The sequence below is a fragment of the Streptomyces cellostaticus genome, from assembly GCF_023630175.1.
In the GTDB taxonomy this organism is placed as follows: domain Bacteria; phylum Actinomycetota; class Actinomycetes; order Streptomycetales; family Streptomycetaceae; genus Streptomyces; species Streptomyces cellostaticus_A.
This window is the reverse complement of record NZ_JALLIN010000027.1, coordinates 1-105726: the sequence shown is the minus strand read 5'-3', so window position 1 is coordinate 105726 and position 105726 is coordinate 1. Positions and strand designations below refer to the sequence as shown.

At 73.4% G+C, this 105726-nt stretch carries 93 protein-coding genes and 2 pseudogenes; 43 read left to right on the top strand and 52 right to left on the bottom strand.

Annotated elements, in window-relative coordinates; all coding sequences use genetic code 11:
• Positions 1 to 354 precede the first annotated feature (354 nt).
• Together MXD57_RS18835 and MXD57_RS18830 are read right to left on the bottom strand one after the other, a co-directional pair.
• Positions 355 to 642 carry a metal-sensitive transcriptional regulator gene (locus MXD57_RS18835; protein WP_250402689.1) on the bottom strand — a complete coding sequence of 96 codons (288 nt, stop codon included), beginning with the start codon at positions 640 to 642 and terminating at the stop codon, positions 355 to 357.
• 125 nt (positions 643 to 767) lie between these two features.
• Positions 768 to 1226, bottom strand: coding sequence for an OsmC family protein (locus tag MXD57_RS18830; RefSeq protein WP_250402688.1), 459 nt, complete (start codon positions 1224 to 1226; stop codon positions 768 to 770).
• Positions 1227 to 1589: 363 nt separating this feature from the next.
• On the opposite strand from MXD57_RS18830, the gene MXD57_RS18825 reads away from it, so the two are divergent.
• Positions 1590 to 2015 (top strand): hypothetical protein, encoded by a 426-nt coding sequence (locus tag MXD57_RS18825; RefSeq protein WP_250402687.1) that lies wholly within the window; start codon positions 1590 to 1592, stop codon positions 2013 to 2015.
• Positions 2016 to 2063: 48 nt separating this feature from the next.
• On the opposite strand, the gene MXD57_RS18820 is transcribed toward MXD57_RS18825, so the two are convergent.
• Together MXD57_RS18820 and MXD57_RS18815 are read right to left on the bottom strand one after the other, a co-directional pair.
• Positions 2064 to 3422: a DUF2254 domain-containing protein gene (locus MXD57_RS18820; protein ID WP_250402686.1), complete on the bottom strand. Its 1359-nt coding sequence runs from the start codon at positions 3420 to 3422 to the stop codon at positions 2064 to 2066.
• Positions 3423 to 3852: 430 nt separating this feature from the next.
• Positions 3853 to 4500, bottom strand: coding sequence for a superoxide dismutase (locus MXD57_RS18815; protein ID WP_250402685.1), 648 nt, complete (start codon positions 4498 to 4500; stop codon positions 3853 to 3855).
• Positions 4501 to 4907: 407 nt separating this feature from the next.
• On the opposite strand from MXD57_RS18815, the gene MXD57_RS18810 reads away from it, so the two are divergent.
• A complete protein-coding gene (locus MXD57_RS18810; protein WP_250402684.1) occupies positions 4908 to 5540 on the top strand; it encodes a precorrin-8X methylmutase in 633 nt (210 codons plus the stop codon).
• 84 nt (positions 5541 to 5624) lie between these two features.
• Here the strand turns inward: MXD57_RS18810 and MXD57_RS18805 are convergent, their stop codons facing one another.
• Positions 5625 to 6389, bottom strand: a complete 765-nt coding sequence (locus MXD57_RS18805) for a cobalt-precorrin-6A reductase (protein WP_250402683.1) — start codon at positions 6387 to 6389, stop codon at positions 5625 to 5627.
• Between the two features lie 458 nt (positions 6390 to 6847).
• Between MXD57_RS18805 and MXD57_RS18800 the strand changes: the two genes are divergently transcribed.
• Positions 6848 to 7183 (top strand): SH3 domain-containing protein, encoded by a 336-nt coding sequence (locus MXD57_RS18800; protein ID WP_250402682.1) that lies wholly within the window; start codon positions 6848 to 6850, stop codon positions 7181 to 7183.
• 37 nt (positions 7184 to 7220) lie between these two features.
• Positions 7221 to 7628 (top strand): SH3 domain-containing protein, encoded by a 408-nt coding sequence (locus MXD57_RS18795; protein ID WP_250402681.1) that lies wholly within the window; start codon positions 7221 to 7223, stop codon positions 7626 to 7628.
• Positions 7629 to 7810: 182 nt separating this feature from the next.
• Here MXD57_RS18795 and MXD57_RS18790 read toward each other — a convergent pair whose 3' ends face one another.
• Complete coding sequence (locus MXD57_RS18790) at positions 7811 to 8326, bottom strand: MarR family winged helix-turn-helix transcriptional regulator (protein WP_250402680.1); 516 nt, start codon at positions 8324 to 8326, stop codon at positions 7811 to 7813.
• 80 nt (positions 8327 to 8406) lie between these two features.
• Between MXD57_RS18790 and MXD57_RS18785 the strand changes: the two genes are divergently transcribed.
• The gene (locus tag MXD57_RS18785; protein ID WP_250402679.1) at positions 8407 to 10539 is read left to right on the top strand and encodes an MMPL family transporter; all 2133 of its coding nucleotides are present in this window, start codon (positions 8407 to 8409) and stop codon (positions 10537 to 10539) included.
• A 226-nt stretch (positions 10540 to 10765) separates the two neighbouring features.
• On the opposite strand, the gene MXD57_RS18780 is transcribed toward MXD57_RS18785, so the two are convergent.
• The 8 genes from MXD57_RS18780 to MXD57_RS18745 form a co-directional block, all read right to left on the bottom strand.
• Entirely contained in the window at positions 10766 to 12778 is a 2013-nt protein-coding gene (locus tag MXD57_RS18780; protein ID WP_250402678.1) for an SWIM zinc finger family protein, read from the bottom strand.
• Positions 12775 to 15636: a DEAD/DEAH box helicase gene (locus MXD57_RS18775; RefSeq protein ID WP_250402677.1), complete on the bottom strand. Its 2862-nt coding sequence runs from the start codon at positions 15634 to 15636 to the stop codon at positions 12775 to 12777. The genes MXD57_RS18780 and MXD57_RS18775 overlap by 4 nt, the downstream gene beginning before the upstream one ends.
• Before the next feature lie 132 nt (positions 15637 to 15768).
• Complete coding sequence (locus tag MXD57_RS18770) at positions 15769 to 16350, bottom strand: sugar kinase (protein WP_250402676.1); 582 nt, start codon at positions 16348 to 16350, stop codon at positions 15769 to 15771.
• On the bottom strand, positions 16347 to 17492 hold the full coding sequence (locus MXD57_RS18765; protein ID WP_250402675.1) for an ROK family glucokinase: 1146 nt from the start codon (positions 17490 to 17492) through the stop codon (positions 16347 to 16349). Before MXD57_RS18765 ends, MXD57_RS18770 begins: the two co-directional genes overlap by 4 nt.
• 144 nt (positions 17493 to 17636) lie before the next feature.
• On the bottom strand, positions 17637 to 18440 hold the full coding sequence (locus tag MXD57_RS18760) for an ATP-binding cassette domain-containing protein (RefSeq protein WP_250402697.1): 804 nt from the start codon (positions 18438 to 18440) through the stop codon (positions 17637 to 17639).
• Entirely contained in the window at positions 18407 to 19447 is a 1041-nt protein-coding gene (locus MXD57_RS18755; protein ID WP_250402674.1) for an ABC transporter permease, read from the bottom strand. The genes MXD57_RS18760 and MXD57_RS18755 overlap by 34 nt, the downstream gene beginning before the upstream one ends.
• Entirely contained in the window at positions 19444 to 20448 is a 1005-nt protein-coding gene (locus tag MXD57_RS18750) for a sugar ABC transporter substrate-binding protein (RefSeq protein ID WP_250402673.1), read from the bottom strand. Before MXD57_RS18750 ends, MXD57_RS18755 begins: the two co-directional genes overlap by 4 nt.
• 229 nt (positions 20449 to 20677) lie before the next feature.
• Positions 20678 to 21415: a GntR family transcriptional regulator gene (locus MXD57_RS18745; protein WP_250402696.1), complete on the bottom strand. Its 738-nt coding sequence runs from the start codon at positions 21413 to 21415 to the stop codon at positions 20678 to 20680.
• 130 nt (positions 21416 to 21545) lie between these two features.
• Between MXD57_RS18745 and MXD57_RS18740 the strand changes: the two genes are divergently transcribed.
• Positions 21546 to 22568, top strand: coding sequence for a Gfo/Idh/MocA family protein (locus tag MXD57_RS18740; RefSeq protein ID WP_250402672.1), 1023 nt, complete (start codon positions 21546 to 21548; stop codon positions 22566 to 22568).
• Positions 22569 to 22598: 30 nt separating this feature from the next.
• On the opposite strand, the gene MXD57_RS18735 is transcribed toward MXD57_RS18740, so the two are convergent.
• On the bottom strand, positions 22599 to 23789 hold the full coding sequence (locus MXD57_RS18735; RefSeq protein ID WP_250402671.1) for a cytochrome P450 family protein: 1191 nt from the start codon (positions 23787 to 23789) through the stop codon (positions 22599 to 22601).
• 233 nt (positions 23790 to 24022) lie between these two features.
• Here MXD57_RS18735 and MXD57_RS32015 point away from each other — a divergent pair.
• Positions 24023 to 24211, top strand: a pseudogene (locus MXD57_RS32015) (hypothetical protein).
• A 326-nt stretch (positions 24212 to 24537) separates the two neighbouring features.
• Positions 24538 to 24768, top strand: coding sequence for an MbtH family protein (locus tag MXD57_RS18725; protein ID WP_250402670.1), 231 nt, complete (start codon positions 24538 to 24540; stop codon positions 24766 to 24768).
• A 574-nt stretch (positions 24769 to 25342) separates the two neighbouring features.
• On the opposite strand, the gene MXD57_RS18720 is transcribed toward MXD57_RS18725, so the two are convergent.
• Entirely contained in the window at positions 25343 to 26155 is an 813-nt protein-coding gene (locus MXD57_RS18720; protein ID WP_250402669.1) for an AIM24 family protein, read from the bottom strand.
• Positions 26156 to 26267: 112 nt separating this feature from the next.
• On the opposite strand from MXD57_RS18720, the pseudogene MXD57_RS18715 reads away from it, so the two are divergent.
• Positions 26268 to 26378 (top strand): annotated as a pseudogene (locus MXD57_RS18715) (SDR family oxidoreductase); the annotation flags it as partial.
• 139 nt (positions 26379 to 26517) lie between these two features.
• Here the strand turns inward: MXD57_RS18715 and alc are convergent.
• Positions 26518 to 27633, bottom strand: coding sequence for an allantoicase (gene alc / locus MXD57_RS18710; RefSeq protein WP_250402668.1), 1116 nt, complete (start codon positions 27631 to 27633; stop codon positions 26518 to 26520).
• 55 nt (positions 27634 to 27688) lie between these two features.
• A complete protein-coding gene (gene allB, locus MXD57_RS18705) occupies positions 27689 to 29026 on the bottom strand; it encodes an allantoinase AllB (protein WP_250402667.1) in 1338 nt (445 codons plus the stop codon).
• Between the two features lie 273 nt (positions 29027 to 29299).
• Between allB and MXD57_RS18700 the strand changes: the two genes are divergently transcribed.
• A complete protein-coding gene (locus tag MXD57_RS18700) occupies positions 29300 to 30094 on the top strand; it encodes an IclR family transcriptional regulator (protein WP_250402666.1) in 795 nt (264 codons plus the stop codon).
• Between the two features lie 227 nt (positions 30095 to 30321).
• Here MXD57_RS18700 and MXD57_RS18695 read toward each other — a convergent pair whose 3' ends face one another.
• On the bottom strand, positions 30322 to 30636 hold the full coding sequence (locus MXD57_RS18695) for a DUF5955 family protein (RefSeq protein WP_250402665.1): 315 nt from the start codon (positions 30634 to 30636) through the stop codon (positions 30322 to 30324).
• A 130-nt stretch (positions 30637 to 30766) separates the two neighbouring features.
• Between MXD57_RS18695 and MXD57_RS18690 the strand changes: the two genes are divergently transcribed.
• Entirely contained in the window at positions 30767 to 31378 is a 612-nt protein-coding gene (locus MXD57_RS18690; RefSeq protein ID WP_250402664.1) for a nucleotidyltransferase family protein, read from the top strand.
• A gap of 184 nt (positions 31379 to 31562) precedes the next feature.
• Entirely contained in the window at positions 31563 to 33188 is a 1626-nt protein-coding gene (gene aceB / locus MXD57_RS18685) for a malate synthase A (RefSeq protein ID WP_250402663.1), read from the top strand.
• A 68-nt stretch (positions 33189 to 33256) separates the two neighbouring features.
• Here aceB and MXD57_RS18680 read toward each other — a convergent pair whose 3' ends face one another.
• On the bottom strand, positions 33257 to 34168 hold the full coding sequence (locus tag MXD57_RS18680; protein ID WP_250402695.1) for a HipA family kinase: 912 nt from the start codon (positions 34166 to 34168) through the stop codon (positions 33257 to 33259).
• Positions 34169 to 34484: 316 nt separating this feature from the next.
• Here MXD57_RS18680 and MXD57_RS18675 point away from each other — a divergent pair, with 316 nt between their 5' ends.
• Positions 34485 to 35444, top strand: coding sequence for an NADP-dependent oxidoreductase (locus MXD57_RS18675; protein ID WP_250402662.1), 960 nt, complete (start codon positions 34485 to 34487; stop codon positions 35442 to 35444).
• A 259-nt stretch (positions 35445 to 35703) separates the two neighbouring features.
• Here the strand turns inward: MXD57_RS18675 and MXD57_RS18670 are convergent, their stop codons facing one another.
• Complete coding sequence (locus MXD57_RS18670) at positions 35704 to 37206, bottom strand: IucA/IucC family protein (protein WP_374114722.1); 1503 nt, start codon at positions 37204 to 37206, stop codon at positions 35704 to 35706.
• Between the two features lie 121 nt (positions 37207 to 37327).
• Here MXD57_RS18670 and MXD57_RS18665 point away from each other — a divergent pair, with 121 nt between their 5' ends.
• From MXD57_RS18665 to MXD57_RS18655, 3 genes are read left to right on the top strand one after another with little or no spacing between them, the layout of a single operon-like run.
• Positions 37328 to 38845 carry an IucA/IucC family protein gene (locus MXD57_RS18665; RefSeq protein ID WP_250402660.1) on the top strand — a complete coding sequence of 506 codons (1518 nt, stop codon included), beginning with the start codon at positions 37328 to 37330 and terminating at the stop codon, positions 38843 to 38845.
• 9 nt (positions 38846 to 38854) lie between these two features.
• Entirely contained in the window at positions 38855 to 40117 is a 1263-nt protein-coding gene (locus MXD57_RS18660; RefSeq protein WP_250402659.1) for a VWA domain-containing protein, read from the top strand.
• On the top strand, positions 40117 to 40917 hold the full coding sequence (locus tag MXD57_RS18655; RefSeq protein ID WP_250402658.1) for a hypothetical protein: 801 nt from the start codon (positions 40117 to 40119) through the stop codon (positions 40915 to 40917). The genes MXD57_RS18660 and MXD57_RS18655 overlap by 1 nt, the downstream gene beginning before the upstream one ends.
• A gap of 583 nt (positions 40918 to 41500) precedes the next feature.
• On the opposite strand, the gene MXD57_RS18650 is transcribed toward MXD57_RS18655, so the two are convergent.
• Entirely contained in the window at positions 41501 to 42145 is a 645-nt protein-coding gene (locus MXD57_RS18650; RefSeq protein WP_250402657.1) for a winged helix-turn-helix transcriptional regulator, read from the bottom strand.
• 81 nt (positions 42146 to 42226) lie between these two features.
• Here MXD57_RS18650 and MXD57_RS18645 point away from each other — a divergent pair, with 81 nt between their 5' ends.
• The 4 genes from MXD57_RS18645 (at position 42227) to MXD57_RS18630 (ending at position 45419) form a co-directional block, all read left to right on the top strand.
• Entirely contained in the window at positions 42227 to 43438 is a 1212-nt protein-coding gene (locus tag MXD57_RS18645; protein WP_250402656.1) for a pyridoxal phosphate-dependent aminotransferase, read from the top strand.
• 169 nt (positions 43439 to 43607) lie between these two features.
• A complete protein-coding gene (locus tag MXD57_RS18640; RefSeq protein ID WP_250402655.1) occupies positions 43608 to 44207 on the top strand; it encodes a histidine phosphatase family protein in 600 nt (199 codons plus the stop codon).
• A gap of 109 nt (positions 44208 to 44316) precedes the next feature.
• Positions 44317 to 44943, top strand: a complete 627-nt coding sequence (locus MXD57_RS18635) for a hypothetical protein (RefSeq protein ID WP_250402654.1) — start codon at positions 44317 to 44319, stop codon at positions 44941 to 44943.
• 53 nt (positions 44944 to 44996) lie between these two features.
• Positions 44997 to 45419 carry an acyl-CoA thioesterase gene (locus MXD57_RS18630; RefSeq protein ID WP_250402653.1) on the top strand — a complete coding sequence of 141 codons (423 nt, stop codon included), beginning with the start codon at positions 44997 to 44999 and terminating at the stop codon, positions 45417 to 45419.
• 9 nt (positions 45420 to 45428) lie between these two features.
• On the opposite strand, the gene MXD57_RS18625 is transcribed toward MXD57_RS18630, so the two are convergent.
• The 8 genes from MXD57_RS18625 to MXD57_RS18590 all read right to left on the bottom strand — a co-directional run bounded on the left by MXD57_RS18625 (position 45429) and on the right by MXD57_RS18590 (position 51733).
• Positions 45429 to 45830, bottom strand: coding sequence for a winged helix-turn-helix transcriptional regulator (locus MXD57_RS18625; RefSeq protein WP_250402652.1), 402 nt, complete (start codon positions 45828 to 45830; stop codon positions 45429 to 45431).
• 112 nt (positions 45831 to 45942) lie between these two features.
• Complete coding sequence (locus MXD57_RS18620) at positions 45943 to 47343, bottom strand: nucleobase:cation symporter-2 family protein (protein WP_308290831.1); 1401 nt, start codon at positions 47341 to 47343, stop codon at positions 45943 to 45945.
• 257 nt (positions 47344 to 47600) lie between these two features.
• On the bottom strand, positions 47601 to 48980 hold the full coding sequence (locus tag MXD57_RS18615; RefSeq protein ID WP_250402651.1) for an 8-oxoguanine deaminase: 1380 nt from the start codon (positions 48978 to 48980) through the stop codon (positions 47601 to 47603).
• Between the two features lie 181 nt (positions 48981 to 49161).
• Complete coding sequence (gene pucL / locus MXD57_RS18610) at positions 49162 to 50085, bottom strand: factor-independent urate hydroxylase (protein WP_250402650.1); 924 nt, start codon at positions 50083 to 50085, stop codon at positions 49162 to 49164.
• 3 nt (positions 50086 to 50088) lie between these two features.
• A complete protein-coding gene (gene uraH / locus MXD57_RS18605; protein ID WP_250402649.1) occupies positions 50089 to 50484 on the bottom strand; it encodes a hydroxyisourate hydrolase in 396 nt (131 codons plus the stop codon).
• A gap of 4 nt (positions 50485 to 50488) precedes the next feature.
• Positions 50489 to 51001, bottom strand: coding sequence for a 2-oxo-4-hydroxy-4-carboxy-5-ureidoimidazoline decarboxylase (gene uraD / locus MXD57_RS18600; protein ID WP_250402648.1), 513 nt, complete (start codon positions 50999 to 51001; stop codon positions 50489 to 50491).
• 115 nt (positions 51002 to 51116) lie between these two features.
• Positions 51117 to 51485: a helix-turn-helix domain-containing protein gene (locus tag MXD57_RS18595; protein ID WP_250402647.1), complete on the bottom strand. Its 369-nt coding sequence runs from the start codon at positions 51483 to 51485 to the stop codon at positions 51117 to 51119.
• The gene (locus MXD57_RS18590; RefSeq protein WP_250402646.1) at positions 51482 to 51733 is read right to left on the bottom strand and encodes a thiamine-binding protein; all 252 of its coding nucleotides are present in this window, start codon (positions 51731 to 51733) and stop codon (positions 51482 to 51484) included. Before MXD57_RS18590 ends, MXD57_RS18595 begins: the two co-directional genes overlap by 4 nt.
• Positions 51734 to 51889: 156 nt before the next feature.
• On the opposite strand from MXD57_RS18590, the gene MXD57_RS18585 reads away from it, so the two are divergent.
• From MXD57_RS18585 to MXD57_RS18565, 5 genes are all read left to right on the top strand, one after another.
• Positions 51890 to 52711, top strand: coding sequence for a TIM barrel protein (locus MXD57_RS18585; protein WP_250402645.1), 822 nt, complete (start codon positions 51890 to 51892; stop codon positions 52709 to 52711).
• Positions 52712 to 52736: 25 nt separating this feature from the next.
• Positions 52737 to 53627, top strand: coding sequence for a 2-hydroxy-3-oxopropionate reductase (locus MXD57_RS18580; RefSeq protein ID WP_250402644.1), 891 nt, complete (start codon positions 52737 to 52739; stop codon positions 53625 to 53627).
• A gap of 170 nt (positions 53628 to 53797) precedes the next feature.
• Entirely contained in the window at positions 53798 to 55255 is a 1458-nt protein-coding gene (locus MXD57_RS18575) for a catalase (RefSeq protein ID WP_250402643.1), read from the top strand.
• Positions 55256 to 55624: 369 nt separating this feature from the next.
• Positions 55625 to 55858, top strand: a complete 234-nt coding sequence (locus MXD57_RS18570) for a hypothetical protein (RefSeq protein WP_250402642.1) — start codon at positions 55625 to 55627, stop codon at positions 55856 to 55858.
• Positions 55859 to 56022: 164 nt separating this feature from the next.
• Entirely contained in the window at positions 56023 to 56739 is a 717-nt protein-coding gene (locus MXD57_RS18565; RefSeq protein ID WP_250402641.1) for a TIGR04222 domain-containing membrane protein, read from the top strand.
• A gap of 82 nt (positions 56740 to 56821) precedes the next feature.
• Here MXD57_RS18565 and gcl read toward each other — a convergent pair whose 3' ends face one another.
• Positions 56822 to 58609 carry a glyoxylate carboligase gene (gene gcl / locus MXD57_RS18560; protein WP_250402640.1) on the bottom strand — a complete coding sequence of 596 codons (1788 nt, stop codon included), beginning with the start codon at positions 58607 to 58609 and terminating at the stop codon, positions 56822 to 56824.
• 278 nt (positions 58610 to 58887) lie between these two features.
• Between gcl and MXD57_RS18555 the strand changes: the two genes are divergently transcribed.
• Positions 58888 to 59553 (top strand): hypothetical protein, encoded by a 666-nt coding sequence (locus MXD57_RS18555; protein ID WP_250402639.1) that lies wholly within the window; start codon positions 58888 to 58890, stop codon positions 59551 to 59553.
• Positions 59554 to 59568: 15 nt separating this feature from the next.
• Here MXD57_RS18555 and MXD57_RS18550 read toward each other — a convergent pair whose 3' ends face one another.
• Positions 59569 to 61179 (bottom strand): AMP-binding protein, encoded by a 1611-nt coding sequence (locus MXD57_RS18550; RefSeq protein ID WP_250402638.1) that lies wholly within the window; start codon positions 61177 to 61179, stop codon positions 59569 to 59571.
• Positions 61176 to 62849 carry an AMP-binding protein gene (locus MXD57_RS18545; RefSeq protein ID WP_250402637.1) on the bottom strand — a complete coding sequence of 558 codons (1674 nt, stop codon included), beginning with the start codon at positions 62847 to 62849 and terminating at the stop codon, positions 61176 to 61178. The genes MXD57_RS18550 and MXD57_RS18545 overlap by 4 nt, the downstream gene beginning before the upstream one ends.
• 126 nt (positions 62850 to 62975) lie before the next feature.
• Here MXD57_RS18545 and MXD57_RS18540 point away from each other — a divergent pair, with 126 nt between their 5' ends.
• The 3 genes from MXD57_RS18540 to MXD57_RS18530 all read left to right on the top strand — a co-directional run bounded on the left by MXD57_RS18540 (position 62976) and on the right by MXD57_RS18530 (position 67835).
• Positions 62976 to 63812, top strand: coding sequence for a helix-turn-helix transcriptional regulator (locus tag MXD57_RS18540; protein WP_250402636.1), 837 nt, complete (start codon positions 62976 to 62978; stop codon positions 63810 to 63812).
• A 168-nt stretch (positions 63813 to 63980) separates the two neighbouring features.
• Entirely contained in the window at positions 63981 to 66806 is a 2826-nt protein-coding gene (locus tag MXD57_RS18535) for a helix-turn-helix transcriptional regulator (protein WP_250402635.1), read from the top strand.
• A 237-nt stretch (positions 66807 to 67043) separates the two neighbouring features.
• Entirely contained in the window at positions 67044 to 67835 is a 792-nt protein-coding gene (locus MXD57_RS18530) for a S1 family peptidase (protein ID WP_250402634.1), read from the top strand.
• Positions 67836 to 68126: 291 nt separating this feature from the next.
• Here MXD57_RS18530 and MXD57_RS18525 read toward each other — a convergent pair whose 3' ends face one another.
• Complete coding sequence (locus MXD57_RS18525) at positions 68127 to 69470, bottom strand: diacylglycerol/lipid kinase family protein (protein ID WP_250402632.1); 1344 nt, start codon at positions 69468 to 69470, stop codon at positions 68127 to 68129.
• A 171-nt stretch (positions 69471 to 69641) separates the two neighbouring features.
• On the opposite strand from MXD57_RS18525, the gene MXD57_RS18520 reads away from it, so the two are divergent.
• The gene (locus MXD57_RS18520; protein WP_250402631.1) at positions 69642 to 70484 is read left to right on the top strand and encodes a patatin-like phospholipase family protein; all 843 of its coding nucleotides are present in this window, start codon (positions 69642 to 69644) and stop codon (positions 70482 to 70484) included.
• 77 nt (positions 70485 to 70561) lie between these two features.
• Positions 70562 to 70897, top strand: coding sequence for a hypothetical protein (locus MXD57_RS18515; protein ID WP_250402629.1), 336 nt, complete (start codon positions 70562 to 70564; stop codon positions 70895 to 70897).
• Between the two features lie 63 nt (positions 70898 to 70960).
• On the opposite strand, the gene MXD57_RS18510 is transcribed toward MXD57_RS18515, so the two are convergent.
• From MXD57_RS18510 to MXD57_RS18495, 4 genes are all read right to left on the bottom strand, one after another.
• Complete coding sequence (locus MXD57_RS18510; RefSeq protein WP_250402627.1) at positions 70961 to 71659, bottom strand: hypothetical protein; 699 nt, start codon at positions 71657 to 71659, stop codon at positions 70961 to 70963.
• Entirely contained in the window at positions 71659 to 74661 is a 3003-nt protein-coding gene (locus tag MXD57_RS18505) for a hypothetical protein (protein ID WP_250402625.1), read from the bottom strand. The genes MXD57_RS18510 and MXD57_RS18505 overlap by 1 nt, the downstream gene beginning before the upstream one ends.
• A gap of 5 nt (positions 74662 to 74666) precedes the next feature.
• Positions 74667 to 75143: a DUF2690 domain-containing protein gene (locus tag MXD57_RS18500; protein ID WP_250402624.1), complete on the bottom strand. Its 477-nt coding sequence runs from the start codon at positions 75141 to 75143 to the stop codon at positions 74667 to 74669.
• A gap of 301 nt (positions 75144 to 75444) precedes the next feature.
• A complete protein-coding gene (locus MXD57_RS18495; RefSeq protein ID WP_250402623.1) occupies positions 75445 to 75912 on the bottom strand; it encodes a TIGR03668 family PPOX class F420-dependent oxidoreductase in 468 nt (155 codons plus the stop codon).
• A 241-nt stretch (positions 75913 to 76153) separates the two neighbouring features.
• On the opposite strand from MXD57_RS18495, the gene MXD57_RS18490 reads away from it, so the two are divergent.
• A complete protein-coding gene (locus MXD57_RS18490) occupies positions 76154 to 76921 on the top strand; it encodes a polysaccharide deacetylase family protein (protein WP_250402693.1) in 768 nt (255 codons plus the stop codon).
• Between the two features lie 111 nt (positions 76922 to 77032).
• Positions 77033 to 77473, top strand: a complete 441-nt coding sequence (locus tag MXD57_RS18485) for an SRPBCC family protein (protein WP_250402622.1) — start codon at positions 77033 to 77035, stop codon at positions 77471 to 77473.
• A 26-nt stretch (positions 77474 to 77499) separates the two neighbouring features.
• On the opposite strand, the gene MXD57_RS18480 is transcribed toward MXD57_RS18485, so the two are convergent.
• The 5 genes from MXD57_RS18480 to MXD57_RS18460 form a co-directional block, all read right to left on the bottom strand.
• On the bottom strand, positions 77500 to 78651 hold the full coding sequence (locus MXD57_RS18480) for an XdhC family protein (protein ID WP_250402620.1): 1152 nt from the start codon (positions 78649 to 78651) through the stop codon (positions 77500 to 77502).
• Between the two features lie 53 nt (positions 78652 to 78704).
• A complete protein-coding gene (locus MXD57_RS18475) occupies positions 78705 to 80162 on the bottom strand; it encodes an NCS2 family permease (RefSeq protein ID WP_250402618.1) in 1458 nt (485 codons plus the stop codon).
• A 197-nt stretch (positions 80163 to 80359) separates the two neighbouring features.
• Positions 80360 to 82744 carry a xanthine dehydrogenase family protein molybdopterin-binding subunit gene (locus MXD57_RS18470; RefSeq protein WP_250402616.1) on the bottom strand — a complete coding sequence of 795 codons (2385 nt, stop codon included), beginning with the start codon at positions 82742 to 82744 and terminating at the stop codon, positions 80360 to 80362.
• A gap of 1 nt (position 82745) precedes the next feature.
• Positions 82746 to 83321 (bottom strand): (2Fe-2S)-binding protein, encoded by a 576-nt coding sequence (locus tag MXD57_RS18465; protein WP_250402606.1) that lies wholly within the window; start codon positions 83319 to 83321, stop codon positions 82746 to 82748.
• Positions 83321 to 84214 carry an FAD binding domain-containing protein gene (locus MXD57_RS18460; RefSeq protein ID WP_250402603.1) on the bottom strand — a complete coding sequence of 298 codons (894 nt, stop codon included), beginning with the start codon at positions 84212 to 84214 and terminating at the stop codon, positions 83321 to 83323. The genes MXD57_RS18465 and MXD57_RS18460 overlap by 1 nt, the downstream gene beginning before the upstream one ends.
• A 342-nt stretch (positions 84215 to 84556) precedes the next feature.
• Here MXD57_RS18460 and MXD57_RS18455 point away from each other — a divergent pair, with 342 nt between their 5' ends.
• The 3 genes from MXD57_RS18455 to MXD57_RS18445 all read left to right on the top strand — a co-directional run bounded on the left by MXD57_RS18455 (position 84557) and on the right by MXD57_RS18445 (position 87758).
• Positions 84557 to 86230: a PucR family transcriptional regulator gene (locus MXD57_RS18455; protein ID WP_250402601.1), complete on the top strand. Its 1674-nt coding sequence runs from the start codon at positions 84557 to 84559 to the stop codon at positions 86228 to 86230.
• A gap of 167 nt (positions 86231 to 86397) precedes the next feature.
• Positions 86398 to 87165, top strand: coding sequence for a hypothetical protein (locus MXD57_RS18450; protein WP_250402692.1), 768 nt, complete (start codon positions 86398 to 86400; stop codon positions 87163 to 87165).
• Positions 87166 to 87236: 71 nt separating this feature from the next.
• On the top strand, positions 87237 to 87758 hold the full coding sequence (locus MXD57_RS18445) for a DUF2231 domain-containing protein (RefSeq protein ID WP_250402593.1): 522 nt from the start codon (positions 87237 to 87239) through the stop codon (positions 87756 to 87758).
• A gap of 53 nt (positions 87759 to 87811) precedes the next feature.
• Here MXD57_RS18445 and MXD57_RS18440 read toward each other — a convergent pair whose 3' ends face one another.
• A complete protein-coding gene (locus tag MXD57_RS18440; protein ID WP_250402592.1) occupies positions 87812 to 88594 on the bottom strand; it encodes a GntR family transcriptional regulator in 783 nt (260 codons plus the stop codon).
• Between the two features lie 408 nt (positions 88595 to 89002).
• Here MXD57_RS18440 and MXD57_RS18435 point away from each other — a divergent pair, with 408 nt between their 5' ends.
• Both MXD57_RS18435 and MXD57_RS18430 read left to right on the top strand, forming a co-directional pair.
• Complete coding sequence (locus tag MXD57_RS18435) at positions 89003 to 89353, top strand: hypothetical protein (RefSeq protein WP_250402585.1); 351 nt, start codon at positions 89003 to 89005, stop codon at positions 89351 to 89353.
• 302 nt (positions 89354 to 89655) lie between these two features.
• Positions 89656 to 90699 carry a DUF2637 domain-containing protein gene (locus MXD57_RS18430; protein WP_250402583.1) on the top strand — a complete coding sequence of 348 codons (1044 nt, stop codon included), beginning with the start codon at positions 89656 to 89658 and terminating at the stop codon, positions 90697 to 90699.
• Between the two features lie 249 nt (positions 90700 to 90948).
• Here the strand turns inward: MXD57_RS18430 and MXD57_RS18425 are convergent, their stop codons facing one another.
• The 3 genes from MXD57_RS18425 to MXD57_RS18415 all read right to left on the bottom strand — a co-directional run bounded on the left by MXD57_RS18425 (position 90949) and on the right by MXD57_RS18415 (position 94920).
• Positions 90949 to 91404, bottom strand: coding sequence for an ATP-binding protein (locus tag MXD57_RS18425; protein WP_250402581.1), 456 nt, complete (start codon positions 91402 to 91404; stop codon positions 90949 to 90951).
• Between the two features lie 328 nt (positions 91405 to 91732).
• Positions 91733 to 93475 (bottom strand): pyruvate dehydrogenase, encoded by a 1743-nt coding sequence (locus tag MXD57_RS18420; protein ID WP_250402580.1) that lies wholly within the window; start codon positions 93473 to 93475, stop codon positions 91733 to 91735.
• Between the two features lie 53 nt (positions 93476 to 93528).
• The gene (locus MXD57_RS18415; protein ID WP_250402576.1) at positions 93529 to 94920 is read right to left on the bottom strand and encodes a protein phosphatase 2C domain-containing protein; all 1392 of its coding nucleotides are present in this window, start codon (positions 94918 to 94920) and stop codon (positions 93529 to 93531) included.
• 406 nt (positions 94921 to 95326) lie between these two features.
• On the opposite strand from MXD57_RS18415, the gene MXD57_RS18410 reads away from it, so the two are divergent.
• Both MXD57_RS18410 and MXD57_RS18405 read left to right on the top strand, forming a co-directional pair.
• Complete coding sequence (locus MXD57_RS18410; RefSeq protein WP_250402575.1) at positions 95327 to 96316, top strand: helix-turn-helix transcriptional regulator; 990 nt, start codon at positions 95327 to 95329, stop codon at positions 96314 to 96316.
• Between the two features lie 36 nt (positions 96317 to 96352).
• The gene (locus tag MXD57_RS18405) at positions 96353 to 96835 is read left to right on the top strand and encodes a DUF456 domain-containing protein (protein WP_250402574.1); all 483 of its coding nucleotides are present in this window, start codon (positions 96353 to 96355) and stop codon (positions 96833 to 96835) included.
• A gap of 4 nt (positions 96836 to 96839) precedes the next feature.
• Here MXD57_RS18405 and MXD57_RS18400 read toward each other — a convergent pair whose 3' ends face one another.
• The 5 genes from MXD57_RS18400 to rsgA all read right to left on the bottom strand — a co-directional run bounded on the left by MXD57_RS18400 (position 96840) and on the right by rsgA (position 102336).
• Positions 96840 to 98015: a GDSL-type esterase/lipase family protein gene (locus tag MXD57_RS18400; protein WP_250402573.1), complete on the bottom strand. Its 1176-nt coding sequence runs from the start codon at positions 98013 to 98015 to the stop codon at positions 96840 to 96842.
• 164 nt (positions 98016 to 98179) lie between these two features.
• Positions 98180 to 98695 carry a methylated-DNA--[protein]-cysteine S-methyltransferase gene (locus MXD57_RS18395; protein WP_308290823.1) on the bottom strand — a complete coding sequence of 172 codons (516 nt, stop codon included), beginning with the start codon at positions 98693 to 98695 and terminating at the stop codon, positions 98180 to 98182.
• Entirely contained in the window at positions 98692 to 100086 is a 1395-nt protein-coding gene (locus tag MXD57_RS18390) for a bifunctional transcriptional activator/DNA repair enzyme AdaA (protein ID WP_250402690.1), read from the bottom strand. Before MXD57_RS18390 ends, MXD57_RS18395 begins: the two co-directional genes overlap by 4 nt.
• A 242-nt stretch (positions 100087 to 100328) precedes the next feature.
• Positions 100329 to 100706: a hypothetical protein gene (locus MXD57_RS18385; RefSeq protein ID WP_250402572.1), complete on the bottom strand. Its 378-nt coding sequence runs from the start codon at positions 100704 to 100706 to the stop codon at positions 100329 to 100331.
• 499 nt (positions 100707 to 101205) lie between these two features.
• Positions 101206 to 102336 carry a ribosome small subunit-dependent GTPase A gene (gene rsgA / locus MXD57_RS18380; protein WP_250402569.1) on the bottom strand — a complete coding sequence of 377 codons (1131 nt, stop codon included), beginning with the start codon at positions 102334 to 102336 and terminating at the stop codon, positions 101206 to 101208.
• A 540-nt stretch (positions 102337 to 102876) separates the two neighbouring features.
• Between rsgA and MXD57_RS18375 the strand changes: the two genes are divergently transcribed.
• The 3 genes from MXD57_RS18375 to MXD57_RS18365 form a co-directional block, all read left to right on the top strand.
• Positions 102877 to 103758 carry a GNAT family N-acetyltransferase gene (locus tag MXD57_RS18375; protein ID WP_250402566.1) on the top strand — a complete coding sequence of 294 codons (882 nt, stop codon included), beginning with the start codon at positions 102877 to 102879 and terminating at the stop codon, positions 103756 to 103758.
• A gap of 282 nt (positions 103759 to 104040) precedes the next feature.
• Entirely contained in the window at positions 104041 to 104244 is a 204-nt protein-coding gene (locus tag MXD57_RS18370; RefSeq protein WP_250402559.1) for a cold-shock protein, read from the top strand.
• Between the two features lie 87 nt (positions 104245 to 104331).
• Positions 104332 to 105726: DEAD/DEAH box helicase (locus tag MXD57_RS18365; protein ID WP_250402558.1), on the top strand; the 1395-nt coding region annotated here is incomplete at its 3' end.

Below are 105726 nucleotides of genomic sequence, written 5' to 3'. Positions count from 1 at the left end.
GGGGGGGGGGGGGGGCCCCCCGGGGGGGGCGCCCCCCCCCCCCCCCCCCCCCCCCCCCCCCGGGGGGGGGGGCCCCCCCCGCCCCCCCGCCCCCCCCCCCCGCCACCGTCGACACGAGGACGCCCCGTGCGCCCCGGCGGGGCGCACGGGGCGTCCTCGTCCCGCTCGGCCGAGGAGTCGCCGGCCGTCCTGCCGCCTCGGCCCGGGAGTCCGCGACGCAACGGCACGGCCGCGGCGGCACCGGCCGGGAACGGCGGAGACATCAGCGCCCGGCCCGCGACCGAGTCGCCGGGTTCGGCGGCCGGGTCCCGCACCCACCGGATCGGTGCCGGCGTCGACGACCGCCCGGCGAGCTCACGCCAGCGACAGGAACAGCTTCTCCAGTCGGGCGCGCATCGCGTCCGTGTCCTCACCGTTGTTCCGGCCCGCCTCGACATCGGCCACGCACTGCTGCAGACCGGTGGCGATGATCGCGAATCCGGCCCGGTCCAGCGCTCTGGAGGCGGCGGCCAGTTGCGTGACGACGTCCTCGCAGTCACGCCCCTCCTCGATCATCCGGATCACGCCGGAGATCTGCCCCTGCGCTCGCCGCAGCCGGTTCAGCACGGCCTTCAGGGACGCACCCTCGAGATCCAGTTCCACGATCACTCCTCGTAAAATACCCCTAGGGGTACTCTACGTCCCGATTCGGGACCGTGGCGACCCTCGAGGATCACAACCGTCCGGCCGCACGGCACCCCCGGTGACGCCCGCCACGACGGTCCCGCTCATGGCGCCGGCTCCAGTTCCAGCCGCGTCTCCGGCGGATGTTCGAGGGTGTTGTGGACGGTGCAGTGCGAGGCGACGGCCAGAAGGGCCGCACGGCGCTTCTCGGGCAGTTCCGGCGGCGGGACGACCACGAGGCGCACGGAGCCGATCCGGGCCGGACGGTCGGTGGCCATGACGAACTCGGCACGCACGCGGAGCCCGGTACGGGGCAGGCCGTGCCGGTGCAGGTAGCGGCCGGCGTAGAAGGCGACGCAGGTGGCCAGGGACGCGGCGAACAGCTCCGTGGGCGTCGGCGCGGTGTCCGTACCGCCCGAGTCGACCGGCTGGTCGACCCGGACGCGGTGCCCGCGCACCTCGACGGTGTAGGCGTCGCCGCCGTCGTGGGTCACGTCGAGTCGGTTCACGGCGGAACCCGGCCAGGGCTCCGCGCTGATGCGATGGGGTGCGGTGTCGGTCATGACAGGGCTCCTACTCCACGACGCCTCTTGCTCGCTGTCCAGTCGACCGCGGACGGCCGGCCGGCGGGAGGGCCCAACGGGATCCCGTGGAGGCCGGTCAGCCCTTTCGAGCCGCCGCTCCGGCCCCTCGGTCTCCCGCGGAGCCGTCGGCGCGCACGGGCGCGGGGATCGCGGTCGCCCTGCGCGGAGACCCGCGGGCCTGCCGACGCGGCCGGTCCGCCCGGTGCCGCTCCACCCCGGCCCACGCGCGGAAACGCGCTTTCAGCGGTGGGCCGTGGGTACCCAGGGCTGTACCGGCAGCCCGGTCGGACCCCGTACCGGCCGAGACGGTCACCGCACATATGTCAGAAATCGGAGAGTGCCATGTTCGTCATCATCGGCCTCATCATCCTCGTGGCCGCAGTGGTCGTCGGCGTGGCCGGTGTGTTCGGCAACACCGGCGGCGGACACGAGCTCGCTTCCCAGGACTTCACGGTGTTCGGCTACCACGTCACCGGTTCCACGGGCGCCCTCTTCCTGACCGGCATCGTCGTCGGGGCGGCCGGCATGGTCGGGCTGGCCCTGCTGCTGACCGGATACGGCCGCACCGCACGTCGCGGCCGTGCCGCGCGCCGCGGACTCGATGCATCGCGGCGCAGGACGGCGGCCATCAGCCAGGACCGCGACGATCTGATCGTCCAGCACGCGACCGATACGGACCGGAGCGACCAGACCCCCGACGACGCACGTCAGGGCGAGGGGGACCATCGGCGGTGGCGGCTGTTCGGGCACCGCCCGGCCCATCGTTGACAGGGACTCGACGCCCCGAGGACCGCGGCCGGCCGGCGGTGCCGTGCGTCAGGGTGCGGCGGGGAGCCAGTGGCCGGTCAGGGCTTGGTCGACGCTGTCGGCCAGGTCGGCGAGGTCCGCTCTGTCGTCGGGGTGCAGTTCCAGGGCGGCGACGGCCGCACGTACCCGCTCGAGGTGGCCGACGACGGCGGGACGCTGCTCGGGGGTGCTGTGCCACGCCAGTTCGCGCAGCAGCATGCACAGGCGGGCCAGGACCGCCGGCTCCGCCGCGCCGTGGCGCAACGGCTGGGCCACCGCGAGGTGGAGCAGTTCCGCCAGGGTGGGGCGGCGCAGTACGACGCGAACGTGGCCGTGGCCGTCGCGAAGGAGCCGGGGAGAGAGGTCACGCCGCGCCAGTTCGCACAGCAGCGCGGAGGAGTGGGAGAGGGCGTGCACCGCGGTGGTGGGGTCGTTGATACCGGGCGAGAGCGCCTTGACGGCCACATCGGTGAGCTGGCGCAGACCGAAGGCGACGTCCTGCTCGGGGGTGCGCTCGGACCCGGTGGCGAGCGCGGCGGCCGTCCGCTCGATCAGACGGTGCCGTGTGTCCGGGGCGAACGGCTCGCCGGTGAGGGGCCAGACGGCTCCGGCGGGGGTGCCGGCGATCAGCGAGCTTCCGGCACACCGGTCGATCAGGACGACGGCGTCCGCCTCGACGGCGGCGGCGAAGAGCTTCTTCTCGTTCACGGCGGCCAGGAAGCCCGAGGCCCCGGCCGGCAGGGGCAGTGCACCGGACGGGGGCCGCGGCACCGCGGCGCGCTCCGCGGCGCCGGAGCCGGAGCCGGAACCGGAGCCGGAGTCGGAGCCGGATTCCTTCAGGAGCCTGCGGACGGTGGCGTCGGCGCCGGCGTGAACGTCGCGCAGCATGATCTCCACCCGGATCTTGCTCGCCAGGTGGGACAGGAACACCACGAGCGCGAACACGCTCGCCAGGGCGAGGACGAAGGCCAGGGTGACCGACATCTGCGGGACGAACATCCGCTGTCCGGCGGCCTCGGTGCGAACGGTGCGCAGCACGGTCAGCGTGTAGGTGAACGTCGCCAGGAAGAGTGCCAGGGTCGTCTGCACGTAGCGGTCCTGGTTGAACGTCCGCAGCAGACGAGGGGAGAACTGGCTGCTCGCCAACTGCAGGGTCACCACCGTGAGTGAGAAGGTCAGGGCCGTGACACTGATCAGGGAGCCGGCGATCGCCTCCAGCACCGCCCGCGCCGCCGCCGGCCCGCCCTCGAAGAGATACTCGGCGAGCGCGGGCCGGTCCTCGTACGGGATCCGCATGTCCAGTCGGGGCAGACCCACGCCCGCGGCGACGGCGAGCACGACGCCCAGAGCCGGCAGCGGCCAGAGTTGTGTACGCAGGGCATCTCGCATGGGAGTGCATCACCCGTCAGCCGGGGGCGCCCCGTGACGCGCCTCCTGGATTCCAGTCGTGCGGGAACACGGCACGGCTCCCACCCTGGGACCTGACGGTCTCCTCGGACCGCGCGGACACGGAGATCCCGGCGGTGTCGACCGGAATTCCCCCGGACGGCCCCCTGGGATCCACGAAGGCCGCGATCGAGTCCGTCCTGGGGCGGTGCTTTCGTTCTGTCCGGGGCAGGAGGACCCGACCGATCCGTCCGGGGCAGGAGGACCCGACCACGGTCCCGCCCCCGACCGCGGCGGGGCGAACCAGTCCCGCGGCTGACCGGGAACCCGCGGCGGCCGGGACCCCACGGGCGGATCGGCCGCGGGATCCCTCCGGCCCGCCGGCGAGGGACGAGAAGACGATCACGCGCGGGACGTCCGAATGCCCGACCCGTCAGGGACGAAGCAGCAGGCTGTCGCCGCGCTCCTTGGCGGCGGCGTACCGCCTGGCGACGTCCTGCCAGTCGACGACGGCCCACATCGCCTCGACGAAGTCGGCCTTCTGGTTCTTGTACTGCAGGTAGAAGGCGTGCTCCCAGGCGTCGAAGACGAGGACGGGGGTCGATCCCTGGCCGACGTTGCCCTGGTGGTCGTAGACCTGCTCGACGATCAGGCGGCCACTGAGCGGCTCATGGGCGAGGACGCCCCAGCCCGAACCCTGAGTGGTGGCCGCGGCCCTGCTGAGCTGCGCCTTGAAACCGGCGAAGGAGCCGAACGACTCGGTGATCGCGTCGGCCAGGTCGCCCAGGCCGTCGGCCGCGGTCGGCTGGCCGCCGCCGTCCTTCGGGCCGGTCATGTTCCGCCAGTAGATCGAGTGCAGGATGTGCCCCGACAGATGGAAGGCCAGGTTCTTCTCCAGGCCGTTGACCGAGCCCCAGGACTCCTTGTCCCGCGCCTCGGCGAGTTGCTCGACCGTGTCGTTCGCACCCCTCACGTACGCCGCGTGGTGCTTGTCGTGGTGCAGCTCGATGATCTCGGGACTGATCACCGGCGCGAGCGCCGAGTAGTCGTACGGAAGCTCCGGGAGCGTGTAAAGCGCCATGTCCAACGTCCTCCGACACTATTGCCAATAGTATGCAACTGCACGCTAGCAGCAAGAAGGGTGACCCGGGATCAGGTGCCGTCCCGACGGCCGTTCCGTGCCGGATCGGACCGCGGACCCGGGACCGCCCGGCCCCCTCCGCGACCGAAGCCCACGAATCGTCAGCGGCCGACCGAGGAGGTGGACGTCATCGCGGGTATGCTCACCGCCGTGCCGACGGCTTCCCCTCCTCCGACATCGACACGGCCGCGTACCGGACGGGGGTCGTGAGGAGTGCCGGCGACCCCGGACCGGAACGCGCCGCCCGCACCGGGCACGCGCCCTCCGGGCTCCGGGCCGCCCGGCAGCGATCACCTCGTGAGCCGTAAGACGACCGTAAGACGACCGAGAGCAGCGAGAAGAGGACCGTGACCACGCACGTCTACGAGAAGGACGGGGCGGCCATCTACCGCCAGTCCTTCGCCACCATCCGCGCCGAGGCCGACCTCACGGGACTGCCCGACGACGTGAGCCGGGTCGCGGTCCGCATGATCCACGCCTGCGGGATGGTGGACCTCGTCCGCGACCTGTCCTGGACCCCCGCGGTCGTGGCCCGGGCCCGCGAGGCGCTTCTGGCGGGGGCGCCCGTCCTCTGCGACGTGCAGATGGTGGCCAGCGGCGTGACCCGCAAGCGGCTGCCGGCCGGCAACGACGTGCTGTGCACCCTGTCCGACCCGTCGGTCCCCGCGCTGGCCGCGAAGCTCGGCACGACACGCAGCGCCGCCGCGCTGGAGCTGTGGCGGGACCGGCTGGAGGGCGCGGTCGTCGCCGTCGGCAACGCGCCCACCGCCCTCTTCCGGCTCCTGGAGATGATCGAGGAGGGCGCGCCCCGGCCGGCCGCCGTCATCGGCGTCCCGGTCGGCTTCGTCGGGGCCGCCGAGTCCAAGGACGCGCTGGCCGCCCATCCGTCCGGTCTGGAGCACCTGGTGGTGCGCGGCCGCCGCGGCGGCAGCGCCATCGCCGCCGCCGCGCTCAACGCGATCGCGAGCGAGGAGGAGTGAGCGGGAGGCCGTGCGGGGGAGCGGCCCCGCTGCCCGGCCCCCGGCGACCGCGCGGGCGGTGACCCGTGCGGCCCGTGTCCGGCTTCAGTCAGCGGCTCGGGGAGGGCGCCGCGCGAGGCGGCCGCGGATCCACTCCGCCGCCCGTTCCGGATCGGGCACGAGGGGCACGCCCTCGGGGACCGGCGGTCTGCGGATCACGACGACGGGCAGCCCGGCCTCGCGGGCCGCGCCCAGTTTCGGCGCGGTGGCCGCTCCCCCGCTGTCCTTCGTCACGACGACGTCGACGCGGTGGCGGTGCAGCAGCTCGCGCTCGCCGTCCAGGGTGAAGGGGCCCCGGTCGAGCAGCACCTCCATGCGCCGCGGGTGCGGGCGGCCGGGCGCGTCGACGGACCGCACGAGGAACCACAGGTCGTCCAGGTCCGCGAACGCGGCCAGGCCCATGCGGCCGGTGGTGAGGAAGATTCGGCGGCCGAGCGCGGGCAGTATCCGCGCGGCCTCCTCCAGTGACCCCGTCTCGTGCCACCGGTCGCCTCCGGCCGGGGCCCACCGGGGCCGGCGCAGGGCGAGCAGGGGCACCCGTGTGACGGCGGCGGCCCTCGCCGCGTGGAGGCTCATCGTTGCGGCGAAGGGGTGGGTGGCGTCGACGACCGCGTCGACCGAGTGGTCCCGGAGCCACGCCACCAGGCCGTCCGTCCCGCCGAAGCCGCCGACCCGGACCTCTCCCGGGGGCAGCCGGGGGCCGGCGACCCGTCCGGCCAGGGAACTGGTGAGCCTCAGTCCGGGGGTGCCGTGGAGCAGTCCGGCGAGGCGTCGCGCCTCCGCCGTACCGCCGAGGATCAGTACGTGCATGGGATTCCGGGTCTGTCCGTGCGCGGGCCGGTGGCCGCGAATCCGCCGCCGATGCCCCGGCGCGGTCCGCCGGGAACGGGCGACGAGCGCGCCGAGCGGGACGGCGCGGCCGTACCGCCGGAGGGCCTGGCGGGCCGCCCGGCGAGGTTTCGGGGACGCCTTCTGTGCGCCTCGGTCCCGATCTCCGCGGCGGTGACACCCGGAGACGGGCCCGGCCGGGCCCGGATCATCGCTCGCCACCTCGGGGTTCGGGTTCGGGGACACCGGGAGCGCACTCTACCGGCCGGGCCGCAGCGACCGGGCCGCAGCATCGGCACGCCGCGGCCGGCCTTTCGACGTGGATCGAATGCGTTGCCGCCCCCGCTCCGGCCAGAGCATGATCGTCCCGACCAGCCGGACGGGTGCCGGCGACCGGCTCCCGCCGGCGCCGTCGCCGCCATATCCGAGGGGGAACCGTCATGCGCAGCAGGACCGCCGTCGTCGCCGCACTGGCCACCGCACTCGCGGTGGGCGTCCCGGGGGCCGCCGCCGTCGCGGCGCCGGCCGAGACGTCGTACACCGTCGTGCCCTACACCAACGTCAACGTCCGCAAGCTGCCCACCGCGCACAGCGCCTACCTGACCACCCTGACCGCCGGCCGCTCCTACCGGGCCTACTGCTGGACCCACGGCCAGACCGTCACCGACAACGGCTACACGAACGACGTCTGGATCGGCTTCGCCGACGGGTACAGCAGCGCCGTCTACTTCGAGGGCGACGCGTACGCCGGCCTGCCCGCGTCCGCGCGGTGCTGATCACCCGTCACGTCGAGACGAGTTGGAGAGCCCCACTGTGACCACACACCCGAAGGTCAGGGCCCGGAACGCCGCGGCCGGAGCGCTGCTCGCCGCCGGGCTGCTGTCGGCGGCCGCTCCCGGCGCCGCCGCGGCCACGCCCGTGGCGCCCGCCGTCAGCCGCGCTTCCGTCGCGGCGTCCGACGCGTACACGATCGCGCCCTACACCGCGGTGAACCTGCGCTACGGGCCGGGCACCGGCTACGCGTGGATGAGCACCCTGCAGTTCGGCCACACGTACACGGCGTACTGCTGGGTCCACGGCGAAACGGTCGTGGACAACGGCTACCGGAACGACGTCTGGATCTACGCGTACGGGGGCCGGGGCGTCGGGTACGGCTACGTCAGCGCGGTGTATCTGCGCGGAGACGCGCGGGCCGGGCTCCCGGCCTCCGCCCAGTGCTGAACCCGGGCTCCGTCCGTCGGCGGACGCCCCCGTAGCGGACGCCCCCGTAGCGGACACCCCCCGTGGCGGGCGTCCGCGCACGGGCGCCGCCCGGTCCGGGCCGCCCTGTCCTCGCCGCACGGACCGCCGGTGAGCCCCGCAGGCGAGACCTGCGGGGCTCGCCGGCGTGCGGTCCGCGTGGTTCAGCGGCGGTGCGAGCGGGTGTCGGGGCCGCTGCGCAGGAGGGCGAGTTCCCGGTTCATCTCCTCCAGGAACCGGGAGACCACGCCCAGTTCCTCGGGGCTGAAGCACTGCCGAGCGGCCTCGGTGCCGCGGGCCAGGGGCCGGAAGAAGTCCCGTGCGACGCCTCTGGCCGCCTCCGCGTAGTGCAGGTGCACGACGCGCCGGTCGTCGGCCGCGCGGACCCGCCGGATGTGGCCCGCCCGTTCCAGGCGGTCGAGACAGGCGGTCATGGCGCCGGAGGTGAGGTCGAGCCGCCTGCGCAGCCGCCCGGGCGTCATGGGGCCCTCCTGCGGATCGGCGTCGAGGATCGCGACGAGGGCCTGGACGTCGGTGAGGTGGAGACCCTGGGTCTGGGCGAACTCGTGGGCGATGCGGTTGAACTCGGCGTTGAGCCGGCGCAGCAGGACCGCGAAGGACTGCAACCCCGTGGGGTCGTCCGCCGGAAGAGACGGCGAGGCGTGTTCGGTCCCGTGCATCGCCCCAGTATATGGTTACTCAATCATTGAGATACTTCACGACTGACTCACTTGGTCGCACCGATATTTCGAGGAGACGCATGAGAGCGACATCCGGCCGGGCGCGTTGGCTCGTGCCGCTCGTCCTGCTGTTCGTCTGGCTCGGTGTGGGCGGAACGCTCGGGCCCTACGCCGGGAAACTGGGTGAGGTCGCCACCAACGACCAGTCCGCCTTCCTGCCGCAGAGCGCGGAGTCGACCAAGGTGCTCAAGGCCCGCGAGGCCTTCGACGAGGCGGAGACCCTGCCCGCGATCGTCGTCTGGACGGCGGACGGGAAGCCGATCACGGACGACCGGCGCGCCGGCGCCACCCGGGCCCTCGGCGCGCTCGCCGGGCGTACCGGGATCGTCGGCACGCCGTCGCCCGCGCTGCCCTCCGAGGACGGCAAGGCGCTGCAGGCCGTCGTCCAGTTGCGGCCGGATCTGGGCGACCGGTTGCCCGATGTGCTGGACTCCGTGCGCACGGCCGCGCGCAGCGTGCCGGGTACGACGGCGCGGATCGCCGGCCCGGCGGCGAGCCAGGCCGATCTGGGGGACGCGTTCGCGGGCATCGACGGGCTGCTGCTGGCCGTGGCGCTCGGCGCCGTGCTGCTGATCCTGCTCCTGGTCTACCGGAGCGTTCTGCTGCCCTTCGTGATCATCATCGGAGCGGTGTTCGCCCTCGGGCTGGCGTGCGCGGTCGTCTACGCGCTGGCCGACCACGGCGTGGTCCGGGTGGACGGGCAGGTGCAGGGCATCCTCTCCATCCTCGTGATCGGCGCCGCCACCGACTACGCGCTGCTGCTGGCCGCGCGGTTCCGCGAGGAGCTGGCGACGGGGCAGGACCGCGCCCGGGCAGCGGTGGCGGCGGTGCGCAGGTCGTTCGGTGCGATCACCGCCAGCGCCGCCACCGTCGCACTCGCGCTGCTGGCCCTGCTCGCCAGCGACCTCACCAACAACCGCGCGCTCGGACCGGTCGGCGCGATCGGCATCGTCTGCGCCGTGCTCTCCGCGCTCACCTTCCTGCCGGCCGTGCTGGCGCTGCTCGGCCGTGCCGCGTACTGGCCGTCCCGTCCGCGGGAGTCCGACGCCGACACGCAGGGACACGGCGTGTGGCACCGCGTCGCCGGGAAGGTGGGCGCGCGCCCCCGAGCGGTCTGGGTGGTGACCGCGCTCGGCCTCGCCGTGCTCGCGGCCTTCGCCCCGTCGCTCTCCGCGAAGGGGGTGCCGCTCGACGAGATCTTCGTGAACGACGCCCCGTCGGTCGCCGCCCAGAAGACGCTCGGCGAGCACTTCCCGGGCGGGTCCGGCAATCCGGCCGTCATCATCGCCGACGCCGACCGGGCCGACCGGGTGACCGCCGCGGCGAAGGGCACCGACGGCGTGGCGTCGGCCGCCACCGTCTCGGCGTCCGGCCGGCCCGGCGGCGGTGCGCCGAAGGTCGTCGACGGCAGGGTCCGCGTCGACGCCACCCTGGAGGCCGCGGCGGACAGCGACGCCGCCAAGCGGACCGTCGAGCGGCTGCGCGCCCGGGTGCACGCCGTGCCCGGAGCCGACGCGCTGGTCGGCGGCTACACGGCCCAGCAGTACGACACCCAGCAGACCTCGGCCCGGGACCGCACCGTCATCGTGCCCGTCGTGCTGGGGATCATCCTGCTGATCCTCGTCCTGCTGCTGCGCTCCCTGCTCGTGCCGGTGCTGCTGGTGGCGACCGTGGCGCTCAACTTCGCGGCGACGCTGGGCGTTTCCTCGCTCGTCTTCAAGCACGTGTTCGGCTTCGGCGGGGCGGACGCGTCGGTGCCGCTGTACGGGTTCGTGTTCCTGGTGGCGCTGGGCGTCGACTACAACATCTTCCTGATGTCCCGGGTACGGGAGGAGGCACTCGTCCACGGCAACCGGCAGGGTGTGCTGCGCGGTCTGACCACGACCGGCGGGGTGATCACCTCGGCCGGGGTGGTGCTGGCCGCGACGTTCGCCGCCCTGACGGTGATCCCGCTGGCCTTCCTGGTGCAGATCGCGTTCATCGTGGCCTTCGGCGTCCTGCTGGACACCCTGGTGGTCCGCTCGCTGCTGGTGCCGGCGCTGGTGCTCGACATCGGCCCGCGGGCCTGGTGGCCCAGCGTGCTGCCGCGTGACGACGACGCCCCGGTGCCCGGCGCGCGCGAGGCGCACGGGGTGGAGGGCGCCGGGGTCTGAGGACGCGGGCTCCGGTGACCTCGACGGACCCGGCGCGTGCACGGCCCGCCCGGAGAGGGTCGATCCGGAGAGGCGACCGGCCGGCGGCCGGCGGGAGCGATCCGGGAGCCGGTGCCGGACGGCGCCGGCACGAGCCCGGCTCCGTCCACGACGGCCCGGGCGCGGCGGGCTCCCGACCGGTGGGCCGTGTCCCGGACACACGGACACACGGACACCGGGGCGCGGCCTACGACTCGTCCGGGGCGCCCAGGCCGGTCAGGGCCCCGACGGGGTCCGGGTCGGCCGTGCCCCGGGGCCACCAGTCGTCCCGGCCCGGCTCCGACTCGTAGGCGTACCAGAGGCCGTCGCGGCCCAGGCGGAGCTGGACGTGGCCGCGCGGGTGGGTGAGGTGGTTGCGCCAGGGGCGGAACGCCGGGAGGTCGGCGGCCAGCAGCAGCGGGCGGGCCCGGTCGAAGCGGCCGGCCGGCGGGTCCCAGGGGTCCTCCAGGACGGCCAGCCCCTCCGGGCCGCCCTGCCGCCAGGCGGCGACCGCGCGGGCCAGTTCGGCCGGGGTACGACCGACCGCTGCGGCGAGCGTCGCGTACAGCGCGCGGGTGGCGGCGGTCAGACCGGAGCCCGGGCGTGCCGCGGCGAGCCGTACGGCGTCCTGCCAGAGCGTGAGTTCACCGACCGGGTCGGCTCCGGTGGTGAGCAGGGCGTGCGCGCGGGCGGCGGCGTCGGTGGCGAGCTGGTCCAGCGCGAGGGGGTCCGGGCCGCCGGGCGCCGCCGGGTACACCGGCGGCTGCTCCGGGTGCGGCGGGACGGGCAGGGGCTGCGGCAGGGGCGGCAGCCGGCGCGGGGCGAGGGCGTCGGCGGCACGGATCCCGGGGAGCGAACTCGGCGCCCCCTCCCGGGCGGCGCGGGCCGATCGCGCGGCGCTGCGGCGGGACAGGGCGTCCAGCAGCTCGCGCTCACCGCGGCCGCGCAGCAGGAGCAGCACGAAGGGGTCGGCGTCGAGCAGGCGTGCCGTCTGGTAGCAGAGGGCGGCCGCGTGTTTGCAGGGGTGGGCGGAGTCGGGGCAACTGCAGCGGGGGGCGAGATCGCGGGGGCCGGGCAGCAGGGGCACGCCGCAGTCGGCGAGTGACTCGGGCAGTTCCCTGTCGAGCAGCGCCGCGATGTGGCCCGGCCGGTCCGCGGCCGCGTCCAGGAAGCGTTCCCAGCCGTCGTCCTCCAGGGTGCGCAGGCGCACCTGCACCCGGTACGGGCGCGGGCGGCTCCCCCGCACGTACGCCAGCACCAGGCCGGGCGTCACCGTGATCGCGTCCACGTTGCCCCCGTCCGCGTAGCCCCGGCCACGGGCCAGCCTCCTGGCGTCCAGCGCGCCCCGCTCCAGCGCGTCGACCCAGGCGTTGCCCCACCAGGTGCCGGCGAACGCGGAGCTCTCTTCCCGGGCCGTCCGGGGCGGGAACGCCGGGAAGGTGCGGCGCAGTTCGGAGTCCCGGTGCGGCGTGGCCATGGTGCCGGGCACCGGCGGGGGCGCCGCCGCGCCCCGGTCCGGGCGGACGGGGGTGCCGGTGTCGCCCGGCTCGTCCCCGCCCTCCGGGGACTCCGGGGCGCCGGGCGCGTCCGTGATCTCCGGTCCGTCGGTCGAGGAGGGCATGCGGAAGGCGGTGTTCAGGAACTGCCGCATGTCCTGGACGGCTCGGGCGCGTGCGGCTCGTGGCTCCTCGCCGGGCGGTCCGGAGGCGGCGGGCGTCCGGGACGGTCCGGAGGCCCGGCGGGCGGACGCGCGGCCCCCGCGTCCTGCGCCGCCTTCCGCGGCCCGGGCCCGCGACGCCTCCCGCCGGGCCGCGCGCAGTGCCTCCCGCGCGACGTCACCGGGTCGCTCTCCGGCGGAGGCGGCGCCGGATGCCGGCGCATCCCCGCCGGGTGGAGCCGCGTCGGGGGACGGTGCCGTGCCGGAGGAAGGGGCCGCCCCGCCGGCTCGGCCCGCCTCGGACGACGCAGCCGCCTCGGCGGGTGGGCCGGACCGCTGGGCGCCTGCGTGGTCCGGGTCGGCCGTCACGGCGCGCAGTGCCGCCCTGGCGATGTCGCCGGGGCGGGGATCGGCCGGGGCGGCGCGGTCCGCGCCGGAGTCGGTGCCGGCCGGTGCGCCCTCCGGTTCGGGGTCCGTCTCGCGCTGAGCGGCCCCGGTGCGCCCGCGTGCGGTGCGCAGGGCCTCACGGGCGGCGTCGCCGGGACGCCGGTCCCCGCTCGTCATGAGGACCTCCGCAGTGTGACCAGGTCGGACAGTTCACGGTCCGTCAGCTCCGTCAGGGCGGACTCACCGGAGCCGAGGACGGCGTCGGCGAGGGCCCTCTTGGAGGCGAGCATCTCGGCGATGCGGTCCTCCACCGTGCCCTCGGTGACCAGGCGGTGGACCTGAACGGGCTGGGTCTGGCCGATGCGGTACGCGCGGTCGGTGGCCTGCTCCTCGACGGCCGGGTTCCACCAGCGGTCGAAGTGGACGACATGGCCCGCGCGGGTGAGGTTCAGGCCGGTACCGGCCGCCTTCAGGGAGAGCACCAGCACGGGTGTCCCGCCGCTCTGGAAGCGGTCGACCATGCGCTCGCGCTCCGGGACCGGCGTGCCGCCGTGCAGCAGGTCGACGGGGATCGCGCGGGCGGACAGGTGGGCGGTGACGAGCCGGGCCATGCCGACGTACTGGGTGAAGACGAGGGCGGAGCCGTCCTCGGCGAGCACGGTGTCCAGCAGTTCGTCCAGCAGGGCGAGTTTGCCGGACCGGGCGGCCAGCCGGTCGGTGCGGGCGTCCTCCTTGAGGTACAGCGCGGGGTGGTCGCAGATCTGCTTCAGGGCGCCGAGGAGTTTCAGGACCAGGCCACGCCGGCCGATGCCCTCCGCGGTCTCGATGGCCAGCATGGACTCGCGCACCACGGCCTCGTACAGGGCGGCCTGCTCACGGGTGAGCGGCACCGGGTGGTCGGTCTCGGTCTTGGGCGGCAGCTCGGGCACGATGCCGGGGTCGGACTTCCTGCGGCGCAGCAGGAACGGTCGGACCAGCCGGGACAGCCGCTGCACCGCCTCCTGGTCCTCGCCGTTCTCCACGGCGCGCGCGTGCCGGGCGCGGAAGGACTTCAGCGGGCCGAGCAGACCGGGCGTGGTCCAGTCGAGGAGGGCCCACAGTTCGGAGAGGTTGTTCTCCACCGGGGTGCCGGTGAGGGCCACGCGCGCGGGCGCCGGGATGGTCCGCAGCGCCTTGGCGGTCGCGGAGTACGGGTTCTTCACGTGCTGCGCCTCGTCGGCGACGACCATCCCCCAGGGCTGCCCGGCGAGCCGCTCGGCGGTGGAGCGCATCGTGCCGTACGTGGTGAGGACGAAGCCGCCGGCCAGGCCGTCCAGGGTGCGGTCGGGGCCGTGGAAGCGGCGGACGGGGACACCGGGCGCGAACCGGGTGATCTCGCGCTGCCAGTTGCCCAGCAGGGACGCGGGGCAGACCACCAGGGTCGGCTCGGTGCGGGCCCGCTTCAGGTGCAGGGCGATGAGCGTGACCGTCTTGCCCAGGCCCATGTCGTCGGCGAGGCAGCCGCCGAGGCCGAGGGAGGTCATCAGGTCGAGCCAGGCCAGGCCGCGCAACTGGTAGTCGCGGAGGGTGGCGGCGAGTCCGGCGGGCGGTTCGGCCGGGGGCGTTCCGGCGCAGAGGCGGTCGCGCAGGGCAGCGAGCGCGCCGGTCGGGACGGCGTCGACGGTCTCGCCGTCCACCTCGGCGGTGCCGGTGAGCGCGACGGACAGCGCGTCGACCGGGTCGAGCAGGCCCAGTTCGCGTTTGCGGGCCTTGCGGGCCAGGGCCGGATCGACCAGCACCCAGCGGTCGCGCAGTCGTACGACCGGCCGGTGGGCCTCGGCGAGCGCGTCCATCTCGGCCTCGCTGAGCGGTTCCCCGCCGAGTGCGAGCTGCCAGCCGAACCGCAGCAGCTCCTCGCTCTCGAAGAACCCCGTGCCGTCGGTGGCCGAGCCGGGCGCCGGGCGCACCACGGCGGCGGCACCGAGGTCACGGGCGAGGTCGCGGGGCCAGTGCACGGCGACCCCGGCGGCGCCGAGCCGCGCGGTGGCCACGCCGAGCAGGTCGCCGAGCTCCTCCTCCGACAGGGCGAGGACGTCGGGGACGTCCTGCTCGGTGAGCCGGTGCAGCGGCGGCCACACCCGGGCCGCGCGCCGTACCGCGAGGGCGGCGTCGACGTGGGCGCGCGGCCCGAACGCGGCGTCCGCCGCACCGGCCCACAGGGCGGCCGCGTCGGCCATCAGGGTGGGGTCGGCGAGGCTGTGCACCTGGACGATCGCGGCCCCGGCGGCGCGGGCTCCGGCGGCGGTTCCGGCGTCGAAGACGTCGTACGCGGACAGGTCGAGGCGCAGCGAGATCCGTACGCCCGCGTCCATGCCGGCGGCGACCTCCGCGGCCCAGCCGTGCGCGTGCGGCAGGGACTGGGGCTCCCGGGCGGCGAACGGGCGGCCCGCGCTGTGGGCGGCGGCCGGGGTGCGGGGCAGCGTGTCGGCGACCGCGTCCAGGAAGGAGCGGACCAGCGCCTCCGGTTCGGGCAGCCGCAGCGGGCCGGGTTCCGGCAGCGGGACCGCGTGGCCCTCGGGCGGCAGGGCGGCGGCCACCGCGCGCAGATGGGTGAGGTCGCCGGGCTCCAGTGGACCGGCGCGCCAGGCGTCGTGACCGCCGGGAGTCAGGCCGGGCAGCAGGCGGCCGCGGGCGACGAGGCGCAGGGCGTGCAGCGCGGCGGCGCCCCAGCAGGCGGTGGCCGGGTGGGCGGCCGGGTCGCGCCGGGCCCGCACCAGCAGGGGCAGGGCGTCGGCGATCGGCAGGGTCAGCGCGGGCACCCGCCGGCGGCGTGCCCCCGCTCCGTGGCGCCGTACGACGGTCAGCTCCTCCACGGCGGGCGCGCCGGTCCCCCCGCCGTCGGGCAGCGGGCCGCCCTCGGGGTCCCAGAAGGCGATCCGGCTCTCGCGCGGGACGGGCGCGGGCAGGTAGACGCAGGCGAGGCGCACCGGTACCGGGTTCCCTGCGCGGCCGGGCCCTCCCGCCGCTCCCGGGACCGCGGTCGTGCCACCGCTCATGCGTTCTGCCACCTCCCGCCCGGGTCCTGGACCGTCCGGACGTCCTCGACTCTACGGGCGGGGTCCGACAACCGGGTGCGGCGGCCGGGCGGCGCCGTCGCCCCAGGGGCCCGGTGGCCTCGGGCGACCGCGCTACGGCACCGTGCGCGAGACGACGTACACCATCGGGAAGTTCGGGTCGGCCATGTTCACCAGCACGTCCTGGGTGGGCGCCGGGTTCCGCTGCGGATGGGTCAGCCCGAACCACGGGCCGGGTCCGGTGAAGTTCCAGCCGGAGACCTCGCGGTCGCGGGCGCTGATCGGCCTGGCGCCCTTCTCCAGTTCGTCCCGGCGTACGCCCATGGCGCCCAGGAAGCTCTCCAGTCCGGCGCTGTTGGTGCGGAACTGTATGTACAGCCGGCTGGTCTTCCAGTTGTTGGTCTCGTAGTAGGCGATGTAGTCGGCGGGGTGCGGAACGGCCACCTGGTAGATGCGGCGCTGCACCTTGGAGGGGAAGCCCGGGGTGAGGCCGGTCGCCGAGTACTTCTCCTCCTTGTCCCTGCCGCTGCTGCGGCTCTGGTTGGCGGAGATCACGAGATAGCCCGCGGGGACCCCGATGAGCAGCACGATGATCAGCAGGGTGAGGGTCCTGCGCTTCGTCCTGTGACGGGGGTTCTCCACGGTCCGGCGCGGCTCGTCCGGCGGCGCGGCCTGGTGCGGCACCGACGCGGTCATGCGGTGTCCTGGTCGCGGAGGGCCCGCGCGTACCGCTCGTAGCGCTCGTGGCGCTCCACCCGGCGCCGCTTGGCCCGCCGGAACCGGCGGGCGACCAGCCGGGCGAGGTCGGCGGCGCCCACCATGCCGGCATCGGGGCCGAGCTGGGCGCGGGTGATACGGGCCTCGGGGCGGTAGCCGCGGCCGGTGAGGTGGCGCTTGAACGCGTCCCGGGCGGGGCCGATGAGCAGGTCGTCGGCCGCGCTGACCCCGCCGCCGATCACGAAGCAGGAGGGGTCGAGTGCGGCCGCCAGGTTGGCGATGCCGACGCCGAGCCACTGCCCGATGTCCTGCAGCAGCTCGACGCACATGGCGTCGCCCTCGCGGGCCAGCTCGGTGATCATCGGGCCGGAGATGTCGTCGATGGCGCCCTTGACGTGCTCGATGATCCCGTAGGCCACCGGGGAGTCGGCCGCGGCCAGTTCCTTGGCCTCCCGGACGAGCGCGTTGCCCGAGCTGTACTGCTCCCAGCAGCCGCGGTTGCCGCACGGGCACCGGTGGCCGCCGGGCACCACCTGCATGTGGCCGAACTCACCGGCCACACCGTACTTGCCGCGTTTGACCTGGCCGTCCTCCAGGATGGCGCCGCCGATGCCGGTGCCGAGGGTGATCATGACCAGGTGGTCCTCACCGCGTCCCGCGCCGAAGCGCCACTCCGCCCAGGCTGCAGTGTTGGCGTCGTTGTCCACCAGGACCGGTACGGACAGGCGGCCGGCGAGGCGGTCCCGCAGGGGCTCGTTGCGCCAGGACAGGTGGGGCGCGAACAGGACGCGGTTGCGGTCGGCGTCGACCCAGCCGGCCGCGCCGATGCCGACCGCGTGCACGTCGTGCCGGTCGGACAGGTCCAGCACCAGCTCGGCGATGGTGTCCTCGACCACCTTGGGGCTCTTGGACTTGTCCGGGGTCTCCGTGCGGAGCTTCTCCAGGATGTTGCCGTCGGCGTCCACCACGCCCGCCATGACCTTGGTGCCGCCGATGTCGATGCCGACCGTGGGCACGCGGGGCGCGGTCAGGTGCGAGCGGCGTTCCCTGGTCCCGACCGTGCGCAGCACGGGGGCCCGTCGGGAGCCGATGGGTGCGGTGAGGTCGCGGTAGGTGCTCATCGTTGCTCGATTCTGCCTCACCGCGGGGGCGGGTGCCGTATCCGGCCGCGGACCGGCGGGTGCGCGATCGGTGCCCTGCGGGGTCCGTCCGGTCCGGTCGCGGCCACCCGGCGGGGCCCCGGGCCGGCACGGTCCCGCGGCCCCTCAGCCGCGCTCCAGTTCGTGGCGCAGAGCGTCCAGGTCGGACCCTCCCGCCATCTGCTGGGTCAGCTCGTCCAGGGTGATGCCGTCCCGTGTGTGATTGCCCACCATCGTGCCCCGCCGCAGCAGGACGAACCTGTCGCCCACCAGGTACGCGTGGTGCGGGTTGTGGGTGATCAGCACGACGCCCAGGCCCTCGTCACGTGCCGCCGCCACGTACTTCAGCACCACGCCCGACTGCTTCACGCCCAGCGCCGCCGTCGGTTCGTCCAGGATCAGGACCTTCGCGCCGAAGTGGACGGCGCGGGCGATCGCCACGCACTGGCGCTCGCCGCCGGAGAGGGTGCCGATGGGCTGGTCGACGTCGCGCAGGTCGATGCCCATGCGCAGCAGTGCCTCGCGCGTGGTGCGGCGCATGAGGTCGATGTCCAGGCGTTTGAAGGGCCCCGCGCCCCGGCGGGGCTCCGAGCCCAGGAAGAAGTTGCGCCAGACCGGCATCAGGGGAACGACGGCGAGGTCCTGGTAGACCGTGGCGATGCCCCGGTCCAGGGCCTCGCGCGGGGAGGACAGGGTCGTCTCCTCGCCCTCGATGCGCAGGGTGCCGCCGTCGTGCCGGTGCAGGCCCGCGACGATCTTGATCAGGGTCGACTTGCCGGCCCCGTTGTCACCGAGGACACAGGTGATCTCCCCGGAACGGACCTCGAGGGAGACGCCTTCGAGGGCGCGGACGGTGCCGTAGTTCTTGCTGACGTCGGTCAGCTCGACCAGGGAAGTCACTTGTCGGCCTCCGCGCGCTTGCGGACCCAGGCGTTGAGCAGGGTCGCGAGGAGCAGCATCGCTCCGAGGAAGAACTTGAACCAGTCCGGGTTCCACTCGGCGAAGACGATGCCCTTGCTGGTCATGCCGAACAGGAGCGCGCCGACCGCCGAGCCGACGGCGCTGCCGTAGCCGCCGGTGATGAGGCAGCCGCCGATGACGGCCGCGATGATGTAGATCAGCTCGTTGCCGACGCCCTCGCCGGACTGTACGGCGTCGAAGGAGAAGAGCAGGTGCTGGCCGGAGATCCAGGCACCGAGCGCCACACCCATGTAGAGGCCGATCTTCGTCCCGGTGACGGGGACGCCGACCGCGCGGGCCGCGTCCTGGTTGCCGCCGACCGCGAAGATCCAGTTGCCGGCGCGGGTGCGCATCAGGATCCAGGAGGCGAGGGCGACCAGGCCCAGCCACCACAGGATGGTGACCTTGAAGCCCACGCCGCCGACGGTGAGGGTCGAGGCGAACACGGCGTGGGCGCTCGGGAAGCCCTCCATGTCGGCGATGCTCTTGGTGGAGACGGTGTCGTCGATCAGCTTGGTGAGGCCGAGGTTCATACCGGTCAGCATCAGGAAGGTGCCGAGCGTGATGATGAAGCTGGGCAGTCGCGTGCGGGTCAGCATGAAGCCGTTGAAGGCGCCGATCGCCAGCGTGACCAGCAGCGACACACCTACGCCGACCCAGGTGTTCGCGGTCATCTGGTAGCTGGACATCGACGAGACGAGCGCCGAGGACGTCACCAGGACGCCGGCGGACAGGTCGAACTCGCCGCCGATCATCAGCAGCGCCACGGGGACGGCCATGATGCCGATGGTCGAGGAGGCGTACAGGACCGTGCTGAGACTGGCGGCGCGCAGGAAGCCGTCGGCGGCGACGGCGAAGAAGACGAAGACGGCGAGCGCGCCGACCACCGAGCCCAGCTCCGGGCGGGCGAGCAGCTTCCGCAGCGGCGAACCCGGCAGGAGTCTGTCGTCCGCCGCCCGGTCGAGGGTGGCGGTCACCGGGTGCCCCGCTCGGTGTAGTCGGCCAGCGCGGCGGCCTGGTCCCGGGTGACGATCTGCGGGCCGGTCAGCACGGGCCGGCCGCCGCCGAGGACGTCGCCGTTGTACTTGTACAGCCAGAGCAGGTCCACGGCCTGGTAGCCCTGCAGGTAGGGCTGCTGGTCCACGGCGAAGCCGAGGGTGCCGTCCGTCAGCTCGGCGGCGACCTTGGCGTTGAGGTCGAAGGTGTCGATCTCCGCCTTGCTGCCCGCGCCCTTCTTCGCCTGCACGGCGGTGTCGGCGTACGGGGCGCCCAGGGTGACGACCGAGTCGACGGAGGGGTCCGCCTGCAGCTTGGCCTCGACGGCGGACTGCACGTCGGGCATGTTGGTGCCGTTGACGTACAGCTTCCGCACGGTGCCGCGGAAGGTCTTGGCCACGCCGTCGCAGCGCTGTTCGTGACCGACGTTGCCCTGCTCGTGCAGGACGCACAGGGCCTTCTTCCTCCCGCGTTTGTTCAGCTCCTCGCCGACGGCCTCGCCGGCGACGGTCTCGTCCTGGCCGATGTGGGTCAGGGCGCCGAAGGCCTTGGACTCCTCGGAGCCCGAGTTCACGGTGATCACCGGGATGCCGGCCTTCTCGGCACGGGCGACGGCGGCTTTGAGGGCGTCGGGCTTGGCGAGGGTGACGATGATGGCGTCGACCTTCTTGTCGACCGCCGCGTCCACGAGCTGGGCCTGCTGCTGCGCCTCGTCGTCGTGCGAGTACAGGAAGTTGATGTTGTCCTTGCGGGCGGCCTGCTTGGCCCCGCTCTGCACGATGTCCCAGAAGGTGTCGCCGTCTCCCGAGTGGGTGATCATCGCGAAGGTCCAGCGGGGGGTGTTCACCGCCGCCCGCCCCTGGGCGGCGGCGGCCTTGCGGGCGTCCTCCGCCCGTTTGCCTCCGGTGCTGCTGCACCCGGCCAGGGACACCGAGAGTGCCCCTGCCAGCGCGATGCCTGCCCAGGTCCGAAACCGTGCCACGAGGCCGTGCCCTTCCTGCCGTGTCCGTCCGTACGCGAGGGGCCGGCGAACATCTCGACGGCCCCGAACACTCCAGTATCGAACACGGGGACCACTCCTGGCACCGCCGGGGAGCCCCTGCCCGTCGACTTGTCCGGACATTGCGACGTGCCGGTGGCCGGGCGGTCGCGGGCGCGGGCCCGGCGATCACGTGCGGGCGGGGCGGTGGCCCGGGGGTGCGAGCCGGTGCTCAGGGGCGTACCAGGAGCTGGAACTCGAAGGAGTAGCGGCCGGGACGGTAGGTGTGGTCGCCGTACTCCACGGCGCGGCCGGTGTCGTCGAAGGTGGTGCGCCGCATGGTGAGCAGCGGGGCGCCCTCCGCCTCGAAGAGCCGCTCGGCCTCGGCGGCCGTGGCGCCCCGGGCGCCGATGGACTGGCGGGCGCTGTGCAGGGTGATCCCGGCGGAGCGCATCAGCCGGTACAGGCCGGTGGCCTCCAGTCTGCCGGTGTCCAGGTCGAGCAGGCCGGTCGGCAGATGGTTGATCAGGTACGCCATCGGCTCGTCGTGCGCCAGGCGCAGCCGCTCGACGCGGTGGACGTCGCCGCCCTCGGGTACGCCGAGCGCGGCGGCGATCTCGGCGGGGGCGGGGACGACGGTGTTGACCAGGACCCTGGTCTCGGGACGCAGCCCGGCCGCCTCCAGGTCGTCGTAGAGGCTGCTCAGCTCCAGGGGGCGCTTGACCTGGCTGTGCACGACCTGGGTGCCCACACCCCGGCGGCGGACCAGCAGTCCCTTGTCGACGAGGGACTGGATGGCCTGGCGGACCGTGGGCCGGGACAGGCCGAGCCGGGCGGCCAGCTCTATCTCGTTTCCCAGCAGGCTGCCGGGCGTGAGGCCGCCGTGCTCGATCGCGGCCTCGAGCTGCTGGGAGAGCTGGAAGTACAACGGCACCGGGGAACTGCGGTCCACGCGGAGGTCGAGTGACACGGTCGGGTCCACCACTGGTTTGGGCACGGGCTCGAGCGTAGCCGCGTGCCCGGATGACGGGAAGTCGTGTAGTCCGGTTGTCCGGACATTGCGATTGACAGGGTGCCGGGTCCGCCCTCACTTTGTTTCCATGCGCATCGGGGTCATCGGTACGGGCCGCATCGGCACCATTCATGCGAACACGCTCAGCCGCAGTCGCGAGGTCGGGTCGCTGATCCTGACCGACGCGGATCCGGCGCGGGCACAGGCGCTCGCGTACCGGCTGGGCGAGACGGCGGCGCCGGGGGTGGAGGAGATCTTCCGGTGGGGCGTGGACGCGGTGGTGATCACCACGGCGACCGCGGCGCACGCCGAGCTGATCGGCCGGGCGGCCCGGTCCGGCCTGCCGGTCTTCTGCGAGAAGCCCATAGCGCTCGACCTGCCGGGCACGCTGCAGGCGCTCGCCGAGGTCGAGGCGGCGGGGACGGTGCTGCAGATGGGTTTCCAGCGGCGCTTCGACCCGGGGTACGCGGGCGCCCGGGAGGCGGTGCGCTCGGGCCGGCTCGGACGGCTGCACACCGTGCGGGCGACGACCTCCGACCAGTCCCCTCCCCCGCCGGACTGGCTGCCGCTGTCCGGCGGTCTGTTCCGGGACACGCTGATCCACGACTTCGACGCGCTGCGCTGGGTGACGGGTCGTGAGGTGACGGACGTGTACGCGGCCGGCTCGGACGCCGGGCCGCCGATGTTCCGCCAGGCCGGGGACGTCAGCACCGGCGGTGCCCTGCTCACCCTGGACGACGGCACGCTCGCCACGGCCACGGCGACCCGGCTGAACGGCGCCGGATACGACGTCCGGATGGAGCTGGCCGGGGAGCGGGACACGGTCGTGGTGGGCCTGGACGACCGTACGCCGGTCGCGTCCACCGAGCCCACCGGGCCGCCGGCCGCCTCCCGGCCGTGGACCGGTTTCCTGGAACGGTTCGGACCGGCCTACGAGGCCGAGCTGTGCGCCTTCGTCGAGGTGCTGCGCGGTGAGCGGCCCAACCCGTGCGACGGCCAGGAGGCCCTGCAGGCGCTGCGGATCGCCGAGGCCTGCGAGGTGTCCCGGCGCGAGCGCCGCCCGGTGCGGCTGCTGGAGATCCAGGACCGCGTCCAGCCGTCGTACGGCTGACACGGCCTGGACCGGGCCGCTCGCCGCGGTTCACCAGCGCACGGGCAGAGCGCGCATCCCCCGCATCAGCATGCCCGGCAGCCACTCGCCCGGGGAGCCGTCCAGCGCCAGACCGGGGGCGCGCCGAAGGAGGGTGCCGATGGCGATTCCGCCCTCCAGGCGGGCCAGGGGCGCGCCCAGGCAGTAGTGGACGCCGTGGCCGAAGGCGAGGTGGCCGCGGGCGTCGCGGCGGATGTCGAACCGGTCCGGTTCGGCGAAGCGGTCGCCGTCGCGGCCGGCGGCGGTCAGCCCGATCATCACCGACTGGCCCTTCTCGATCACCGTGCCGGCGATCTCCAGGGATTCGGCGGCGTACCGGTACGTGCCGGTCTCCACCGGCCCCTCGAAACGCAGCATCTCCTCGACCGCGCCGTCCAGGAGGCCCATGTCGGCGCGCAGGGCGCCGAGTTGGTCCGGGTGGGTGAGCAGGGCGTGGACGCCGTTGCCGATGAGGTCGACGGTGGTCTCGTGGCCGGCGATGAGCAGCAGGTAGGCCATGCCGCCCAGTTCCCGCGAGGAGAGCCGGTCGCCGTCCTCGGCGGTGGTGCGGATCAGGTCGCTGAGCAGGTCGTCGGTGGGGCCGGCGCGCCGTTTGTCCTCGATCAGGTCCCGGAGGTACCGGGCGAGGGCGAGGACCGCGTCGTACTCGGTGTCGGCGCTGGTCGGTGCGACGACCTCGGTGGAGATCCGGCGGAACTCGGCGCGGTCCATGTCCGGGACACCGAGGAGTTCGCAGATGACGGTGAGGGGCAGCGGGTAGGCGAGCGCCTCGATGAGGTCGGCGCGGCCGCGCGGCAGCATCTCGTCCAGCAGGTCGTCGGTGATCCGCTGGATCCGGGGGCGCAGCCGCTCCACCCGGCGCATGGTGAACGCGCGGGTGACCAGGGAGCGCAGCCGGGTGTGCTGGGGCGGGTCGGTGACCAGCAGGTACTTGCCGATCTTCTCCTCGTCCAGCTGGGGCGCGCCGATCCGGGCGGTGTCCTTGGCGAGCCGGGGATCGGCGAGGGCGGCACGCGCCTCCTCGTACCCGACGACCAGCCAGGTCGTCTGGCCCGCGTCCGCCCCGCCGAGCCGTACCCGGTGCACGGGCCCCTGCTCGCGCAACTTCGCGTAGTACGGATGCGGGTCCGTGCGGAACGCGTCCCCGAACTCCCTGAGGTCGATAACCGGTTGCCTGCCCATCGCTCCCCTTCCGGACTCCCCCCGGGCCCTCCGGGGACGTCCCCGGAGCGGCTTGTGCCGTCTGACGTTGAACGCGCGGCGCGCCCGCTCAGTGCCCGTCGTCGAGGAAAGTCGCGGCGCGATGGACTTAGGGCGGTCCCGTCCGGCGCGAGGGCTGGACCTTCGACGGGCGGCGGCCGTCCCGCGGCCGATGCGCGGCGCGGGACGGCGGGTCCAGGGTGGGTCCATGAAGACTGCTGGAACTGATCGGGTTCATCGCGCTGGTGCAGGGTGTGCTGGGCCCGGTGCACGAGTTCACCCACTGGCACGTGGCGTTCGTGCAGCGGCTCGGGTTCCTCAGGGGCTACGAGGTGTAGGCGAGCGTGGCACTGCTGGTGCTGGCCCTCGCCCTGTTCGCGGCCGCGGAGGGCCAGGAGTCCTGAGCGCGTGGCACGTCGACGCGGGGAGATTTCACGTTCCTCGACGGGAAAGTCCCGCCGTCCGCCCGCAGGGCGGGCCCCGGGATTCGGCCGGACCGCCGGCCGCCGAACCCGGACTGATACCAATTCAGCAGGGCTTGCGGCCCGGTCCGATCTGTTCGGCCGGACGTCGTCGTCACTCCTGCCGTTTGACCGGCTCGGCGCGGCCTGACTCGAATACAGTCGAGCCGTGTTCCACCCGGCTGCGATACGACCGGACCTCGTTCCGGCGGATGATTCAGCCGAAACCCTTCACTCGGACCATTCACACCATCCTGCGGAGAGGCATCATGAGCGTGAATCCCTTCGACGACGAGTCCGGCCGGTTCTTCGTGCTCGTCAATGACGAGGAACAGTACTCGCTGTGGCCGGCGTTCGCCGAGATCCCGAAGGGCTGGCGGGTCGTGTTCGGCGAGGAGGGCCGGGCCGAGTGCCTGGACTTCGTCGAGAAGAACTGGACGGACATGCGCCCGAGGAGCCTGCGGGTGGCCATGGAGGCCGACAGCGGCGCCGCCGCCTGACGATCCCCGGCCACCGGAGGCCCGGTTCGCCCCACTCTGCGGGAACCGGGCCTCCATCTCCTGCGTCCCTGGCTTCCGGCCCGCGGCCGAAGACCTTCGGGCGTCCCGGCCGGAGAGGGCCCTCACCCGCGCCTGGCATCTCCAGGTCCGCACGGCGCCGGGCACCACCTGCTGTGCGCGACGGCCTGCCACGGGGTTCCGCGCAGTTCTCCCAGTTCCCCGGCGCGCGTCAGCACCCGCAGGGCGAAGCCGCGGGTGCGGCCGTCGGTCCCGGCCGCCAGCTCCGGTTGCCGGGCCGCGAGCCGGCGGACGGCGGCCCGGTCGCCGAGCGCCTGGCGGGCCGCCGCCAGGTCGGCCCGCCGGGGGCGCCATGGCCGGCAGATCGGTGCCGCGGGCCGCGAGCGGCTGGCCGCGCTCGGTGAAGTCGCGCACCCCGGGCAGCAGTTGGCCGATGGCCAGGTGGTGGTGGCCGCGTGCCCTGAGGAACCGGATGCCGGGCAGGGGCCGCAGCGCACCGAGATGCCCGGGGCCGCGACGCGACCCCGTGGGCCCGAGGCGGGTGGGGACGGCGCCCTCAGCCGGCGTGGGTCGAGAACAGACCGCCGGTCGGGCCCTGCTTGTCACCGCCCTGGGCCTTCTTCAGGGCGTTGGCGAGGCCCTCGATGGTCAGGGACTGCAGGATCACCCGGCCGTTGCCCTCCAGGGTGGCCAGGGACAGGCCCTCGCCGCCGAACACGGCGTTCATGATGCCCTGCCGGTTCAGTCCGCCGACTCGCTGGACGCCGTACTGGATGCCCTCCTCGAAGGCGACGACGCAGCCGGTGTCGACCTCGATGCGGCCGCCGAAGTCCGCCGGGTTCAGATCGATGAAGTTGCCCGCTCCGGCGATGATCACCGTGCCGTGCCCGGTGAACTTCTCCAGGACGAAGCCCTCGCCGCCGCTCATGCCGGTGCGGCCGCCCTGGAAGGCGATGCCGAACTCGACACCGCCCTCGGCGGCCACGAACGCGTCCTTCTCGGCGAACCACGCGCGCGTGCCGTCCAGCTCCAGGGCGCGCATCTCGCCGGGCAGCACGCCCGCGAAGCCGACGGTGCCCTCGCCGCCCTGGGAGGTGAAGTACTGGAAGGCCAGCGACTCACCGGCCATCATGCGCTGGCCGACCTGCATGGCGGTGCCCATGGCCTGGCGCAGCATGCCGCCCATGCCACCGGAGCCGTTCTGCTGCCGGCCGCCGTTGCCCGACGGACCGGACAGACGTGTCTCCATGGTGACGTTCGACGTCTTGAACAGGAACTTCCCCGCCTCGCAGTACACGGTCTGGCCGGGGCGCAGGTTGACTACCGCCATCTGCATGGCGTTGCCGACGATCTCTTGCTGAAGGGTCACGCGGGGAGAACGCTCGAGGTGGAGCGGAGAGTTCCGGGTGTGACGAGGTCGATGTCCGTACGCCGCCGGTGGACGGTGGCCGCGACGACTGCAATGGACGCATGACGACGAACGGATCGGGACGGCCGACGAGGTGGCGGCGACGGTGGCCCATCTGGCGGGCCCGGACGCGGCCTACGTGACCGGCGCGGAGTTCTCCGTGGACGGCGGGCACGCGGCCTGAGACGACGGCGCGCGGGGTGCACCGGTGCGGTCTCACCGGTGCACCCCGCGGCACCCGGGCGGCCGGTCCCGCCGCCGCCGGCCGCGCGGGCCTCGGGGCGCCCGTACGTGACGGCGGGGGACGCACGCCCGGCCGCGGGTCAGCCGCCCAGTTCCTGGTGGCGGGCGGCGAGCGCGGCGGCACCCTCCTCGGTCGGGGTGCCGAGGAGGCGGAGGCGGGAGATGCCGCCGTCGGGGTAGATGTCCACGCGCGCGTGGGTGCCGACGGCCGGCTCCGGCAGGACGAAGCGGTGGTTGGTGTCGGGCTGGAGGCGGGTGCGGGGCAGGATCTCCCGCCAGTCGCCGTCCTCGCCGTCGCTGACGGACACCGACGCCCAGCCCGCGCTGTTGCCCTTCAGGTACGCCGTGTCGATCTCGACGGCGCGGATCCGCGCCTGGGCGGCCAGCCGGTAGCGGATCCAGTCGTTGCCCCGGTCACGGCGGCGGCGGGTCTCCCAGCCGTCGTCCATCTTGCGGGAGCGGCCGGGCTGGATGGTGTTGGTGGCCGGGGAGTAGAAGAGGTCGGAGGCGTCCTCGACCCGGCCGCCGTTCTCCAGCGCGACCACGTCGAAGGTGCCGAGCGCCGCCAGCCACCGCGGGTCCGGGACGACCTCGCCGTACACGCGCAGGCGTGCGATGCCCCCGTCGGGGTGCTGGTTGACCCGCAGGTGTGTGAAGCGCTGCTCGACGGAGACGGTGAAGCCGTTGGCCGCGTGGCCGCCGATGCGGGTGCGCGGGACGAGCGTCGTCCACTTCACGTCGTCGCCGAGCAGTTGCTCCGGGGACGGGGAGCCGGGCACCGACGTGCCCTCCACCGACACGGCCTGCGGGTAGTTGCCGCGGAAGTGGGCGGTGTCGACCACGATCCCGCGGATCACTCCGGGCGCGCCGAGCCGTACCAGCGCCCAGTCGTGGTCCTCGTCCGTCGGCCAGGGGTGCCCGGCGGAGGCGCCGCGCCGGCGCCGGGTCTCCCAGCCGTCCATGATCTTGCCCTTGTGCCCGAAGCGCTCGGGGTCGAACTCGGCCCGCTCGGGCACCAGCAGGTTCTCCCGCTGGGCGAAGAACTCGTCGTTGGCGGCGATGACACCGGCGCCGAGTCGCCGGTCGGCGAGGTCGGCGTGCTGGGTGAAGGGGAGGTCCGCGGTGCGGTAGTCCGCGTACGGATCGCCTCCTCCGTAGGGGTTCGCGTCGCCGGTGAAGCTCGCAGTCGCCGTCACTGTGATCAGGGTTTCCTTTCGTTGGCCGGCCGCCGCGGTCGCGGCGGCCGCGGAATCAGGGGGTACGGGTCAGCAGTCGGCCCTTCGGTTCGGTGAACTCGCCTTCGAAGGCGATGCGTTGGCCGCGCAGCCAGGTGGACTTCACCACGCCGTGCAGGGTGCGGCCGGCGTAGGCGGTGACCCGGTTGCGGTGCTGCAGGCCGGCCGGGTCGACGGTGAAGGTCTCGTCGGGGGCGAGCACGGCGAAGTCGGCGTCGCGGCCGGCCTCGATGGCGCCCTTGCGGGTCAGACCGGCCAGCGCGGCCGTCCGGGTGGACATCCAGCGGACGACGTCCTCCAGTCCGTGGCCGCGCCGGCGGGCCTCGGTCCACACGGCGGGCAGGCTGAGCTGGAGGCCGGAGATCCCGCCCCAGGCGGTGGCGAAGTCGGCCGTCTTCAGGTCGGCGGTGGAGGGCGAGTGGTCGGTGACGACGCAGTCGATGGTGCCGTCGGCCAGGGCCCGCCACAGCAGGTCCTGGTTGGCGGCCTCCCGGATGGGCGGGCAGCACTTGAACTCACTCGCGCCGTCCGGGACTTCCTCCGCGGTCAGGGTGAGGTAGTGCGGGCAGGTCTCCACCGTGAGGCGCACGCCCTCGGCGCGGGCGGCGGCGATCAGCGGGAGCGCGTCGCTGGAGGAGAGGTGCAGCACGTGCACGCGGGCGTCGAGACGCTTCGCCTGCGCGATGAGTGCGGCGACGGCCGAGTCCTCGGCGGCGCGCGGGCGGGAGGCGAGGAAGTCGGCGTAGCGGGGACCGCCGTGCTGCGGGGCGGCGGCCAGCCGGTGCGGGTCCTCGGCGTGCACGATGAGCAGGCCGTCGAACCCGGCGATCTCGGCCAGGGAGCGGGCGAGGTGCTCCTGGTCGAGATGCGGGAACTCGTCGACGCCGGACGGGGAGAGGAACGCCTTGAAGCCGAAGACACCGGCGTCGTGCAGCGGGCGCAGGTCCTCCACGTTGTCGGGCAGGGCGCCGCCCCAGAAGCCGACGTCGATGTGCGCCTTGTCGGCCGCGACCTCCTGCTTGACCCGCAGGTTCCCCACGGTCGTGGTCGGCGGCAGGGAGTTGAGGGGCATGTCGACGAGCGTGGTGATGCCGCCGGCCGCGGCGGCGCGCGTGGCCGTCCAGAAGCCCTCCCACTCGCTACGGCCGGGGTCGTTGACGTGCACGTGGGTGTCGACCAGGCCGGGCAGCAGCACGTGCTCGCCGAGGTCCTCGAGTCGTGCCGCGGCCGGCACCTCGGCGTCGTACGGCAGTACGGCCGTGATGGTGCCGGCGGACACGGTGACCGTGGCGGCCCGCGTCCCCTCCGGTGTGATGACGCGCGTCGAGCGCAGCACCAGTTCAGCGTCGGACACCCGGACCCCTCTCTCTGCCGCCGTTCACGCCCGGGAAACGGGATTTACATCCACGTAACGGACTTCAACGTTCTGTTGAAGGAGTCTTCACCTCCACTCCCCCGCCGTCAAGGGGCACACTTCTGGACGGCACCGGAGGGACGGAGGCTCTGGACGTTTCCACAAAGCGGAATTATAATTCCGCTGAGCAGAACGTAGCTATGCACAAGCGGGGAGTCAACCGGCCGCCGGGTAGGCTTCTGCCCTCCCCGCCAGTCGCGAAAGGAACGCGCCGTGCCGACGTCCAGCGCCAGCACCACCGACTCCGCCAAATCCTCCGCCGGCGGCGGGGTCCAGTCCCTGGAGCGCGCCTTCGACCTGCTGGAACGGATGGCGGACGCCGGCGGCGAGGTAGGCCTGAGCGAGCTGTCCGCGACCAGCGGGCTGCCGCTGCCCACCATCCACCGCCTGATGCGCACCCTGGTGGCGTGCGGCTACGTACGCCAGCAGCCGAACCGGCGGTACGCGCTGGGCCCGCGGCTGATCCGGCTCGGCGAGTCGGCCTCACGGCTGCTCGGCACCTGGGCGCGGCCCTATCTGGCCCGGCTGGTGGAGGAGACCGGCGAGACGGCGAACATGGCCCTGCTGGACGGCGACGAGATCGTCTATGTCGCCCAGGTGCCGTCGAAGCACTCGATGCGGATGTTCACCGAGGTGGGGCGCCGCGTGCTGCCGCACTCCACCGGGGTGGGCAAGGCCCTGCTGGCCGGTGTCCCCGACGACGAGGTGCGCGCCCTGCTCTCCCGCACCGGCATGCCGGCGGCGACGGAGCGGACCATCACCACGCCCGACGGCTTCCTGGCGGCGCTGGAGGAGGTGCGCCTGCAGGGGTACGCGGTGGACGACAACGAGCAGGAGATCGGCGTCCGGTGCCTCGCGGTGCCCGTGCCCGACTCCCCCACGGCGGCCGCGATCTCCATCTCCGGACCGGCCGGCCGGGTCACCGAGGCCGCGACCGGGAAGATCGTGCCGATGCTCCAGGGGATCGCCGCGGAGCTCTCCGAGGCCCTGGCGAGTTCGGGGGCCTGAGCCTCCCGCCCGCAGACCCGGGGGCCCGAGCCCGCGGCCCGTGCCCTGCACGGACCCTCCGCGGCGGCTCGCCGCCCCGGCGCCGGGCACGTGACGGACGGCCACGGGACTCGCCCGCGCGACGCCCCCCAGCCGCGGAGTTCACCCCCTCGGGTCCGGGGACTCGTCCTCCCGGCGGCTCCCCGGTCCTGAGGGTCACCTCCTGCGCGGCCCGCCGGTCCCGGGGGTCACCTCCCCCGCGGCTCGCCGAACAGGTCCACCGCCCCCCGGACCTCCGTCAGACCGCGCGCCAGCGCGCTGACCGAGCCGATCGCTCCCGCGATCAGTAACAGGGAGCGGCGCAGGCGGGGCGTCTCCGGGATGCCGCCGGCGGCCATCGCCGCGAGCGCGGCCAGCTCGTCCTCGGCTATTCCCCGGTCGGGGAAGTCCGCCGGGTGCGCGGCGAGTTCGCGGCGCAGCCGGGACACCGCGATCCGCAGTTCCGCCACTCTCACGTCCTCGTCGCCGCCGGTCACCGGCCTCTGCTCCAAGCTCCGCGACACAGCCCTCCCCCTCACCCGCCCGTCGTGCGCGGGTCAGTAAACGCCACGCCGCCCCGGAGCGCCACCACGCGGACCGAAATTCAGCCCAAGGAGCCCGGCCGGAGCCGCCCGCGTCGGGTATGCAGGACGCATGAGGGACAACCGGGACGGAAACGGGGAGCGGGTCGCCGGGCTGCTGCTGGCCGCCGGCGGCGGCAGACGGCTCGGCGGGCGACCCAAGGCGCTGCTGGAGCACCGGGGGCGCCCGCTGGTCGAACACGCGGTCGGAGTACTGCGCGCGGCCGGGTGCGCACGGATCCACGTGGTTCTCGGCGCGGCGGCGGACGACGTCCGGAACCGCGCGGACCTGAGCGGCTGCGTCACGGTACGCAACCCCGACTGGGCCGCGGGCATGGGTTCGTCGCTGCGCGCCGGGCTCGGCTCCTTCGCCGGTACGGGGGTGACGGCGGCCCTGGTCAGCCTGGTCGACCAGCCGGGTATCGGGGCGGCCGCGGTGACCCGGGTGCTCGACGCGTACGAGGACGAGAACTCGCTGGTCTCGGCCGCATACGACGGTGTGCGCGGGCACCCGGTGCTGTTCGGCGCGGCGCACTGGGCGGGCATCGCCGCGTCCGCCACCGGCGACCGCGGAGCGCGCGCCTACCTGCGCGAGCACGCGTCGGCGCTCAGGCTGGTGGAGTGCGCGGACGTGGCCGAACCGTACGACATCGACACCGAGGCGGACCTGAGCCACCTTGAGTGAACGGGGTGGCACCGAGCGCCACCTTGCCTCGACCCGGAGATTCTCGACATCAACAAACCATTGAAGTTCCACGATGAGGAAACTAGTATCCACTGATCAGAAGCGCCCGGTCGCACAGCGGGCGCCGATCGTCCGTTTCGTGCCACTTGGCACCCGGTGCCACCGCTGAAGGAAGTGACAGCTCATGTCCGCACCAGCGCCGTCTCCGCTGGCCATCGTCGACGCCGAGCCCCTGCCCCGGCAGGAGGAGGTCCTCACCGACGCGGCGCTCGCCTTCGTGGCGGAGCTGCACCGGCGGTTCACCCCGCGCCGTGACGAACTCCTCGCCCGCCGCGCGGAGCGGCGCGCCGAGATCGCCCGCACCTCGACCCTGGACTTCCTCCCGGAGACGGCCGCCGTCCGCGCGGACGACTCCTGGAAGGTCGCCCCGGCGCCGGCCGCGCTGAACGACCGGCGCGTGGAGATCACCGGCCCGACCGACCGGAAGATGACCATCAACGCGCTCAACTCGGGTGCGCGGGTCTGGCTCGCCGACTTCGAGGACGCCTCCGCGCCCACCTGGGAGAACGTGGTCCTCGGCCAGGTCAACCTGATGGACGCCTACACCCGCGACATCGACTTCACGGACCCCGGGTCCGGCAAGTCCTACGCACTGCGGCCCGCCGAGGAACTGGCCACGGTCGTCATGCGCCCGCGCGGCTGGCACCTGAACGAGCGCCACCTCGTCGACGCCGACGGCCGGCCCGTGCCCGGCGCGCTGGTCGACTTCGGCCTGTACTTCTTCCACAACGCGCGGCGGCTGCTGGACCTCGGCAAGGGCCCGTACTTCTACCTGCCCAAGACCGAGTCGTACCTCGAGGCACGCCTGTGGAACGACGTGTTCGTCTTCGCGCAGGACCACGTGGGTGTCCCGCAGGGCAGTGTCCGCGCCACCGTCCTGATCGAGACGATCACGGCGGCGTACGAGATGGAGGAGATCCTCTACGAACTGCGCGACCACGCCTCCGGGCTCAACGCGGGCCGCTGGGACTACCTGTTCTCCATCGTGAAGAACTTCCGGGACGGCGGCCCGAAGTTCGTCCTGCCGGACCGCAACGCGGTCACGATGACCGCGCCGTTCATGCGGGCGTACACCGAACTCCTGGTCCGCACCTGCCACAAGCGCGGCGCGCACGCGATCGGCGGCATGGCGGCGTTCATCCCGTCCCGGCGCGACGAGGAGGTCAACAAGGTCGCCTTCGAGAAGGTCAAGGCGGACAAGGACCGCGAGGCGAACGACGGCTTCGACGGCTCCTGGGTCGCCCACCCCGACCTGGTCCCGATCGCCATGGAGTCCTTCGACCGGGTGCTCGGCGACAAGCCGAACCAGAAGGACCGGCTGCGCGAGGACGTGCACGTCGAGGCGGCCGACCTGATCGCCGTCGACTCGCTGGACGCGAAGCCCACCTACCCCGGTCTGGTCAACGCCGTCCAGGTCGGCATCCGCTACATCGAGGCCTGGCTGCGCGGGCTCGGCGCGGTCGCCATCTTCAACCTGATGGAGGACGCGGCCACCGCGGAGATCTCCCGCTCCCAGATCTGGCAGTGGATCAACGCGGGCGTCGAGTTCGAGAACGGCGAGAAGGCCACCCCGGAACTGGCCCGCAAGGTCGCCGCGGAGGAACTGGCGGCCATCCGCGCGGAGATCGGCGAGGAGGCCTTCGCGGCCGGCCACTGGCAGCAGGCGCACGATCTGCTGCTCCAGGTGTCCCTCGACGAGGACTACGCCGACTTCCTGACCCTGCCCGCGTACGAGCGGCTGACGGGCTGACAGGGATCCGGCCGGCCGATGGCTGACGGGTGGGTGACGGGATCCCGGCGGATCCCCGGAGCCACCCGTCAGCCGAAGTGCGCCGTCCCGTCCTGCGCCACCCCCGGCCTGCCGTGCAGGTCGGGGACGTGCTTGAGCCAGTCCGGGCGCCCCTGCCGCGTCCTCGCCGCGCGGGCCGTCTCCTCGGCGGCCAGTTCCGCCCGGCTCGGGAAGTCCGTCGGCAGCCACTCGGCCGACAGCCGGGCCCGCCGCAGCAGGTAGTCGGTGTAGGCGGCCCGGACGTCGTCGGGGGTCGCGAAGCCCGCGTCCTCGGCCAGCCAGGCGTCCGGCACCTCCGCGACGATCCCGCGCAGCAGTTCCTCCGTCACCAGGGGCGCCAGTTCGGCGTCGGCGGCCCGGACGTCGGGGCCGTAGTGACCGAGGGCGTGGTGGCGGAAGTCGTACCGCTTGCCGGGGTCGGTGGTGTCCCAGCGGTGGTGGAAGACGAGGGCGGCGCCGTGGTCGATGAGCCACAGGCGGGGCGGAACGGTGCCGAGAGTGGGCCACACCATCAGGTTGGAGCTGTGCACCGTGCGGTCCACGTTGACGGTCAGCGCGTCCAGCCAGACGATCCGGCCCGCCTCCAGCGGGTCCACGGCGAAGGACCCGGCGATCTCCGGGGTGAAGTCGACGGCACCCGGCAGGTGGTCCATGCCGAGGTTCACGCCCGCGCTGGCTCCGTGCAGCTCACGGACCTCCTGGTGGGGCTCGTCGGCGGCGACCGCGGGGTCGAAGTGGACGAGCACCAGTTCGGGGAAGCGCAGGCCCAGCGCCCGCGCGAGTTCCCCGACGATCACCTCGGCGACGAGCGCCTTGTGCCCCTGCGCCGAGCCGGTGAACTTCACGACGTAGGTGCCGTCGTCGTCGGCCTCGACGACCGCGGGCACGGAGCCGCCGGACGTCAGCGGTGCGATGTAGCGGGTTACGGCGACCTCGCGCATGGTCTTCCAGGACTCCCGGGACTCCAGTGATGGTGCGACCCAATATTCCACGACCGTCTGCGCACGCGGCCCGGGCGGTGCGGTGCGGTGCCCCTCGCCGCGGTCACCTGCGTGCGGTACGGCATCCGGGGCGGACCGGCCGGAACGGCCCGCGAGGCGAGCACCTCCAGGTCCCCGTCACCGGTATCAATCATGTGACGGCAACGATCCCCGCTGCCCGCCCACGTTCCGGACGGTGACCACACGCCCGCGGTGAGTCCGAACCCACCCGGGGCGGAGACGACCGGAACGCCGCCCCGTCGTGAGGAGTGACGCGATGACGACCACCATGCGCGCTGTTCGAGCCCACCGCAGGGGCGGACCCGAGCAACTGGTGTACGAGAACGCGCCGCGGCCCGCACCGGGCGCGGGCGAGGTGCTGGTGCGCGTGCACGCCGCCGCCGTCACCAACGGTGAGCTCGCCTGGGACGCCACCTGGAGTGACAGCTTCGACGGAACCGGCAGGGACCGGACGCCGGTGATTCCGTCCCACGAGGTCAGCGGAGTGGTGACCGAACTCGGCCCCGGGGTCACGGGCACGGCAGTGGGCGACGAGGTGTACGGGCTGATTCCCTTCACGCGTGACGGGGCCGCCGCCGAGTACGTCACCGTCCCCGCGGACGTGCTGGCCGCCAAGCCGTCCGCGCTGGACCATCCCAGCGCGGCGGCCGTGCCACTGGCCGCCCTCACGGCCTGGCAGGCCCTGGCCGACCATGCCTCGCTGTCGGCCGGGGAGAGCGTCCTGGTCCACGGAGGCGCGGGAGGAGTCGGTTCCTTCGCCGTGCAGATCGCCGCGGCGCTCGGCGCGCGCGTCACCGCCACGGCGTCCGCGCGGGACCGGGAATTCGTCGCCGGGCTCGGCGCGGACCAGGTCATCGACTACGCGGCCGAACGCTTCGAGGACCACGTGGCCGACGTCGACGTGGTCCTGGACACGGTCGGCGGGGACACCCTGGCCCGCTCGTGGGCGACGCTGCGCCGGGGCGGCACCCTGGTCAGCATCGTGCAGCCGCCGGATCCGGATGACGCCGCGGCCCGTGGAGCGCGCGGTGTGTTCTTCGTCGTCGAGCCGGACCGTACCGGTCTGGCGGCCGTCACCGGGTTGATCGACGACGGCCGCCTCACACCCGTCGTGGACCGTGTCGTGCCCCTGTCCGATACCCGCGCCGCCTACGAGGCCCTACGGTCGGAGCACCCCCGCGGGAAGATCGTCGTTCGGGTGAGCGAGGACGGATGAGCGAGGACGGCGAACTGTCCTGAACCGCGGGTCGCGGGCGACCGAACGGTCGGCCGGCGACCCGCGAAGCGTGCCCGGCAGCACGGTCCGGCCGCACCCTCGTGCTCCGGCGAAGGGGCCGTGGCCGGCCCGCGTCCGCCGGCGATCGGCGAGTAGCGGCGTACCGCCGTCGCGGCACGCGCGTGCGCATCCGCCGCGCGGGCGGGGTACGGGCGGCGGGTGCCCTCCTGTCGCGCGGCGGATGCCGGCAACGTGCGGGTCAGGCGGCGGCCAGCGGGTTCGGCAGGGGCAGATAGCGCGCCGCGGCGCCGTCCGCGCCGGTCCAGCGCAGCAGCAGGTTGGTCTTGCCCGGGAGGGAGGGCGAGGAGAGCAGTGCGGGGATCTCGGGCAGATCGTGGCGGGCGAGTTCGCGGCGGGCGGCCGGCCAGGGGTCGAGCCCGGGGTGGTGCTCCGCGAGGGCCGCTGCGATCTCGGTGAGGTGGTTGACGACCAGGCAGTACACCAGGCGCTCCCAGCCGGCGGCCCGGGAGACGTCCGGGAGCAGTTTGACGCCCTCGGCGTCCCGGAACAGGGCCTGCACGGGCAGGCCCGCCGGGTCGACGGCGACCAGGGTGTTCTGCAGGTGCGCCTCCAGCACGACGCCGTGATCGGCGAAGGCCGTCAGGACGGGCGGCACGACCTGCCGCAGATACGCCTCCCACCAGGTATCCGGGTCGTCGGTCGCTGCCAGGGGGCAGCCCTCGAAGCCCTCCGCCAGGGCGGCGGCGAGCAGCGGGGTGGCGGCGGGCAGGAGGCCGCGGCGCAGCCCGCCCCGCACCAGGACGGCCAGTTCCTCGAAGGCGAAGGCGGCGGTGCGGTAGCCGCGGTCGGGCAGCCAGGCGGCGGGCGGCTCCATCGTCGCGAACGCACGTTCCACAGCGGTTTCGGTGCGGCCCAGTGCCAGCAGGTCGTGGCGCCACAGCCGGCGGACGTCGTTGGTGACGCGCACATCCAGGCTGAACTTCAGGAACAGGTCGCGCCGGGGCTCGTACACCGTGCGGATCGCCGCCGTGGGCCAGGTGTCGAAGGCGGTGGTCCCGAGACCGATCAGCCTGCCGTCCGCGAGAGCGGGGGCCAGGTCGCGGCCGACGAGGTCGAGCTGCCAGGGGTGGACCGGCAGCAGCCGGTACCCGGGCGGGGCGGTGCCGAGCGCGTCCAGGGCCCTGGTGTCGCCCTCCTCGGCCACCTGGTCCGCACGCACCCCGAGCAGCGCGAGCGGGAAGCGGGCGTGTGCCTCGGGGGCGTACGGCAGCCAGGCCGCGGCCGGGCCGCCGCCGCGGGCCTTCGGGGCGGGATGGCAGGGGTGCCCGGTGATCAGGGACTGCTCGGAGCGCAGATACGGGTCGGCGGGCGCGGCGGCCCGGGCCCGGGCGGTGAGCAGGGCGGCCACGGTGTCCCGGCTGTCGATCATCTCGGCGGGCAGGTCGTCGCCCGGCTGCCCGGTGTGCCGGCGCAGCTCCTCGGCGACCAGTTTGACCAGTTCGGTGTGGCCCAGGCGGCGCCAGGTCCCGGCCGTGCGCACCTGCGGATCGGCGGGCCGACGGCCGGCGCGCACGCGCAGCAGCCGGCCGGTGCACGGCAGCCGGTGGACCCGGTACTGCCCGTCGGCCGGCAGCGGCTCGGCGACCTCCCGCAGCAGGCAGTTCAGCAGGGGCGCGGACGCGTACGCGTCCGCGCGCCGTCCTACGGCGTCACTGGGAGGCTTGAGGTCCACGCGATCCACTCGTCCGTCGTCGGGGGCGGTCCCGCCGGCCCACCGGTGCGGGCCCGGGGGCGGTCGCGATCAGTATCCCTGCCGTACCCGACAATCGTGCCCCGAGCTGCCCTTTCCCGAGGAGCCGAACGTGTACGACTCAGCCACCGCCGAGACCGGGCTCGCCGAGGAGCTGGCCGCCGTACGGCCCGGCCTGCTGCCCCGGTACCGGGCCGCGCTGCCCGGAGCCCGCGCGGCGGTGCTGACCCGGCTGTGGCGGGCCCTGGCGTACGAGCCGCTGCCGTGGCTCTCCCGGCGCGGCGGCGGGGCGCCCGGCCCGGTGCTGCGGCTGGCCGACGGCCGGCACCTGCAGGGGCCGCCCGCGGATCCGTACGCGACCGGCGGACACGTCACGTCCGTGCTCCTCGGCCGGGAGCGTCACGACGACCCGGCGCGGCTGATGCTCGACCTCGCGGTGCCGCACGCCGCCGGCTTCGCGGCCGAACTGGCCCACAGCACGGCCTCGCTGGCTCTCTCCCGGGCCGGCGCGGCCCCCTCGGCGGACCGGCCGGAGCGGGACTGGCAGTGGGAACAGCGGGTGACCGACGGCCATCCGTACCACCCCAACTGCCGGTCCCGGCCCGGCTTCTCGGTGGCCGACCAGCTCGCCTACGCGCCGGAGCACCGCCCGTTGGTGGAACTGGGCACGGTTCCGGTGCCGGCCGACCAGTGCCTGGTGTCGGGCGACTGGCCGGCGGAACTGCGCGACGGGGACGAGCTGCTGCTGCCGGTGCACCCCTGGCAGGCGGACCATGTGCTCAAGCGGCCGTACCGGCCGTGGCGGGCCGCGCATCCGCTGCTGTCCCTGCGAACGCTGGCCCTGCCCGGCGGCGGCCCGCATGTCAAGACCGCGCTGAGCACCCGGCTGACCTCGTCGGTGCGGGACATCTCCGGGTACTCGGTCGAGGTGGCGGCGGCCCTGTCGGCGTTCGCGACGGAGCTGGCGGGCCGCACCGGCGGCCTGCTGCACGTCACCAGGACGCTGGGGGCGGTCACCGCGCACTCCCCCGATCTCGCCGCGCTGCTGAGGGAGTCGCCCACCCGGTACGCGGGCCCCGGCGAGCGGGTGCTGCCGGTGGCGGCGCTGCCCGCCACCGGCCTGCCGGACTCCCCGGTCTGGCTGGCGGGTTTCGCCCGGCTGGCGCTCACCGTGGGGCTGCGGCTCCTGGACCTCGGGGTGGCCCTGGAGGCGCACGGCCAGAACCTCCTGGTGATCCTGTCGGCGGACCACACCCCGGTGCGGCTCGTCTACCGGGACCTCGCCGACATCCGGATCAGCCCCGCCCGGCTGGCCCGGCACGGCATCGCCGCGCCCCCGCTGACCGGGCGTCTGGTCACGGACGACGAAACCGCCCTGCGCCGCAAGCTGTTCGGCTCCCTGGTGGCCGGCGCGCTGGCCGCCACGGCGGGTTCGGGCCCGGCACTCGGGGCGGCGCTGGCGGCGGCCGTGCCCGCGCTGCCGGACACGCCCGACCTGGCCGCGCTGTGCGAGGGCCCGCTGCCCGCGAAGGCGCTGACGCTGATGCGGCTCTCCCCGAGGGCGGCCGGGGACCAGTGGACCGCGCTGCCCAACCCGCTCGTTTTGGAGCCGGGCACCTGGGATCAATAAGATCCGCCGATGATCAGAAGACAACGGCTGGCGGCGGGAGTCTGCGCTCTCCTCGCCGCCCTGACGGCCGGGCTCGCGTTCCCCGCCGGGGCCGCCGCCGACGAGACGGAACAGGCCGCCCCGAAGGTCGAACTGGTGCTGGACGTCAGCGGTTCCATGCGGACCCGGGACATCGACGGCGGCACCCGGATGGCCGCGGCGAAGCAGGCCTTCAACGAGGTGCTCGACGCGACGCCGGAGGAGGTCGAGCTCGGCATACGCACGCTCGGCGCCAACTACCACGGCGACGACCGCAGAACGGGCTGCAAGGACACCGCACAGCTCTATCCGGTCGGGCCGCTGGACCGGACCGACGCGAAGACCGCGGTGGCCACGCTGTCCCCGACCGGCTGGACGCCGATCGGCCCCGCGCTGCTGAAGGCCGCCAACGACCTGAACGGCGGTGACGGCGCCCGCCGTATCGTCCTGATCAGCGACGGCGAGGACACCTGCCAGCCGCTGGACCCGTGCGAGGTGGCCCGTGAGATAGCCGCCAAGGGCATCGGTCTGACCATCGACACCCTCGGCCTGGTCCCGGACGCCAAGACCCGCGACCAGCTCAGCTGCATCGCGGACGCGACCGGCGGCACCTACACCTCCGTCCGGCACAAGGAGGAACTGAGCGACCGCGTGGGCGACCTGGTCGACCGGGCGGCCGATCCCGTGGTGACGCCGGTGGCCACCGAGGGCGCCGCCGAGTGCGCGAAGGCACCGGCCCTGAAGTCCGGTCTGTACACGGACCGCGAGGAGTTCGGGCAGCCGCGCTGGTACAAGGTCGACCTGGACCCCGGCCAGGAGCTGCGGGCCTCGGTCAGCGTGGCGGACGACCGGGCCGTGCACCCCGACTACGGCGTCCTGCTGCGGGCGGTGACACTGCACGGCCGGGAGATCGTGCGCGGTGAGGCGGCGGGCGACGGCCGCACCGACGTGATCTCCACGGGCCTGAGGTACCCGAGGCCTCGGAGCGACGACGAGGACGCGACCGCGGAGACCGTGTGCCTGCAGGTCACCAACTCCTTCTCGGCCGCCGCGGGCGTCAAGACGTCGCCGGGCCTGCCGCTGGAACTGACCGTGGACGTGGTGGACGGGCCGTCGCACGCGGCCGACGTGGCCGCCTTCGGCCTCGGCCGCGGCTGGTGGCTGCTCGGCGCCCTGGTGCTGGCCGGGTTCATCGCGGGTCTGCTGTGGGGCTGGCTGTCGCGCTGGCGGGTCGCGGTCTGGAGGACGAACTGATGCGTATCACACGTGTGCTGGGCGCCGCATTGCTGGCGCTCGGGCTGGCCGCCGGTCCGGCGGCCGCCGACTCCACGCCGTCGCCGAGCGCCTCGGACGACGGCGGGGCGCCCACCCGGGCGGGCACCTCCTTCCGGACGGCGACGGAGGTCGAACAGGGGCAGCGGGCCACCGCGTCCGGCTCCACCGGCGACTACCTCTACTGGTCGTTCCCGGCGGACGCCGAGCAGCGGCCGACCGTCAGGGCGACGGTGAAGCTGCCCGAGACGCACGGAACGCAGACCTGGCAGATCGACGTGTACGACGGTCTGCGGCGCCGCCAGTCCTGCCAGTACGGCGCGGCGACCCGCACCGCCGGCCAGGGGACGTCCTCGGTCGAGCTGGCCTGTGTGCTGCGTACGGTGCGCGCCTGGTCGGAGCCGTGGGCCAACGATCCGCTGCCGGGGACGTACTACGTCCGGCTGACCGTGGTGGACCTGACCGCGTCCGACCTCGGACAGCCGGTGAGCACCGAGGTCCGCGTCGACTCCAAGGACATCGGCGGCGCGGCGGCCGTGGACGGCTCGCTGTCCACGCCGCTGGTCCCCGGTATCGCCGTCAAGTCCGAGGCGGAGGAGGACGGTTCGAAGTCCGCGGTGCTGTCGAGCATCGAGCCGGACGACGGCTGGTCCTCCGGCTGGTGGTCCGACCGCTGGGTGTGGACCGCGATCGGCGGCGTCCTGGCCGCCCTCGCGGGCATCGGCGGCTACGCGCTCACACGCGGCTCGGGGCGGCCGTCCCGGATGCCGCCGTCCGCCTGACCCTCGGGTGAAGGCCCGCCGACCCGGCGGGCCTTCACCGCACGCGAGCGTCTCTCGAACGCCCGCGCCGCACCTTCCGGGGATCCGCCCCCCTCACGTCCGGGTGGGCCGCCCACGCCTTCCGGTGCGGCCCTCCCGCGTCTCCCCGGCACCTTCCCCGCCTCGGGCGGGCCCGCGCCGATTCCGGGCGGCCCCACGCCCATGTCGGCCCATCCGGAAGGGACTTGCGGACGACTCGACCAGCGGCACGGCCCCGGCCTGCGAGACGACCCCGCGACCGCCGCCCTCCATGCGGACACGCGGCCAGGGCTCCATACCCTGCTTCACCTGGAGCCATCTCCCTGCCGTCCGTGCGGGCGGCAGGTTCCGCCTCGTCGCCGGCGTGGCCGCATTCGACGCGGCCAGCGCCTCTTCCTCCTCGGCCCGAATCTCCACGGAGGTCCGGAGGTCGGGCTGGGTGGCCGCGCCACAACCGCGGACCGGCGTGCAGCGCTCGACCGCGAAGACCCCGGCCTCAGTGTTCGCGCTGCCGACGGGTGGTCGGCCACCTCGTTCCGGGCGCCCCCGGCCTCCCGCGCGCCTGTCAGGCCTCCCGCAGGGCCTTGGCCAGGGTGCCGTCGCCGGTCACGGTGATGCGCCCGGCCCGTACGGCGTCCGCCGGTGACAGTTCCCCGCGGCAGACGGCCGCGCACGTCGCGGAGTCCAGCACCAGCCGCGCGTCCGCCGTGCCGGGCGCGGGCCCGTCGCCGTAGGCCGGTCCGTCGCCGGCGCCCACGTTGAGGTGGAACTCGCCCTCCTCCAGGCGGACCTCGACGACCCCCGCGCCCTCGACGACTCCCGCGCCCGCCAGGGCCCGCAGCAGAGGCAGCGCGGACCAGTGGGCGCGCACGGCGTCGGTCGGGCGGCGCTCGCCCAGTTCGGCCTCGCCCCACTTCCCCAGCGCCTGCAGCACGGGCAGCAGCTCGCGCCCTCGTCGACCGAGTTCGTAGACGAAGGCGGCGCCCGGCGGGGGCAGCCGCCGCCGGGTGGTGAGTCCGTCGCGCTCCATGTCCTTCAGCCGGGAGGCGAGTACGTCCGTGCTCACACCGGGGAGGTCCGCGTGCAGGTCCGTGTAGCGGCGCGGGCCGGCCAGCAGTTCCCGGACGATCAGCAGGGTCCAGCGGTCGCCCACGACGTCGAGGGCGCGGGCTGCGGAGCAGTACTGGTCGTAGCTTCGGCGAGGTGACATGCGGCGCAGTCTAGACGGGTTGTTGGACTTTCCAAGCTCTCGCTTGGTAAAACCAAGCAACACGAGTTCCCGGAGGGGCGCATGGAGTTCCGGCAGTCGAACAAGCTCAGCGAGGTCTGTTACGAGATCCGCGGCCCGGTGATAGAGCACGCGGACGCGCTGGAGGAGGCCGGCCACAGCGTGCTGCGCCTGAACACGGGCAACCCGGCGCTGTTCGGCTTCGAGGCGCCCGAGGAGATCCTCCAGGACATGATCCGGATGCTGCCCCGCGCGCACGGCTACACGGACTCGCGCGGTGTGCTGTCCGCCCGCCGCGCGGTGGCCCAGCGCTATCAGACCCTGGGCCTCGCGGTGGACGTCGACGACGTGTTCCTCGGCAACGGCGTCTCCGAGCTGGTCTCCATGGCCGTACAGGCACTGGTCGAGGACGGCGACGAGATCCTGATCCCCGCCCCGGACTTCCCCCTCTGGACGGCGGTCACCACGCTGGCCGGGGGCAGGGCCGTGCACTACCTCTGCGACGAGCGGGCCGACTGGAACCCGGACCTGGCCGACCTGGAGTCGAAGATCACCGACCGCACCAAGGCCGTGGTGATCATCAATCCCAACAACCCCACCGGCGCGGTCTACCCGAAGGAGGTGGTGGAGGGCATCCTGGACCTGGCCCGCCGCCACGGCCTGATGGTCCTCGCCGACGAGATCTACGACCAGATCCTCTACGACGACGCCGTCCACCACTCCGCCGCCGCCCTCGCCCCCGACCTGGTGGTCCTCACCTTCTGCGGCCTGTCGAAGACGTACCGGGTGGCGGGCTTCCGCTCCGGCTGGCTGGTCGTCACCGGCCCCAAGCAGCATGCCAAGGACTACCTGGAGGGCCTGACCATGCTGGCCTCGATGCGGCTGTGCGCCAACGCGCCCGCGCAGTACGCCATCCAGGCCGCGCTCGGCGGCCGCCAGTCCATCGGCGAACTCACCTCCCCGGGAGGGCGCTTGCACGAGCAGCGGAACACGGCCTGGGAGAAGCTCAACGAGATCCCCGGGGTGTCCTGCGTGAAGCCCAAGGGGGCGCTGTACGCCTTCCCGCGCCTGGACCCGAAGGTGCACCGGATCCACGACGACGAGAGGTTCGTGCTCGACCTCCTGCTGCGCGAGAAGATCCAGGTGGTCCAGGGCACCGGCTTCAACTGGCCCGCGCCCGACCACTTCCGCATCCTCACCCTCCCGCACGCGGACGACCTGGAGGCGGCGATCGGCCGGATCGGGCGCTTCCTCGGCGGGTACCGCCAGGGGTAGCCCTCCCGGCGCGGTGCCCGCACGGCGGCGAGAGGGCCACGGACGCTGGTCCGGTGTGCGCCCGGAAGGGGCGTGAACGGCCGTCCGGCCCAACCCGCCCTGCGGGCCGCCGCGGCGGTATGACACCGTTCTGGGGCATGCGGTGAAGGTCGGCGGGAAGGGTGTTGACGTGGGTGACCTTTTTCTTGTCCGCCACGGTGAGACCGAGTGGTCCCGGTCCGGACGGCACACCGGCCGGACCGACGTACCCCTGACCGAACACGGCCGGGAGGAGGCGCGCCGGCTGGTTCCGCTGATCCGCTCGCACCGCATCGGCGCCGCGTTCGTCAGCCCCCTGCAGCGGGCCCGCGAGACCGCCGCCCTCATCGGCGTCCACGACGCCCGGGTCGACGCCGACCTGCTCGAGTGGGACTACGGCGGGTACGAGGGCGTGACCACCGTGGAGATCCAGCGGGAGCGGCCCGACTGGTTCCTGTTCACGGACGGGGTCGCCCCCGGACCGCCGGAGCGTCCCGGGGAGACCCCGGAGCAGGTCGGGGAGCGGGCGGACCGGATGCTCGGCAAGGTGGACGCCGCGCTCGCCAACACCGAGGGAGTGGTCCTGCTGGTCGCCCACGGCCATTTCCTGCGGGTCCTCACCGCGCGCCGGCTCGGGCTGGCGCCGCAGCGCGGGGCGCTGTTCCAGCTCGCGACGGGCTCACTGGGCCGGCTCGGCACCGAGCACGGACGGCCCGTGGTCGCGGGGTGGAACGTGCGCGCGCCCGGCTGACCGGTCCGGGGCCCGCGGCCGGGCCCGTTGTCAGACCCCGGTCGTACGCTCGGAACGAGTCGCCGCCCGGCGGCTGCCGGGGCGCCGGCGCATCGGAAGGGGGCCCGCCGTGACACGACCGCCGACCGTCGCGCAGCGACGGCTGATCGAGGCCGCCGATCCGGTGACCGGGCGGCTGCGCGCGACGCGGACGCAACTGGACGCGCTGGTGAGGCGGGGGCTCGCCTTCCGGCACCCGCGGCCGCCGCACGACCACTTCCTCACCCCCGCCGGGCACCGGACACGCGAGGCGGAGCCCCGGTCGCAGGAGACAGCCGGCGGGCCCGCACCCGCCGGGGGGTTCGCGGCGCGCGTCGGTGGCGAGGAGGACGCGCCGCGGTCCGGGCCGGCCCGGCTGCGGGAGGTGCGCGGCGCCTGGCAGGGGCTGCTGGAGCTGCGCCGGATGACCAGCCCGGACGGCGCGACCGACCGCCCGTGCGGCTGGGAGCGGACACACCTGGTGCGGGCCGCCGCGCTCGCCCTGGAGGCCGCCGGGCACCGCCCGGCGGACCCGGACGGCGACGGCTACCGGGTACGGGCGACCCCGCAGCCGGAGGCGGTCGCCGTGTACGCACCGGACGAGCCGGCCCTGGCCGCGTGCACGGCGACGCTGGAGCGGGCGGGCTGGCAGGCCGGCGCGTACACGGAGCCCAGGACCGGGGTCCGCTATCTGCTGGCGTCGCCGCGGCGGGCCTGAGCGGGGTGTGAGGATCGATGGGTCAGGTTCCGAACGACGAAGGGGCGCCGGCCGTGGCCGAACCGTTTTCCGTCCGTGTGACCGTCCGCGGTTACGAGACCGATGTGCAGGGCCATCTCAACCAGGCGGTGTACCTCAACTACGCGGAGCACGCCCGCTGGTCGCTGCTCCAGGCCGCCGGGATGACCCAGGCCGGGCTGCGCGCCCGGGGGGTGGGTCCGGTGGCCCTGGAGACGACGATCCGCTACCGCCGGGAGCTGCTCGCCGGCGACGAGGTCGACGTGAGCTGCGCGTTCGAGTGGGGCGAGGGCAAGACCTTCCGGATCCGGCAGGAGATGCGCAAGCCGGACGGCACGGTGGCGGCCGAGGTCACCGCGGTGGGCGGCATGCTCGACCTGACGGAGCGGAAACTGCTCTCCGACCCGCGGAAGGTGTTCGGGGCGCTGGCGACGGACCCCGGCCTGCTCGGCCTGTGACCGCGGGTCCTACGCGTCGAGCAGCTCCGGCGGGTGCTGGGCGTCGTAGGCCGCCCGGGCCTCGGCGACGTACCCCCGGTTGCGCTCGGCCCAGTGGGCCAGCCGTCGCAGCGCCGGGAGCAAGTCATCCGCGACGGAGGTCACTTCGTACTCCACCCTGGGCGGAACCGTGGCATGCACGGTGCGCGTGACCAGGCCGTCCCGCTCCAGATGGCGCAGGGTCAGGGACAGCATGCGGCGGCTGATGCCCTCGATGGCGCGTTCCAGCTCGGTGAACCGGAGGGGCCCCGCTGCGGCGGCGACGAGGATCTGCACGCTCCACTTGCCGGCCACCCGGTCGAGGACCTCCCGCACCGGGCAGGGGTCCGTCTCCACCGCCCGGACGGTGGCACCGGTGTTCCTGCGCGCCATCGGACTCCCTCCTCGCACCGGCCTCCATGCTCGCCCACGGCGCACCCGGCCGCACCCGCGGGAGGCGGGGCGGGACCGTGTCCCGCCCCGCCTCCCGCGGGTCACGCCGGTCTCAGTGGACGGGAGCCAGTTCCTCGCCCGACTCCATCGGATGGGTGACGTCGGAGGCGTCACGGCTGCGGCCGAGGTGGTTGAAGACCAGGTTGAGGAGGACCGCGGTGACGCAACCGGTGGAGATGCCGGAGTCGAGGACGATCTTCGCGGTGTCCGGGAAGGCGTGGTAGAAATCCGGCGCCGTGATCGGGATGATGCCGACCGCGAGGGACACGGCCACGATCAGCACGTTGCTGTCCCGCTCCAGGCCGGCCCGGACCAGGGTCTGGATGCCGCTGGCGGCGACGGAGCCGAACAGCACGACACCGGCGCCGCCGAGGACCGGACGGGGGACGACCGCGATCAGCGAGGCGGCCATCGGGCACAGGCCCATCAGGACCAGGAAGCCGCCGCCGACGGCGACCACGAAGCGACTGCGGATCCGGGTCATGGCGACCAGTCCGATGTTCTGTGCGAAGGCGCTGCACATGAATCCGTTGAAGACCGGGCTCAGGGCCGATCCCAGGGTGTCGGCGCGCAGGCCCGCCGCTATGGTCCGCTCGTCCGCGGGGCGGTCGACGATCTCACCCAGGGCCAGCATGTCCGCCGTCGATTCCGTCATCGACACCACCATCACCACGCACATCGACAGGATCGCCGCGACGTGGAACTGCGGGGCGCCGAAGTGGAACGGCGTCGGGAAGCCCACCACGGCCGCCTTCGTCACCGGGGCGAAGTCCGTGACACCGAAAGGTATCGCGATCAGGGTGCCCGCGATCAGGCCGAGCAGGACGGCGATCTGCTTGACGAAGCCGCGCGTGAACCGGCGCAGCAGCAGCACGAGCAGCAGGGTGGCGCCGGCCAGGGTGAGGTTGGTGGCCGAACCGTAGTCGTGGGCGGCCGGGTCGGGACCCTGCGCCCAGTTGAAGGCGACCGGCAGCAGGGAGACGCCGATCAGGGTGATGACCGTGCCGGTGACCACCGGTGGGAAGTAGCGGACCGCCTTGCAGAACACGGGGGCCGCGAGGAAGCCGAGGAGTCCGGCGACGATGACCGCGCCGAAGATCATCGGCAGGGCGTCGGAGCGGTCCTCGGCGGAGGCGACGATCGCCGTCATGGGGGCGACGCCGGCGAAGGTGACGCCGTTGACGAAGGGCAGCCGGGCGCCGATCCTCCAGATGCCGAGGGTCTGCAGGAAGGTCGCGAGGCCCGCGGTGAACAGGCAGGCTCCGGTGAGGAAGGTGAGGTCGGTGGCGGACAGGCCTGCGGCCGCGCCGACGATCAGGGGCGGGGCGACGACCCCCGCGTACATGGCGGCCACGTGCTGCAGGCCGCTGGTCGCCATCTTCAGGGCGGGGAGTCTCTCGTCCACGGGGTGGACGGACTGCTCGACGGACTGCTCGTCGGGGTGGGCGGGCACGGCGGCTCCTCCGGTCGGTGGGACACGTCGGCTCTGACGCGGTTTCAGGGAGGTGGTGCACGACGGGCATGGGGGCCTCCCGCTCGAGCGGAGTCGGGAGTGCGGGAGGGGGCGATGGGCCCCGCAGGGGCCGTGGACGGAGACCGTTCCGGGGCGCGCGCCCTTCACGCGCGCCCCGGAGCCGGCCGCTGTGGACCGCTGGGGTCCACCGCTGCCGGCCGGGAGCCGTCCCTCCCGGCCGGAGTTCCGGTGCCGGCTCAGCCCTGGGCGGCGATGCGCGCCAGACGCCGGGCCTCGTCCCGCGTGGAGCGGGCGATGGAGTCCTCGTCGACGGTCAGCAGGCGGCCGTCCTCGACGATCTGCCGGCCGTTCACGAAGGAGGCGGTGACCGGGGCCGCCGCGCCGAAGACCAGGGCGGTCACCGGGTCGGCGATGGAGGCGTGGGCGAGGGTGTCCAGCTTCCACAGCACCAGGTCGGCCAGCTTGCCCGCCTCCAGCGAACCGGTCTCGGCGGCCCGGCCGAGCACCGAGGCGCCGCCGTGGGTGCCGAGCCGCAGCGCCTGCCGGGCGTTCAGCGCGGCCTCCTTGTGCCGGCCGAGGCGGTTGATCAGCAGCGCGTTGCGCAGCTCGGTGTGGAGTTCGCCGGACTCGTTGGAGGCGGTGCCGTCCACGCCGAGACCGACCGGGACACCGGCGGCCAGCATGTCCGGGACCCGGGCGATACCCGCGGCCAGCCGGGCGTTGGAGGAGGGGCAGTGGGCGACACCGGTCCTGGTGCGGGCGAAGGCGGCGATGTCGGAGTCGTTCATGTGGACGCAGTGCGCCATCCACACGTCCTCGCCGAGCCAGCCGGTGGACTCGAAGTAGTCGGTCGGGCCCATGCCGAACAACTCGTGGCAGAACTTCTCCTCCTCCACGGTCTCCGAACCGTGGGTGTGCAGTCGCACCCCGAGACCGCGCGCCAGTTCGGCGCCCTGCCGGAGCAGCTCCGTGGAGACGGAGAAGGGTGAGCAGGGGGCGACGGCGACCTGGGTCATGGCGTCGAAGGAGGAGTCGTGGTGCTCCTTGACGGTCGCCTCGGTGGCCGCGAGGGCTCCTTCGAGGGTCTCGACGGCGAAGTCCGGGGGCAGGCCGCCGTCCTTCTCGCTGCGGTCCATGGAGCCGCGGGCGAGGGTGAAGCGGACGCCCGTCTCCCGCGCGGCGCGGATGATCGAGCCGGACAGGTCGCCGGAGCCGTGCGGGAACACGTAGTGGTGGTCCATGGCCGTGGTGACACCGCCGCGGGCCATCATCGCCAGGGAGCCCCGCGCCGCCGCGTACACCATCGGCTCGTCGATGCGCGCCCAGGTCGGGTACAGCGCGACCAGCCAGTCGAAGAGGTTGTGGTCGGTGGCCAGGCCCCGGGTGATCCACTGGTAGAAGTGGTGGTGGGTGTTGATCAGGCCCGGGGTGACGAGGTGCCCGGTGGCGTCGATACGGCGTACGACGTTCTCCAGGCCTTCGGGCGCCCTGCCCGCGCCGACCGCCTCGATGCGGTTGCCGGCGATGACCAGGTGTCCGGAGGCGTACTCGGTGTCGTCGGCGTCGACGGTCGCGATCGAGCAGTTCTCGATGACGATGCGCTGGGCTGCTGCCATGGTTCGTCCTTCTCGCTCAGCGGACTGAAATGGGTGGGCACGGCAGGACCCTGGAGGATTTGAGTGCCGCGACCGGGGACATGGGTTCCCCGGTCGCGGGTGCCGAGAGGGTGAACGGGCTGGGGTCTTGCGTTCGGATCGGGCCGGACCCGCGAGCCCGGCGTGATCCGAACGAGTGACCCTAGAGGTTGGTGAGGTCCACCGGGATGCGCGCCTCGCAGCCGTCCCGCAGGACGGTCCCCTCGATCAGGCCGTAGGGCCGGTCGGCGGCGAAGTAGACCTCGTTGTCGTTCTTCAGCCCGAAGGGCTCGAGATCCACGAGGAAGTGGTGGCTGTTGGGCAGCGAGAAGCGGACCTCGTCGATCTCGCTGCGGTTGTTGATGATGCGCGAGCCCATCTGGTACAGGGTCTGCTGCAGCGAGAGGGAGTACGTCTCGGCGAAGGCCTGGAGCATGTGCTTGCGCACCTGCTCGTAGGACTTCTCCCAGTTGGGCATCCGCTGCTCGTCGTCGGTCCAGTTGAAGCGCCAGCGGCCGGACACCGAGGTGGCCAGGATGCGGTCGTGCGCCTCCTTCAGGGTGGTGTACCGGTCCTTGACGTAGCCCCAGAACTCGGAGTTGGTCGAGTTCATCACCGTCAGGTCCTTCAGGCCCGAGACCACCTCCCACGACGAGCCGTCATAGGTGATCTGGGCCAGCCGGGTCTCCTGGCCCTTGCGCACGAACGAGTGCTTGACCTCGTCCGCGCCGATGAACTTCGAGTTGGCGTCGGAGGTCTCGATCCGCTCCCAGGCGTACTCCTCCACGCGGATGCGGGCGCGCTGGATGGCCGGCTGCGAGGTGACGAAGTGGCGGGCGAGGTGGATCCCGAACTGCTCGGCCGACTCGATGCCGTGCTCTTTGGCGAACGCGAACACCGTGTTCTTGGTGGTGTCGGTCGGCAGGACGTTGGCGTTGGAGCCCGAGTAGTGGACCTCCTCCATGTCGCCGCTGAGGGCGACGGAGACGTTCAGGTCCTTGATGTGGTGGGTGGCGCCGTCCCGCGTGATCTTTACGACCCGGTTCTCGGCCTTGCCGTACTGGTTCTGTCCCAGGATGGTGGGCATTAGCTAGCTCCCTCGGTAAACGGAGTAGCCGAACGGGTTGAGCAGCAGCGGTACGTGGTAGTGCTCGCCCGGCTCGACGGCGAACGTGATCGCCACCTCCGGGAAGAACACCGCGGGCCCGCTGTCCCGATTCGCGGGGGCGTCCTGCTGCGCATCGGCTTGCTTCTTCTCGAAGTACGGCTCCACGGCGAAGTCGAGCCGTACGTGGGTGGTGCCCTCCGGCAGCGCCGGCAGGTCCTTGCACCGGCCGTCGGCGTCGGTCGCCGAGCCGCCGAGCGCCTGCCAGTCCGCGTCCCGGCCCTGACGGGCGGCGAGCCGGACGGCGACGCCCTCGGCGGGGCGGCCGGCGGAGGTGTCCAGGATGTGCGTGGACACGGAGGCGGTGGTGCTGGTGCTCATGGTGTCAGGCGTCCTCTTCGACGAGTCGGGCCAGTCGGATGCGGTTGATCTTCCCCAGCTCGGTGCGGACGATCTCCCTCTCCCGCTCGGGCGGGTTGCCGAGCCGTTCCCTGGCCGCGTCCCGCATCTGCTCCCCGCTGCGGCCGGTGGCGCAGATGAGGAAGACATGGCCGAACCGCTCCTGGTAGGCCAGGTTGAGTTCGAGCATCTCGGCCTTGAGTTCCGCGGCGGCGTCCGCCATGCCGCGCTGTTCCCGCGCGGAGGTCGGATCGCCCGGCGCGGGGCGGCCGATCGGCGGGTGCCCGGCCATCGCCTCCGCGAGGTCGGCGGCGCCCAGCCCGGCCGTCGCGGCGTCACTGGCCGCGTGCAGGTCCGCCACGGTGGCGTACGGCCGGCCGGCCAGCAGCCGCCGGGCCCACTCGGTGGAGGCGCACGCCTCGTGGAGGACGGCGAGGGCCGCCTGCTCCTCCAGGACGTTGAACCGGGCCAGAGCCGGGGGCGTGGGTGTCGTAGTCACGGGAGCCTCCGTGGCCGGAAACGGCCTTCGAGCTGAACGGGCTGCCCAGTAGCTAACGCCCTCCGAAACACGACGTCAACACTTTGTTGAAAATTCCGCGTTACTTCCGGCGGCGTCAGCCCTCCTTCTCGCGGTTGAGGTAGTTGCAGACGGTGAAGCGGCTCACGCCGAGCGCGCCGGCCACGGTCTCCACCCCGTGCCGGACGGAGAAGGCGCCCCGCGCCTCCAGAACGCGCACGACCTCCTGCTTGGCCCTGCGGTCCAGGTCGGCCAGGGGCATGCCCTGCCGACGCTCCATCGCGGCGAGGATGTGGTCGAGGGAGTCGGCGAGCTGGGGCAGGCGGACGGCGACCACGTCGGCACCCTCCCAGGAGAGCACGACGTCGTCGGGGCCGGCCTCGTCGGGCGGGAGCATGTCGCCCCCCATGGCGTCGACCAGCGGCTTCACGGCCGCGATGAAGGACTCGTCCCCGGAACCGGTCACTTCCCGTCCTCCCCGGCCACGCTGACCTGCAGCGAGATCCGGGTGGCTCCGGCCTGGAGGGACTTGCGCAGCAGCGCGTCCACGGCCGTCAGCACGCTGTCCGCGCCACCCTCGGCGGTGTTGCCGAACGGACCGACGTCCACGGCGTCCAGCTCGGCCGCCTCGATGACCTCGCGGGCCGCCAGGGCGTGCGCGGGCGCCTCCTCCAGATCGAAGGGCTCGGTCGTGAACTCCACTCTCAATCGCACGCGCTCAACCTAACCCGCGACCAAGGCTCCTGGGCAGGTCCGGCCGAGGACCGGCACCGGTCCCCCCTTGACAAGCCGCGAGCCTCACAGGCAGTCTTCCGTTAAGCAGAAACAAACTTCCACATTATGGAATTACAGGAAGGGAGCGCCGCCCCCGTGGGATTCGCAGACCAGCGCTTCAACGTCAACCTGTCGATCCTCTTCACGGAGCTCCCGCTCCTGGAGCGCCCCGCGGCCGCCGCGGCGGCGGGCTTCACGGCGGTCGAGCTGTGGTGGCCCTGGATCGACTCCCCCACCCCGGAGCCGTCCGAGCTCGACGCCCTGAAGCGGGCCATCGAGGACGCGGGGGTCCGGCTGACGGGGCTGAACTTCTACGCCGGACGGCTGCCGGGCCCGGACCGCGGAGCCCTGTCGGTGCCCGGCGCGGAGTCGGAGCGGTTCCGCGCCAACATCGACGTGGCCGCCGATTTCGCCGCCTCCCTCGGCTGCACGGCACTCAACGCCCTGTACGGCAACCGCGTCGAGGGAGTGGACCCGGCCGAGCAGGACGCGCTCGCCCTGGAGAACCTCGTCCTCGCGGCCCGGGCGGCCGACCGGATCGGCGCGGTGCTGCTGATCGAGGCGCTGAACGAGCCCGAGTCGCCGCGGTACCCGCTGGTGTCGGCGCAGGCCGCGGTGGAGGTCGTCGACCGGGTGAACGAGGCGACCGGGCTCGGCAACGCCAGGTTCCTCATGGACCTGTACCACCTGGCCATGAACGGCGAGGACCTGCCGGCCGTGATCGAGCAGTACGCCGCGCGGACCGGCCACGTGCAGATCGCCGACAGCCCGGGGCGCGGTGCGCCCGGCACCGGCTCCCTGCCCCTCGAGGACCTCCTCGACCAACTGAAGAAGGCGGGCTACGACGGCTGGGTCGGCCTCGAGTACAAGCCGGGCGACCGCCCGAGCGCCGAGGCCTTCGACTGGCTGCCCCGCTGACCCCCGTACCGAAAGGCACCCTGTCATGAGCAACCTCCCCAAGATCGCCTGGATCGGCCTCGGCATCATGGGCTCCCCCATGTCCGAGAACCTGATCAAGGCGGGTTACGACGTCACCGGCTTCACCCTGGAGCAGGAGAAGCTGGACCGCCTGGCCGCCGCCGGCGGCTCCGCGGCCGGCTCGATCGCCGAGGCGGTCCGGGACGCCGACGTGGTGATCACGATGGTGCCGGCCTCCCCGCAGGTCGAGGCCATCGCCTACGGCCCCGACGGCATCCTGGAGAACGCCAGGTCCGGCGCGCTGCTGATCGACATGTCCTCGATCACCCCGCAGACCTCCTCCGACCTCGCGAAGGCCGCCGCGGAAAAGGGCATCCGGGTCCTGGACGCCCCGGTCTCCGGCGGCGAGGCCGGCGCCGTCGAGGCGGTGCTGTCGATCATGGTCGGCGGCGAGCAGGCCGACTTCGACGAGGCCAGGCCCCTCTTCGAGGCGCTGGGCAGGACCATCGTGCTGTGCGGCCCGCACGGCTCGGGTCAGACCGTGAAGGCCGCCAACCAGCTCATCGTGGCGGTGAACATCCAGGCCTGCGCCGAGGCGGTGGTGTTCCTGGAGAAGTCCGGGGTGGACCTGAAGGCCGCGCTGGACGTCCTGAACGGCGGCCTCGCGGGCTCCACCGTGCTGACGCGCAAGAAGGACAACTTCCTCGACCGCGACTTCAAGCCGGGCTTCCGGATCGACCTGCACCACAAGGACATGGGCATCGTCACCGACGCCGCCCGCAACGTCGGCGCCGCCCTGCCGGTCGGCGCCGTGGTCGCCCAGCTCGTCGCGTCCCTGCGCGCCCAGGGCGACGGCGGCCTGGACCACTCGGCCCTGCTGCGGGCCGTGGAGCGCCTCTCCGGCGCCCGGGTCTGACCCACCCCCCGACTTCCGGGCCGCGGCGCCGCCGACACCTGTCCTGTCGCGCCCAGGCGGTACCGCGGCCCGGAACCTGCTTCAACAAACTGTTGACGCCCCGTTCCCCCACTTCTAGGCTCCACGAAGCGGAAACAGGTTTCCGCTGACTCCCGCACGGAAGGTCCACGATGTCGAAGCGCGTGCTCACGACCGAGTCCGGCGCCCCGGTCGCCGACAACCAGAACTCCGCCTCCGCCGGCATCGGCGGCCCCCTGCTGCTCCAGGACCAGTACCTCCTGGAGAAGCTCGCGCGCTTCAACCGCGAGCGGATCCCGGAGCGGGTCGTGCACGCCCGCGGCTCCGGCGCGTACGGCCACTTCGAGGTGACGGACGACGTCACCGGCTTCACCCACGCCGACTTCCTCGGCGAGATCGGCCGGCGCACGGAGGTGTTCGCCCGCTTCTCCACGGTCGCCGACTCCCTCGGCGGCGCCGACGCCGTCCGCGACCCGCGCGGCTTCGCGGTGAAGTTCTACACCGCCGAGGGCAACTACGACCTCGTCGGCAACAACACCCCGGTGTTCTTCGTCAAGGACCCGATCAAGTTCCCGGACTTCATCCACTCGCAGAAGCGCGACCCGTTCACCGGGCGCCAGGAGCCCGACAACGTCTGGGACTTCTGGGCCCACTCCCCCGAGGCCACGCACCAGGTGACCTGGCTGATGGGCGACCGCGGCATCCCGGCGTCGTACCGGCACATGAACGGCTACGGCTCGCACACCTACCAGTGGACGAACGCCGACGGCGAGGCCTTCTTCGTCAAGTACCACTTCAAGACGAACCAGGGCGTCCGCTCGCTGAGTGGCGAGCAGGCCGCCGAGATCGCGGGCACGGACCCCAACTCACACCAGACGGACCTGCTGCAGGCCATCGAGCGGGGTGTGCACCCGTCCTGGACCCTCTACGTCCAGATCATGCCGGCGGCCGAGGCGGCGGACTACCGCTTCAACCCGTTCGACCTGACGAAGGTGTGGCCGCACGCCGACTACCCGCTGCGGCGCGTGGGCCGACTGGTGCTGGACCGCAACCCGGACAACGTGTTCGCCGAGGTGGAGCAGGCCGCGTTCTCCCCGAACAACTTCGTGCCGGGCATCGGCCCGTCGCCCGACAAGATGCTCCAGGGCCGGCTCTTCGCCTACGCGGACGCGCACCGGTACCGCCTGGGCGTCAACCACACCCTGCTCGCGGTCAACGCGCCGAGGGCGACGACCGCGCACAACCACGGCCGCGACGGCCTCATGGCGGTCAACGCCCAGGGCCGGCACACGAAGAACTACGAGCCGAACTCCTACGACGGCCCGGTGGAGACCGGCCGCCCGCTGTCGGCCCCGGTGGCCGTGTCCGGTCACACCGGCACCCACGAGGCCCCGCGGCACACCAAGGACGACGACTTCTTCCAGGCGGGCGAGCTGTACCGGCTGATGTCCGAGGAGGAGCGGCAGCGGCTGGTCGCGAACATCGCCGGCGGCCTCTCGCAGGTCTCCCGCGACGACGTGATCGAGAAGAACCTGGCCCACTTCCACGCCGCCGACCCCGAGTACGGCCGGCGCGTGGAGGAGGCGGTCCGCGCCCTGCGCGAGGACTGAGGCCCCGAGGACGGCGTCCGGGACCCGGCGGGGAGGCCGGGAACCGGACGCGCACGACCCGCGACCGAGCGGTCCGGATGAGGGGTCACCTCTCGGTACGGCGGGCACGACGAGGACCGCGGCGGCGCGAGCCAGTGCGGTGGTGAAGGACGCGGGTCCCTTCTCGACCAGAGGGAAGGCCTCCCGGCTCCGTCGCTGCCGCCGCGGTCCTCCGGTCACGGCCTCGCGCGGAGGTCCCGCAGAGGTCCCGCAGTCAGCCGTCCGGCGGCGCGAACGTCCTGTCGCGCCCAGCCTCGCCCGCCGGACGGCCACCACACGGCACGCGGCTCCCGGCGTGCGTGTGGGGCGCGTCCGCAGGACGCTGAACCCATGGGAAATCCGACGCAGTATCCGCACATCGTGGTCCACGCACCGGCCCTGGACGGCTCCCGGCGGGTCACCGAGGGGGACGTGACCCTGGGGCTCGCCTCCCACCTGGACGACGTGGTGGAGATCCTGCGGCTGGCCGACCTGGACCGGATCGAGGTCGAGGAGAGCGACCTCGTGGAATGGCAGGGCGGCGGGCCGGAGGACTGGCCCGGCCTGACGGAGCACGAGCCCTGATGCGGCGGCCGGGTACGGCGGAGGCCGTACCCGGCCTACGCATACCTCAAATCAAGCTCTGAACAAGGCCGTTCGGGCTTCCGCGGCCATGCCGCGGCCGGGCACATTGTGACCATGCGGGACCCGCCGGCACGGGGGCGGCGGGCCCCGTACGGGGGTGCCTCATGGACCGTACGACGACGCCGGACCCCGCGACGTCGCCTCCGGACCCGTACGCGATCGCCCTGCTGCGGGGCGGCGACCGGGCCGCCGTGACCGTCGCCGTGCTCGCCCTGCATCTGCGGGGCGCGGTCGACGCGGGCCGCCCGGGGACGGTGCGCAGGACCGGCCCGCGGGCCGCCGGGGCCGTCCGCCATCCCCTGGAGAAGGCGGTCCGTACCGGCCTCTACCGCCCGGCCGGGCCACGGGAGCTGCCCGGCCGGGCGGTGGTCCGGCGCGCGCTCGCCGGGATGCGGGACGAACTCGTGGCCGCCCGGCTGCTGCGAACGCTGCCGCCGGGCCGCACCCGCGCCGCCCGCCGGATCCTGGCCGACCTGCGCGAGCACCGTCCGATGCCGGCGGAGCGGGCCGGCTCGCACGGCCTGGTTGAGGAGGAGGTGCTGCTCACGGTGGCCCTGCACGGCGGGCGCGCGCTGACGGCGCTGCTGCCCCGCTTCGCCCGGGACTCCGGGCTCACCGGCCCCGGCGCCCTGGCGGACGAGGGCCTGTTCCCCTTCGGCCGGGGCGGTGGAGTCCGCGCCGTCGCCTTCCACGGGGACGACACCTGCCGGGCCGCGGACGGCGGCGGCTCCGGCGGCGGGGCGCACGGCGGCCACCACCACGGTGGCTTCCACGGCGGGCACGACTTCGGCGGTGGCTGCGGGGGCGGCGGGTTCGACTGAGCGCGGACGGCCGCCGCCCGCACCGCACGCCGCAGGGGCGGCCCGTCCTCCCCGGACGGGCCGCCCCTGCCGCACTCGCGGCTCAGCCCCGCGGCGCACCGATCGCCGTCGGCGCGTGGCCGGGCTCGGTGGCGAGGTCCTCGAACTCGGTGATGTCGCTGATGTCCATGGTCCGGCTCATCGAGATGTTGGTGACCCGCTCCAGGATCGCCTCGACGACGACCGGCACCCGGTACTCGACGGCCAGTTTCCTGGCCTGCTCGAAGGCGGGGCCGAGCTGGTCCGGCTCGGTGACCCGGATCGCCTTGCAGCCCAGGCCCTCGGCGACCTTGACGTGGTCGACGCCGTAGACGCCGATCTCGGGGGTGTTGATGTTCTCGAACTCCAGGTTGACCTGGAAGTCGATGTCCAGTCCGAGCTGCGCCTGCCGGATCAGGCCCAGGTAGGCGTTGTTCACCAGGACGTGCACGTAGGGGATGCGGTGCTGGGCGGCGACCGCCAGCTCCTCGATCAGGAACTGGAAGTCGTAGTCGCCGGAGAGGGCGACGACCGGTGAGTCCGGGTCGGCCTTGGCGACGCCGATCGCGGCGGGAATGGTCCAGCCGAGCGGGCCGGCCTGACCGCAGTTGATCCAGTGGCGCGGCTTGTAGACGTGCAGCATCTGCGCGCCGGCGATCTGGGAGAGGCCGATGGTGGTGACGTACCGGGTCTCCGGGCCGAACGCCCGGTTCATCTCCTCGTACACGCGCTGGGGCTTCATCGGCACGTCGTCGAAGTGCGTACGGCGCAGCAGGGTGGCCTTGCGTTCCCGGGTGGAGTCGACCCAGTCGGTGCGGTCGGGCAGCCTGCCCGCCGCCTTCAGCTCCCGGGCGGCCTCGACGAACAGCTCCAGCGCGGCCCGGGCGTCGGAGACGACCCCGTAGTCCGGCGGGAAGATCCGGCCGATCTGGGTGGGCTCGATGTCGACGTGGACGAACTTGCGGCCGCGGCGGTAGGTGTCGAGCTTGTAGCCGGTGTGGCGGTTGGCCCAGCGGTTGCCGATGCCGAGGACGAAGTCCGACTCCAGGAAGGTGGCGTTGCCGTAGCGGTGCGAGGTCTGCACGCCGACCATGCCGGCGTTCAGCTCGTGGTCGTCGGGCAGCGCGCCCCAGCCCATCAGGGTCGGGATGACCGGGGTCCGGGTCAGTTCGGCGAACTCGGTCAGCAGGTCGCAGGCGTCGGCGCCGATGACACCGCCGCCGGCGACGATGACCGGGCGTTCGGCGGCGAGCAGGAAGGACAGCGCCTTCTCGATCTGGGCGCGGGTGGCGACGGGCCGGTGGACCGGCAGCGGCGCGTAGGTCTCCGGGTCGAACTCGATCTCCGTCTGCTGGACGTCGATCGGCAGGTCGATCAGGACCGGGCCGGGACGGCCGGAGCGCATCAGGTGGAACGCCTGCTGGAAGACGCCGGGGACCTGCGCGGCCTCCATGACGGTCACCGCCATCTTCGTCACCGGGCGGGCGATGGCGGCGATGTCGACGGCCTGGAAGTCCTCCTTGTGCATCACGCCGGTGGGCGCCTGGCCCGTGATGCACAGGATCGGGACGGAGTCGCCGATGGCCGAGTACAGGCCGGTGATCATGTCGGTGCCGGCGGGCCCGGAGGTGCCGATGCAGACACCGATGTTGCCGGGGCGGGCTCGGGTGTAGCCCTCGGCCATGTGCGAGGCGCCCTCGACGTGGCGGGCGAGGGTGTGGTGGATGCCGCCACCCTGCTGGAGCGCCTTGTAGAACGGGTTGATCGCCGCGCCGGGCACACCGAAGGCGTCGCTGACGCCCTCGAGCTTGAGGATCTCAACTGCCGCGCGGGCAGCGGTCATTCGGGCCATCGAGTACTCCTGCCTCGGCTGCCGGATGCGTACTCCCGTCGCGCCCCGCGGTGAGCACCGTCTCCAGAGTCATCGGATTACCTCCGCTCACGTTTCCGTATTGCGGAAGTTAACTTCTACTATCTGGAAGTAATGTAAGGGGGGCGCCGGGCGCCGTCAAGAGAGGCCGGCAGCCGCCGGGAGCCGGGCCGGGCAGAGGCTCCAAGAGCCGGACAGGCGGACCGGGATGGAGGACGATGGACGCTGCCCCCGACGCGACGCCTGGAGATGGATGGGCCATGCCCGAGAGCGTTCCGCTGCACTGCCCGGCCTGCCGGCGCGAGCACGTCTACACCGCACCCCCGTACCCGTGCGCCTGCGGCGCCCCCAGCGCCCCGCGGCTGGACAGGGTGGCCGGACCGGCCGTGCTCGCCCACCGGGCCTGGGACGAGGACTGGGTCACGGTGCGCTGCACGGCCTGCGGCCGCCGCAACCAGTGGCCGCACCCGGAACTGGGCTGCCCGTGCGGCACGGTGCTGCGCATACCGGTGGCCGGGGCCCCGTCACCGGGCCCCGGCCACCGTCCCGCGGGGCGGACCGCCGCCGTCGCCGCCGCGCGGGACGCGGTCACCGCCGCGGTGCTGTGCCTGCGCCGGCTCGGCCACCGGGACATCCGGCGCGCCGACCAGCGCCCGCCGTCCGGCATCGGCCTGGCCGCGCCCGGCCTGGTCGTGCGGGTCGATCCGGCGGCGCGCCCGGCATCGCCGCGGGACGTGGAGTGCCTCTGGCTGACGGCCATGACGGAGTCCGCGCACTGCGTCTACTTCTCCGCCGCCGGCTACACCGCGTCGGCCCGGGCCCAGGCCGACGCCCTGGCCGTCCCCCTGTTCACCCTCGACGACGGGGGGACGGCCACACCGGTGAACGGGCCCGGCAGACTCCTCGCCGGACGCGGCGCGGCCTGAACGGGCCTGTCGCCGTCAGCCCCCGTAGGCCTGCCGCAGCTCCACCTTGCGCACCTTGCCCGAGACCGTCATCGGGAAGGTCTCCAGGATCTGCAGCCGGCTGGGGATCTTGTAGTGGGCGAGCCGGTCACGGCAGAAGGCACGCAGGTCCTCCAGCGTGAGCGGATCGGCGGGATCCAGGGGGATGACGCAGGCCAGGACCTCCTCCCCGTACTTCTCGTCCGGTACGCCGACGACCTGGACGTCCCGGATCCCGGGGTGGGCGTGGAGGAACTCCTCGATCTCACGCGGGTAGACGTTCTCGCCGCCACGGATGATCATGTCCTTGATGCGGCCGACGATCTCGACGTACCCGTCCTCCCGCATCACCGCCAGGTCGCCGGTGTGCATCCAGCGGCCGGCGTCGACGGCCTCGGCGGTCTTCCCGGGCTCGTCCCAGTAGCCGAGCATCACGCTGTAGCCGCGGGTGCACAGCTCCCCCGCCGTGCCGCGCGGCCGGGTGACCCCGGAGACCGGGTCGACGACCTTGACCTCCAGGTGCGGCAGGACCCGGCCGACGGTTGCGGTGCGGTGCTCCAGGTCGTCCTCGACGCGGGTCTGCAGGGAGACCGGGGAGGTCTCGGTCATGCCGTAGCAGATGGAGACCTCCGCCATGTGCATCTCGGCGACCACCCGCTTCATCACCTCCACCGGGCAGGGCGAGCCCGCCATGATGCCGGTGCGCAGGGAGGAGAGGTCGTAGCCGGCGAAGCCGGGCAGGTTCAGCTCCGCGATGAACATGGTCGGGACGCCGTACAGCGAGGTGCAGCGCTCCCGCTGGACGGCCTCCAGGGTCGCCTCCGGGTCGAACGACGGCGCCGGGACGACCATGCAGGCACCGTGGGAGGTGGCGGCCAGGTTCCCCATGACCATGCCGAAGCAGTGGTAGAAGGGGACCGGGATGCAGATCCTGTCCTGTTCGGTGTAGGCGACCAGCTCACCCACGAAGTAGCCGTTGTTCAGGATGTTGTGGTGGGAGAGCGTGGCGCCCTTCGGGAAGCCCGTGGTGCCCGAGGTGTACTGGATGTTGATCGGGTCGTCGCAGGACAACTCGGCTTCGCGGGCCCGTAGTTCCGCCCGAGGTACGTCGGACCCCCGCTCGGTGAACGCCTCCCAGCCCGGATCGCCGATGTAGACGGTCTCCCTCAGCCGCGGGCAGCGGCCCCGGACCTCCTCCACCATCGCCCGGTAGTCGCTCGTCCGGTGCCGGACGGTGGCGAACAGCAGGGAGATGCCCGCCTGCTCCAGGACGTACTGGACCTCGTGCGTGCGGTAGGCGGGGTTGATGTTGACCATGACGGCGCCGACGCGGGCGGTGGCGTACTGCACGAGCACCCACTCCGCGCAGTTCACCGCCCAGATGCCGACCCGGTCGCCCTTGGCGATTCCGCTCGCGAGCAGCGCGCACGCCAACCGGTCCACGTCGGCGGCGAACCCGGCGTAGGTCCAGCGCCGCCCGGAGGCCACGTCGACCAGGGCCTCGCGCTCGGGCCAGGCGGCCACGGCGCGGTCGAGGTTGGCCCCGATGGTGTCGCCGAGCAGGGCGGTGTGGCCGGTTCCGTGGGTGTACGACAGTTCCGAGGTCACCGGAAGTCCTCCTCGAGGTACTCGTGTTCGGAGCCGGCGGCCGTGGCCTCGCGCAGCTCGATGCGGCGGATCTTGCCGGAGACGGTCTTGGGCAGCGCGCCGAACTCCAGCCTGCGGACGCGCTTGTAGGGGGCCAATACCTGGCGGGAGTGCTCGAAGAGGACCTTGGCCGTGTCGGGGCCGGGCTGCCAGCCCTCGGCGAGGACGACGTACGCCTTGGGCACGGCGAGCCGCAGTTCGTCGGGGGCGGGCACCACGGCCGCCTCGGCGACGGCCTCGTGCTCCAGCAGCGCGCTCTCCAGCTCGAACGGGCTGATCTTGTAGTCCGAGGCCTTGAAGACGTCGTCGCTGCGGCCGATGTAGGTCAGGTAGCCCTCCGCGTCACGGGACGCGACGTCGCCGGTGCGGTAGTAGCCGCCCGACATCGCCTCCGCCGTGCGGTCGGGGTCGCCGTGGTAGCCGGTCATCAGGCCGACGGGGCGCTCGGACAGGTCGAGGGCGATCTCGCCCTCGTCGGCGCCGGGGGCGCCGGAGACCGGGTCGAGCAGTTCCACCCGGAAGCCCGGGCTGGGCCGGCCCATGGAGCCGGTCTTCAGCGGCTGCCCGGGGCTGTTGGAGACCTGCACGGCCGTCTCGGTCTGCCCGAAGCCGTCGCGGATCGTGACGCCCCAGGCCCGCCGGACCTGCTCGATGACCTCCGGATTGAGCGGCTCGCCCGCGGCGACCACCTCACGCGGCGGGGTGGCGAGCTGGGAGAGGTCGGCCTGGATGAGCATCCGCCACACGGTCGGCGGCGCGCAGAAGGTGGTGACCGCGTGCCGGTCCATCTCGGCCATCAGGCGGGCGGGGTCGAAGCGCGTGTAGTTGTGGATGAAGACCGTCGCCTCGGCGTTCCACGGGGCGAACAGGTTGGACCAGGCGTGCTTCGCCCAGCCGGGCGACGAGATGTTCAGGTGCACGTCGTCGGGCCTGAGGCCGATCCAGTACATGGTGGCCAGGTGCCCGACGGGGTACGAGGTGTGGGTGTGCTCGACCAGCTTGGGGCGGGCGGTCGTCCCGGACGTGAAGTACAGCATCAGCGGGTCGTCGGCCAGGGTGGGGCCGTCGGGGACGAAGTCGGCGGAGGTCGTGTACGCGTCCTCGTACGGCTCCCAGCCCTCCTGCGGCAGCCCGCCGACCGCGATCCGGGTGTAGGTGCCGGGCACCTCGGCGAACTTGGCCGTGTCCTCGGCCCGCACCAGCACGTGCTTCACCCGGCCTCGGTCCACCCGGTCGCGCAGGTCGGCGGGGCCCAGCAGCGGGGTGGCCGGGATGACGACCGCGCGCAGCTTCATCGCGGCCAGCGCGGTCTCCCACAGCTCGGCCTGGTTGCCCAGCATGACGAGGATCCGGTCCTCGGCGCCGACGCCCCGCGCGCGCAGATGGGCGGCGACGCGGTCGGAGCGCTCGGCCATCTCGGCGAAGGTCAGCCTGGTCTCGGTGCCGTCCTCCTCGATGATGTGCAGCGCCGTGCGGTCGTTGCCCTCGGCGATCACGTCGAACCAGTCCAGTGCCCAGTTGAAGTGCTCGGGCCGTGGCCAGACGAAGCCCTCGTAGGCGCGGGTGTAGTCCTCGCGGTGCTCCAGCAGGAAGTCCCGCGCGGTCCTGAAGAGCTCGGTCGCCGTCGTCATCGGTGTCCTCCTAGAATCCGGACCATTGCCGGGCGGCTCTCTGGCATCGTCTAATCCGTGATGCAGGTCTCACTACCCCCGAACGGGGGTGGGGTCCCCGGTGAGGCGCGCCGAAGGAGCGACGAGGTGAAGGCAGAGGCCGTGGCGGCAACGGAGATTCGCGGTGCGCTGGCCCGGCTGCGGCGCGTCACGGGGCTCCCGGTCGCCTTCGGCGGGCTGGTCGAGGCCGGCCGGCCGCAGATCCGGATCAGCGAGCTGAGCGGCACCCACACCGCCGCCCTCCGGTCCCTCGCGGTGACCTCCGGCAACGGGCTGGGCGGCCGGGCGGTGGCGCTGGCCCGTCCGTGCGCGGTGACGGACTACGCCGGTTCGCGGCAGATCAGCCACGAGTACGACGTACCGGTGGCCGTCGAGGGCATCCACGCGGTCCTGGCGGTGCCGGTCGTGGTGCGGCGCCGGGTGCGCGGGGTGCTGTACGGAGCGCTGCGCTCGGCCCACCCGCTCGGCGACCGCACGCTCGGCGCGGCGGTGGCGGCGGCGCGGGACGTGGAGCAGTCGCTGGTGGTGCGGGAGGAGGCACGAGGACTGCTCGCGGCGGCCCGGACCGGGGCCACCGGGGCGCGCCGGGGGGCGGAATCCGGCCAGGAGCAGGTGCGCGAGGCGCACGCGGCGCTGCGCGCGCTCGCGCCGCGGATCACCGACCCGGGACTGCGCGCCGAGCTGCTGGCGGCGTGCGGGCTGCTGGCCCCGCCGCGCCCGTCGGGCGGCGTGGGCCTGGCGCCGAGGGAGCTGGACGTGCTGTCCTGGGTGGCAGGGGGCGCGACCAACGCGGCCGTGGCCGAGCGGCTGGGTCTGCGCCCGGAGACAGTGAAGGGCTATCTGCGCTCGGCGATGCGGAAACTGGGCGCGCACACTCGAGGGGAGGCGGTGACCGCGGCACGCCGGGCGGGGCTCCTGCCGTAGAGACCGGCCGGTCGGTGACGCTCGTGAGGAAACCTGCCCATTGTTGTGGCCATGCCGCGAATTTTTTCCTGCGCTTGACCGTTTGTTATTTCCCTCACCACGGCTTCCGTCCGAATTTCAAGGATCGTTGCCTAGAATTTGGCCCGGACACGACACAGGAGGGGAGCGGTGACCGTGCGACGGGACTTCCAGGAGTCGGTTCGATGCCGCCCCGACCTGGTCATCGGCCGCGAAGAGCTGTTCGCGAGCGCCCGGGGCCAGCTCGACTCGGGTGGCAGCGTGCTGCTCCACGGCCCCGCCGGAATAGGTAAATCCACGGTCCTGCGGGCATTGGCCGAGGAATACGGCGCCACCGCGCGCCGGGTCCTGCGCTGCTCGGCGACCGAGTCCGAATCCCACCTTCCGTTCCTGGCCCTCGCCGACCTCCTCGGCCTGGCGCTCGAGGAGGTCGCCCCCCGGCTGCCCGCCGCCCAGCTCACGGCCCTGGAGTCGGCGCTCACCGGCCGCGGCGAGTCCAGCCTCCAGCGCGACGGCCTGGCCCTGCGCCTCGCGGTGCTCTCCGCGCTCCGGGCGCTCGCGGACCAGGGCCCCGTCCTGATCGTCGCCGACGATCTGCAGTGGCTGGATCCGGCCAGTGCCGAGCTGCTCGGCTTCGCGGCCCGCCGGCTCGGCGACACCCCCGTGCAGATGCTGTGCGCGGTGCGCACCGAGGACGAGGCCTACGACCGTCATCTGCGCGCCTGCCCGCCGGGCACCCTCTCGGTGCGGCTGGGCCCGCTCTCCCGCACCGAACTGACCACCCTGCTGAACCACCGCGGCTACGACGGCCTGCCCCGCTCCACGGTCCGGGAGGTGCACCGCACCAGCGGCGGCAACCCGCTGTTCGCCCTGGAGCTGGGCCGTGTCCTGGCCGAGAACCCGGCCCCGCCCCGGCCCGGCGAGCCGCTGCCGGTGCCCACCTCGCTGCGCGCCCTGGTGCTCAGCCGGCTCGACCTGCTGTCGGTGGAGGCCCGTCGCACCCTGCTGCTGGCCAGCGCCGGAGCCCGCCCCACCCTGGCCCTGCTGCACGCGGCCGGCCGGAAACACGCCGAGGCCGAGTGCGCCCAGGCCGCCGAACTCGGGCTGCTGGCCACCGAGACCGACGACCCGGCGGTACGGTTCGCGCACCCGCTGATCTCCGCCGCGCTGTACGCGGAGGCGCCCGCGCAGGAGCGGCGCGCGGTGCACGCCGCGCTGTCGACCGCGGCCTCGGACCCGATCGAACGGGCCCGGCACCTGGCCCTGGCCACCACCGGCACCGACCCGGAGGTGGCCGACCGGCTCGCCGAGGCCGCCGCGCTGGCACGGGACCGCGGAGCGCCCTCGGTGGCCGCCTCGCTCGGGCTGCTCGCCGCCCGGCACACGCCGGCGGCCGGCGAGCCGGGACCGGTGGAACGGCGGCTGCGCGCCGCGGAGGACGCCATCACCGCCGGCGAGGCCGACCTGGCGCGGGACATCGCGCGCGAGGTGCTGTCCCGGGCCGTGCTGGCCGCCGAACGGGTACGGGCGTGGATGGTGGTCATCGAGTCGGCCGGGCAGGCGCTCGGCGACGTGGACGCCGTCTTCCCGCAGGCGCTGGCCGACGCCGGGGACGACCCCCGGCTGCTCGCCCTGGTCCGCTACCAGCTCGCCTGGCGGGCGCTGGTCGTCCAGGGCGACTTCACCGAGGCCCGCCAGGAGGCCGCGCACGCCGCGGAGCTGGCCGCGCGGGCCGGCGACCGGCGCACCGAGCTGATGGCGCTTGCCTTCCAGGCGTCCACCGAGACCCTGATGGGCCATCCGGACGCCGCCGCCACCACCGCACGGGCCCTGGAGGAGCCGCAGGACCCGTACGTCGCCTGCCACCACAACGGCGTCGGCTACGCCCGCTACCGCTGGCTGCTGATGAGCGACCAGCTCGCCGAGGCGCGGGCCACCATCACCGCGCTGCTGCGCGAGGTGCGGCGGCGCGGCATGGTCGAGAGCGAGGTGCACTACCTGCGCATGTGCGCCGAGACCGAACTGCGCGCCGGCCACTGCGGACGGGCCCTCGAACTGTCCCGGGAGAGCCTGCGGCTGGCCCGGGACGCGGGCATCGGCGAGAGCGCGTCCGCGATGCTGGCCTCGCTCGCCGAGGCCTCCGGCGGCGACACCGAACGGGCGCTCGGGCTGGCCCGTGAGGCGGTCGGGCACGCCGAGGAGGACGGCGACCAGATGTACCTCTCGCGCGCCCTGGCCGCTCTCGGCTACGCCCAGTTCGTCGCCGGCGAGCCGCGGTCCGCGGTGGAGTCGCTGGGCCGGGTGCGGGAGCTGGAGCTGGGGCTCGGCATCACCGACCCGGCGCGCGGCCGCTGGCACGGCGACCTGGCGGAGGCCCTGGTGCTCGTCGGAGAGCACGGCCAGGCGCAACAGGTCATCGACGAGGCCCGGGAGCACGCCGTCAGGCTGGGCCGGGAGAGTGTCGTCGCCGTCCTGGACCGGGCGGAGGCGCTGGTCCGGGCCGCCCGCGGCGACCACGAGACCGCCATCGCCGGACTGACGTCCGCTCAGGACCGGCTCGGCAGGCTCGGCAACGGCCTGGACGAGGCGCGGGCGGCGTTCGCGCTGGCCCGGCTGCGCGCGCGGCGGGCGGAGAACCCGGCCGCGCGAAGGGCGGCGTACGACGAGGCCGTACGGCTGTTCCGGCGCTGCCGGGCGCTGCCCTGGCTGCGCCAGGTGGACGAGGCCCTGCGCGCCCCGCAGCCGGAGCCCGCGCCACCGGCCCGGGACCCCTTGGACGCGCTCGACGGTCTGGCCGCGATGGAGCGTCAGGTCGCCGCGCTCGTCATGGAGGGGGCCACCAACCGGGAGATCGCTTCGCGGCTGTTCGTCAGCGTGAAGACGGTCGAGGCCACACTGACCCGGGTGTACCGCAAGCTGGGCATCCGCTCGCGCGTGGACATCGTCCGATTGGCGGCGGCTCGCCGAGCGCGGTGAGCGAGGCGCTAGTTAACTGAGCCGGACCGAGGGTTTTCCCTCACCCAACCCCCTAGGGGGTTCCCTCATTGGGAGCCGGGGGACCCGGGACCTAGCTTAAAGGCGTGCCGCTCGCCCGGGCACACGGGGTCGGTTCCCTCCCCCAGCCGCTCGGTCCCACCCGAGCAGGGGGTCCCTCCACCCGGCGCCCCGCCCCCACGCCCGTGCGAACCCCCACCGGCAGACCCGAGGAGACGCATGTTCGGTCTCAGACGTGCCAGAAGGACCACCGCCACGCTTGTGGCGACGGCCGCCGCCGCGGCCACCGCCCTCGTCGCCTCCCCGGCCGCGGCCGACGCTCCTCAGCCCATCGTCGGGGGTACGGCCACCACCACGACGGCCTACCCGTTCGTCATGCAGATCACGGACGCGGCCGGCAGCCAGTTCTGCGGCGGCACCCTGGTGGCCGCCGACAAGGTGGTGACGGCGGCCCACTGCATGGTCGGTGAGACGGCCGGAAGCGTCCGCGTGGTCGGCGGCCGGACCTACCTGAACGGCACCAACGGCACGGTCAGCAAGGTCAGCAGGATCTGGATCGACCCGCGCTACACCGACGCCACCAACGGCGACGACGTGGCCGTGCTGACCCTGTCGACGGCGATGCCGTACACCAGGGCGGCGTACGTCTCCTCCTCCCAGGCCAGGGTGTACGCGGCCGGCACCAGGGCCCGCATCCTGGGCTGGGGCACCACCTCGGAGAGCGGAGGCTCCTCCAACCAGCTGCGGACCGCGACCGTTCCGGTCGTGTCGGACGCACGCTGCGCGATCTCCTACGGTTCGGACTACGTCCGGTCCGACATGGTTTGCGCCGGATACACGTCCGGCGGCGTAGACACCTGCCAGGGCGACAGCGGCGGTCCCCTGTTGATCGGGGGCGTCCTGGCAGGGATCACTTCCTGGGGCGAGGGTTGCGCGGAGGCCGGTTACCCGGGTGTGTACACCCGGCTGACCACCTTCTCGGACCTCGTGACCGCGCAGGTCGACTCATAGCCCCGAGGACCACCCGAGCGCCTCTCGGGTAGATGCCGGGGGGCGTTGCGGGCCACCACGAGCGGCCCGCAACGCCCCCCATTCCACGTCCCGGCCCCTTCGGCCCCCTGCGGACGGTGCGCCTTGGGGCCACGCCCCGACCGGCCGCCCGGGCCGCGAGGTTCCGTACCGCACGCGCCGCGGCGGGATCCGGTCGGCGTCCGCGACGGAGCCCGGACCTGGGCCGGGACCACGACACCGGGCGCGGCGCCCGCACCGGATCCGTCCCCGCGCCTCGCCCGACCGGCCGGGTCAGCGGCCGTCCCGGCCGGCGGCGACGCGGCCCATGGTCAGGGCCAGGCGGCGGACCTCGCGCCAGTTCACGGCCGGGGCCGGGCGGGGCGCACCGGGACGGTGGCGCGGCACGCGGACGCGCAGGGCGCCCGGCTCGATGCGGCAGCGCACCGGGGTGGGCAGCATCAGGGCCTCGCCGTCGACACCGGCCGGGACGGCGGAGGCGTCGGCGTCCACCACGACCTCCTGGGCCGCGAAGGCGGTCAGCCCACGGCCGCGTCCGCCGAGCAGCAGCAGCTCGGTCGCCTCCGTCGTGCTGTTCACCTCCACCACCAGCACACCCAGCCGGCCGGAGTCCAGCCGGTCCCGGTGCCCCAGGCCCGCCGCGTCGTCGCTGCGGTAGGGGTTGTTGCTCACCAGGACGGCGTGGGGATCCGTCCGGTTCCGCCCGCCGGCGCGGACGACGAGCCGCGGGCCGCTGCGCCGGGTCAGCAGGTCCGGCAGCATCTCCAGGGTGGTGCGGGCCTTGTCCTCGCGGTAGGCGGGGCTCTGCACCACGGCCGCGTACACCCCGAACGAGGCGTTGTTGACGAAGACGCGCTCCGTGCCGGCGTCCGCCGGCCCCCGTCCGCCGCTGATCCGGCCCAGGTCGACGCGGAGTTCGACGGCGTCGGTCAGCGCCGCCAGGCAGGAGACGGGGTCCTGGCGGTCCAGGCCCAGGTCCATGGCGAAGTGGTTGCGGGTGCCGGCGCTGATCACCACGAACGGAACGCCGTGTTCGGCGGCCACCCCGGCGACCAGGGCCTGGGTGCCGTCTCCCCCGGCGACGCCGAGCAGATCGGCTCCGCGCCGCACGGCCTGCCGTGCCAGCTCCGCCACGTCCTGCGGCACGGCCGGGTCCAGCACCACGACCTCCGCGCCGAGGGCCGTGGCGCGCTCGGCGAGGCGGAACTCGCCGACCTTGCCGCCGCCGGAGCGCGGGTTCATGATCAGAAAGGGGTGCCGGGCGCGGCCGGCCGGCAGCTCCGGCATGGCGGGCGCGTCGTCACCGGCGAGTGCGGCCCGCCCCGCGGAGACGGCCAGCGCCCACAGTCCGAGCGAGACCAGCACGACCCACAGCAGTCCGGCGGCGGCGTACAGGCCGAGGACCGTGAGCGGGACCGCGACCACCAGCGCCGCGGCCAGCCACCTGACCCAGCCGGAGCGGCTCAGCAGCCACCACGTGCCGGCCGCCGTGAGCACGGTGCCGGCCAGCCCCACGACCACCAGCACGACGCTGCCCAGCCCGGCGAAGACCAGCAGCACCGCCACCGCCGCCACGCCCGCCACCAGGGCCAGACGCGCTGTCCAGCGCCTGTTCATGCGGCAACCTCCCGCTTCCGTCGTCCCAGGCTACGAGCGGGCGCCGCGGACGGCATGTCAGCGCCGGGCGCGGAACGGCCGCCTCCGCCGCCCGTGGCCACATCCGGACGGTCCGCTTCCCCCGTGTGGTGTCATTCGGGTGGATCAAGAGCCGACAACCGAGGAGCAGCGATGTCCGACGCTTTGGTGCTGGGCGGTGGCGGTGTGGGCGGGATCGCCTGGATCACCGGCGTGCTGGCCGGGCTCGCCGACGCGGGGCAGGACGTCACCGGGGCGGATCTGCTGCTCGGGACGTCCGCCGGCTCCACCGTCTCGGCGCAGCTCGGCAGCGGGCTGGCACTGGCGGAGCTGTACGCGCGGCAGGTGGACCCGGCGCTGCAGTCCGCCGAGATCATGGCCGTGATCGACCTGGACGGGTTCGCCGCCGAGATCGGTGCCGCGGCGTCCGCCACCGCCTCCGTGCCCGAGCTGCGCCGGGCCGTGGGTCGGGCGGCACTCGCGGCACCGACCGTGGCGGAGCCGCGGCGCCGGGCGGTGATCGAGTCGCGGCTGCCGTCGCACGGCTGGCCCGAGCGCGCGCTGCGGATCGTCGCCGTGGACGCCGAGAGCGGGGAGCCGCGGGTCTTCGACAAGGGCTCGGGGGTGCCGCTGGTCGACGCGGTGGCGGCGAGCTGCGCGGTGCCGGGTGTGTGGCCGCCGGTCGGCATCGGCGGGCGCCGGTACGTCGACGGCGGGGTGCGCTCGATGGCCAACCTCGACCTCGTGGACGCCCCGGACCGGGTTGTGGTGATCGTGCCGATGGGCCTGACGGAGCCGTTCCCCAGCGAGCAGCCGGTGGAGCGGTCGGTGCGGGAGCTGCGTGCCCGGGGCACCGAGGTCGTGGTCGTGGCGCCCGACGAGGCGGCGCGGGCGGCGATCGGCGACAACCCGCTGGACCCGGGGACCCGGGTACCCGCGGCCGAGGCGGGCCGGACCCAGGGACGGGCGCTGCGGCTGCCCTGGCATCTCGGCTGAGGTGTTCGCATTCCGCGATTGGCGCGTACATGCCGTACGATACGGCCCCCCTGTCGCTCTGTGCGGAAGAGAGAATCGTGAAGAAGGCGCGCGTATGTCTCGCGGTGGTGGCGTGCACTCTGCTGGCCGCCTCGTGCGGTGGAAGTGACTCGTCCGTCGACACGTCCCGCCTGACGAGCCGTGAGAAGGAGTGGGTCGAGTTCTCCTACGCGCACGAGAAGAACGACGAGGTGAAGCGGGCGTGGGAGGAGCTGACCGCCGAGGGCGTCAAGTCCTACCTCGACCGGCAGCGCCCGCGCCTGTGCGGCGACACGGGGTCGCTCATGCAGAGCCTGAAGGAGTCGGGCTACACGGCGAACGAGATGCAGGAGTACAAGGCGAAGGCGGAGGACCTGATCTGCTCGCATCCCTGAGGGACAGCCCTTGGCACGAAGGTCCCCGCCGGTGACGGCGGGGACCTTCGTCGTGGCGGCCGGCTACGCGCCGGACCCCACGGCGCCTCCGAGGATCCTCAGCGAGTACTTGCCGTAGGCCCGGTGCAGAACCATCGTCACCGGTCCCGAGGTGAACACCCCGCTCACGACGTACTCCTTCTTGTTCCCCGTCTCGGCGACCTTCCTCTCGTACAGGGAGTCGGTCTCCTTCCTCGCCTGCCGGAGCCACGAGGACGCCTTGCCGTGGTCGACTCCGGCCACGTCGAGTCCCGTGCAGGCGGCGAGGAAGCCGAAGCCCGCGGACCGGTCCGTGCCGGTTCTGCACAGCAGGGACGACATGTTCTCGTGATCGGCGTATCCGGCCGAGAGGGTCACCCCGTCCTTGCCCCGCCCGTTGACGTAGGTCCGCTTCCTGCCGTCGGGCATCTCCTGCTCGGCGGGCTTGTCCAGCTTCAGCCTCCAGTCCGCGGCGAGCCCGGCGAGGAAGTCCTTCCCGGTGAATCCGCCGGCCATCGTGCCCGCCGCGCCGAAGCTGGGCCGGTCGTCACCGCTCACCGCGTGCTTCGGCAGATCGGCGGCGCGCGGCGCGGTCCGCGCCGTGGACCGTTCGGGGTGGGGCGCCGTGGCCTTCGGCCGGTCGGACGCCGCCGCCCGGGGGCTGTCCCGGCTGCAGGAGGCGGCTCCCGCCGTGCCGATGACGACGGTCATCAGCACGGCGGGGACGCGGAGGGCGGCGCGCATCAGAAACCGCCGTCGTTCAGGTTGCACGCACCGGGATCGGCGTAGTTGAACGGGACGAAGGCGATCGCGTCGAACACCACGTTGTCGTCACCGGTGCCGGCGTCGTGGAGGTTGTCCGCCTCGATCCGACCGCCCTTCCAGAAGGAGAAGGTGCCCATCTCGAACCAGGTGTCCTTGCCCGCGCTGCGGGTGGCCTGGTTGACCCGGCAGTAGTCGGCCTTGGCGCCGAACGTGTTGTCGCCCGGGATGAAGTTGTAGCGGACGATCGCCTCCGCGCCGTGGCTGGGCAGGTGGAGGTAGACCTTGTAGCGCTCGCCGGGCTGGTCGCCGGAGGGGAGCTTGGCCTGGTTGACCTCCCACCGGCCGGTGATCTTGTGGAAGTAGTCCGTGTCTCCGTAGCTGTGCGTGAAGAAGACGTGGTGGTCGTACCCGGCGCCGAGCTGGTGCAGGTCGATCGGGGCGAGGTACGGGGTCGCGCGGAAGGTGCCGTCGTCCCTCAGCGTGGTGATGTTGTCACCGGCCTGGAGGGTGAACTTGCCGTCGTCGGCCGCCTCGAAGTCGCCGCAGCCGTAGGTGTCCTCGTGCTCACCGAGGTCGTCGACGATGATGGCGTTGGGGTAGACGCTCGGGTGGTCGATGCACGGCCCGTGCTCGTACTTGCTCCGCAGTTCCGGCTCTCCTGAGCCGAGCGAGTAGCTGAGCTGCTCCGTGGTGGAGTTGCCGGTGCTCTGCGGGCCCATCCAGTCCACGGTGCCGTCCCAGTAGCACTGCGCGTCCCAGGTCGGGCACGGGTCGGCGTCGTCCGGGTCGCAGGAGTTGAGGACCGGGTCGCAGAACAGGGTGCGCGGCGGGACCTTCACGACACCGAACGGCATGTCCGCCTCGGAGTACGACTCCTCCGCGTCCCAGGTCTTCTGCGGGACTTCGGCCCAGCCGAAGATCTTCTCCGGGTAGTTCCAGTCGCCGGGGTGGGAGGCGTCGTCGTAGCTGTAGCGCAGGAACGGCTGCCGGTCGGCCGGGTAGCGCGGGTTGATCGGGTTGTTGAAGAAGCCCAGGCCGACGGAACCGGAGGTGTAGACGCCGGAGTTGTAGCCCCACAGCGCGGTGTACCAGTTCTCGACGTAGGCCGGGCTGCCGCCGTTGACGTTCATGCCCAGCGCCTTGAGCTGGTTCCACTTCTCGGCCAGGATGCCCAGGCCGGCGGCGATGTTCGCCGCGTAGTCGGTGGTGACGGCGCCGGCGTGCAGGGCGTCGAGCTGCTCGGCGTGCTTCTCGGACATGCCGGTGGTCACCTGGGCGATGCCGTAGCCGCAGTCGGCCTTCTCCCGGTTGGGGTAGCCGTGGATGCCGTTCGCGTTGCCGAACCAGTCGGACTTGGTGACGTTGCCCGAGTCGCCGTTCACGGAGTGCCAGGAGGCCTGCTTGAAGTTGGACTCCTGCGCGAGGATGCCCAGCATGACCTGTGCGGGAATGTCGCCTCCGCCGGTGAGCTTCGGCTTGGGGAACAGCCCCTGCGGGGTGTAGGCGCCCAGGCCGGTGTCGTGCCAGTTCGCCGGGCGGGACACGTTCAGTTCACCGTGGACGGCCTGGTCGACCGCCCACTCGACCATGTTCGCGCTGGGCTGGAGAGCCTGGCGCTTGGGGTCGTTGCGCTTGACGATGCAGGGGGTCTCCATCTCCCCGACCTTGCCGTAGACGGCCGCACCGGATCCGGACAGGCACTGCGACTCCGGCCCGCCCTCACCGCAGGTGGCCGGGTCCTTGTCGTCGGGTCCGGTCATGGCGAACGCGGCCGGGTCCATCCCCGCCGAGGTGTCCGGCTTCGGCCGTTCGCGGTCGGCGTCCACGAGCGCGGTGGCCTTCGCACCGGTCTTGAGCGCGGTCGCCTTGACGGTCAGCGTCCCGGCACCCTTCTTCGACGGCGAGCCGATGCCGGCGGTGATGCCCTTCATCTGCTCGGAGAACACCGAGTTGGTCACCAGGTGCCCGCGCCGGGATATCCCCGCCACCCGGCCGTCGACGGCGTGCCTGGAGAGCCCCGGGGCCTTGCTGGTGTCGATGCCCTTCACGTCGCCGACCACCGCGTCGCCGCCCGCCACGGGGAGGAGCTTGACGTCGCCCTTGGGGGCGCGGCCCACTTCGGTGAAGTGCTTGCCGTCGAGGCGGGAGATGACACTGCTCCCGCCGTCGACCGTGCCGATGTCCACGGCGCCGTTCCTGGAGGCGGTCAGCGCGAACATCGGGCCGGGTACGGCTGCGAGCTTGTGGGCGGACAGCTTCTTGCCGTGGCCCGCGAGGTCGACGAGGTCGCCGCCGAGCACGCCGACGGTCCGCTTTTGCGTGGGCATGACATGCGTGAGATAGCCGTCGACCGTGCGGCGGGAGGAGACCGACCCCGTGGCGGCGTCGACCGAGATGACCGTCGTCGCGCCGGCCGACCTGTCGGTGGCCGAACTGGAGGTGAACGCCACCTCGTCGCCCGTTCCGCAGCCCGGCGTGAAGTACGCCAGTTGCACCCGGTCGGGCACCTCGGTGACCTTGCCGTCGGAGAGACGGATCACCGCGGCGAAGGCGCCGTTCTCGTACGCGCCGGGCTTGTTGGACCAGGCCGACGGGGCGTAGACCGCTGCCGCGTAGTCGCCCGATCCGGTGGTGCAGACGTAGCCCGTCCACGGCCCGGCGTCGGACAGCTCCTTGCGCTCGAGGCGGGCGATCTCGTAGAACGAGAACCCCTCGCTCTCCCTCGCCGCCAGGATGTGCAGCCCCTCGGCGTCACCGGTGGCCTGCACGATCGCGTCCGACGACGAGGTGTACCCCGACCCCAGGTCCTTGCCGGGCGCGGAGAACAGACGGGGCGTCGCGCTGTCCGCGGCGGCGGGGGCCGTCCGTACGGCGGTGCCGGAGGACGCCAGCGGGACCAGGGCGGTGGAGGCCGCCACCACGGTCATGGCCAGCAGGGGATTGGTGGAGAAGTATCTCCTGAGGCCTCTTCGGCGCATCATCTTCCTCACATCCAGTCCGTGCACAGGCCGTGGACGACCGGAAGGCTCGCGTTGTGGTTGTTCACGATGTACTCCAGCGGCGCCGGGTCGTACTGGGCGTTGACGTCGTTCCAGCACGCCTTGGCGGTCGTGGTCTTCCAGTTCTGCATCTTGGTGTAGGCGCCCGCCACACCGTCGGCGAGCAGACCCGTCGTGTCGTAGTCCTCGATGCCGCCGTCGGAGGCACGCGTCGTCCACAACGTCCCGTACACGTAGTCGGGGGACGTGTCGAGGTCGCGCGAGATCTTCGCCCACACCCCCTGGCACTTCGGCGACCACATCAGCCGCACCGCGACCGATTCATCCGGCTCCGTCACCTGCTGGAGAATCTCGGCGTCGTCGTCGCACCCCATCTGAATGGGGTCCTTGCCCGAACAGGTGGCTCGCCAGCAGTCGGCCGCCGCCGCCGGGGACGCCTGAATTCCCTGAAAAGCTCCTGCCATCAGGGTCAGGGCAGCAGCCGCCGGCCCCCATTTACGTATGCCATGCACACATATCTCCTCGGAAGTTCCTGTCACCCACCCCATGAAACGCGGCGGGGATAACCCGCAGCTTACGCGAACACACGCTCGGTGCAAGGCAGTTGAACTGCCGCGGACCTGCGTCGATGTCGAATCGCGGGATGTTGTGCCCGGACAGGATCTTTTCCGGTGTTTTACATCGACAGGTCAGGTGATCCGGCGAATCACGGTGCCGAACCGCAGAAAAAGGGGGAATTCATCACCCGGTTACCCTCCCGCTATTTCACGGCGATTCGGGCACCCGCGCCCGCCACCCCGTCCACCGCCGCACGGCGACGTCGACCACCGGGCCGGCCGGGGGGCGTGAACGGTACTGCGGGTACTTGGCGCACAGCAGCGCCACAGCCGCCTCGCGCGCCCCCCGCACGGCCGCGTCGGCACCGCCGGGCGGCAGGACGCGGGCCTCGCCGTCGGCGCGCACCCACCACAGGTGGTCCCAGTCCTCGTCGTAGGCGTCCACGAGCAGACACACCGCCGGGTGCCGGGACAGATTGGCCAGCCGCTTGAGGCGATCGGTGGTCTTGGGCTTGTGATCGACGGCGGTGACGATCCGGTCGACGCCGTCCGGGGCGTGATGGGCGAAGACCACCGGCACCTGGTGCGGGCGGCCCGACGCGTCGACGGTGGCCAGCCGGGCCACCCGGGCGCCGGTGAAGCGCAACCGCGCCTCGCTCTCGGCCAGTCGGGGCATGGCCGCTCCTCGCCGTCCGGCCGGTCGGCCCCGGTGCGGCACGTCGAGCACGGTGGCACCGTCGGGTCGCCGGACGTCCTTCGCTCCCCCGCCCCTCCATGGTGCTACGGCCGGGCCGGGCCGCGCCCGCACGAGTTCCAGAAAATCGAACGCACGAACTATAAACTGAGCGTATAGTCCCTACATGCCTCTCACGACTTCGGCCGGCAGGAGCCCGGCCACGCCGCCCGCACCCAGGAAGATGCGCCGAACGGGGCGCGGGTTGCGTGCGTCCGCGCTCGCCTCGATGGCCGCCTGCCTGGCGCTGACGCTGTCGGGCTGCGCGGAGGTCGACACGACCGCCCCCAGCACGGTGCGCGCCGAGGGGGCCCACGGGGCGCCGGCCCGGCTCGGGACGGTGGACTGCCGCCACGCGAAGTGCATCGCGCTGACCTTCGACGCGGGGCCGAGCGAGAACTCGGCGCGGCTGCTCGACATCCTCAAGGAGAAGAAGGTCCCGGCGACCTTCTTCCTGCTCGGCAAACGGCACATCGACACCTATCCGGAACTGGTCCGGCGGATGGCGGCCGAGGGCCACGAGGTCGCGAGCCACACCTGGGACCACAAGATCCTCACCCGGATCTCCGACGAGCAGATACGCGAGGAACTGCGGCGGCCCAACGAGGAGATAGCGCGGCTCACCGGGCACAGGCCCACGCTGATGCGCCCGCCCCAGGGCCGCACCGACGCCGACGTGCACCGGATCTGCAAGGAGCTGGGTCTGGCCGAGGTGCTGTGGAGCGTGACCGCGAAGGACTACACGACCACCGACTCGGCGCTGATCACCCGGCGCGTCCTGGACCAGGCCTCCCGGGACGGCATCATCCTGCTGCACGACATCTACCGGGGCACCGTCCCGGCCGTGCCCGGCATCATCGACGCGCTGAAGGCCCGCGGCTTCGTCTTCGTGACGGTGCCCCAGCTACTGGCGCCGGGCAGGGCCGAGCCGGGCCAGGTGTACCGGCCCTGAGCCGGCGGGCCGTCGGCTCCGCACCGCGAAGGGCCGTCGAGCCGTTGAGCCGTGCAGGTGATCCGGGACCGAAGCGGCGGGCGAGCGGTGGTGAGTGCCTACGATCGTGTCGTGCCCTACTTCTCCGTCGAACGGACCGTGCCCCTTGCGCCCGAGGAGGCGTGGCGGCGGCTCACCGAGTGGCCGCGCCACGGCGAGGCGGTGCCCTTCACCCGCGTCACCGTCCTCACCCCCGCGCCGACGCACGAGGGCACCCGCTTCGTGGCCCGCTCGGGCGTCGGCCCGGTCGGCTTCGACGATCCCATGGAGGTCACGCTCTGGCGCCCGCCCGTGGACGGCGGGCCGGGGCTGTGCCGCCTGGAGAAGCACGGGCGGGTGATCCTGGGCTGGGCCGAGATCGAGGTCGGGCCCGGGCCGGCCGGCAGGGCCCGCGTGGTGTGGCGGGAGGACCTGCGGGTCCGCTTCCTCCCCCGCCTCTTCGACGGTGTCGTGGCGCGCACGGCGCGGACCTTGTTCGGGAGCGCGGCGAACCGGCTGCTGCGGCGGGCCTGAGCGGCCGGAGGCCGCTCGGGCCCCGCTCAGGCCACCGACCCGATCCGTCCCGCGGGAGTCGCCGCGGTGTCGTGGTGGATCGGGGTGTGGGCGCCGGTGAGGGAGGCGCCGCTGCCGCCGCGGCGGCCCGCGACGATCTCCGCGGCGATCGACAGGGCCGTCTCCTCCGGCGTGCGGGCCCCGAGGTCGAGGCCGATCGGCGAGTGCAGCCGGGCCAGTTCGAGCTCGCCGACGCCGACGGCGCGCAGCCGCTCGTTGCGGTCCAGGTGGGTGCGGCGGGAGCCCATCGCGCCGACGTAGGCCACGGGCAGCCGCAGGGCCAGCCGTAGCAGCGGTACGTCGAACTTGGCGTCGTGGGTGAGGACGCACAGGACGGTGCGACCGTCGACCTCCGTGCGCTCCAGATACTCGTGGGGCCACTCGACGACGATCTCGTCGGCCTCCGGGAAGCGGGCCCCGGTGGCGAACACCGGTCGGGCGTCGCACACCGTGACGTGGTAGCCGAGGAACTTGCCGACCCTCACCAGCGCGGAGGCGAAGTCGATCGCCCCGAAGACGATCATCCGGGGCGCGGGCACCGACGACTCCACCAGGACCGTGAGCGGGGCGCCGCAGCGCGAGCCCCGCGCACCGATCTCCAGGGTGCCGGTGCGGCCCGCGTCCAGGAAGGCGCCGGCCTCGGCGGCCACCGTGCGGTCGAGTTCGGGGTGGCCCCCGAAGCCGCCGTCGTGGGAGCCGTCGGGGCGGACGAGCAGGGCGCGGCCCCGCAGTCCGTCCGGGCCCTCGGCGATCCGGGCGACCGCCGCCGCCTCGCCTCGCGCGGCGGCGGCCAGCCCGGCCGCGAACACCGGCCGGGCGGGACCGTCCGCCCGGACCGGCGTGACCAGGATGTCGATGACGCCTCCGCAGGTCAGGCCGACGGCGAAGGCATCCTCGTCGCTGTACCCGAAGCGCTCGAGGACGGTCTCGCCGTCCTCGAGCGCCTGCCGGCACAGCTCGTACACGGCGCCTTCCACGCACCCGCCGGAGACCGAGCCGACGGCCGTTCCGTCGGCGTCCACCGCGAGGGCGGCGCCCGGCTGCCGCGGGGCACTGCCCCCGACGGCCACCACGGTGGCGACGGCGAAGTCACGGCCCTGCTCGACCCACCGGTTCAGCTCGTCGGCGATGTCCAGCATGTCTCGGTCTCCTAACGGGGTTGTGGTGCGAAGCGTCGACCGGGCGAGAGGCCCTAGTGCACGCCCAGCCAGCCCTCGATCGGGTGGAGGGCGAAGTAGACCAGGAAGATCACCGTCAGCCCCCACATGAAGGCCCCGATCTCGCGGGCCCTGCCCTGGGCGGTCTTGATGGCCGTGTAGGAGATGACGCCCGCGGCGACACCGGTGGTGATGGTGTACGTGAACGGCATCAGGACGACGGTCAGGAAGACCGGGATCGCGGTGGCGCGGTCGGCCCAGTCCACGTGCCGGGCGTTCATCAGCATCATGGCGCCGATGACCACCAGGGCGGCGGAGGCGACCTCCTGCGGCACGATCGCGGTCAGCGGGGTGAAGAAGAGGCAGGCGGCGAAGAACAGTCCGGTGACGACCGAGGCCAGGCCCGTGCGGGCGCCCTCGCCGACCCCGGTGGCCGACTCGATGAACACCGTCTGCCCGGAGCCGCCCGCCACGCCGCCGATCGCGCCGCCGGCGCCGTCGATGAACAGCGCCTTGGACAGGCCCGGCATCCGGCCCTTGTCGTCGGCCAGCTTCGCCTCGGTGCCGACGCCGATGATGGTGGCCATCGCGTCGAAGAAACCGGCCAGGACCAGGGTGAAGACGATCATGCCGACGGTCATCGCGCCGACCTCGCCCCAGCCACCGAACTCCACGTGCCCGAAGAGCGAGAAGTCGGGCATCGAGACCGCGCTGCCGTGCAGGGTGGGCGCGCCACCCGCCCACTGCTTCGGGTCGATGACGCCGAGCCCGTTGAGGACGGCGGCGACGACCGTGCCGGAGACGATCCCGACGAGGATGGCGCCGGGGACGTTGCGGGCCTGGAGCATGAAGATCAGCAACAGGGTGCCGGCGAAGAGCAGGACCGGCCAGCCGGCGAGTTCACCGGCTGGGCCGAGGCTCACCGGGGTGGCCTTGCCCTGGTGCACGAAGCCGGCCTTGTAGAAGCCGATGAGGGCGATGAACAGTCCGATGCCCATGGTGATGCCGTGCTTGAGCGCGAGCGGGATCGCGTTCATGATCAACTCGCGCAGGCCGGTGACGACCAGCAGCATGATGGCGGCGCCGTACAGCACGCACATGCCCATGGCCTGCGGCCAGGTCATGTTGGGGGCGACCTGCGAGGACACCACGCCGGAGACCGACAGGCCGGCGGCCAGCGCGAGGGGCACCTTGCCGACGAAGCCCATCAGCAGCGTGGTGAGCGCCGCGGCGAACGCGGTCGCGGTGATCAGGGCTCTCTGGCCGAGGGTGTCCCCGGCCACGTCCTTGCCGGACAGGATCAGGGGATTGAGCAGGAGGATGTACGCCATCGCCATGAAGGTGGTGATGCCGCCGCGCACCTCGCGCGCGACGGTGGATCCTCTGCCGCTTATGTGGAAGTACCGGTCGAGCCAGGATCTGCCGGCCGGGACGCGGGTTCCTTCGCCCGCGTCTTCGGCTGTGGTCCTGGGCTCCACTGACTGCTGGGTCATGGGCCAACTCCCAAGGTTCACAGGGGCACCCGGCTGCCGTGGGAGGGCAGGCGGGATTTGGGATTGGACGGCCCGGGGGACGGCCCGAGACGAACGTGGTACTTGCTGACCGGCGCCGGGACGGCCGTGGGTCGAGCCTGCCCGGCGCCGGGGTGCCGGCGCGTCGCGACGTCGCCGCGACGCGCCGGCGGCCGTGTCTACGCGGAACCCGTCAGGTGTTCCGGGCGGACCGGTGTGCGGTTCAGCTCCAGTCCGGTCGCGCTCCGGATCGCCGCGAGGACGGCCGGGGTGGACGACAGGGTCGGTGCTTCGCCGATGCCACGGAGCCCGTACGGGGCGTGGTCGTCGGCGAGTTCGAGCACGTCGACGGGGATGGTCGGCGTGTCGAGGATCGTGGGGATCAGGTAGTCCGTGAAGGAGGGGTTCCTGACCTTGGCGGTCTTGGGGTCGACGACGATCTCCTCCATCACCGCGACGCCCAGGCCCTGGGTCGTGCCGCCCTGGATCTGGCCGACGACGGAGAGCGGGTTGAGCGCCTTGCCGACGTCCTGGGCGCAGGCCAGTTCGACGACCTTGACCAGGCCCAGTTCGGTGTCGACCTCGACGACGGCGCGGTGCGCGGCGAAGGAGTACTGGACGTGCCCGTTGCCCTGGCCGGTGCGCAGGTCGAAGGGCTCGGTCGGCCGGTGCCGCCACTCCGCCTCGATCTCCACGGCCTCGCCCTCCAGGACGTCGACCAGGTCGCCGAGGACCTCGCCCGCGTCGGTGACCACCTTGCCGCCCTCCAGAAGGAGTTCGGCCGTGGCCCAGGCCGGGTGGTAGGAGCCGAACTTGCGGCGCCCGACCTCCAGGACCTTCTCGCGGACCAGTTCGCAGGCGTTCTTCACGGCGCCGCCGGTGACGTACGTCTGCCGGGAGGCCGAGGTCGAACCGGCGCTGCCCACCTGGGTGTCGGCCGGGTGGATGGTCACCTGGCTGACGCCCAGCTCGGTGCGGGCGATCTGCGCGTGCACGGTGACACCGCCCTGGCCGACCTCCGCCATCGCGGTGTGCACGGTGGCCACCGGTTCGCCGCCGATCACCTCCATCCGGACGCGTGCGGTGGAGTAGTCGTCGAAGCCCTCGGAGAAGCCGACGTTCTTGATGCCGACCGCGTAGCCGATCCCGCGTACGACGCCCTCGCCGTGCGTGGTGTTGGACAGACCGCCGGGCAACTGGCGTACGTCGGCGCCCTCGCTGGACTCCCACTGGCGCTCGGGCGGCAGCGGCATCGCCTTGACCCGGCGCAGCAGTTCGGCGACCGGGGCCGGGGAGTCGACGCGCTGCCCGGTCGGCAGGAGGGTGCCCTGCTCCATCGCGTTGAGCCGGCGGAACTCCACCGGGTCCATGCCGAGTTCCTCGGCCACCTTGTCCATCTGCGCCTCGTAGGCGAAGCACGCCTGGACCGCGCCGAAGCCGCGCATGGCGCCGCAGGGCGGGTTGTTGGTGTACAGGGCGATGGCCTCGATGTCGACGTCCTCGACGACGTACGGCCCGACGCTGAGCGAGGCGGCGTTGCCGACCACGGCCGGGGAGGCCGAGGCGTAGGCGCCGCCGTCGAGCACGATCCGGCACTTCATGTGGGTCAGCTTGCCGTCCCGCGTGGCCCCGTGCTCGTAGTAGAGCTTCGCCGGGTGGCGGTGGACGTGCCCGAAGAAGGACTCGAACCGGTTGTAGACGATCTTCACCGGCTTGCCGGTGCGCAGCGCCAGCAGGCAGGCGTGGATCTGCATCGACAGGTCCTCGCGGCCGCCGAAGGCGCCGCCCACGCCGGCCAGCGTCATCCGCACCTTGTCCTCGGGCAGGCCGAGGACGGGCGCCATCTGGCGGAGGTCGGAGTGCAGCCACTGGGTGGCGATGTAGAGGTGGACGCCGCCGTCCTCCTCGGGCACCGCGAGACCGGACTCGGGGCCGAGGAAGGCCTGGTCCTGCATGCCGAAGGTGTATTCGCCCTTGACGACGACGTCGGCCCGCCGGCTCGCCGCCGCGGCGTCGCCGCGGACGATCGGCTGGCGGTGCACGACGTTCGGGTGCGGGACGTGTCCGGCGTGGTGGTCGTCGCGGTTGTCGTGCAGGAGGATCGCGTCCGCTGCGGTGGCGGAGGCCTCGTCGGTGACGACCGGCAGTTCCCGGTAATCGACCTTGATCTTGGCCGCGGCGCGGCGGGCGGTCTCCGGGTGGTCGGCGGCGACGATCGCGACCGGCTCGCCGTGGTGGCGCACCCGGCCGTGGGCGAGGACGGGGGTGTCCTGGATCTCCAGGCCGTAGTTCCGCACCTCGGTCGGCAGGTCGTCGTAGGTCATGACCGCGTACACGCCGGGCAGCGCGAGGGCCTCGGAGGTGTCGATGGACACGATCTCCGCGTGGGCGACGGTGGAGCGCAGGATCTGGCCCCACAGCATGTCCTCGTGCCACATGTCGGACGAGTACGCGAACTCGCCGGTGACCTTGAGGGTGCCGTCCGGGCGGAGCGTGGACTCACCGACGCCGCCCCGGGTCTGCGAGCCCTGCGTGATCTTCGTAGGCGCGCCGTTCGTCGGCATCTCAGACCCCCTCGGACTGGCGGGCGGCGGCCAGGCGGACCGCGTCCATGATCTTCTCGTAGCCCGTGCAGCGGCACAGGTTGCCGGACAGGGCCTCGCGGATGTCCGCGTCGGACGGGCTGGGGTTGCGCTCCAGCATCTCGTCGGCGGCGACCAGCAGGCCCGGGGTGCAGAAGCCGCACTGGACGGCGCCGGCGTCGATGAACGCCTGCTGGACGGGGCTGAGTTCGCCGCCCTCGCCGGTCTGCGAGTCGGTGCCCTCGGCCTGCCGGCTTCCGGCCTCGTCCGGCGTGGTGCCGCACGAGCCCGAGTCGCCGCAGGAGCGCTGCTTCGCGTAGTCCGCGAGGCCCTCGACGGTCACCACCTCGCGGCCCTCCGCCTGCCCGGCCGCGACCAGGCAGGAACACACCGGCACGCCGTCGAGGCGCACGGTGCAGGAGCCGCACTCGCCCTGCTCGCAGGCGTTCTTGGAACCGGGCAGGCCGAGGCGCTCGCGCAGCACGTACAGCAGGGACTCGCCCTCCCATACGTCGTCGGCCTCCTGCGGACGTCCGTTGACGGTGAAGTTGACGCGCATCACGCAGCTCCCTCGGTGGCGCGGCGGGTGCCGCGGTACGACTCCCAGGTCCAGGTGAGCGTCCGGCGGGCCATGACGCCGACCGCGTGCCGGCGGTAGCTCGCGGTGCCCCGGACGTCGTCGATCGGGTTGCAGGCCCCGGAGCACAGCTCCGCGAACCGCTTGGCGACCGACGGGGTGACGATCTTTCCGTTGTCCCAGAAGCCGCCCTCCTCGAGGGCCGCGTTCAGGAACTCCTCGGCGGCCTTGGCCCGTACCGGCGTGGGCGCGGCGGAGCCGATGCCGGTGCGCACGGTGCGGGTCGCGGGGTGCAGGGCGAGGCCGAAGGCGCACACGGCGATCACCATGGCGTTGCGGGTGCCGACCTTGGAGTACTGCTGGGGGCCGTCCGCCTTCTTGATGTGCACCGCGCGGATCAGCTCGTCGGGCTCCAGGGCGTTGCGCTTCACGCCGGTGTAGAAGGCGTCGATCGGGACGAGGCGGGTGCCGCGGGCCGCCGACTCCACCTCGACGTCGGCGCCGGCCGCCAGCAGGGCGGGGTGGGCGTCACCGGCGGGCGAGGCCGTGCCGAGGTTGCCGCCGACGCCGCCGCGGTTGCGGATCTGCGGAGAGGCGACCGTGTGCGAGGCGAGCGCGAGGCCCGGCAGCTCGGCACGGAGGTTCTCCATGATCCTGGTGTAGGGGACCGAGGCGCCCAGCCGGACGGTGTCCTCGCCGACCTCCCACTCGTAGAGGTCGCCGACGCGGTTCAGGTCGAGCAGGTACTCGGGCCGGCGGTGGTCGAAGTTGATCTCGACCATCACGTCGGTGCCACCCGCAATCGGCACAGCGGTGGGGTGCTCGGCCTTCGCGGCGAGCGCCTCCTCCCAGCTGGCGGGGCGAAGGAAGTCCATGACCGGCTCTCTTCATCGTCTCGTGAGTCGTACGGATCGAGCCAATCCGGGTGCGGCGGGTCCGGCTCGTTCATGTGCTCTTTACGCGGAGTGGGCTCAGTACACCGCCCCGTACTCCGGCGAGGTCAGTCACCGAAACCATGAAGGAGTTGGCTGGCCACGACGGGCATCTTGTAGATTCGTATGAACGGAGCCCATCGGTAACCTCTCCGTTTTCCCCGGGAAACACGGGTGAGGGCCCGGCGGCCCGCCGTGGAACCGTGGCACCCGGGTTCCGGGCCCGTCACGGGTCACCCGACAGGATTCATCGTAGATTTCGAGACACAGAACGGCGGCGACGACATGCGGCTGCGCGCACTGCTGGACACCGATGCGCTGGGGCTGCGGCTGCTCGGCGGCGAGGACGAGCTGGACCGCTCCGTGCGCGGGGTCATGACCACCGACCTGCGCGATCCGAGCCGCTACCTCTCCGGGGGCGAGCTGGTGCTGACCGGTCTGGCCTGGCGCCGGGACGCCGGGGACTCCGAGCCGTTCGTACGGATCCTGGTGCAGGCCGGGGTGGCGGCGCTGGCGGCCGGCGAGGCCGAGCTGGGCGACGTACCGGACGACCTGGTGGCGGCCTGCGCGAAGCACCGGCTGCCGCTGTTCGCGGTGCACGAGTCGGTGGCGTTCGCGACGGTCACCGAGCACGTGGTGCGGCAGGTCTCCGGGGAGCGGGCCGGTGACCTCGCGGCCGTGGTCGACCGGCACCGGCGGATGATGACCTCGGGCCCGGCGGGCGGCGGCCCCGACGTGGTCCTGGACCTGCTCGGCACCGACCTCGACCTGCGCGCCTGGGTGCTCTCCCCCACCGGACGGCTGATCGCCGGCTCGAAGGTCGCCGGCCCGGTGCTGCCGGCCGAGACCTGCGCGCGGCTGGCCGCCGAGCACCTGGCCGCCACCCGCTCCGGCCGGCGCGGACCGCACCGGGTGCCGCTGGACGGCAGCACGTTCTCGCTCTTCCCCGTCCGCTCCTCCGGGCGCTCCCCGCAGGCCGTCCGCGACATGCGTGAGACGGTCCTGTCGGACTGGCTGCTCGCGGTCGAGGCGGACGCCGGGGACTGGCCGGAGGAGCGCCTCGACCTGCTCCAGGGCGTCACCCAGCTCATCGCCGTCGAGCGCGACCGGCGGGACGCGGCGCGCACGGTGCGGCGCCGGCTCGCGCAGGAGGTGCTGGAGCTGGTGCAGACCGGTGCCGCGCCCGCCGAGATCGCCGCGCGGCTGAGAGTGGCCGCGCCGGTGCTGCTGCCCGGGCTCGGCGCGGCCCCGCACTGGCAGGTGGTCGTGGCCCGGGTCGAGTGGGACGGCGCGGCGGTGGAGGGCGGCCCGGTCGCCCAGTCACTGCTGGAGGAGGTCCTGGTCGACCCGCTGGCCACCGGCCCCGAACCCTCGGACCGGATCGCCGTCGCCCACGCCGGGGACGAGGCGATCGCCCTGGTGCCGCTGCCGGCGGTCTCCGCCGACCAGGACGGCTCCGAGACCGGTCTGCTCGCCGACGCGCTGCTGCGGGCCGTGCGGGAGCCGCTGTCGGCGGGCCTCGCCGACGACGGGCGGCTGACCCTCGGGGTCAGCGCCGCCGTGCACTCGGCGGAGGGCCTGCGCGGCGCGCTGGAGGAGGCCCGGCACGCCCGCCGGGTCGCCGCGGCCCGCCCGGGCCGGGTCTGCGCGGCCGGCCACCAGGAGCTGGCCTCGCACGTGCTGCTGCTGCCGTTCGTCCCGGACGACGTCCGCCGCGCCTTCACGGCGCGTCTGCTGGACCCGCTGACCGAGTACGACCGCCGCCACCGCGCCGAACTGATCCCGACCCTGGAGGCGTTCCTCGACTGCGACGGCTCCTGGACCCGCTGCGCCACCCGGCTCCACCTGCACGTCAACACACTGCGCTACCGGGTCGGGCGGATCGAGCAGTTGACGGGCCGGGACCTGTCGCGCCTGGAGGACAAGCTGGACTTCTTCCTCGCGCTGCGGATGAGCTGAGGACGACAGCGGCGCGACACGACCCGGCCAAGTCACGCCAAGGTCGCCCGACTTTGTGAATTCTTTCACCCATCCCCTTGGCCCAGCCCCATGATTGGTGCTGGAATGCCGCCACCACTCAACAGCTCGACGGCGTGCTCGGGGAGGGCAACGTGGCGTACTCCGCCATGTCTGGTAACGGAACGACCGCCGGTGACGATCCTCTCCAGACCGCGGTGTGGCGGTTGCGCTCGCGGGCCTGCTGGGCCGACGCGGCGGCCATGCTGCCGGCGGACACCCCGGCCACGACCCTGCAACGGGCCGCGCTGCTGGTCGAACGGTGCCTGTACACCGAACGGGGCTGGGCTGAGGCGGAGGACGCGCTGCGCACGGCGGAGGCGCAGGCGCACACCGACGAGGAGCGCGGGGCGGCCGCCTGCGAACGCGGCCAGCTCGCCTACGCGGCCACGCTGCACGGCGTACGGGACCGGGCCGACGAGGCTCGGGCCGCGCTCGGGCGGGCGGCCGCGCTGATCCCGCCCGGTGCCGTGGGACGGGCACTGCTGGACTTCCGGCGAGGGCTGCTGGCGGAGAACCTCGCCGACTCGCCGCAGGCGGCGCGTGCCGCCTACCGCCGTGCCCACGCGGGCGCCACGGCGTACGCCGATCCCCTGCTGCTGTCCTTCACCTGGCGCCACCTGGCCGGACTCGCCCTGCGCGACGGGGAGTTGGCGGAAGCCCGGCACGGCTTCGCCGAGTCGCTGCGAATCCGCGAGGAGTTGGGATACCTGGTGGGCACGGCCCCCGCGCTGGCCTCCCTGGCGGACGCGGAGTCGGAGCCGGAGGCCGCACGGCTGCGGGAGGAGGCCGGGCGGCTGTTCCGGCTGCTGGGCGGCGTCCCGACCTGGCTGGCCCGGCAGTTGGCTCCGCCGGCGCCGGGCGCCGCGACCGCCTGAGGGCGGCCTCAGAGCCGACTGAGAGGTTGCTGTGCCAGTGTGGCGCGCCCCGACCCCCTCAGGAGTACTCGATGAGTCTGGTCAACGGCCTGCCGGCCCACGTCCTGCTGGTCCACGTAGTCGTCGTGCTGATACCCCTCACCGCGCTGGCCCTGGTGGCCGGCGCGGTGTGGCCGCGGGCCGCCCGGCGGCTGGGCGTGCTGCTGCCCTCGCTGGCCCTGGTCGCCCTGGCCGCCGTGCCGCTGACCACCGAGGCCGGTGAGTGGCTGGAGCGGCACGTCGACGACGACCCGCTGGTGCGCCGGCACACCGAGCTGGGCGACGGGCTGCTGCCGTGGGCGCTGGGCCTGTTCGTCCTCGCGGCGGTCGTGTGGTGGTCGGCACGGGGCCCGAGGGGTGAGGGCCGGGACGGCGGCGCGGCGCGGCCCGCCCGGCTCGCCTCGCTGCCGCTGCGCATCGTCGTGGCGGTGCTGTCCCTGGCGGTGGCGGCCGGAGCCGTGGTGGACGTGTACCGCATCGGCGACTCCGGCGCGAAGGCCGCGTGGCACGACGCCTACTCCAAGAGCGCGCACGGCGAGCCGGACGGATCCTGACCGTGGCCCGGGGCGCCCACGGCCGTGGGCGCCCGTCAGGCGTCCGCCCGGGGTCAGGCGGCCCCCGCGAAGTGGTCGCCGACCAGGTCCCGCACCACGTCGAGGTCGTGGGCGATCAGCGCGTCCAGCAGGGCCGTGTGCTCGGCGGCGTCGGCCGCGAGGTCGGTGCGGCCCGGCCGGACCGGGCCGCCGACCAGCGACCGCTGGGAGCGCCGGTGGAGGTCCTCCGCCGTCCGCACGAGCTGGGCGTTGTCCGCGAGGGACAGCACCGCCCGGTGGAAGGCGCGGTCGGACGCCGCGTACGTCGCCGGGCAGCCGGAGGACGCGGCGCGCACCGTGTCCTCGGCCAGCGGCCGCAGCTCGGCCCAGCGGTCGGCGGGCACCGTGCGGGCCAGCCGCAGCATCACCGGCACCTCCAGCAGCGCCCTTACCTCGGCCAGCTCGGCCCGCTCCCGGGCGCCCCACTCCATGACCCGGAAACCGCGGTTGGGCACCACCTCGACGGCGCCTTCGAGGGTGAGCTGCTGCATGGCCTCGCGCACCGGTGTCGCCGACACCCCGAAGCGCTCGCCGAGGGCGGGCGCCGAGTAGACCTCGCCCGGTTCCAGCTCGCCCGCCGCCAGGGCCGTCCGCAGCGCGTCGAGGATCTGCCCGCGCACCGAGGAGCGCCGCACGGCCGCCCTGGGCCGCGGGATCGGCCGCTCGGCGTGGGTGTGCTCGCCCCGCGCCCCGGGCAGGCCGGCGTCCCGCGGCCCGGCCGGCTCGGCGGCGCGCTCCCGCGCCGGGGCCCGGGCCGCGCCGAACGGGTCGGCGGAGCCCTGCAAACCCTGCTTCACGGGGCCTCCTCCGGCTTGTCGGCACTTGGGGTCATTACGGCGGCTTGTCGCTTGTCCGTCAAGCACCATAGGCGCATGGGGCGGCTCTTCAAACTCCCCGAAGAATGAGCAAGGTAAGCCTTACCTTTGCATTCGGCCCGCGATCAGTGCTCGGCGCCCTCGCCGCGCCCGCCCTCGCCGCGCCCGCCACCGCCGCGCCGCTCACCGCCACGTACGCCCGCCTCACCGCCGTCCACCCCGGGGCCGGCGGTCATCGAGCCGTGACCGGCGCGGGCGCTGCCGGGGGCCCCGTCGGCACTGCCGGGCTCGCCGCGCGCGGGGACCGGCTCGACGCCTCCGCGCCCGGGAGGAGGCGCAGGTGCCGCGCGGGGACCGGCTCGACGCCTCCGCGCCCGAGAGGAGGCGCAGGTGCCGCGCGGCCACGACCGGCAGGGCCGCCCGGACGTCGCCGCGAGCTTCGGACCGCACCACCGCGCCTGGCCGGCCCACTCGTCACCGTCCCGTGGTTCCCGCGCCGCCGGACGCCCCGGAACGCGCGTGGCGGCGGTGTCGCGCCACCGGGCGACCGGCCGGGCGGCCGTCCGCCCCGCCACCTCGACCTGCCTGCCTGGCGGTACGGCGGCCGTGCCGCCCGGCGCGGCCTCCGTACCGGAGGAGGCGCTGCGGGCCGGGATGCGCGTGGCGGACGCCTGCGTCACCTGTCCGCGCGCCCGCGAACGCGACCGGTTCGCCGAACTCGGGGCCCACATCGCGGCCTGAGGGTCCCTCAGAGGCGAACGGCACCCACCGAGTCGACTAGGATCACCACGTTCGGGCCACCGGTCACGGACAGATGATGCACAACTTCCCCACCCGTATCGGGAACTTTCCGGGGAACCATCCGTACGGGTAGTCTTATTCGAACTCAACTCCCGCCCCTCACGCGGTAGTTCGAGCAGAACGTCGCCCTGCGCATCCCCTTGCACCTCGTTGGCGGCCTCTTGCCCCGAAACCCCCTGAGGGCCGTCCGGAGTGGGCCACTATGGCGGGCGTCACGCCCTATCCCAATGCAAGGGACCCCTATGAGACTGACCGACATATCGCTGAACTGGCTGCTTCCGGGCGCCGTGCTGCTCCTGGGCATGCTGGCGGCGGTGGCGGTACTCGCGCGCGGTAAGCGCTCCTCCGGGGAGAACGCGAGTGCGGACGACTCGTGGGAGCGCAGCGAGGAGCGCCGCAGGCGCAAGGAGGCCATCTACGGCACGGCCTCCTACGTGCTGCTGTTCTGCTGCGCCGCGGTCGCGGCCGCCCTCTCCTTCCACGGGCTGGTCGGCTTCGGCGAGCAGAACCTCGGGCTGACCGACGGCTGGCAGTACCTGGTGCCGTTCGGCCTGGACGGCGCGGCGATGTTCTGCTCCGTCCTCGCGGTGCGCGAGGCCAGCCACGGTGACGCGGCCCTGGGCTCCCGGATACTGGTGTGGCTGTTCGCCGCGGCGGCGGCGTGGTTCAACTGGGTGCACGCGCCCCGCGGCATCGGCCACGCGGGCGCCCCGCAGTTCTTCTCCGGCATGTCCCTGTCGGCGGCCGTACTGTTCGACCGGGCGCTGAAGCAGACCCGTCGTGCCGCGCTGCGCGAGCAGGGCCTGGTGCCCCGCCCGCTGCCGCAGATCCGTATCGTCCGCTGGCTCAGGGCGCCGCGCGAGACCTACGGGGCGTGGTCCCTCATGCTCCTGGAGGGCGTGCGCAGCCTGGACGAGGCGGTCGAGGAGGTCCGCGACGACAAGCGGCAGAAGGACGAGGCGCGCCGGCGCCGGCGTGACCAGCAGCGGGTGGAGCGCGCCCAACTGCGTGCGATCAGCAGGGGTCACCGCGGCTTCGCCGGACGCGGCGGCGGCCGTCAGGTGGAGGTGCAGGCGGTGGAGCGCGGCCCCGCGCCGGCCACCGCGGAGCCTGCCATACCGGCGCCGGAGCCGCTGCCCGTCCGCTCTCGGCCCTCCCTTCAGCCGGTCCGCAAGGGCACTGAGGCGATCACCGTCGACCTCACGGCGGAGGACGACACGATGGCCCTGCCGCGTCTGGACTCCCTGGAGCGCAAGCTGAAGGACCTGGAACAGCAGTTCGGCTAGTGCTGTGACCGGAAGGGTTTGCCGGAAGGCTCGCGGCGTCCGGTGCGGTGCGGCGCAAGGCGGAGCATCGCCCGCGTACCGGACGTACTCGGGTGATGCGACGACGCGGCGTGGTGCCGTGCCGGGCGCCGCGAGCCGGTGAACCCTTCCGGTCGCAGCACCAGGGCTGGTTCGGGGCTCGGGGCTCATCACGGGACGGGGCGTGACCGCACGGGTCACGCCCCGTCCCGTGTCCGTGTCCGGCCCGGCTCAGGCCGCCTCGGCGCCGAGTTCGAACCACACCGACTTGCCCGCCTCGTGCGGTCGTACGCCCCAGGAGTCCGCGAGGGACTCCACCAGGACCAGCCCCCGGCCGTTGGTGTCCTCGTCCGTGACCGGTGTCCGCGGCAGCGGTACGCGGGCCACGAAGTCCCTCACCTCCACACGGAGTCCGCCGCCGGCCGAGACGACGGCGGTCAGTACGGCGTCGCGGTCGGTGTGCACGAGCGCGTTGGTGACGAGTTCGCTGGTGAGCAGTTCGGCTATCTCCGAGCGGCCCGGCCTGCCCCAGTGCCGCAGCAGGTCGCGGAGTTCCCGGCGCGCCTCCGGCACCGCCCTGAGGTCGGCCCGCCCCAGCCTGCGTCTGAGCCGCTGCTGGTGCCACTCGCGTTCGGTGATGGTGTCGGTCTCGTCCCCCGCTTGAGCCGAGGAGGCCCCGATGGTCACGGGACCGCCCCCTCGCGCATGCCTGTTCATGGCCCCCGCCCGCACGTTTCCGGCCCTGCCCCTCCTGGTCGAACACGTTCACGGGGATCCATTCCCCGAGCGCCTGCGGGCAGTCCTGGGGTCCGGCCGACGACCGTGTGTTCGGCCACGCCCGTCCGCCGTTCGCACGCGGTTCCGGAGACCGCGGCGATCTTGGATCGCCCGGAAGGACCCCCGTACGGTGCCCCGGGCGCCCCAGGACGGACGGATCGGGACGTCCGGCACAGTGGGAGGGTCCACTGTCACGGGCGGTGAAAGTGGCCGGAAAGCACCGTTGTCCGGCGGTGTCTCAGGGCCGGGGGACGTTGCGCAGATTGGAGCGGGCCATCTGGACCATGCGACCGACCCCGCCGTCCAGCACCATCTTCGATGCGGACAGCGCGAACCCGGTGACCATCTCGGCGCTGATCTTCGGGGGGATGGACAGGGCGTTGGGGTCGGTGACGATGTCCACCAGTGCCGGCCCCTTGTGCCGGAAGGCGTCCTTGAGCGCCCCGGCGAGCTGCTTGGGCTTCTCCACCCGCACCCCGTAGGCACCGCAGGCCCGGGCGACGGCGGCGAAGTCGGGGTTGGTGTTGGCGGTGCCGTACGAGGGCAGGCCGGCGACGAGCATCTCCAGCTCGACCATGCTGAGCGCGGAGTTGTCGAACAGCACCACCTTCACCGGCAGGTCGTACTGCACGAGCGTCAGGAAGTCGCCCATCAGCATGGCGAACCCGCCGTCCCCCGACATGGAGACCACCTGCCGGCGCCGGTCGGTGAACTGGGCGCCGATCGCCATCGGCAGCGCGTTCGCCATCGAGCCGTGCGAGAAGGAACCGATGATCCGGCGGCGGCCGTTGGGGGAGACGTAGCGCGCGGCCCACACGTTGCACATGCCCGTGTCGACGGTGAACACCGCGTCCTCGGAGGCGACTTCGTCGAGAACGGCGGCCACGTACTCGGGGTGGATCGGGACGTGCCGGTCGACCTTGCGGGTGTAGGCCTTGACCACGCCCTCCAGCGCGTCGGCGTGCTTCCTCAGCATCCGGTCGAGGAAGCGCCGGTTCGTCTTCTCCTTCACCCGCGGGACCAGACAGCGCAGCGTCTCGCGCACGTCGCCCCACACGGCGAGGTCGAGCCGGGAGCGCCGGCCCAGAACCTCGGGCCGCACGTCGACCTGGGCGATCTTCACATCGGTCGGCAGGAAGGCGTTGTACGGGAAGTCGGTGCCCAGCAGGATCAGCAGGTCGCACTCGTGCGTGGCCTCGTAGGCGGCGCCGTAGCCGAGCAGTCCGCTCATACCGACGTCGAACGGGTTGTCGTACTGGATGAACTCCTTGCCCCTGAGGGCGTGCCCGACCGGGGACTTGATCTTCCGGGCGAAGGCCATCACCTCGGCGTGCGCGCCGGCCGTGCCGCTGCCGCAGAAGAGGGTGACCTTGCCGGCCTCGTTGATCATGTCCACGAGCTGGTCGAGCTCCGCGTCGCCGGGGCGGATCGTGGGCCGGGAGGTGACGAGGGCACTCTCGGCGGCGCGTTCCGGGGCGGGTTCGTCGGCGATGTCCCCGGGCAGGGAGACCACGCTCACGCCCCGCTGCCCGACGGCGTGCTGGATGGCGGTCTGCAGCAGCCGGGGCATCTGCTTGGGGCTGGAGATCAGCTCGCTGTAGTGGCTGCACTCCTGGAAGAGCCGGTCCGGGTGGGTCTCCTGGAAGTAGCCGAGGCCGATCTCGCCGGAGGGGATGTGCGAGGCCAGCGCGAGCACCGGCGCCATGGAACGGTGTGCGTCGTACAGGCCGTTGATGAGGTGCAGGTTGCCCGGACCGCAGGAGCCCGCGCAGGCCGCCAGCCGGCCGGTGATCTGGGCCTCGGCTCCCGCCGCGAAGGCCGCCGTCTCCTCGTGGCGCACGTGGATCCAGTCCACGGCGGAGTTCCGGCGCACCGCGTCCACGACCGGGTTCAGGCTGTCACCGACGACGCCGTAGAGGCGGCGCACTCCGGCCCGGACGAGGATGTCGACGAACTGCTCGGCGACGTTCTGTTTGGCCATGGCTGTCGTCTGCCCCTTCGCTGTCCCGGGATACGCCCTCCCGGTCCATCAAGTCACAGGGCCGGCGGTTGCGCCTCCCATACGGCCACCGCCGTACGGTCGTCGGCGTAGCCCTTCACCCGCACCTGGGCGTCCGCGAGGAACGCGGCGAGGCCGGGCGGGGTGGGGCCGGACCAGCGGCGGGCGAGATAGGCGCAGAGCGCGGGCTCGCCGCGCAGCGGTTCGGCGAGCCCGCCGGTCGCCATCACCAGCACGTCACCCGGGCGGGCTACCGAGGCGCGGAAGCGGAAGGGGGCACGGGGCGGCTCGGGGGCGGGCTCGAACGGGCTCGGCGGGACCGGGATGCCGAAGTCCATGGTGAGCCGGTCGCCCTCGGGTGTCTCGGCGGGGACCGAGCCGAAGCCGACGACCGGTTCGCCGGTGGCATCGCCGGACGGCACGGCGGGCTCGATGTCCTGCCACTCGCCGTCGCGCAGCCGGAACAGCCCCCCTTCGCCGACGCCGAAGAACACGCGGGTACGGCAGCCGGGGTCGGCGGGCAGCAGCAGGCAGCGCAGGCCGGCGTGGTGCTCCTCGGGGTCCAGGCCCCGTTCGGCGGCGTCGGCGCGCAGCCTGCCGAGGCCGCGGTCGGTCAGCCGCTGCAGACCGGACTTGAGGTCGCCGCGCCGGCCGGCCCGGAGATCCTCGACGAGCCGTCCGTGACTGCGGCCGACCGCCCGGCCGATCAGCCGGCACGCCTCCGCCGCCACCCGGTGCGCTCCTGGCGCCGCCCGTGCGCCGGTCGCCATGGCGACGAGCACCAGCGCCTGTTCGCCGCTGCCGAACCGCGCGGTCAGCAGCGCGTCCCGGCGCGTTTCCCCCCGGTACCGCGCGGAGTCCCCGCGCAGCGAGACCGCCCGCAGCGTGCAGGTCCCGTACTGCGCCCCGTCCAGCACGGTGTCGGCGACCTGCGCCGCCAGTTCGTCCGGATCGGCGAGGGGCAGCGCGGTGGGCTCGGGGTCGTAGGTGGGGGGCCCGGAGCCGACGTGGTCGAGGGCGGGCGGGGGCGCGGGGGACGCGGGAGCCGCGGCGGGTGCGGGGCCGGTACGGGAGAGGGGCGGGGGCGCCTCGGGCTCGGGGGGCACGGCCGGGGACGTCTCCGGCGGGGCCGGGACGCGCCGGGCCGGCACCGAGCGGTCCGGGGACCCTCGGCCGGGGAGCGGGCGGTGCGGTGACGGCCGGACGGACGGCGGCTCCGCGGGCGCCGGTGGGCCGCCGGGTTCCCCGGGCGGGTCCGGGATCCCGCTGCCGCCGGACCGCTCCCGTACCGCGTTCCGGGCCGAGGTGTAGCGGTCGTCCAGGGAGTCGGAGGCCGGTGCGGGCCCCGTGTCCTCGGTCGAGTCGTCGTACAGCTGTCCCCACCAGTCGTCGTCATGACGGGCGGGCCCGCCCCCCTGCTGGCTCATGTCTCTGATTGTCCACCGCGGGGACCGGATGGAAACGGGGCACACGGAAATTCCGGCGGAGGCGTCCGCGGTGGCCCGGCACTGCGCAGGACGGCCCGAACCGCCCCACGGGGAGGGCGGGATGGCCGCCGGGCGGTCCCACCCCCCACGGGAGGACCGCCCGGCGACGTTCTGGGTGACCGGGTCACGACGGCCGGGTGGCCGGATCCGGCCGGATCATGCCCGGGGCTCCTGGGCCGCGGCCGTGCGCCGCCGGCCCGGCCGGGCGACCGCCGGCGCTGATCAGCCTGGCAGAGTGACCGCTGGTACGGCGATGATGTGCGGCGGCGGGTTTGCGCCGTGGCCGGTTTCCGCCACGGAGCGTCCGTGTGGACGGCTTGTTCGCAGGAGAGGGGAGCGCGGCTCGATGCTGGCAGCGATAGGCCTGGACGAGACCCACGAGGCCGCGTACCGGGCACTGGTGTCCGTGGGCGCCGCCGAGGTCGCCGATCTGGCGCGCCGGCTGTCACTGGCCGAAGCGGACACCGAGCGCGCGCTGCGCCGGCTGGAGCGGCACGGACTGGCGGCCCAGTCCCCGGCGCGGCCGGGCCGCTGGGTGGCGGCGCCGCCCGGGGTCGCGCTGGGCGCGCTGCTGACACAGCGGCGGCACGAGCTGGAGAAGGCGGAGCTGACGGCGGTGCTGCTGGCCGAGGAGTACCGGGCCACGACGGCCGAGCCGGAGGTGCGCGACCTGGTGGAGGTGGTGACCGGCGCCTCCGCGGTGGCGCAGCGCTTCCTGCAGATGCAGCTCGGCGCCACCGCGGAGGTGTGCGCGCTGGTCACCGGCAACCCGGTGGTGGTCTCCGGGATGGAGAACGACGCGGAGGAGCAGGCCGCCGGGCGCGGGGTCCGCTACCGGGTGGTGGTCGAGCGCGACGTGCTGGACCTGCCGCACGGGCTGACCGAGCTGACGGCGGCGCTGGGCCGGAACGAGCGCGTGCGGGTGACGGACCGGGTGCCGACGAAGCTGGTGATCGCCGACCGGTCGCTCGCGATGGTTCCGCTCACCACCAGGACGGTGGAGCCGGCCGCCCTGGTGGTGCACGCGAGCGGGCTGCTGGAGCTGCTGGCGGGTCTCTTCGACTCGGTGTGGCGGGAGGCGCTGCCGCTCCGGCTGACCGCCTCGGGGGTGGCCGAGCAGCAGCCGGACGGGCCGGACCCGACCGACCTGGAGGTGCTGTCACTGCTGCTGGCCGGGCTGACCGACGCGAGCGTGGCCAAACAGCTCGACCTGGGCCTGCGGACCGTGCAGCGCCGGGTGAAGCGGCTGATGGAGCTGGCCGGCGTGACGACCCGGCTGCAACTGGGCTGGCACGCCTACGAACGGGGCTGGGTGTCCCGCGACGATTCCCTCTGACCTGCGGCTACTTCACTCCTCGGGCACGCTTGGCAGATGGGCGCCTGGGAACTGCTGTTGGTCGGCGTGGTGATCGCGCTCGGCCTGTGCGGCGTACTGGTGCCCGGGGCGCCGGGGTCCTGGCTGGTGTGGGCCGCGGTGCTGTGGTGGGCGCTGCAGGACCCTGCGCCGGTGGCCTGGGCGGTGCTGGTGGGCGCGACCGGGGTGCTGCTGCTGTCGCTGGTGGTGCGCTGGGCGCTGCCGCCGCGCCGGCTGCGCGCGAGCGGTGCCACGCCCCGCATGGCCGCGTACGCCGGAACGGGCGCCGTCCTCGGTTTCGTGCTGCTGCCGGTGCTGGGCGCGCTGCCGGGTTTCGTCGCCGGGATCTACCTGCACGAGCGGCTGCGGCTCGGTGGGCACGGCGAGGCGGTGTCCGCGCTGCGCACCACGATGCGGTCCGGCGGCTCCAGTGTGCTCGCCGAGTTCTTCGCCTGTCTGCTGATCGCGGGGGCGTGGCTGGGCGCGGTGCTGTGGGGCTGACCGGTCAGCGGGCGAGTGCCCCGGCCACGGTGTCGGCGATCACGCGCAGGCCGGCGTCGTTGAAGTGCAGGTGGTCGCCGGGGTCGTAGCCGGGCAGGATGCGTTCGGGGTGGGCCGGGTCGCGCACGGCGGCGTCGGCGTCCGCCACGGCGTCGAAGGCACCGCCGGTGCGGATGAACGCGTTGACCCGCTGCCGCACGGCCTCACCGGCCGCCGTGTACGCGCCGTACCCCGCGTACGGCGTGAGGGTGACGCCGACGACCCGGATGCCGTGGGCGTGGGCGCGGGCGACGAGGGCACGGTACGCGGTGGCGAAGGCGGCGGGGTCGTCCGCCACGGGGGTGCCCTTGATGTCGTTGATGCCCTCCAGCACGACCAGGACCCGTGCCCCGGCCCGGTCCAGGGCGTCGGCGTCCAGCCGGGCCAGGGCGCTCGGCCCGGTGCCGTCGCGCAGCAGGCGGTTGCCGGCGACGCCTGCGTTGAGGACGCCGAGGTGCCCCAGCCGTGCGAACAGCCGGTCCGGCCAGCGGTGGTTGCTGTCCGGGGTGGAGCCGTTCCCGTCGGTGAGCGAGTCGCCGAACGCGACGACGCTGCCCTTGGCGGTGCCGAGCACGTCGACGCCGGTGACGTAGTACCAGGAGCCGGTGGCCTCGGTGTAGGCGGAGCCGGTCTCGTCGGCCGCGTGGCCGGTGCCGCCGGGGGCGAGGTAGCTGGTCTGCAGGGCGGTGCGGTGGAAGGTCGCGGGCCCGGAGTCGTCCGGTGTGAGCACGGTGACCAGCAGGTCGGCGGCGGCCGGCACGGTCAGCGGCACGGGATCGGTGAGCACGTCCCGGCCGGGCTGGACGGTGGCGGTCGGCGCGCCCCGGAAGGTGGCGGTCCGCACGGTACCGGGTACGGCGTCCGGGCCCGCGGCCCGCCGCAGCGCCACCGTGACCGCGCCCAGCCGCAGGGGCTCGGTGCCCAGCCGGTTGCTGAGCCGGATCCGCACGGCACCGCCGCCGACGCTGAGGTGGACGACGTTGCGGAAGGCGGTGCCGGGCAGCGCGGCGGCGGTGCCGGACGGCGCGGCCTCCCAACTGCCGGTCCAGTGGCGCCCGGTGGTTACGGCGACGGCCCGGGCCGTCGTCCCCGGCACCACCGCGAGCAGCAGTGCCGCGAGCACCCGCCCCGCGTTGGCCATGTACCGCCCGCCCTTCCCGCGACCCGTCGCAGGCGACCGTGCCACAGGGCGGACGCGCGGCGCCGGAGCGGCACCGGGTGAGCCACCCGTTCGGCGCAGGCCGGTACGCGGGTGGGGACGGGGGTGCGGTCACCGGCCGGAGCGCCGGTGCCGCGGCCACCCGCTCACCGGCGCGGTGCCGGGGCGGGATCCGGCAGGCCCTTCTCCAGGGTGAGCAGCCAGAGCTTCCGGTCGAGGCCGCCCGCGTACCCGGTCAGGGTGCCGTCGGCACCGATGACACGGTGGCAGGGGCGGACGACGAGGAGCGGGTTGGCTCCGATCGCGCCGCCGACGGCGCGGACGGCGGCGCGGGACGCGCCGATGCGGGCGGCGATCTCGCCGTAGGTGGTGGTGGCGCCGTACGGCACGGTGTCGAGGGCGGCCCACACCCGCTGCCGGAACTCGGTGCCGTGGGCGCGCAGGGGCAGCCGGAACTCCTTCAGCTCACCGGCGAAGTAGGCGGCCAGTTGTTCCGCGGCGGCCCGGAAGGGGCCCGGGTCCTGCCGCCATCCGGGCTCGACGGCCCGGCCGCCCTTCTGCCCGGGCACGGACAGCGAGGTGAGGGCGCCGTCCGGGCCCGCGGTGAGCAGCAGCCGTCCGACCGGGGTGTCCACGGCCGTCCAGTAGGTCAGGTCCGTCACTTGGTCAACTCTCCTGTGATGCGCAGGTGCTGGATGGCGTACGAGCGCCAGGGCCGCCAGGCGTCCGGGGCGTCGAAGCCGGGCGGGGCCACGTCGGGATCGCCGAGGGCGCGGACGCGCAGGACGGCGGCGACGGCGGGGTCCATGCCGGGCAGGGCGAGCAGCGCCCGCTGGGCTTCGTCCCGGTCGGCGCCCGGGTCCAGCCGTACGGCGCCGTCGGCGAGGGCCTCGGCCAGCGCGCCGAGCGGGCCGCCGGGCTCGGCCCCGGCGAGCACGGCGGGCTCCGGGAAGAGGTGCGTGAGGCTGCCGCAGGGCGCGTCCAGCGCCTTGCCGTACCGCTGTACCAGCCGCTCGGCCCCGGCCGTCCCGGCGAGCTCCCGTACGGCGGGCTCCAGGGGGTCGACGGCACCGGGTGAGCGCAGGCCGGGCCGGGCGGCCACCAGCGGGGCGAGCCGGGGGTCGGCGGCGAGCCGCCCGTCGACCGCGTACGGGTCGGCGTCGAGGTCGAGCAGTCTGCGCAGCCGCTGCACGGCGGTGGTCAGGTCACGGGGGTCGGTGAGGTGCAGCCGCGCCTCCAGCCAGCCGCCCGGATGTGTGCCGCCGCCCGCTCTCGGGCCGTGGGAGCGCTCCTCGACGGCGACGATCCCGGTGCCGTGGGGCAGCCGCAGGGTACGCCGGTAGGTCCGGCCGCCAGGAGTGCCGGTGACCTCCTCGACACCGGGTACGGCCTCCCGGGCGAGCTGGTCGAAGACGGCGGCGGACCGGTAGGGGCCCCGGTGGGCGAGCCGCAGCGGGATGCCCGCGCCCGGAGTGGCCCGGCGGGCGCCCCGGCCGCGGGGCGCGGCGGCGCGGACCCCGGTCGGCGTGGCGTCGTACACCTGGCGGATGGTGTCGTTGAACTGGCGCACGCTGGCGAATCCGGACGCGAACGCGATCTCGGTGATCGGCAGGTCGGTGGTCCGCAGCAGGGTCCGGGCGGTGTGCGCCCGCTGGGCCCGGGCGAGCGCCACGGGTCCGGCGCCGAGTTCGGTGGTGAGCTGCCGCTGCACCTGCCGGGCGCTGTAGCCGAGCCGGGCGGCCAGTCCGGCGACGCCCTCGCGGTCCACGACGCCGTCGCCGATCAGGCGCATGGCCCGGCCGACCACGTCCGCGCGGACGTTCCACTCGGCCGATCCCGGCACGGCGTCCGGCCGGCACCGCCGGCAGGCCCGGAATCCGGAGCCCTGCGCGGCGGCGGCCGTGCGGAAGAACCGTACGTTGGAGCGCTTCGGGGTGACCGCCGGGCAACTGGGCCGGCAGTAGATGCCGGTGGTCTCGACGGCGAAGAAGAACGCCCCGTCGAACCGGCCGTCCCGGCTGCGCACCGCCTCGTACCCGCTGTCCTCGTCCATCACGTGTCCCAGTGTGACGCGCCCCCGCGAGGGTGGTCTGGCGGGAATCGGACATCCAGGTGGGAGGGCCTGCGGGCCCGCCGCACGTCCCGCGCCGGCCGCCGCCGACGCCTGCCGCGGGGCGCTGGGCGCGGGGCTGGTGCGGCCGGTTCCCGGCGTTCGCACGCCGCGCGGCCGGCGGTGCGGCCGGTGGCACGGGGGCGGGGATCAGGGACGAGTCGCCCGGTGCGCCGCCGGTGCGGTCACCTGGGCGTGGCGGACGGGGAGGCCGTGAGGGGCTCGTCCCAGTCGATCCGCACCTGATCCGGATCGCTGCGGCTGACCTGGCACGGGTAATTCTTGGACACCGCGACGATCTGGGCGACCTGGATGGTGTTCAGTACGTCGCGCAGCGAGCCCTCGTGGTCCGGTTCGCCGGGGACGTGCACGCGATAGCGCAGTTCGTAGACGTGGTTGCCGTTGACCCTGCTCTTGTCCTCGCGGATGCCGGTCACCGTAACCGTGCAGCGGACCGGGTCCGTGACCTTCTGGGATCCCTGCCCGGCTGCGACCCCGCAGGCACCGACCAGCGGGACCACGGCTCCCGTGGCGAGCAGGAACGGGAATGGCCGCACACGCATGTCGTCTCCTCTGTCATGGCTCTGACCTCGACGGCCCGTCTCGAAGCCGCCGGGAGGAAGCCTGGAGGAGAGCGAGGGCGACCGCAACGTCCGCCGGTACCCGTCGACTTCAGCCGGTGGCAGGGGGACGCGGCACACGCCCGCGTGCGGAGCACTTGCGCTGAGAGCCGTCTGCCTCCCCGCGCCCCGGCCGCACGGGAGCGGACGCCGCCGAGCCTTCTCCGCCCTCGGTCCGATCCGGCCGGACGGAGCGTGCGAACGGCCTGGACCAGCCGAGCCCTCTCGTCCGGATCACGCCGGGCTCGTGGGCTCCGGCATGATCCGGACGGAGGTTGCTGGTGCTGTGACCGGAAAGGTCTGCCGGAAGGCTCGCGGCGTCCGGTGCGGTGCAGCGCAAGGCGGAGCACCGTCCGCGTACCGGACGTACTCGGGTGATGCGACAACGCGGCGAGGTGCCGTGCCGGGCGCCGCGAGCCGGTGAACCCTTCCGGTCACAGCACTAGGCCCAGCGGCCGCGCTTGGCCTCCATCGCGGCGCGGCCCTGAGCCCCCTTCCGTTTCCAGTCCTTCCTGATCTCGGCGCGCAGGCGGGCGTCCGTCTTCGCGACGATCCACCGGTTCTCCCGCAGCAGCTTGCGGTAGCTCTCCAGGCGCCGGACCGGAAGGTCGCCGCCGTCCACCGCGGAGCGCACCGCGCAGCCGGGCTCGCTCTCGTGCGCGCAGTCCTGGAACCGGCACCGCTCGGCCAGTTCCTCGATCTCGGCGAACACCTGCCCGACCCCGCTCTCGGCGTCGAACAGCCCGACGCCGCGCAGCCCGGGGGTGTCGATCAGCACACCGCCGGAGGGCAGCGGCAGCAGGTTGCGGGTGGTCGTGGTGTGCCGGCCCTTGCCGTCGACGTCCCGGGCGGCCCTGACGTCCATGACGTCCTCGCCGACCAGGGCGTTGGCGAGGGTGGACTTGCCGGCGCCGGACTGCCCGAGCAGCACGGTGGTGCCACCGCCGACGAGCGCGGTGAGCACGTCGAGGCCGCCGCCGTGCAGGGCGCTGACGGTGAGGACGGGCACCCCGGGCGCGGTCGTCTCCACGTCCTCGACGAGATGGGCCAGCGTCACCGGTTCCGGCACCAGGTCGTCCTTGGTGAGCACGACCACGGGCTGTGCGCCGGACTCCCAGGCCAGCGCCAGGAACCGCTCCACGCGCCCGAGGTCGAGTTCGACCGCGAGCGACACGGCGACCACGACGTGGTCGACGTTGGCCGCGAGGATCTGCCCCTCGGACCGCTTGGAGGAGGTCGACCGGACGAAGGCGGTACGGCGGCGCAGCAGCGTCCGCACGTACCGCGGATCGCCGCCCTCCGGGTCGACGGCGACCCAGTCGCCCGTGCACACGACCTTCATCGGGTCGCGGGGGACGACGAACTCGGTGTCGGCGCGGACGACACCGGCCGGTGTGACGACGTCGCACTGCCCGCGGTCGACCCGCGCCACGCGGCCGGGCAGGAGCCCCTGCTCGGCATAAGGGGCGAACTCGGCCTCCCAGCCCTCGTCCCAGCCGTAGCCGGCGAGAGGGTGCGACGAAGACGAACTCGGAAGAGGCGAAGACGAACTCGGAAGAGAAGAGAAAGACAAGGGGTGACCCTTCACATGGGTGGCCCCGGCACCGCGTACTCGGACACGGAAAGAAACAGGTGAGGTCAGCCGGAGGCCACGGAGGTGGAGTGGATGATCTTGTGGTCGCGGACAGCGCCCGTCACAGAGACAGCCATCGGTCACACCTCCCGTTCCTCGTCGAGCCGACAGCGGCGAACAGCGGTCGCCGCGTGAAGCAGTGCAACCGTAGAGCAGCAGCCGGGCGGGCACCACCGAATTACGGAGTCGCGCCGCGGCCCGAAGACCCCGCACCGCCGAGGGCGCCGCCGGCCGGCCCGGCGTCCCGCCGCGATGCCCCGGGCGACCCCGCCGGAACGGCCGGATCGCGGCCGGCCGTTGCCCGGTCCGGCGGTGGGAACGGCGCGCGTCCGGGAAGGGCGTGTATGGTTCGCCCGGTTCGCCCAGGGCCCGGCGGTCCGCCCCGTCACGAGGATCAGGAGGTGTGCAGCACATGCGCAGGAGTGCTCGTCCCACGGTTCCGCATCCCCCCTCCTTCCTTCCCTCTTCGACGGAGATCCCTTGTCGATCGTCATCACCCCGCTGACCGACGCCGAACCCGAGCCGTCCGGCCCCCGGCTGCTCTGGCTGGCCTCGGACTCCGAGGCCGTCCCCCTCGGGACGGCACTGCTACGGCTGCCCTCGGACACCGGGACGGCCCCCCGGGCCGAACTCGAAGTCCGGGTGCATCCGGCCGAACGACGCCGCGCCGTCGGCTCCCTGCTCCTGGAGCACGCCGTGTCCTCGGCGCGCCGGAACGGCGTACGCACACTGGCGGCCCGGACCCCGGCCGAGTCGCCCGGTGCCGCGTTCCTGCGCTCGCACGGCTTCGGCGGAGTCCTCACCCTGCGCTTCGCCCGGCTCCCGCTGGCCGCCGTCGACACCACCGTCCTCGGGGAGCTCCTCGCGGCCCCGCATCCCGGGTACCGGCTGGAGTCGTGGACCGGGACCGTTCCGGACCATCTCGCGGAGACCTTCGCGTCCTCGCGCCGGGCCATGGACGACATGCCGATGGAGGACATGGAGCAGGAGCCCGTCGCTTGGGACGTGGAGCGGGTACGAGCCGTGGCGCGCGCCGTCGAGAAGCGGGGCGACCTGCTGTACACCGTCGCGGCCCTGGACGAGGCGGACGGCGCGGTGGCCGGGTTCACGGAGTTGGTGGTCCCCGGCAGCGGCACGGGCGACGCCCAGCACTACGGCACCGGAGTGCTGCCCCGCCACCGCGGAGCCGGCCTGGCCCGCTGGATGAAGGCCGAGTCGATCAGGCAGGCCCGGGAGCGGCACCCGGGCCTGCGGGGCCTGCTGACCGACACCGCGGCGAGCAACACACCCATGCGGCGCGTCAACGACCAGCTGGGCTACGAGCGGACGCACGAGGAGATCCACTGGAGCCTCCGTCTGTGAGCCGGGGGGTGGGCGGAGCCCCTCCGTGACGGCTCGCCGTGTCCGTGACCCGGGGTTCGTTGCCTTCCCGCCCGGGACGACCGACACGGCGGCCCGGAGCGGTGATCGCGGCCATCGCTCCGGGCCGGGCGGGGCGGGGCCCCGGGTGTGCTACGGTTATCGAAGTTGCAGTTGTGGTACCCATGAATTCATGTGCGCCTGACGGAAACGTCTCCTAAAGGCGCATTATTTGTTTTTCCGGCATCTCCGGATGGGGCCTCTGCCTACCAGAAGGAGAAAGTCATGGCACAGGGAACCGTGAAGTGGTTCAACTCTGAAAAGGGTTTCGGCTTCATCGCGCAGGACGGCGGCGGCCCCGACGTCTTCGCCCACTACTCGAACATCGCCACCCAGGGCTTCCGTGAGCTCCTGGAGGGCCAGCGGGTCTCCTTCGACGTCACGCAGGGTCAGAAGGGCCCGCAGGCGGAGAACATCGTTCCCGCCTGATCGCCGGACACGTACCCGCTCACCGGGGCCCGCACCGTCATGGTGCGGACCCCGGTTTGTGCTGTTCCCAGGAAGGCAGACAACCGCATGTCCCGCAGACCCCAGAAGTCGAACCGGCGCGCCTCGTCGCCCCCGAAGTCCGCGTCGTCGCCGACGGAGTTCCGGCTGCCGGAAAGTACGACCCCCGCGCTTCCCGCCGTCGAGGACTTCGCCGGTCTGGACATGCCCGCGGCTCTGCTGAAGACCCTCACCGCGCAGGGCGTCACCACCCCCTTCCCCATCCAGGCCGCCACCCTGCCCAACTCGCTCGCCGGCCGTGACCTGCTGGGACGGGGGCGCACCGGCTCCGGCAAGACGCTGGCGTTCGGGCTGGCGCTGCTGGCCCGCACCGCCGGACTGCGCGCGCAGCCCAAGGCACCCCTCGCCCTCGTGCTCGTGCCCACCCGGGAGCTCGCCCAGCAGGTGGCGGACGCGCTGACCCCCTACGCGACGGCCGTGAACCTCCGGCTGACCACCGTGGTCGGCGGGCTGTCCATCACCAAGCAGGCCGGCGCGCTGCGGCGCGGCGCCGAGGTGCTCGTGGCGACCCCCGGCCGGCTCAACGACCTCGTGGAGCGCGGGGACTGCGTGCTCGAGGACGTACGCATCACGGTGCTGGACGAAGCCGACCAGATGACCGACATGGGCTTCCTGCCGCAGATCACCAAGCTGATCCAGCGCGTACGCCCCGACGGGCAGCGCATGCTCTTCTCGGCCACCCTGGACCGCAACATCGACCGCCTGGTGCAGCGGTTCCTGACCGACCCCGTGGTGCACTCCGTGGACCCGTCGGCGGGAGCGGTGACCACCATGGAGCACCACGTGCTCCACGTCCTGGACGGCACCGACAAGGAGGCCGTCACCACGCGCATCGCGGCCCGTGACGGCCGGGTCATCCTCTTCCTCGACACGAAGAGGTCCGCCGACCGGCTCGCCAAGCGGCTGCTGGCCGTGGGGGTCCGCGCGGCGGCACTGCACGGGGGCCGCTCCCAGCCGCAGCGCAACCGCACCCTGGAGCAGTTCAAGACCGGCCGGGTCACCGCACTGGTGGCGACGAACGTCGCGGCCCGGGGCATACACATCGACGACCTCGACCTCGTCGTGAACGTCGATCCCCCCACCGACCACAAGGACTACCTCCACCGGGGCGGCCGCACGGCCCGCGCCGGCGGTTCCGGCAGCGTGGTCACGCTGGTCCTGCCCGAGCAGAAGCGGGACATGACCCGGCTCATGTCGGACGCGGGCATCCGCCCCCGGACGGCCCGCGTCAAGTCGGGCGACCAGGAACTGGTCACCATCACCGGCGCCCGCGAGCCCTCCGGCGTGCCCGTGACCATCGAGGTCCCCGAGCCGGCCGCGCAGCCGCAGTCCCGCCCGGACGGGAGCGGGCGCGGCGGACGGTCCGGCCGCAGGCGACGCGGCGGAGGCGGAGCGGCCACCGCG

Bases quoted from the DNA above. Each gene is read 5' to 3' on its own strand.
- MXD57_RS18830 (WP_250402688.1), bottom strand. From the start codon at position 1,226: ATGACCGACACCGCACCCCATCGCATCAGCGCGGAGCCCTGGCCGGGT.
- MXD57_RS18825 (WP_250402687.1), top strand. From the start codon at position 1,590: ATGTTCGTCATCATCGGCCTCATCATCCTCGTGGCCGCAGTGGTCGTC.
- MXD57_RS18820 (WP_250402686.1), bottom strand. From the start codon at position 3,422: ATGCGAGATGCCCTGCGTACACAACTCTGGCCGCTGCCGGCTCTGGGC.
- MXD57_RS18815 (WP_250402685.1), bottom strand. From the start codon at position 4,500: ATGGCGCTTTACACGCTCCCGGAGCTTCCGTACGACTACTCGGCGCTC.
- MXD57_RS18805 (WP_250402683.1), bottom strand. From the start codon at position 6,389: ATGCACGTACTGATCCTCGGCGGTACGGCGGAGGCGCGACGCCTCGCC.
- MXD57_RS18800 (WP_250402682.1), top strand. From the start codon at position 6,848: ATGCGCAGCAGGACCGCCGTCGTCGCCGCACTGGCCACCGCACTCGCG.
- MXD57_RS18790 (WP_250402680.1), bottom strand. From the start codon at position 8,326: ATGCACGGGACCGAACACGCCTCGCCGTCTCTTCCGGCGGACGACCCC.
- MXD57_RS18785 (WP_250402679.1), top strand. From the start codon at position 8,407: ATGAGAGCGACATCCGGCCGGGCGCGTTGGCTCGTGCCGCTCGTCCTG.
- MXD57_RS18780 (WP_250402678.1), bottom strand. From the start codon at position 12,778: ATGACGAGCGGGGACCGGCGTCCCGGCGACGCCGCCCGTGAGGCCCTG.
- MXD57_RS18775 (WP_250402677.1), bottom strand. From the start codon at position 15,636: ATGAGCGGTGGCACGACCGCGGTCCCGGGAGCGGCGGGAGGGCCCGGC.
- MXD57_RS18770 (WP_250402676.1), bottom strand. From the start codon at position 16,350: ATGACCGCGTCGGTGCCGCACCAGGCCGCGCCGCCGGACGAGCCGCGC.
- MXD57_RS18765 (WP_250402675.1), bottom strand. From the start codon at position 17,492: ATGAGCACCTACCGCGACCTCACCGCACCCATCGGCTCCCGACGGGCC.
- MXD57_RS18740 (WP_250402672.1), top strand. From the start codon at position 21,546: ATGCGCATCGGGGTCATCGGTACGGGCCGCATCGGCACCATTCATGCG.
- MXD57_RS18735 (WP_250402671.1), bottom strand. From the start codon at position 23,789: ATGGGCAGGCAACCGGTTATCGACCTCAGGGAGTTCGGGGACGCGTTC.
- MXD57_RS18725 (WP_250402670.1), top strand. From the start codon at position 24,538: ATGAGCGTGAATCCCTTCGACGACGAGTCCGGCCGGTTCTTCGTGCTC.
- MXD57_RS18690 (WP_250402664.1), top strand. From the start codon at position 30,767: ATGAGGGACAACCGGGACGGAAACGGGGAGCGGGTCGCCGGGCTGCTG.
- aceB (WP_250402663.1), top strand. From the start codon at position 31,563: ATGTCCGCACCAGCGCCGTCTCCGCTGGCCATCGTCGACGCCGAGCCC.
- MXD57_RS18680 (WP_250402695.1), bottom strand. From the start codon at position 34,168: ATGCGCGAGGTCGCCGTAACCCGCTACATCGCACCGCTGACGTCCGGC.
- MXD57_RS18675 (WP_250402662.1), top strand. From the start codon at position 34,485: ATGACGACCACCATGCGCGCTGTTCGAGCCCACCGCAGGGGCGGACCC.
- MXD57_RS18660 (WP_250402659.1), top strand. From the start codon at position 38,855: ATGATCAGAAGACAACGGCTGGCGGCGGGAGTCTGCGCTCTCCTCGCC.
- MXD57_RS18655 (WP_250402658.1), top strand. From the start codon at position 40,117: ATGCGTATCACACGTGTGCTGGGCGCCGCATTGCTGGCGCTCGGGCTG.
- MXD57_RS18650 (WP_250402657.1), bottom strand. From the start codon at position 42,145: ATGTCACCTCGCCGAAGCTACGACCAGTACTGCTCCGCAGCCCGCGCC.
- MXD57_RS18645 (WP_250402656.1), top strand. From the start codon at position 42,227: ATGGAGTTCCGGCAGTCGAACAAGCTCAGCGAGGTCTGTTACGAGATC.
- MXD57_RS18625 (WP_250402652.1), bottom strand. From the start codon at position 45,830: ATGGCGCGCAGGAACACCGGTGCCACCGTCCGGGCGGTGGAGACGGAC.
- MXD57_RS18615 (WP_250402651.1), bottom strand. From the start codon at position 48,980: ATGGCAGCAGCCCAGCGCATCGTCATCGAGAACTGCTCGATCGCGACC.
- pucL (WP_250402650.1), bottom strand. From the start codon at position 50,085: ATGCCCACCATCCTGGGACAGAACCAGTACGGCAAGGCCGAGAACCGG.
- uraH (WP_250402649.1), bottom strand. From the start codon at position 50,484: ATGAGCACCAGCACCACCGCCTCCGTGTCCACGCACATCCTGGACACC.
- MXD57_RS18580 (WP_250402644.1), top strand. From the start codon at position 52,737: ATGAGCAACCTCCCCAAGATCGCCTGGATCGGCCTCGGCATCATGGGC.
- MXD57_RS18575 (WP_250402643.1), top strand. From the start codon at position 53,798: ATGTCGAAGCGCGTGCTCACGACCGAGTCCGGCGCCCCGGTCGCCGAC.
- MXD57_RS18570 (WP_250402642.1), top strand. From the start codon at position 55,625: ATGGGAAATCCGACGCAGTATCCGCACATCGTGGTCCACGCACCGGCC.
- MXD57_RS18565 (WP_250402641.1), top strand. From the start codon at position 56,023: ATGGACCGTACGACGACGCCGGACCCCGCGACGTCGCCTCCGGACCCG.
- gcl (WP_250402640.1), bottom strand. From the start codon at position 58,609: ATGGCCCGAATGACCGCTGCCCGCGCGGCAGTTGAGATCCTCAAGCTC.
- MXD57_RS18555 (WP_250402639.1), top strand. From the start codon at position 58,888: ATGCCCGAGAGCGTTCCGCTGCACTGCCCGGCCTGCCGGCGCGAGCAC.
- MXD57_RS18545 (WP_250402637.1), bottom strand. From the start codon at position 62,849: ATGACGACGGCGACCGAGCTCTTCAGGACCGCGCGGGACTTCCTGCTG.
- MXD57_RS18530 (WP_250402634.1), top strand. From the start codon at position 67,044: ATGTTCGGTCTCAGACGTGCCAGAAGGACCACCGCCACGCTTGTGGCG.
- MXD57_RS18525 (WP_250402632.1), bottom strand. From the start codon at position 69,470: ATGAACAGGCGCTGGACAGCGCGTCTGGCCCTGGTGGCGGGCGTGGCG.
- MXD57_RS18520 (WP_250402631.1), top strand. From the start codon at position 69,642: ATGTCCGACGCTTTGGTGCTGGGCGGTGGCGGTGTGGGCGGGATCGCC.
- MXD57_RS18510 (WP_250402627.1), bottom strand. From the start codon at position 71,659: ATGCGCGCCGCCCTCCGCGTCCCCGCCGTGCTGATGACCGTCGTCATC.
- MXD57_RS18505 (WP_250402625.1), bottom strand. From the start codon at position 74,661: ATGATGCGCCGAAGAGGCCTCAGGAGATACTTCTCCACCAATCCCCTG.
- MXD57_RS18500 (WP_250402624.1), bottom strand. From the start codon at position 75,143: ATGGCAGGAGCTTTTCAGGGAATTCAGGCGTCCCCGGCGGCGGCGGCC.
- MXD57_RS18495 (WP_250402623.1), bottom strand. From the start codon at position 75,912: ATGCCCCGACTGGCCGAGAGCGAGGCGCGGTTGCGCTTCACCGGCGCC.
- MXD57_RS18490 (WP_250402693.1), top strand. From the start codon at position 76,154: ATGCGCCGAACGGGGCGCGGGTTGCGTGCGTCCGCGCTCGCCTCGATG.
- MXD57_RS18480 (WP_250402620.1), bottom strand. From the start codon at position 78,651: ATGCTGGACATCGCCGACGAGCTGAACCGGTGGGTCGAGCAGGGCCGT.
- MXD57_RS18475 (WP_250402618.1), bottom strand. From the start codon at position 80,162: ATGACCCAGCAGTCAGTGGAGCCCAGGACCACAGCCGAAGACGCGGGC.
- MXD57_RS18470 (WP_250402616.1), bottom strand. From the start codon at position 82,744: ATGCCGACGAACGGCGCGCCTACGAAGATCACGCAGGGCTCGCAGACC.
- MXD57_RS18465 (WP_250402606.1), bottom strand. From the start codon at position 83,321: ATGCGCGTCAACTTCACCGTCAACGGACGTCCGCAGGAGGCCGACGAC.
- MXD57_RS18460 (WP_250402603.1), bottom strand. From the start codon at position 84,214: ATGGACTTCCTTCGCCCCGCCAGCTGGGAGGAGGCGCTCGCCGCGAAG.
- MXD57_RS18455 (WP_250402601.1), top strand. From the start codon at position 84,557: ATGCGGCTGCGCGCACTGCTGGACACCGATGCGCTGGGGCTGCGGCTG.
- MXD57_RS18450 (WP_250402692.1), top strand. From the start codon at position 86,398: ATGTCTGGTAACGGAACGACCGCCGGTGACGATCCTCTCCAGACCGCG.
- MXD57_RS18445 (WP_250402593.1), top strand. From the start codon at position 87,237: ATGAGTCTGGTCAACGGCCTGCCGGCCCACGTCCTGCTGGTCCACGTA.
- MXD57_RS18430 (WP_250402583.1), top strand. From the start codon at position 89,656: ATGAGACTGACCGACATATCGCTGAACTGGCTGCTTCCGGGCGCCGTG.
- MXD57_RS18420 (WP_250402580.1), bottom strand. From the start codon at position 93,475: ATGGCCAAACAGAACGTCGCCGAGCAGTTCGTCGACATCCTCGTCCGG.
- MXD57_RS18415 (WP_250402576.1), bottom strand. From the start codon at position 94,920: ATGAGCCAGCAGGGGGGCGGGCCCGCCCGTCATGACGACGACTGGTGG.
- MXD57_RS18410 (WP_250402575.1), top strand. From the start codon at position 95,327: ATGCTGGCAGCGATAGGCCTGGACGAGACCCACGAGGCCGCGTACCGG.
- MXD57_RS18405 (WP_250402574.1), top strand. From the start codon at position 96,353: ATGGGCGCCTGGGAACTGCTGTTGGTCGGCGTGGTGATCGCGCTCGGC.
- MXD57_RS18400 (WP_250402573.1), bottom strand. From the start codon at position 98,015: ATGGCCAACGCGGGGCGGGTGCTCGCGGCACTGCTGCTCGCGGTGGTG.
- MXD57_RS18390 (WP_250402690.1), bottom strand. From the start codon at position 100,086: ATGGACGAGGACAGCGGGTACGAGGCGGTGCGCAGCCGGGACGGCCGG.
- MXD57_RS18385 (WP_250402572.1), bottom strand. From the start codon at position 100,706: ATGCGTGTGCGGCCATTCCCGTTCCTGCTCGCCACGGGAGCCGTGGTC.
- MXD57_RS18370 (WP_250402559.1), top strand. From the start codon at position 104,041: ATGGCACAGGGAACCGTGAAGTGGTTCAACTCTGAAAAGGGTTTCGGC.